Origin of the sequence: Arenimonas sp. (assembly GCF_047602345.1) — a bacterium.
Taxonomy (GTDB): Bacteria; Pseudomonadota; Gammaproteobacteria; order Xanthomonadales; family Xanthomonadaceae; genus Arenimonas.
The window spans coordinates 396,095-510,529 of the sequence record NZ_JASGHN010000010.1; the positions used below are offsets into that span (position 1 = coordinate 396,095).

Annotated in this window: 96 protein-coding genes, 1 tRNA gene and 1 pseudogene (2 of these 98 only partly in view); 54 read left to right on the top strand and 44 right to left on the bottom strand. The window is 66.7% G+C overall.

All coding sequences use genetic code 11. From position 1 onward, the window contains the following. Positions 1 to 2,480 carry the 3' portion of an efflux RND transporter permease subunit gene (locus tag QM707_RS14665; protein WP_415002620.1) on the top strand. 691 nt of this gene lie to the left of the window's left edge, so the window shows 2,480 of its 3,171 coding nt (coding positions 692-3,171); the start codon falls outside the window, past its left edge; its stop codon occupies positions 2,478 to 2,480. Beyond that, on the top strand, positions 2,473 to 3,918 hold the full coding sequence (locus QM707_RS14670) for an efflux transporter outer membrane subunit (protein WP_415002621.1): 1,446 nt from the start codon (positions 2,473 to 2,475) through the stop codon (positions 3,916 to 3,918). Before QM707_RS14665 ends, QM707_RS14670 begins: the two co-directional genes overlap by 8 nt. A 152-nt stretch (positions 3,919 to 4,070) precedes the next feature. Here QM707_RS14670 and QM707_RS14675 read toward each other — a convergent pair whose 3' ends face one another. Next, a complete protein-coding gene (locus QM707_RS14675; protein WP_415002622.1) occupies positions 4,071 to 4,895 on the bottom strand; it encodes a class I SAM-dependent methyltransferase in 825 nt (274 codons plus the stop codon). Continuing rightward, positions 4,895 to 5,707 carry a class I SAM-dependent methyltransferase gene (locus tag QM707_RS14680; protein ID WP_415002623.1) on the bottom strand — a complete coding sequence of 271 codons (813 nt, stop codon included), beginning with the start codon at positions 5,705 to 5,707 and terminating at the stop codon, positions 4,895 to 4,897. The genes QM707_RS14675 and QM707_RS14680 overlap by 1 nt, the downstream gene beginning before the upstream one ends. Positions 5,708 to 5,947: 240 nt before the next feature. Here QM707_RS14680 and QM707_RS14685 point away from each other — a divergent pair, with 240 nt between their 5' ends. From QM707_RS14685 to QM707_RS14700, 4 genes are read left to right on the top strand one after another with little or no spacing between them, the layout of a single operon-like run. Beyond that, positions 5,948 to 6,475 carry an OsmC family protein gene (locus QM707_RS14685; protein ID WP_415002624.1) on the top strand — a complete coding sequence of 176 codons (528 nt, stop codon included), beginning with the start codon at positions 5,948 to 5,950 and terminating at the stop codon, positions 6,473 to 6,475. 10 nt (positions 6,476 to 6,485) lie between these two features. Then, a complete protein-coding gene (locus QM707_RS14690; RefSeq protein WP_415002625.1) occupies positions 6,486 to 7,475 on the top strand; it encodes an AraC family transcriptional regulator in 990 nt (329 codons plus the stop codon). 36 nt (positions 7,476 to 7,511) lie between these two features. Beyond that, positions 7,512 to 8,015 (top strand): hypothetical protein, encoded by a 504-nt coding sequence (locus QM707_RS14695; protein WP_415002626.1) that lies wholly within the window; start codon positions 7,512 to 7,514, stop codon positions 8,013 to 8,015. Further along, a complete protein-coding gene (locus tag QM707_RS14700) occupies positions 8,012 to 8,272 on the top strand; it encodes a hypothetical protein (RefSeq protein ID WP_415002627.1) in 261 nt (86 codons plus the stop codon). The genes QM707_RS14695 and QM707_RS14700 overlap by 4 nt, the downstream gene beginning before the upstream one ends. Here the strand turns inward: QM707_RS14700 and uvrD are convergent. From uvrD to QM707_RS14735, 7 genes are all read right to left on the bottom strand, one after another. Next, positions 8,269 to 10,434, bottom strand: a complete 2,166-nt coding sequence (gene uvrD, locus QM707_RS14705; RefSeq protein ID WP_415002628.1) for a DNA helicase II — start codon at positions 10,432 to 10,434, stop codon at positions 8,269 to 8,271. The two genes, QM707_RS14700 and uvrD, sit on opposite strands and share 4 nt — an antisense overlap. Before the next feature lie 64 nt (positions 10,435 to 10,498). Beyond that, positions 10,499 to 10,876, bottom strand: a complete 378-nt coding sequence (locus tag QM707_RS14710; RefSeq protein WP_415002629.1) for a hypothetical protein — start codon at positions 10,874 to 10,876, stop codon at positions 10,499 to 10,501. A 23-nt stretch (positions 10,877 to 10,899) separates the two neighbouring features. Then, positions 10,900 to 11,499, bottom strand: coding sequence for a TIGR00645 family protein (locus tag QM707_RS14715; RefSeq protein ID WP_415002630.1), 600 nt, complete (start codon positions 11,497 to 11,499; stop codon positions 10,900 to 10,902). A gap of 6 nt (positions 11,500 to 11,505) precedes the next feature. Next, positions 11,506 to 11,727 (bottom strand): hypothetical protein, encoded by a 222-nt coding sequence (locus QM707_RS14720; protein ID WP_415002631.1) that lies wholly within the window; start codon positions 11,725 to 11,727, stop codon positions 11,506 to 11,508. Between the two features lie 111 nt (positions 11,728 to 11,838). After that, entirely contained in the window at positions 11,839 to 12,087 is a 249-nt protein-coding gene (locus QM707_RS14725; RefSeq protein ID WP_415002632.1) for a hypothetical protein, read from the bottom strand. Positions 12,088 to 12,150: 63 nt separating this feature from the next. After that, positions 12,151 to 13,194, bottom strand: a complete 1,044-nt coding sequence (locus QM707_RS14730) for a saccharopine dehydrogenase family protein (protein ID WP_415002633.1) — start codon at positions 13,192 to 13,194, stop codon at positions 12,151 to 12,153. A gap of 4 nt (positions 13,195 to 13,198) precedes the next feature. Further along, positions 13,199 to 14,008, bottom strand: coding sequence for an SDR family NAD(P)-dependent oxidoreductase (locus QM707_RS14735; protein ID WP_415002634.1), 810 nt, complete (start codon positions 14,006 to 14,008; stop codon positions 13,199 to 13,201). A gap of 63 nt (positions 14,009 to 14,071) precedes the next feature. Here QM707_RS14735 and QM707_RS14740 point away from each other — a divergent pair, with 63 nt between their 5' ends. From QM707_RS14740 to QM707_RS14760, 5 genes are all read left to right on the top strand, one after another. Further along, a complete protein-coding gene (locus tag QM707_RS14740) occupies positions 14,072 to 14,836 on the top strand; it encodes a glucose 1-dehydrogenase (RefSeq protein ID WP_415002635.1) in 765 nt (254 codons plus the stop codon). 160 nt (positions 14,837 to 14,996) lie between these two features. Then, entirely contained in the window at positions 14,997 to 16,808 is a 1,812-nt protein-coding gene (locus QM707_RS14745; protein WP_415002636.1) for an ATP-binding protein, read from the top strand. Next, positions 16,789 to 17,226: a response regulator gene (locus QM707_RS14750; protein WP_415002637.1), complete on the top strand. Its 438-nt coding sequence runs from the start codon at positions 16,789 to 16,791 to the stop codon at positions 17,224 to 17,226. Before QM707_RS14745 ends, QM707_RS14750 begins: the two co-directional genes overlap by 20 nt. Before the next feature lie 10 nt (positions 17,227 to 17,236). Then, positions 17,237 to 19,825: an EAL domain-containing protein gene (locus QM707_RS14755; protein ID WP_415002638.1), complete on the top strand. Its 2,589-nt coding sequence runs from the start codon at positions 17,237 to 17,239 to the stop codon at positions 19,823 to 19,825. An 84-nt stretch (positions 19,826 to 19,909) separates the two neighbouring features. Then, the gene (locus QM707_RS14760) at positions 19,910 to 21,679 is read left to right on the top strand and encodes a DUF885 domain-containing protein (RefSeq protein ID WP_415002639.1); all 1,770 of its coding nucleotides are present in this window, start codon (positions 19,910 to 19,912) and stop codon (positions 21,677 to 21,679) included. 87 nt (positions 21,680 to 21,766) lie between these two features. Here the strand turns inward: QM707_RS14760 and QM707_RS14765 are convergent, their stop codons facing one another. Together QM707_RS14765 and QM707_RS14770 are read right to left on the bottom strand one after the other, a co-directional pair. Further along, on the bottom strand, positions 21,767 to 22,834 hold the full coding sequence (locus QM707_RS14765; RefSeq protein WP_415002640.1) for a cyclic nucleotide-binding domain-containing protein: 1,068 nt from the start codon (positions 22,832 to 22,834) through the stop codon (positions 21,767 to 21,769). Between the two features lie 108 nt (positions 22,835 to 22,942). Continuing rightward, positions 22,943 to 25,318, bottom strand: a complete 2,376-nt coding sequence (locus tag QM707_RS14770; protein WP_415002641.1) for a prolyl oligopeptidase family serine peptidase — start codon at positions 25,316 to 25,318, stop codon at positions 22,943 to 22,945. Between the two features lie 141 nt (positions 25,319 to 25,459). On the opposite strand from QM707_RS14770, the gene QM707_RS14775 reads away from it, so the two are divergent. Continuing rightward, entirely contained in the window at positions 25,460 to 25,729 is a 270-nt protein-coding gene (locus tag QM707_RS14775) for a YcgL domain-containing protein (RefSeq protein ID WP_415002642.1), read from the top strand. Then, the gene (locus tag QM707_RS14780) at positions 25,722 to 29,012 is read left to right on the top strand and encodes an ankyrin repeat domain-containing protein (RefSeq protein WP_415002643.1); all 3,291 of its coding nucleotides are present in this window, start codon (positions 25,722 to 25,724) and stop codon (positions 29,010 to 29,012) included. Before QM707_RS14775 ends, QM707_RS14780 begins: the two co-directional genes overlap by 8 nt. A gap of 14 nt (positions 29,013 to 29,026) precedes the next feature. On the opposite strand, the gene QM707_RS14785 is transcribed toward QM707_RS14780, so the two are convergent. Continuing rightward, positions 29,027 to 29,608, bottom strand: a complete 582-nt coding sequence (locus QM707_RS14785; RefSeq protein WP_415002644.1) for a hypothetical protein — start codon at positions 29,606 to 29,608, stop codon at positions 29,027 to 29,029. Continuing rightward, positions 29,605 to 31,452 carry a monovalent cation:proton antiporter-2 (CPA2) family protein gene (locus QM707_RS14790; protein ID WP_415002645.1) on the bottom strand — a complete coding sequence of 616 codons (1,848 nt, stop codon included), beginning with the start codon at positions 31,450 to 31,452 and terminating at the stop codon, positions 29,605 to 29,607. Before QM707_RS14790 ends, QM707_RS14785 begins: the two co-directional genes overlap by 4 nt. Positions 31,453 to 31,499: 47 nt before the next feature. On the opposite strand from QM707_RS14790, the gene QM707_RS14795 reads away from it, so the two are divergent. Then, the gene (locus tag QM707_RS14795; RefSeq protein WP_415002646.1) at positions 31,500 to 32,399 is read left to right on the top strand and encodes a hypothetical protein; all 900 of its coding nucleotides are present in this window, start codon (positions 31,500 to 31,502) and stop codon (positions 32,397 to 32,399) included. A 73-nt stretch (positions 32,400 to 32,472) separates the two neighbouring features. Here the strand turns inward: QM707_RS14795 and rho are convergent, their stop codons facing one another. Further along, positions 32,473 to 34,248, bottom strand: coding sequence for a transcription termination factor Rho (gene rho / locus QM707_RS14800; protein ID WP_415002813.1), 1,776 nt, complete (start codon positions 34,246 to 34,248; stop codon positions 32,473 to 32,475). A gap of 50 nt (positions 34,249 to 34,298) precedes the next feature. Then, positions 34,299 to 34,625, bottom strand: coding sequence for a thioredoxin TrxA (gene trxA, locus QM707_RS14805; RefSeq protein WP_415002647.1), 327 nt, complete (start codon positions 34,623 to 34,625; stop codon positions 34,299 to 34,301). A gap of 172 nt (positions 34,626 to 34,797) precedes the next feature. Between trxA and rhlB the strand changes: the two genes are divergently transcribed. The 9 genes from rhlB to QM707_RS14850 all read left to right on the top strand — a co-directional run bounded on the left by rhlB (position 34,798) and on the right by QM707_RS14850 (position 45,312). Continuing rightward, entirely contained in the window at positions 34,798 to 36,450 is a 1,653-nt protein-coding gene (gene rhlB / locus QM707_RS14810) for an ATP-dependent RNA helicase RhlB (protein ID WP_415002648.1), read from the top strand. A 40-nt stretch (positions 36,451 to 36,490) separates the two neighbouring features. Continuing rightward, on the top strand, positions 36,491 to 37,177 hold the full coding sequence (gene ftsE / locus QM707_RS14815) for a cell division ATP-binding protein FtsE (RefSeq protein WP_415002649.1): 687 nt from the start codon (positions 36,491 to 36,493) through the stop codon (positions 37,175 to 37,177). After that, the gene (gene ftsX / locus QM707_RS14820; RefSeq protein ID WP_415002650.1) at positions 37,174 to 38,118 is read left to right on the top strand and encodes a permease-like cell division protein FtsX; all 945 of its coding nucleotides are present in this window, start codon (positions 37,174 to 37,176) and stop codon (positions 38,116 to 38,118) included. The genes ftsE and ftsX overlap by 4 nt, the downstream gene beginning before the upstream one ends. Positions 38,119 to 38,127: 9 nt before the next feature. Then, on the top strand, positions 38,128 to 38,973 hold the full coding sequence (locus QM707_RS14825; protein WP_415002651.1) for a response regulator: 846 nt from the start codon (positions 38,128 to 38,130) through the stop codon (positions 38,971 to 38,973). 25 nt (positions 38,974 to 38,998) lie between these two features. Further along, positions 38,999 to 39,691 carry a uracil-DNA glycosylase gene (gene ung / locus QM707_RS14830; protein WP_415002652.1) on the top strand — a complete coding sequence of 231 codons (693 nt, stop codon included), beginning with the start codon at positions 38,999 to 39,001 and terminating at the stop codon, positions 39,689 to 39,691. Between the two features lie 63 nt (positions 39,692 to 39,754). Beyond that, a complete protein-coding gene (locus tag QM707_RS14835; RefSeq protein ID WP_415002653.1) occupies positions 39,755 to 42,064 on the top strand; it encodes a hypothetical protein in 2,310 nt (769 codons plus the stop codon). Positions 42,065 to 42,190: 126 nt separating this feature from the next. After that, on the top strand, positions 42,191 to 43,063 hold the full coding sequence (gene rpoH / locus QM707_RS14840) for an RNA polymerase sigma factor RpoH (protein ID WP_415002654.1): 873 nt from the start codon (positions 42,191 to 42,193) through the stop codon (positions 43,061 to 43,063). 81 nt (positions 43,064 to 43,144) lie between these two features. Further along, entirely contained in the window at positions 43,145 to 44,908 is a 1,764-nt protein-coding gene (locus tag QM707_RS14845; protein WP_415002655.1) for a VanW family protein, read from the top strand. Further along, on the top strand, positions 44,905 to 45,312 hold the full coding sequence (locus QM707_RS14850; protein WP_415002656.1) for a hypothetical protein: 408 nt from the start codon (positions 44,905 to 44,907) through the stop codon (positions 45,310 to 45,312). Before QM707_RS14845 ends, QM707_RS14850 begins: the two co-directional genes overlap by 4 nt. Here the strand turns inward: QM707_RS14850 and QM707_RS14855 are convergent. Both QM707_RS14855 and QM707_RS14860 read right to left on the bottom strand, forming a co-directional pair. Continuing rightward, entirely contained in the window at positions 45,309 to 46,592 is a 1,284-nt protein-coding gene (locus QM707_RS14855) for an NAD(P)/FAD-dependent oxidoreductase (protein WP_415002657.1), read from the bottom strand. The two genes, QM707_RS14850 and QM707_RS14855, sit on opposite strands and share 4 nt — an antisense overlap. A gap of 44 nt (positions 46,593 to 46,636) precedes the next feature. After that, positions 46,637 to 48,889, bottom strand: a complete 2,253-nt coding sequence (locus QM707_RS14860) for a primosomal protein N' (RefSeq protein WP_415002658.1) — start codon at positions 48,887 to 48,889, stop codon at positions 46,637 to 46,639. 411 nt (positions 48,890 to 49,300) lie between these two features. Here QM707_RS14860 and QM707_RS14865 point away from each other — a divergent pair, with 411 nt between their 5' ends. Both QM707_RS14865 and QM707_RS14870 read left to right on the top strand, forming a co-directional pair. Then, complete coding sequence (locus QM707_RS14865) at positions 49,301 to 50,197, top strand: sigma factor-like helix-turn-helix DNA-binding protein (RefSeq protein WP_415002659.1); 897 nt, start codon at positions 49,301 to 49,303, stop codon at positions 50,195 to 50,197. Next, positions 50,194 to 50,859: a DUF3106 domain-containing protein gene (locus QM707_RS14870; RefSeq protein WP_415002660.1), complete on the top strand. Its 666-nt coding sequence runs from the start codon at positions 50,194 to 50,196 to the stop codon at positions 50,857 to 50,859. Before QM707_RS14865 ends, QM707_RS14870 begins: the two co-directional genes overlap by 4 nt. Here the strand turns inward: QM707_RS14870 and QM707_RS14875 are convergent. Both QM707_RS14875 and QM707_RS14880 read right to left on the bottom strand, forming a co-directional pair. Beyond that, complete coding sequence (locus QM707_RS14875; RefSeq protein WP_415002661.1) at positions 50,853 to 51,167, bottom strand: DUF4286 family protein; 315 nt, start codon at positions 51,165 to 51,167, stop codon at positions 50,853 to 50,855. The two genes, QM707_RS14870 and QM707_RS14875, sit on opposite strands and share 7 nt — an antisense overlap. Further along, entirely contained in the window at positions 51,164 to 52,351 is a 1,188-nt protein-coding gene (locus QM707_RS14880; protein WP_415002662.1) for a DUF3667 domain-containing protein, read from the bottom strand. The genes QM707_RS14875 and QM707_RS14880 overlap by 4 nt, the downstream gene beginning before the upstream one ends. 59 nt (positions 52,352 to 52,410) lie before the next feature. On the opposite strand from QM707_RS14880, the gene QM707_RS14885 reads away from it, so the two are divergent. Then, positions 52,411 to 53,775 (top strand): MATE family efflux transporter, encoded by a 1,365-nt coding sequence (locus QM707_RS14885; protein ID WP_415002663.1) that lies wholly within the window; start codon positions 52,411 to 52,413, stop codon positions 53,773 to 53,775. Positions 53,776 to 53,842: 67 nt separating this feature from the next. After that, positions 53,843 to 55,738, top strand: a complete 1,896-nt coding sequence (gene sppA, locus QM707_RS14890) for a signal peptide peptidase SppA (protein ID WP_415002664.1) — start codon at positions 53,843 to 53,845, stop codon at positions 55,736 to 55,738. An 84-nt stretch (positions 55,739 to 55,822) separates the two neighbouring features. On the opposite strand, the gene QM707_RS14895 is transcribed toward sppA, so the two are convergent. Next, on the bottom strand, positions 55,823 to 56,044 hold the full coding sequence (locus QM707_RS14895; RefSeq protein WP_415002665.1) for a hypothetical protein: 222 nt from the start codon (positions 56,042 to 56,044) through the stop codon (positions 55,823 to 55,825). 71 nt (positions 56,045 to 56,115) lie between these two features. Here QM707_RS14895 and QM707_RS14900 point away from each other — a divergent pair, with 71 nt between their 5' ends. Next, positions 56,116 to 56,892, top strand: coding sequence for an SDR family oxidoreductase (locus QM707_RS14900; RefSeq protein WP_415002666.1), 777 nt, complete (start codon positions 56,116 to 56,118; stop codon positions 56,890 to 56,892). 17 nt (positions 56,893 to 56,909) lie between these two features. On the opposite strand, the gene QM707_RS14905 is transcribed toward QM707_RS14900, so the two are convergent. From QM707_RS14905 to QM707_RS14935, 7 genes are all read right to left on the bottom strand, one after another. Continuing rightward, on the bottom strand, positions 56,910 to 57,497 hold the full coding sequence (locus QM707_RS14905) for a DUF4124 domain-containing protein (RefSeq protein ID WP_415002667.1): 588 nt from the start codon (positions 57,495 to 57,497) through the stop codon (positions 56,910 to 56,912). Positions 57,498 to 57,585: 88 nt separating this feature from the next. After that, positions 57,586 to 60,075, bottom strand: a complete 2,490-nt coding sequence (locus tag QM707_RS14910) for a DNA topoisomerase I (RefSeq protein WP_415002668.1) — start codon at positions 60,073 to 60,075, stop codon at positions 57,586 to 57,588. Between the two features lie 195 nt (positions 60,076 to 60,270). Next, positions 60,271 to 61,161 carry an RDD family protein gene (locus QM707_RS14915; RefSeq protein ID WP_415002669.1) on the bottom strand — a complete coding sequence of 297 codons (891 nt, stop codon included), beginning with the start codon at positions 61,159 to 61,161 and terminating at the stop codon, positions 60,271 to 60,273. A 40-nt stretch (positions 61,162 to 61,201) separates the two neighbouring features. Next, positions 61,202 to 61,906 (bottom strand): pilin, encoded by a 705-nt coding sequence (locus QM707_RS14920; RefSeq protein WP_415002670.1) that lies wholly within the window; start codon positions 61,904 to 61,906, stop codon positions 61,202 to 61,204. A 67-nt stretch (positions 61,907 to 61,973) separates the two neighbouring features. Further along, a complete protein-coding gene (locus QM707_RS14925; protein WP_415002671.1) occupies positions 61,974 to 62,450 on the bottom strand; it encodes a DUF494 family protein in 477 nt (158 codons plus the stop codon). A 42-nt stretch (positions 62,451 to 62,492) separates the two neighbouring features. Then, on the bottom strand, positions 62,493 to 63,551 hold the full coding sequence (gene dprA / locus QM707_RS14930) for a DNA-processing protein DprA (protein WP_415002672.1): 1,059 nt from the start codon (positions 63,549 to 63,551) through the stop codon (positions 62,493 to 62,495). A 48-nt stretch (positions 63,552 to 63,599) separates the two neighbouring features. Beyond that, complete coding sequence (locus QM707_RS14935) at positions 63,600 to 64,703, bottom strand: LysM peptidoglycan-binding domain-containing protein (protein WP_415002673.1); 1,104 nt, start codon at positions 64,701 to 64,703, stop codon at positions 63,600 to 63,602. 163 nt (positions 64,704 to 64,866) lie between these two features. On the opposite strand from QM707_RS14935, the gene def reads away from it, so the two are divergent. From def to QM707_RS14960, 5 genes are read left to right on the top strand one after another with little or no spacing between them, the layout of a single operon-like run. Further along, entirely contained in the window at positions 64,867 to 65,382 is a 516-nt protein-coding gene (def, locus tag QM707_RS14940) for a peptide deformylase (RefSeq protein ID WP_415002674.1), read from the top strand. Between the two features lie 5 nt (positions 65,383 to 65,387). Then, on the top strand, positions 65,388 to 66,308 hold the full coding sequence (fmt, locus tag QM707_RS14945) for a methionyl-tRNA formyltransferase (protein ID WP_415002814.1): 921 nt from the start codon (positions 65,388 to 65,390) through the stop codon (positions 66,306 to 66,308). Beyond that, entirely contained in the window at positions 66,305 to 67,618 is a 1,314-nt protein-coding gene (gene rsmB, locus QM707_RS14950) for a 16S rRNA (cytosine(967)-C(5))-methyltransferase RsmB (RefSeq protein WP_415002675.1), read from the top strand. The genes fmt and rsmB overlap by 4 nt, the downstream gene beginning before the upstream one ends. Before the next feature lie 14 nt (positions 67,619 to 67,632). Continuing rightward, positions 67,633 to 69,297 carry an ArnT family glycosyltransferase gene (locus QM707_RS14955; protein ID WP_415002676.1) on the top strand — a complete coding sequence of 555 codons (1,665 nt, stop codon included), beginning with the start codon at positions 67,633 to 67,635 and terminating at the stop codon, positions 69,295 to 69,297. Then, on the top strand, positions 69,294 to 70,331 hold the full coding sequence (locus QM707_RS14960) for a stealth family protein (protein ID WP_415002677.1): 1,038 nt from the start codon (positions 69,294 to 69,296) through the stop codon (positions 70,329 to 70,331). Before QM707_RS14955 ends, QM707_RS14960 begins: the two co-directional genes overlap by 4 nt. On the opposite strand, the gene QM707_RS14965 is transcribed toward QM707_RS14960, so the two are convergent. From QM707_RS14965 to QM707_RS14975, 3 genes are all read right to left on the bottom strand, one after another. Continuing rightward, the gene (locus QM707_RS14965) at positions 70,308 to 71,141 is read right to left on the bottom strand and encodes a glycosyltransferase family 2 protein (RefSeq protein ID WP_415002678.1); all 834 of its coding nucleotides are present in this window, start codon (positions 71,139 to 71,141) and stop codon (positions 70,308 to 70,310) included. The two genes, QM707_RS14960 and QM707_RS14965, sit on opposite strands and share 24 nt — an antisense overlap. A gap of 22 nt (positions 71,142 to 71,163) precedes the next feature. After that, positions 71,164 to 72,093, bottom strand: coding sequence for a glycosyltransferase family 2 protein (locus QM707_RS14970; protein ID WP_415002679.1), 930 nt, complete (start codon positions 72,091 to 72,093; stop codon positions 71,164 to 71,166). A 115-nt stretch (positions 72,094 to 72,208) separates the two neighbouring features. Further along, positions 72,209 to 72,979: a glycosyltransferase family 2 protein gene (locus QM707_RS14975; protein ID WP_415002680.1), complete on the bottom strand. Its 771-nt coding sequence runs from the start codon at positions 72,977 to 72,979 to the stop codon at positions 72,209 to 72,211. A gap of 189 nt (positions 72,980 to 73,168) precedes the next feature. Here QM707_RS14975 and trkA point away from each other — a divergent pair, with 189 nt between their 5' ends. Further along, positions 73,169 to 74,527: a Trk system potassium transporter TrkA gene (gene trkA, locus QM707_RS14980; protein WP_415002681.1), complete on the top strand. Its 1,359-nt coding sequence runs from the start codon at positions 73,169 to 73,171 to the stop codon at positions 74,525 to 74,527. Further along, the gene (locus QM707_RS14985; protein WP_415002682.1) at positions 74,527 to 75,981 is read left to right on the top strand and encodes a TrkH family potassium uptake protein; all 1,455 of its coding nucleotides are present in this window, start codon (positions 74,527 to 74,529) and stop codon (positions 75,979 to 75,981) included. Before trkA ends, QM707_RS14985 begins: the two co-directional genes overlap by 1 nt. Position 75,982: 1 nt before the next feature. Here QM707_RS14985 and QM707_RS14990 read toward each other — a convergent pair whose 3' ends face one another. The 3 genes from QM707_RS14990 to QM707_RS15000 are packed head-to-tail and all read right to left on the bottom strand — an operon-like array spanning position 75,983 to position 78,882. Next, positions 75,983 to 77,464: a PH domain-containing protein gene (locus tag QM707_RS14990; protein WP_415002683.1), complete on the bottom strand. Its 1,482-nt coding sequence runs from the start codon at positions 77,462 to 77,464 to the stop codon at positions 75,983 to 75,985. Next, a complete protein-coding gene (locus tag QM707_RS14995) occupies positions 77,454 to 77,960 on the bottom strand; it encodes a PH domain-containing protein (RefSeq protein WP_415002684.1) in 507 nt (168 codons plus the stop codon). Before QM707_RS14995 ends, QM707_RS14990 begins: the two co-directional genes overlap by 11 nt. A 13-nt stretch (positions 77,961 to 77,973) precedes the next feature. Beyond that, positions 77,974 to 78,882 (bottom strand): lipid A biosynthesis lauroyl acyltransferase, encoded by a 909-nt coding sequence (locus QM707_RS15000; protein WP_415002685.1) that lies wholly within the window; start codon positions 78,880 to 78,882, stop codon positions 77,974 to 77,976. A gap of 78 nt (positions 78,883 to 78,960) precedes the next feature. Between QM707_RS15000 and dtd the strand changes: the two genes are divergently transcribed. The 4 genes from dtd to QM707_RS15020 all read left to right on the top strand — a co-directional run bounded on the left by dtd (position 78,961) and on the right by QM707_RS15020 (position 81,938). Next, positions 78,961 to 79,407 (top strand): D-aminoacyl-tRNA deacylase, encoded by a 447-nt coding sequence (gene dtd / locus QM707_RS15005; RefSeq protein WP_415002686.1) that lies wholly within the window; start codon positions 78,961 to 78,963, stop codon positions 79,405 to 79,407. 113 nt (positions 79,408 to 79,520) lie between these two features. After that, positions 79,521 to 81,368: an RNA polymerase sigma factor RpoD gene (rpoD, locus tag QM707_RS15010; RefSeq protein WP_415002687.1), complete on the top strand. Its 1,848-nt coding sequence runs from the start codon at positions 79,521 to 79,523 to the stop codon at positions 81,366 to 81,368. A gap of 93 nt (positions 81,369 to 81,461) precedes the next feature. Further along, positions 81,462 to 81,537 (top strand) — tRNA-Ile (locus QM707_RS15015). Between the two features lie 29 nt (positions 81,538 to 81,566). Beyond that, positions 81,567 to 81,938, top strand: coding sequence for a DUF4288 domain-containing protein (locus QM707_RS15020; protein WP_415002688.1), 372 nt, complete (start codon positions 81,567 to 81,569; stop codon positions 81,936 to 81,938). A gap of 15 nt (positions 81,939 to 81,953) precedes the next feature. Here QM707_RS15020 and QM707_RS15025 read toward each other — a convergent pair whose 3' ends face one another. From QM707_RS15025 to QM707_RS15035, 3 genes are read right to left on the bottom strand one after another with little or no spacing between them, the layout of a single operon-like run. After that, positions 81,954 to 83,642, bottom strand: a complete 1,689-nt coding sequence (locus QM707_RS15025) for an amidohydrolase (protein ID WP_415002689.1) — start codon at positions 83,640 to 83,642, stop codon at positions 81,954 to 81,956. A gap of 42 nt (positions 83,643 to 83,684) precedes the next feature. Continuing rightward, positions 83,685 to 84,323 carry a bifunctional 4-hydroxy-2-oxoglutarate aldolase/2-dehydro-3-deoxy-phosphogluconate aldolase gene (gene eda / locus QM707_RS15030; RefSeq protein WP_415002690.1) on the bottom strand — a complete coding sequence of 213 codons (639 nt, stop codon included), beginning with the start codon at positions 84,321 to 84,323 and terminating at the stop codon, positions 83,685 to 83,687. Then, a complete protein-coding gene (locus tag QM707_RS15035) occupies positions 84,310 to 85,329 on the bottom strand; it encodes a PfkB family carbohydrate kinase (RefSeq protein ID WP_415002691.1) in 1,020 nt (339 codons plus the stop codon). The genes eda and QM707_RS15035 overlap by 14 nt, the downstream gene beginning before the upstream one ends. A gap of 193 nt (positions 85,330 to 85,522) precedes the next feature. Here QM707_RS15035 and QM707_RS15040 point away from each other — a divergent pair, with 193 nt between their 5' ends. Both QM707_RS15040 and QM707_RS15045 read left to right on the top strand, forming a co-directional pair. Beyond that, positions 85,523 to 88,333 (top strand): TonB-dependent receptor, encoded by a 2,811-nt coding sequence (locus QM707_RS15040; protein WP_415002692.1) that lies wholly within the window; start codon positions 85,523 to 85,525, stop codon positions 88,331 to 88,333. Positions 88,334 to 88,394: 61 nt separating this feature from the next. After that, complete coding sequence (locus QM707_RS15045) at positions 88,395 to 89,465, top strand: pectinesterase family protein (protein ID WP_415002693.1); 1,071 nt, start codon at positions 88,395 to 88,397, stop codon at positions 89,463 to 89,465. A gap of 20 nt (positions 89,466 to 89,485) precedes the next feature. On the opposite strand, the gene QM707_RS15050 is transcribed toward QM707_RS15045, so the two are convergent. Next, entirely contained in the window at positions 89,486 to 90,856 is a 1,371-nt protein-coding gene (locus tag QM707_RS15050) for a pectate lyase family protein (protein ID WP_415002694.1), read from the bottom strand. A gap of 155 nt (positions 90,857 to 91,011) precedes the next feature. Here QM707_RS15050 and QM707_RS15055 point away from each other — a divergent pair, with 155 nt between their 5' ends. The 8 genes and pseudogenes from QM707_RS15055 to QM707_RS15090 form a co-directional block, all read left to right on the top strand. After that, a complete protein-coding gene (locus QM707_RS15055; protein ID WP_415002695.1) occupies positions 91,012 to 91,848 on the top strand; it encodes a 2-keto-4-pentenoate hydratase in 837 nt (278 codons plus the stop codon). Beyond that, on the top strand, positions 91,845 to 92,837 hold the full coding sequence (locus tag QM707_RS15060) for a TRAP transporter substrate-binding protein (protein WP_415002696.1): 993 nt from the start codon (positions 91,845 to 91,847) through the stop codon (positions 92,835 to 92,837). The genes QM707_RS15055 and QM707_RS15060 overlap by 4 nt, the downstream gene beginning before the upstream one ends. A gap of 8 nt (positions 92,838 to 92,845) precedes the next feature. After that, positions 92,846 to 93,355, top strand: coding sequence for a TRAP transporter small permease (locus tag QM707_RS15065; protein ID WP_415002697.1), 510 nt, complete (start codon positions 92,846 to 92,848; stop codon positions 93,353 to 93,355). A 1-nt stretch (position 93,356) separates the two neighbouring features. Continuing rightward, positions 93,357 to 94,637 (top strand): TRAP transporter large permease, encoded by a 1,281-nt coding sequence (locus QM707_RS15070; RefSeq protein WP_415002698.1) that lies wholly within the window; start codon positions 93,357 to 93,359, stop codon positions 94,635 to 94,637. 85 nt (positions 94,638 to 94,722) lie between these two features. Further along, positions 94,723 to 95,820, top strand: coding sequence for a LacI family DNA-binding transcriptional regulator (locus tag QM707_RS15075; RefSeq protein WP_415002699.1), 1,098 nt, complete (start codon positions 94,723 to 94,725; stop codon positions 95,818 to 95,820). A gap of 44 nt (positions 95,821 to 95,864) precedes the next feature. After that, on the top strand, positions 95,865 to 96,716 hold the full coding sequence (gene kduI / locus QM707_RS15080; RefSeq protein ID WP_415002700.1) for a 5-dehydro-4-deoxy-D-glucuronate isomerase: 852 nt from the start codon (positions 95,865 to 95,867) through the stop codon (positions 96,714 to 96,716). 29 nt (positions 96,717 to 96,745) lie between these two features. Beyond that, entirely contained in the window at positions 96,746 to 97,504 is a 759-nt protein-coding gene (gene kduD / locus QM707_RS15085; protein WP_415002701.1) for a 2-dehydro-3-deoxy-D-gluconate 5-dehydrogenase KduD, read from the top strand. An 87-nt stretch (positions 97,505 to 97,591) separates the two neighbouring features. After that, a pseudogene (locus tag QM707_RS15090) lies at positions 97,592 to 97,959 on the top strand (cupin domain-containing protein); the annotation flags it as partial. A gap of 6 nt (positions 97,960 to 97,965) precedes the next feature. On the opposite strand, the gene pbpC reads toward QM707_RS15090, so the two are convergent. From pbpC to QM707_RS15105, 3 genes are read right to left on the bottom strand one after another with little or no spacing between them, the layout of a single operon-like run. Further along, the gene (gene pbpC / locus QM707_RS15095; protein ID WP_415002702.1) at positions 97,966 to 100,344 is read right to left on the bottom strand and encodes a penicillin-binding protein 1C; all 2,379 of its coding nucleotides are present in this window, start codon (positions 100,342 to 100,344) and stop codon (positions 97,966 to 97,968) included. Further along, on the bottom strand, positions 100,341 to 106,169 hold the full coding sequence (locus QM707_RS15100; protein WP_415002703.1) for an alpha-2-macroglobulin family protein: 5,829 nt from the start codon (positions 106,167 to 106,169) through the stop codon (positions 100,341 to 100,343). Before QM707_RS15100 ends, pbpC begins: the two co-directional genes overlap by 4 nt. After that, complete coding sequence (locus QM707_RS15105) at positions 106,147 to 106,440, bottom strand: hypothetical protein (RefSeq protein ID WP_415002704.1); 294 nt, start codon at positions 106,438 to 106,440, stop codon at positions 106,147 to 106,149. Before QM707_RS15105 ends, QM707_RS15100 begins: the two co-directional genes overlap by 23 nt. Between QM707_RS15105 and QM707_RS15110 the strand changes: the two genes are divergently transcribed. The 5 genes from QM707_RS15110 to QM707_RS15130 all read left to right on the top strand — a co-directional run bounded on the left by QM707_RS15110 (position 106,420) and on the right by QM707_RS15130 (position 110,560). Then, complete coding sequence (locus tag QM707_RS15110; protein WP_415002705.1) at positions 106,420 to 107,088, top strand: alpha/beta hydrolase; 669 nt, start codon at positions 106,420 to 106,422, stop codon at positions 107,086 to 107,088. The genes QM707_RS15105 and QM707_RS15110 overlap by 21 nt on opposite strands. A gap of 51 nt (positions 107,089 to 107,139) precedes the next feature. Next, entirely contained in the window at positions 107,140 to 108,177 is a 1,038-nt protein-coding gene (locus tag QM707_RS15115) for a sensor histidine kinase (RefSeq protein ID WP_415002706.1), read from the top strand. Further along, positions 108,174 to 108,905 (top strand): LytR/AlgR family response regulator transcription factor, encoded by a 732-nt coding sequence (locus QM707_RS15120; RefSeq protein ID WP_415002707.1) that lies wholly within the window; start codon positions 108,174 to 108,176, stop codon positions 108,903 to 108,905. Before QM707_RS15115 ends, QM707_RS15120 begins: the two co-directional genes overlap by 4 nt. Before the next feature lie 75 nt (positions 108,906 to 108,980). Next, positions 108,981 to 109,892: a hydroxymethylbilane synthase gene (hemC, locus tag QM707_RS15125; protein WP_415002708.1), complete on the top strand. Its 912-nt coding sequence runs from the start codon at positions 108,981 to 108,983 to the stop codon at positions 109,890 to 109,892. Continuing rightward, positions 109,892 to 110,560, top strand: a complete 669-nt coding sequence (locus tag QM707_RS15130) for a DUF6498-containing protein (protein WP_415002815.1) — start codon at positions 109,892 to 109,894, stop codon at positions 110,558 to 110,560. Before hemC ends, QM707_RS15130 begins: the two co-directional genes overlap by 1 nt. Before the next feature lie 54 nt (positions 110,561 to 110,614). Here QM707_RS15130 and QM707_RS15135 read toward each other — a convergent pair whose 3' ends face one another. The 4 genes from QM707_RS15135 to QM707_RS15150 form a co-directional block, all read right to left on the bottom strand. After that, a complete protein-coding gene (locus QM707_RS15135; RefSeq protein WP_415002709.1) occupies positions 110,615 to 111,547 on the bottom strand; it encodes a dimethyl sulfoxide reductase anchor subunit family protein in 933 nt (310 codons plus the stop codon). 139 nt (positions 111,548 to 111,686) lie between these two features. Then, positions 111,687 to 112,433, bottom strand: a complete 747-nt coding sequence (locus QM707_RS15140) for a 4Fe-4S dicluster domain-containing protein (protein ID WP_415002710.1) — start codon at positions 112,431 to 112,433, stop codon at positions 111,687 to 111,689. Continuing rightward, entirely contained in the window at positions 112,430 to 113,071 is a 642-nt protein-coding gene (locus QM707_RS15145; protein WP_415002711.1) for a 2-hydroxychromene-2-carboxylate isomerase, read from the bottom strand. The genes QM707_RS15140 and QM707_RS15145 overlap by 4 nt, the downstream gene beginning before the upstream one ends. After that, a protein-coding gene (locus QM707_RS15150; RefSeq protein WP_415002712.1) for a molybdopterin oxidoreductase family protein crosses the window boundary here: on the bottom strand, positions 113,068 to 114,435 show its 3' portion. Its footprint extends 1,452 nt past the window's final position; the window shows 1,368 of its 2,820 coding nt (coding positions 1,453-2,820); the start codon falls outside the window, past its right edge; the stop codon is at positions 113,068 to 113,070. The genes QM707_RS15145 and QM707_RS15150 overlap by 4 nt, the downstream gene beginning before the upstream one ends.

Sequence of the window (114,435 nt, forward strand, 5' to 3'; positions counted from 1 at the left end):
GTGACTTCCTGACCCTGATCAATGCCAAGGGCCGGCTCGAATCGACCGAGGAATTCGGCAATATCGTGCTCAAGAGCGGTTCCGATGGCGAAATCGTCCGTCTCGCCGACGTGGCGCGCATCGAACTCGCCGCCGGCGACTACACGTTGCGCTCGCGCCTGGACGGCATGAATGCGGCCGCGATCGGCGTGTTCCAGGCGCCGGGCGCGAATGCATTGGCGATCCGCGACCAGGTCGTCGAACGCATGGACGCCATGGCCAAGACCTTCCCGCCGGGCGTGGAATACCGCACGGTGTACGACACGACGATCTTCGTGCGCGATTCGATCAAGGCGGTCGTGACGACGTTGTTCGAGGCCGTGCTGCTGGTCGTGCTGGTGGTGATCCTGTTCCTGCAGACCTGGCGCGCCTCGATCATCCCGCTGATCGCCGTGCCGGTGTCGGTGGTGGGCACCTTCGCCGCGCTCTACCTGCTCGGCTTCTCGATCAACACGCTGACTCTGTTCGGCCTCGTGTTGGCGATCGGCATCGTCGTCGACGACGCGATCGTCGTAGTCGAAAACGTGGAACGCAACATCGAGGAAGGGCTGACGCCGCTGGCGGCCGCTCACCAGGCGATGAAGGAAGTGTCCGGCCCGATCGTCGCGATCGCGCTGGTTCTCTGCGCGGTCTTCGTGCCGATGGCCTTCCTGACCGGCGTGACCGGCCAGTTCTACAAGCAATTCGCCGTGACGATCGCGATTTCGACGGTGATCTCGGCGATCAATTCGCTGACCCTGTCGCCGGCGCTGGCGGCCATGCTGCTCAAGCCGCATGGCGCGGCCAAGGACGCGCCGACGCGCCTGATCGATCGCGCTTTCGGCTGGGTCTTCCGTCCGTTCAACCGCTTCTTCAAGCGCAACTCCGAACGCTACCAGGGCGCCGTGTCGCGCTCGCTCGGCGGTCGCGGCCGCGTGTTCGGCGTGTATGCCGTACTGCTGATCGCGACGGCTTTCGTGTTCAGCTCGGTGCCGCGCGGCTTCATCCCGATCCAGGACAAGCTGTATCTGATCGCCGGCGTGAAGATGCCGGAAGGCGCCTCGATCGAACGCACCGACGCGGCCCTGAAGAAGATCGCCGAAGCGGCGAAGTCGATCGACGGCGTCGCGCATGAGGTCGCGTTCCCGGGCCTGAACCCGCTGCAGTTCACCAACACGCCGAACTCGGGAGTGGTCTTCTTCCCGCTCAAGCCCTTCGACCAGCGCGAGAAGACCGCCAAGCAGATCAACGACGAACTGAACGCGAAGATCAGCGGCATCCAGGAAGGTTTCGCCTTTTCGCTGATGCCGCCGCCGATCCTCGGCTTGGGCAACGGTTCGGGCTATTCGCTGTTCGTCGAAGATCGCGCCAACCTCGGTTACGGCGCGCTGCAGAATGCGGTCGGCGCCTTCCAGGGCGCGGCCTCGCAGACGCCGGGCCTGGGCTTCCCGATTTCGAGCTACCAGGCCAACGTGCCGCAGCTCGATGCCGAAGTCGATCGCGTGAAGGCCAAGGCGCAGGGCGTGCCGCTGACCGAGCTGTTCGACACGCTGCAGACCTACCTCGGTTCGGCCTACGTCAACGACTTCAACATGTTCGGCCGTACCTGGCAGGTGATCGCCCAGGCCGACGGTCCGTTCCGCGACGGCGTCGAGGACATCGCCAAGCTGCGCACGCGCAACGCCAACGGCGAGATGGTGCCGATCGGCAGCATGGTGATGATCAAGCAGACCTATGGGCCCGATCCGGTGATCCGTTTCAACGGTTATCCGGCGGCCGATCTGCTCGGCGAAGCCGATCCGCGCATGATGTCTTCGGCGCAGGCGATGGCCAAGGTCGATGAACTCGCTAAGACGGTGTTGCCGAACGGCATGGGCCACGACTGGAGCGACCTGAGCTATCAGGAAGCCACGCAGGGCAAGGCCGCGCTGGTCGTGTTCCCGCTGGCCGTGTTGCTCGCCTTCCTCGTGCTGGCCGCGTTGTACGAAAGCTGGACGCTGCCGCTGGCGGTGATCCTGATCGTGCCGATGACCCTGCTGTCCGCGCTGGCCGGCGTCTGGCTGACCGGCGGCGACAACAACGTCTTCGTGCAGGTGGGTCTGGTCGTACTGATGGGTCTGGCCTGCAAGAACGCGATCCTGATCGTCGAATTCGCCCGCGAACTCGAACTGCAGGGCAAGGGCATCATCGAGGCGGCGCTGGAAGCCTGCCGCCTGCGCCTGCGTCCGATCGTGATGACGTCGATCGCCTTCATCGCCGGCACGGTGCCGCTGGTGTTCTCGCATGGCGCCGGTGCGGAAGTGCGTTCGGTCACCGGCATCACCGTGTTCGCCGGCATGCTCGGCGTGACGCTGTTCGGCCTGTTCCTGACGCCGGTGTTCTACGTGACCCTGCGCAAGCTATCCGGTCGTCCGCTGGTCTCGCACGCGCCGACCTCGTTGGAGGAAGCCATCCATGCGTAATTCCATGAAGAAATCCCTGCTCGCCGTTGCGCTGACGGTGGCCTTGTTCTCGGGCGTGGGTTTTGCCGCCGAAGCACCGGCGACCTCGTTCGCGGTGCCGTCGCAGTTCGCGACGAACGTTGCCACGACAGGCGCGGTTCAAGCAGAAGCCGAGTTCTGGCGCGGTTTCGGCGACCCGGTCTTGACCGCGTTGGTGGAGACGGCCCTGCACGACAACCACGATCTGCGTATCGCGCTCTCGCGTTACGACAGCGCCAACGCCTTGTTGCGCGGCGCGAAACTCGATCGCCTGCCGACGATCACGGCCGAAGCCCATGCCAGCGAGGCGCTCGCCAGTGCGGACCAGGCGCCGGGTCTGGCACGTGATCAGCGCGATGGCCGCAGCTACGACGTCGGTGCGCGCATGGTCTGGGAGCTGGACTTCTTCGGCCGTGTGCGCAAATCGGTGGACGCACGTCGCGCCGACGCCGACGCGCTGGCCGGCGATCTGCAGGCCCTGCAGGTCGCGATCGTCGCCGAGGTCGTAAGCGACTACGCCAACCTGCGCGGATTGCAGGCGCGATTGCATGTGGCCGAAGAGAACTCAGCCAGCCAGGCCGAGACCCTGCGCCTGGTCGAAGCCGGTTTCGCCGCGGGTCGCGGCACCGAATTCGATACCTCGCGTGCGCGCGCCCAGCTCGCCAGCACCAATGCGCGCATCCCTTCGCTGCAGGCCGATATCGCCGCGACGATGCATCACCTGGCCGTATTGACCGGACGAACACCCGAAGCCTTGTTGGGCGAACTCGCAGCGGCCTCCGCATTGCCGGCGCTGCCGCCGGGTGTCGATGCCCGCACGCCGGGCGAGTTGTTGCGCCGCCGCCCCGATATCGCCGCCGCCGAATCGCGGTTGTTGGCGGCGACCAAGCGCATCGGCGTGGCGAAAGCCGACTTGTTCCCGCGCTTCACGCTGGGTGGCCTGTTCGGCGGCCAGTCGTCCGAGGCCGGCTCGCTCTTCGGGAACAACGGCGAGACGCGACTGGTCGCGCTCGGCATCGACTGGTCCTTCCTCGATTTCGGCAGGGTGCGTGCACGCATCGCTGCGGCCGATGCCCAGGCGCAGGGCGAACTGGCGCGCTACGAGCAAACGGTCCTGCGCGCGCTGGAAGAAACCGAGAACGCGCTCAGCGGCTACGGGCACGCGCGACGCGAAGATGCGCAGTTGGTGCTGGCCGCCGACAACAGCGCGCAGGCCGCGCGCCTGGCGCGCATCCGTTACGAAGCCGGTGCCGCGGACCTGTTCGAAGTGCTGGATGCCGAACGCAGCAATCTGCAGGCGCAGGATGCCGCCGCGCAGGGGCGAACGCGCAGCTTCGTGCGCATGGTGGACCTGTACAAGGCATTGGCGGGCGGCTGGCCCGCCAGCCTGCCGCAAAGAAAGGAAGTCGCGGCGCGTTGAGGAGCGGCTGGCGAAGTCAGCCGCTCCGTTCGGCGATGGAGGGCCGAGCGCGAATCGATCACGAGTGTGATTGATTCGCGAGAGCCGAGCCCGGACACGCGCCGGGCTCGGCGTGGGCTGACAAGTCCAGGACGGACTTGTTCAGACCATTCCTAACGTATCGCGGCTTCAGCCGACACGATGACGAATTCGCCGGGGATACGGTAAGCCTCGCCATCGCGCCAGGGTTGGATCGCTTCCAGATACTTGCTGCGCACGCGCTGGCGCGTCGGCGCATCGAAACGCGACCAGGCCAGGGCGACGGGGCCGCCGACGAAGGCGGCGTCGCAGGCGGCTTCGCCGTCGGCGTAGTGCAGCACGGTGTCGACGCGATAGTGTTCGCGGATGCGGAATTCCGCGTCCGCGCACAGTCGCGCCAGGGTGTCGGACTGGCCAAGGCCGAAGAACAGCGGGCAGACATCGCTGGAGACTTCGGCATCGACGATCGGGAATACCGGCGACCAGCCGCAATGCCCGCGCTCGCCCCAGACGGCGATCGCCATGCGACCGCCGGGGCGCAGCACGCGACGCATTTCGTGCAGGGCCTGTTCCGGATGCGTGACGTACATCAGCCCCAACCCGCAGAGCACGACATCGAAACGTTTGTCGGGGAAATCCAGCGATTCGGCGCCCATGCGCTGGAAGCGCACGTTGCCGATGCGCTGCGTGGTGGCGCGCGTCCAGGCGATATCGATCATGCCGGCGGAGATGTCGGTGCCGATCACTTCGCCCTGCGGGCCGACGTCCTGCGCGGCGCGCAAGGTCACCAGGCCGGTGCCGCAGGCGACGTCCAGCACGCGCTCGCCCGGCTGCGGCGCGGCGCAGGCCAGCATTTCGTCCTGCGCCACGGCCAATTGCTTCTGCCACAGCGGTTCGTAGTCGGATGCGGCGAGATCCCAGCCGTAGCGCTGGATTCGCCGCTGCAGTCGTGCGTCCATCAGCGGCGCGTCACGATGATTTCGGCGTATTCGCTCGGCAGCACCAGCGAATCGCGACCGGCCAGGTTCAGGCTGTTCATCAGCTCGGCAAGATCCTGTTCCAGCAGCTTCCGCTTGTCTTCGGCGAGCGCGGCGAAAGCCTTCAGCACCGGGCCGTACCAGGTGCGGAACACTTCGATCATGTGCGCGGCGGAACGATAGCGGAAGTTGAAGTGGCGCTTCTCGATCGAAATGGATGCCGCATCGCGACCGAACAGGTCCTGCAGATGCTTCTTCACGCCCCAGAGCGACGGTGGCGACACGCCGGCTGGCGGCGCGACATGGCGACCGAGAACCTTGAACATCTGGCCGATGAAACCTTCCGGCGTCCAGTTCGCCAGGCCGATGCGCCCGCCGGCGCGGCAGACGCGCAGCATCTCCTGGGCGGCGCGTTCGTGGTCGGGCGTGAACATCACGCCGAAGGTGGAGACGATGGCGTCGAAGCTGGCGTCGGCGAACGGCAGCGCTTCGGCATCGGCCACGCGGAATTCGACGTTGAGGCGTTCGGCCTTGGCGCGTTCGGCGCCGAGATCGAGCAGGGCGGGCACGTAGTCGGTGGACATCACGCGGCAGCCGCGGCGTGCGGCCGCCAACGTGGCATTCCCGTTGCCGGCGGCAATGTCGAGTACGCGTTCGTCCCAACGCAGGTCGCAGGCTTCGGCGAGGCGTTCGCCGACGATCTGCAAGGTGGTGCCGACGACGGCGTAGTCGCCGCTGGCCCAGGCGCTTTGCTGGCGGTTCTTGATGGCGGAGAAATCGATAACAACATTCATTCGCGTTGCTCGTGCATTGCTCGTTGGTAGGGAATGCCATCGTCCCGTTTGCGCGGCGCGACGTCCTATCCGGGCGTCGGCGCGGACTATCCGAGCGTCCAGACCGTGCGCGCCGGTTGACGATTCGTCCGCAATCCTTGCTCTGGCGTCCGGAATTGCGCTCGTTGTGCGTAATGGCTCTTGGACCTCGGGAATCGGACGCCCAGAATCGCCGTCCGCACAAAACCCGGAGCATGACTAATGACCTATACGGCCCTCGCCGAAGCCCTGCAAAGGGTCGAAAACGTTCTCACTCGCAGGCCCGATCTCGGCATGCACGACGACGCGCCTGCGCAGGCGCGGTGGCGCCAGGGCACGCGCGTGGAATCGCAGCACGCCAACGGCGCCCGCATGTATACCGACATGCCGTCCGAACTCGGCGGCAGCGGCGAGCACGTGACGCCGGGCTGGTTGTTCCGCGCCGGCGTGGCTTCCTGCTTCGCGACGACGATCGTGATGGTGGCGGCGAAGGAGCAGATCGATCTCTCCGATCTGGAAGTGCTGGTGACCAGCCGCTCCGACACGCGTGGCCTGTTGTCCATGAACGACGAAGACGGCGCGCCCGTTTATTCCGGTCCGCGCGATGTCGCCATGCAGGTGCGCATCGCCGCGGCGAATGCGACGCCAACGCGCCTGCGGAAACTCGTCGACGACTGCCTGCTGGTGTCGCCGATGCCGAACGCCGTGATCGGCTGCACTCCGATGGCGCTGGACATCCAGGTCGGCTGAGAACAGAACGATGGACGCGATGTCGGAAGTCTTGCGGGTGGTGCGCTTGGTCGGCGCGATCTTCATCCATGCGAAGTTCACCGCGCCCTGGTGCTACCAGTCGCCGCACGCCGATAGCGCCGCGCCCTATCTGGAACCAGGCGCCGAACGCGTCGTGATTTTCCATCTCGTCACCGAAGGCGAATGCTTCGTCGAGATGAAGGGCGAGCCGCCGCTGCGCCTGAGCGCCGGCGACGTCGTGATCTTCCCGCAGGGAGATCCGCATCGCATGACGTCCGAGCCGGGCCTGCCGCCGGCGCGCGGCGCGCAACTCGGCAACGTCCTGCAGCGCCGCCCGCGCGTGATGGCCTACGGCGGCGGTGGCGCGCGCACCCGCATCGTCTGCGGTTACCTAGCCTGCGACCAGCGTCTGGCGCGCATGCTGCTCGCCGGCATGCCGCAGGTCGTGCGCGTCAACGTGCGCGATTCGAACGCCGGCGAATGGCTCGAGTCTTCGTTGCGCTATGCGCTGGGCGAAGCGCGTTCGCCGCGCCCGGGCGGCGCCGGTGTGCTGGCGAAACTGGCCGAGGTGCTGTTCATCGAAGTATTGCGCCTGTACATGAACGAGCAGGACGCCGAACGCCGGGGCTGGCTGGCCGGTTTGCAGGACCGCATCGTCGGTGCGGCGCTGACCGCGCTTCACCAGAAACACGCGCATCCGTGGACGCTGGAAGAACTCGCACGCGTTTCCGGCACCTCGCGTTCGGTGCTGGCCGAACGTTTTCAGGAGCTGGTCGGCAGCTCGCCGATGCAATACCTGACGCAGTGGCGCATGATGCTGGCCAGCAATCTGCTCAGCCACAGCAATGCGCCGTTGGCGCGCATCGCGGAAGACGTCGGTTACCAGACCGATACCGCCTTCAGTCGCGCCTTCCGTCGCGAGTACGGCATGCCGCCGGCCGCGTGGCGTCGCCTGAAATCGGCGCAGGCGGCGAACTCGCCGGAAAAACTCGCCGGTTGAGCGCGCGGGGCGGCGCGTCATGCCGCACAATGCGGCATGGCTTCGGTAGCTCCCCGGACATTGCCCGATGACGCGTTGCTGCAGCGCTATCGCGAGCGCGGCGCCTATACCGATTGTTACTCGCTCGATCTGCCGGTACGCATCTTGCAGGCCGAGTACGTCGAGGCTTTCTATACGACCTGGGTGTTCAGGCTGGAACGCGCGATCCTTTCCGTTCTCGTCTCCAAGCCGTCCACCGATGCGCAGGCCGCGCAGCTCGCGCGAGGCGAGCGTGGCGATTTCGCCGCCTGGGATGTCGAGGCGCGGGAGGCCGACCAGCTGCTGATGCGCGATTTCCAGAAGCGTACGTGCTCCTGGCTGATGAGCCGGCCGCTGGAGAACGGCGATACGCGGCTGTATTTCGGTTCGGCCGTGGTGCCGAGAATCGATCCGCGCAGCGGAGGACGCAGCATGGGGCCGGTGTTCGCGGCCCTGCTCGGATTCCATCGCCTGTACACGCGAATCCTGCTGCGTGCCGCGGCCGCGAGGTTGATGCCATGAGGACCTTCTGCATCCTGCTGCGCATCGCCATCGTTCCGATCCTGATGCTGTCGATGCTCGTATGCGCCCTGGCTGCGGCGGAACTGTACATGGCCCTGGTCGAAGGCATGTCGTCCGGCGACAACTTCTACGTGGACGAGTTGTTGGGCTCTCCCTTCTGGACGGGCATTACGGTCGCGGCGTCGCTGGCCATCTGTATCGCTTGCGTCTTCGCACGCCAATGGGCACGGCGGCGGATGAACGAGCTCGCGGTCTAGGTGGGCGTCAGGTTGGCGTAGGCCAGCACCAGCCACTTCACGCCGCTGTCTTCGAAGTTCACCTGCACGCGCGCGTGCGCGCCGCTGCCTTCGCAATCCATCACGATGCCACTGCCGAACTGCGCATGGCTGACGCGCTGCCCGAGCTTGATGCCGCCGGTATCGGGCGCTTCGGCGAAACGTCCGCCGTAGGCCGGGCGGCTGACGTTGACGCGCGGACGCACTTCGTTGAGCAGGGCCGCGGGTATCTCTCGGAGGAAACGCGAAGGCGTGCCGTACATCTCCATGCCGTGCAGTCGGCGCGATTCGGCATAGGTCAACGTGAGCTTTTCTCGTGCGCGCGTCAGGCCGACGTAGGCAAGGCGTCGTTCTTCTTCGAGGCGGCCGCTCTCTTCCATCGAACGGTTGCTCGGGAACAGGCCTTCTTCCAGGCCGACCAGGAAAACGAGCGGAAACTCCAGGCCCTTGGCGCTATGCAGCGTCATCAGCTGCACGCCGTCTTCGCCGGCCTCAGCCTGGCCTTCGCCGGCTTCCAGCGCGGCATAAGCCAGGAAGGCGACGAGTTCGCTCATGCCTTCCGAGGCCTCGTCGTCGCGGCGCTCGAAACGGCTGGCCACCGACACGAGTTCGTCCAGGTTGTCGCTGCGCGAATCGACCTGGCCCTTGGATTCGGCCGCGTAATGCACGCGCAGGCCGGAGCGCTCGAGCACATGGTCGAACTGCTCGTGCAGCGGCATGTCGGGGAGTTCGGCGGCAAGCGAATCGATCAGTTGCTCGAAGCCGCGCAGGGCATTGCGCGCACGCCCGGTGATCGCGCCGCCGGCATGCGCGTGTTCGACCGCGCGCCACAGCGACACGCCCTGCGCGCGTGCCTGCCGCCGCACTTCGTCCAACGTGCGCTCGCCGATGCCGCGGGTCGGCGTGTTCACTGCCCGCTCGAATGCGGCATCGTCGTCGCGATTGGCGACCAGGCGCAGGTAGGCCAGGGCGTCCTTGATTTCCATGCGTTCGAAGAAGCGCTGCCCGCCGTAGACGCGGTATGGCATGCCCTCGGCCAACAACTGCTCTTCGACCGCGCGCGACTGCGCATTGCTGCGATAGAGCACGGCGCAATCGGCGGCGCGGCCGCCATGACGGATGTGCGCGCGGATGCGTTCGATCAGGAAACGCGCCTCGTCGACTTCGTTGTAGGCCGCGTACAGGTCGATGGGCTCGCCCTCGCCATCGGCCGTCCACAGCTTCTTGCCCAGGCGTTCGGGGTTGTGCGCGATGACGGCGTTCGCCGCGGCGAGGATGTTGCCGCTGGAACGGTAGTTCTGTTCCAGGCGGATCGTCTGCGCGGCGGGATAGTCGCGCAGGAAACGCTGCATGTTCTCCACCCGCGCGCCGCGCCAGCCATAGATCGACTGGTCGTCGTCGCCGACGACGAAGACTTGCGCGCTATCCCCGGCCAGCACGCGGATGAAGGCGTACTGGATGGCATTGGTATCCTGAAACTCGTCCACCAGGATCTGGCCGAAGCGCCGCTGGTAGTGCGCCAGCAGGTTCTCGTTCTCGAGCCAGAGCTCGTGCGCGCGCAGCAGCAGTTCGGCGAAATCGACCAGGCCGGCGCGCTGGCAGCGGATCTCGTATTCCTCGTACACGCGAAGCTGGGTCTTGCCGTACAGGTCGCCGCTGGGCATCTGCAGATGCTTCGGCCGACGGCCTTCGTCCTTCTGCGCATTGATCCACCAGACCAGCTGGCGCGGCGGGAAGCGGCCTTCGTCGAGCTCGAGATCGGCGCAGATGCGCTTGATCAGGCGCAGCTGGTCGTCGGCATCGAGCACCTGGAAACTTTCCGGCAGTTTGGCCTCCTGCCAATGCAGGCGCAGCAATCGATGCGCGAGCCCGTGGAAGGTGCCGATCCACATGCCGCGCGTGCCGTGGCCGAGCAGTCGCTCGACGCGGCCGCGCATTTCGGCGGAGGCCTTGTTCGTGAAGGTGACGGCGAGGATGCCGTGCGCCGGCACGCCGACGACTTCGTTGAGCCAGCCGATGCGATGCGTCAGCACGCGCGTCTTGCCGGAACCGGCGCCGGCGAGCACGAGATAGTGACCGGGAGGGGCGGAAACGGCCTCGCGCTGGGCCTCGTTCAGCCCGTCGAGCAGGTGGGAAACATCCATGCCGCCATTTTAGGCGATGCGACGGCGGAACGCGCGGCGTTGCGGCTGAGCCGGAGGCCAGGAGCTACAGCTTCTCCATGGCGGTCACCTTGTAGGTGACCAGGCCGTATTCGTCGCGGCTCGACCCCAACGTTGCCCGGACGCGCACCGCCTCGTCGCCGGTGATGCCGATGCTCGCCAACACCGCGCCGTCCACATCCACGTGCATCTGCTTGCCGTCCACCACGAGCGTGCCGAAATTGAAATCGGAGACGCCTTCGTCGTCGGTATCGCCCTCGGCGACGTCGACGATGAACTCCCCCTCCACCACGGCCGGGAACTGCGTGATTTGCGCCGCCTGGTCAGGCATGCCGGCGTCGGCTTCCTTGTCGCTTCCGCCGCCGCAGGCGGCGAGGGGCAGGCAAAGAAGCAGCAGCAGGCAAGGCAGTGCGCGACGCGTCATGGAGGTTTCGGGATGCCGGGACATCAGTGCGCCGCCGTCTTCGTGCCGCTGCCGCTCTGCATCAATTTGTCGGTGTAGGCGATGCCGACCGCCGACAGGATGAAGACGCAATGGATGATGGTCTGCCACATGACGCCGGTGGCGGTGGCCTTGGTGCACAGCACGCCGGCGGCGACCGTGCCGCACATCGGCAGGCCGAGCTGGCCGGCTTCGATGAAGGTCTTGAGCAGATGGATCGAGCTGATGCCGATGATCGCCATCGCCAGTTTCACCTTCAGCACCGAGGCGTTGACGTGGCTCAGCCATTCAGGCTGGTCCGGATGACCGTCCAGGCGCAGGCGCGAAACGAAGGTCTCGTAGCCGCCGACGATCACCATCATCAGCAGGTTCGAGATCATCACCACGTCGATCAGGCCCAGTACGAGCAGCATGATCTCCTGCTCGGTCAGGCTGACCGCGCCCATGATCAGGTGCGAGAGATCCTTCAGGAACAGGATGACGTAGACCGCCTGCGCGACGATCAGGCCGAGGTAGAGCGGCAGCTGCGACCAGCGCGAACCGAAGATGAGGGTCGGCAGTGGGCCGAGGTTGACCTTGCCGGTCGGGGAATGATTGGAAGCCATGCGCTCTTACTTCTTCTTGCTCAGGGCGCCGGCGACGACGGCGATCGCGCCGACGCCGACGAGGATCCAGCCGTAGTTGAGCGGCGGGGACTTGGTTTCGGTCTTGGTGATTTCCAGCGGGCCGATATCGGCGACCTTCTCGGTCGTCTGCGTCTTGAACACGCCGGTGAGGATCAGGCCGCCGAAGATCAGCAGCAGGGCGCCGACGATGAGTGCGGGGGTGCGCATGCGGAGCTCCGGAACGGGGATGAAGCGCAAGAGTAGTGGCTGCGGGGCGGCAAGCCAAGCCGTCCCTGAGGGATTGCATTGTGCAGGGCATCCTAGGGCCGAGTGCCTGGCTTACTCGGCCCCTTGGTACAGGCTGTAAGCCGCGAAGGAGAAGAAGAAGCCTGCGGCGACGGAAAGCACGAGCGCAATCTTGAAACGCGCTGGGTGCCGGATTCGATCATGGCCCGCCACCCAGCGACCATCGATCGCGTACCCGGTCAGCAGATGCGTCAGGAACGGCATCCATCCCGCCGCGGCGAACAGGACGCAGAACAGCCCGCGATTCGCGATCAGGTAGCCGGCCAAGGGCAGCGCCAGCATCAGGCACAGGACCCACAGGAACGACCTTCCCTGAAGGGCCGGATCAGGCGGCCTCATCGGACATCAGCGCAAGCTCACGCCCGGCAAGGTCAGCACATAGTCCGAGCCCATCAGCATCGACGGCGTGTAATAGCCGCCCGGCGGGCGTTCGATGCCGATCAGTTTCTGCACGATGCCGAGGCCGGCGGTGACGGTGAGATCGTAACCGTTCGGCGTCAGCAGGCGCGCCTTCGCTTCGCGGCCTTCGCCGTCGCGCACTTCGCCCCAGACCCAGGTCTGGCTCTTCGCGCGCTTTTCCTCGGAAGGACCGGGCACCGATTTCTCGATGCGCTTCTTCATAAAGGATTGCACCAACCCCGTGCCGAGCAAGGGGCCGAGCCAGCGGATACGCCGCAGGCGCTGCGCCGACGCCGGTGGCACGCCCATGTAGACCTCGATGTTCGGGATGCCGGTGGAAACGTTCGCGGTGTAGACATCGCCCCAGGGAATCGTCATCGCGAAACGTTGTTCGCCGTCGCGCTCGAACGTGCGCGTCTTCCAGGCCAGCGGCACGCGCGTCATCTTGCCGTCGATGCGAGCGCGGCCGCCCTTGCCCAGGCCTTCGACGCCGGTCTTGGCGGTGCCGGGGCTGGGCCCGCCGCCGGCTTCGAAAGCCAGTACGAGATGGGTCGCGCTGGGCAGTTCGCTCTTCAGGTGCGCGGCGAGGCAATCGGTCGGCACGACATCGAAACCGGAACCGGGCATGACGACGATGTTGCGCTGCTGCGCGCGCGCATGCTGGGCGTGGCAATGGGCGAAGACGTCGATCTCGCCGGTGATGTCGAGGTAATGCGCACCGACGTCAAGGCAGGCTTCCAGCATCGGCTTGCAGGTCGCCGAGAACGGGCCGGCGCAATGCATCACCAGGCCGATGCCGTTGAGGCCGTTGCGCGCCGATTCGGCGTTGTCGAGCGGAAACGCGCGCACCGGCAGGCCGTACTTCTTTCCCATCGGTTCGAGCGCGGCCACCGAGCGGCCGGCGAGCACGGGACGCAGGCCGCGACGCACCGCTTCCTCGACCATCATCTTGCCGGTATAGCCATTCGCGCCGTAGATCATCCATTCCATGGCCTTACCCTTGCTTGTTGTTCATCGCCGCGACGGCGGAAAGTTTCTGCAGCTGGCGGAAATAGAACTCGGGGAACCAGCGTTTCAGGCGCCAGCGCATCGGTTCGCGCCGGGTCGGGATGATCATGAAATCGCCCCGTTCGGCCGCGGCGAAAACCTTGTCGGCGACGCCGTCGAGCGTATCGGGCGATTCGTCCATCAGACGCTGCGCCGCCACCATCACACGCGGCGCACCGATGCCCGACTCGCACAGATTGGTGCGGAAGAAGCTCGGGCAGAGCACGCTTACGCGCACGCCTTTGGCCTGCACTTCTGCCCGAAGCTGTTCGGACAGTGCGACGACGGCGGCCTTCGCCACGCCATAGGTCATGATGCCCGGCGCGCCGGCCAGGCCAGCGAAGCTCGCGGTGCTGACGATCTGGCCGCGACCAGCGGCCAGCATCGTCGGCAGGAACAGGCGGCAGCCGCGCACGACGCTGAACAGGTCGATCTCGATGATGCGACGCCATTCTTCCATCGTGGTCTCGATCATCGGGCCGCCCGAGGCGATGCCGGCGTTGTTGTACAGCACGTCCACGCCGTTCCATTCGCGCAGCACGTTGTCGCGCAGGGTTTCCATCGCCGCATCGCTGCCGACGTCCACCGTATAGGCCAGATGGCCACCGCCGGCGAGCATGGCCTTCGTTTCCTCGGCCCGTTCTGCGATCAGGTCGATGCAGGCGACGCGCGCACCGGCTTTCGCGTAACGGATGGCCATGGCCCGTCCGAGACCGCTGCCGGCACCGGTGATCAATACTCTGCGCGAATCGCTCATCGAGGCCTCCCGGCCGCATGTTAGGCTCGAAGCGAGTGTAGCCCGCTTCCCTGGAGAAACAATGTGACGGCCGCCCTGTTCGACCTGACCGGAAAGACCGCCCTCGTCAGCGGCGCCTCCCGCGGCATCGGCGAAAGCATCGCCCGCCTGCTGGCCGCCCAGGGCGCGCACGTGTTGTGCAGCAGCCGAAAGCTCGAGGGTTGCGAGGCCGTGGCGGCGAGCATCCGCGCCGACGGCGGATCGGCCGAAGCGTTGGCCATGCACGTCGGCGATGCGGCCGCCATCGAGGCGACGTTCGCGGCGCTGGAGTCGGCCGGCAAGGCGCCCGACATCCTGGTCAACAACGCGGCGGCGAATCCGTATTTCGGGCCGATGCTCGACATGGACCTGGGCAGTTACGAGAAGACGGTCGAAGTGAACCTGCGTGGCTATTTCTGGAGTACGGTGCAAGCCGCGAAACGGATGCGCGCGAAAGGCGGCGGTGCGATCGTCAACATCGCCTCGGTGAACGCCCGTCGCCCGGCCTTCGGCCAGGGCATCTATTCGATGACGAAGGCCGGCATCGTCAACATGACCGAAGGCTTCGCCAAGGAACTGGCGCCGCATGGCATTCGCATCAACGCGGTGCTGCCGGGCCTGACCGATACCAAATTCGCCTCGGCGATCACCGGCAATCCGAAGATCATGGGCATGATGATGCAGCTGATCCCGATGGCGCGCGCCGCGCAGCCCGACGAAATCGCGCCAGCCGTACTGTTTCTGGTTAGCGGCGCTGGCAGTTATGTGACGGGGACCACGCTGACGGTGGACGGCGGCTATCTCGCGTGAGAAAAATAGGCCGGCAGAGAGGTTTCTGCCGGCCGCGACGAGAATGCATCGGCAGCCGCGGTCGAGTGTCCCGCGGGTCGGGAGCGAGGCGCACCGGCAGGACCGGCCGCGACTCCCGGCATGAGCGACGCGGGCGATGGAACGCCAGGAGCGGAACCGCATGCCCCCGACATCAGCGATCCCCGCCGAAGCCAGTGCGACCTCGCAGCGAGGCGTACTGTTCGCGTTCGCCATCGCGATCGCGCTGCTGGTCGCGGCCGCCTGGGCGGGTTACAGGCAGAGCGTGCGCACCGTGCAAGGTTACGAATGGGTCGGCCATACGCTGCTGGTGCGGCAGCGCGCCACCGAGCTCGACGCCGACCTGCTGTCGATGGAGGCGCAGCATCGCGGCTACCTCCTGCTCGGTCGCTCCGACTTGCTGCAATCGCGCGATGCCTACCTCGTCCAGGCGGCGCATTCGCTCGAAGAGCTGCGCCAGCTGACGCGCGACAATCCGCAGCAGCAACAGCGATTGCGCGAGATCGGCGAATTGCTGCAGGCGCGCGAGGCGCGTATGCGCGCGACCACGGCGCGTGCGCAGAGCGAAGGCCTGGAAGCGGCCCGCGCCCATTTCAACCCGAACGACCATGGCTCCATCAAGCCCCTGCACGAGGCCATCGTGCGCCTGCGCGACGCCGAAGCGGAGTTGTTCGCGCCGCGCTCGCGCGCGGCGACGGCGGAAGCGGAGCGCCTGCGCTGGCAACTGCTGCTGGCGCCGGTACTGGCCAGCGTCCTGCTTTGCCTGGTGGTGTTCGCGCTGATCGTGCAGCTGAGGCGTTCCCAGCGCATGCAGACGCAGATCCGGCAGGCGGGTATCGAAACGGAGCTGGCGCGCGCCGAGCTCGACCGTTTTTTCACCCTGTCCCTGGACATGCTCTGCATCTCCTCGGCCGATGGCTACTTCAAGCGGCTGAGCCCGGCTTTCACGCGCACGCTGGGCTGGAGCATCGAAGAAATGCTGACCACGCCTTTCATCGAATTCGTGCATCCCGACGATCGCGAAGCGACGATGGCCGAAGTCGAGCGGCAGGTCAAAGCCGGCCAGCAGGTGCTGCAGTTCGAGAACCGGTACCGGCACAAGGACGGCAGCTGGCGCATCCTGTCGTGGAAATCGGCGCCGCGGGCCGACGGATTGATGTACGCGACGGCGCGCGACGTGACCGAGAAGCGCCTGGCCGAGCAACGCATCGTGGCGCTAAATCGCGATCTCGAAGCGCGGCAGATCGAGCTGGAAGCGGCGAATCGCGACCTGGAGGCGTTCTCCTATTCCGTCTCGCACGATCTGCGGGCGCCCCTGCGGCACGTGCACGGATACGCGCGCATGCTGTCCGAGGATGCCGGCGAACGGCTCGATGGCGACCTTCGGCGCTATGTCGACGCCATCGGCGCCAGCGCCGAACGCATGGGGCGGCTGATAGACGACTTGCTGTCCCTGTCGCGGCTCGGGCGCAAGCCGCTCGAAAAGCAGCGGATAGACATGCGCGCCATGGTCGAAGAGGTCATCGCCGAGTTGCGGGCCGACCGCTCCCGCTTCGTCGTCGGCGACTTGCCCGCGGCGGCGGGCGACCCGGTGCTGCTGCGCCAGCTATGGACGAACCTGCTATCGAACGCGGTCAAGTACAGCGAGCCGCGCGGCGATGCGGCCCGCATCGAGGTCGAAGCGACGACGCACGCAGGCAGTATCGCTTACCGCGTGCGCGACAACGGCGTCGGTTTCGACATGCGTTACGCAGACAAGCTGTTCGGCGTTTTCCAGCGCCTGCATGCCCAGGACCGCTTCGAGGGCACCGGCGTCGGCCTCGCGATTTCTCAACGCGTCGTTCATCGCCATGGCGGTAACATCAGGGCCAAGGCCCAGCCGGGCCTCGGCGCCGAATTCGAGTTCGATCTCCCCCCGACAGGACCGAGCGACGATGGTCTATCAGAACGTTGAAATACTGCTGGTCGAAGATTCGGCGGCCGACGCCGAAATGACCCTGCGCACGCTGAAGAAACGCAACATCGCCAACAGCGTGGAATGGGTACGCGATGGCGTCGAGGCGCTCGAATACCTGTTCTGCGAAGGCCAGTACGACGGCCGAAGCAACGGCCGGCCGCGTCTGGTCCTGCTCGACCTGAAGATGCCCCGCCTGGACGGTCTGCAGGTGCTGGAGCGAATGAAGGACGACGAGCGCACCAGCAGCATTCCCGTCGTGATGATGACCTCGTCGCGCGAGGAGGGCGACTTGCTCCGTAGTTACGAGCTCGGCGTCAACAGTTACATCGTCAAGCCCGTGGATTTCGGCGAGTTCGCCGACATCGTCAGCCAGGTCGGCATGTACTGGATGATCGCCAACCAGGTTCCGGAATAGGAGCGGGCCGATGGCTTCGTCCGAGCCGCTGCGCGTACTCCTGGTCGAGGACAGCGTCGCCGACGCCGAGATGATCGCGCGTGCGCTGAAGGGGCTGGCGCCGGAGATGAGCGTGCATCGGGTGGTCGACGAACCGGGCCTGCGCGAGGCCCTGGAGCGCTTCTCGCCGCACATCGTGCTTTGCGATTATTCGATGCCCGGGTTCGGCGGGCAGGATGCGCTTCGCGTCGTCACGACCATGGCGCCCGACCTGCCCTTCATCTTCGTCTCCGGCACGATCGGCGAAGAAGTGGCCATCGACGCGCTGCAGCGCGGCGCCGCCGACTATGTGCTGAAGGAGAACCTGCGCCGCCTGCAGCCGGCCATCGAGCGCGCGCTGCGCGTTGGCCAGGAACGCAGCGAACGCCTGCGCATCGAGCGCGCCCTGCGCGCCAGCGAGGAGCGCTTCCGCGCGATCGTCGAAAGCACGGCGGACTGGATGTGGGAGATGGACCAGCACGGCGTGCTGACCTACAGCAACGGCAGCGTCGCCGGCATCCTCGGTTACGCGCCGGAGGAGCTGATCGGGCGGGACGGCCTGGCGCGGCTGGCGGCGGAGGACCGCGCCGATGCCGAAGCGCTGCTGTCGGCGCCACGAACACGTCGCGAAGGCTGGCGCAACTGGATTCTGCGCTGGCGCCATCGCGACGGCAGCATCCGTTTCCTGGAAAGCACGGCGCAACCGCGGCACGACGAGAACGGCGCCCATGCCGGCTACCGCGGCGTGGATCGCGACGTGACGCTGCGCATCCAGCAGGAGGCGAGGATCGCGCAGCTCGGGAGAATCCATGCCGTGCTGGCTGCCTTGGGCAATGCGGTGTTGCGGTCGCGAGACACCGATGCGCTGTTCGATACCGTCTGCCGCGTCGCGGTGGAGCAAGGACTGTTCCGTGCCGCGTTGATCGCGCTGCGTTCGCCCGACGACACCTTGCGCGTCGGCAGCAGCGCCGGCGACGCGCGCATCATCAAGGCCCTGAAGAAGAACGGGCCCTTGCCCCTGGATTCCGACGATCTGGCCCGGCGCCCTGCCGTTCGCGCGCTCAGCGAGGGCCGGCGCATCATCGTTCGCGATTGCGCCCGGGCCGATGTCGATACGACCTGGCGCGAGGTGATGGCCTCCAGCGGCATCGTGTCGCACATCGCGCTTCCGATCGGCCGGCCAGCCTGGGGCGTGCTCGGCCTGTATTCGGAGACGCCGCAGGAGTTCGACGAAGCGGAGATCGAATTGCTCGAGCGCCTGACCGCCGAGATCGACTACGCCCAGGATTTCATCGCCAAGAGCGAGCGCCTCGAGTACCTCGCCTATCACAACCCGGACACCGGCTTCCCGAATCGCGCGGCATTCCAGGATCGCCTGGCGGCGCGCATCGCCCGTGGCCAGCAGGTCGTGGCGATGGTCCAGCTGGAACGCCTTCGCCATTACGGCCAGAGCCGCGGCCGCGGCTTCGCCGGCCGCTTCCTCCAGCAGGCGGGCGAGCGCTTGCGCGGCTTGTTGCCCGCCGGCGCGCTGTTCTCGCAGCCCGACGACGACGTGTTCATGTTCGCCTATCCGGACGATCGCGATATCGGCGACTGCGTCGCGGATGTCGAAGGGTTGATGCAGCGCGCCGCCTCCCTCGCTTTCAAGGTGGACGGCGAGGAAGTTCGAGTGGAGTTGCGCGGCGCCGTGCTGCTGGCGCCGACCCAGGAGCTCGCACCGGATGCGATCGAGCGCAGCCTGTCCAGCGTGCTGGCCGATGTCGGCGATCGCGATCGTCGCCTGCGCATGTTCACCGAAGAGACGCGTTCGCGCCTGGATAGGCGCATCCAACTCGAACGCGACCTGCGCCTGGCCCTGCAGACGGGCGGGTTCGAGCTGTTCGTGCAACCGAAGTTCGCGGCGGCGACCCAGCGCCTGGTGGGCGCCGAGGCCTTGCTGCGTTGGCGGCATCCGCAGCGTGGCCTCGTCGGCCCCGACGAGTTCATCGCCGTGCTGGAGGAGTCCGGCCTGATCGTCGAAGTCGGCGCATGGGTAAGGCAGCGGGCGCTTGCCATCACCCGGCATTGGCACGAGCTCGGCCACCTGGACCTGCGCCTGGCGGTGAACGTATCGGCGCGCGAGCTGCGGCAGCTCGATTTCGTCGCCCAGTGCGAGGCCTTGCTCGGCCCGCTCACCGGCGAGCACAACCTCGACATCGAGATCACCGAAAGCCTGCTGATGGACGACATCGGCCACAGCATCCAGGTGCTGCAGAAGCTGCGCGAACTCGGTTTCCGAATCGCCATCGACGATTTCGGCACCGGCTATTCGTCGTTGAACTACCTTTCGCGCCTGCCGACCGACGCATTGAAGATCGATCGCAGCTTCGTGGCCTTGCTGGCATTGAGCCCCGACACCCTGTCCCTGGTGACGCAGGTCATCGGCCTGGCGCATTCGCTCGGCCTGCGCGTGGTGGCCGAAGGCGTCGAGGACGAGGAACAGGCCAAGCTGCTGCGCCTGCTGCGCTGCGACGAGCTGCAGGGTTATTTCGTCGGGGTGCCCATGCCCCTGGAAGAATTCGAGCAGCGCTTCCTGCATTGACCTGGCGCGGGGCCTGACTTCCGACGCATTGCCCCCGCCGGCGCCGGTGCGCTAGCGTCGGCATCTCGTCCATCGGGGAAGTCCATGAAACCGTATCTGATCGCGCTGGCCTTCTGCGCCGCGAGCGCCTCCGCAGCCGCGGCTCCGGCGGCGCCCACCGAAAAACCGTGGGTCACCGCGAGCAACGCCCACACGCTGGAGGTGATGAAGGCGCAGGCCGTCTTCGAACCCGAAGGCGCATCCGGCGCCGGCCTCACGCAGTACGACGGCCTGGCGATGGATATCGGGCCCGACATCAATGCGCGTTCGATCGCGGCCTCGGAGAAGCTGCTGACGCAGCTGCGCCAGCAGCTCGCGGCGGAGAAGGACGGCAATGTCCGGCAGGACCTGCAGATCCTGATCTCTTCGGTCGAAGACGACATCGCCGGCACGCGCCTGGGCGAGAAATACAACCTGCCCTGGTTCGACGTTCCGCAGTTCGTCTTCGGCAACATCCAGGGCCTGCTCGACAAGCAGATTCCGGAAGCGCGCCGCGGCAAGGCGCTCGAACTGCTGCAGCGATACACCGGTGTCTATCCCGGCAGCACGCCGCTGATCGAACAGGCGAAGGCGCGTTTCGACGAGAAGCTGGCGACGCCCGGCCTGCTCGGGCCAGTGAAGGGCCGCGTCGAACAATCCCTGACGAACGTGCCGACCTACATCAAGGGCATCCGCGAGCTGTTCGCCGAATACGGCATCCAGGGCGGCGAGCCGGCTCTGGACGCGATGGAGAAGCAGTTCAACGACTACGTGGCCTGGGTCAATGCCAAGGTCATGCCGCGCACGCGCACGGATTTCCGCCTGCCGCCCGAGCTCTATGCCTATCGCCTCAAGCGCGTCGGCATCGACATCGATCCGCGCGTACTGATCGAACGCGCCCAGCTCGAATACATGGAAACGCGCGCGGCGATGCAGGCGCTGGCGCCGGTGGTGGCCAAGGCCAAGGGCCTGAACGCGACCGACTACCGCGACGTGATCCGCCAGCTCAAGAAGGACACGATCCCGAACGACCAGCTCGAAGCCCGCTACAAGGACGTCAACACGGCGCTGGAGGCGGCGATCGCGCGCGAAGGCGTGGTGGCCTTGCCGAAACGGCCGATGGTGATGCGCCTGGCGTCCGAAGCCGAGTCGGCCGCGCAGCCGGCGCCGCATATGCAGCCGCCGCCGCTGATCGGAAATACCGGCGAGCAGGGCCAGTTCGTGCTGCCGGTGGGCAATCCGGCCGCCAGCGGCAAGGGCGAGGCCTACGACGATTTCAATTTCCCCGCCGCGGCCTGGACCTTGAGCGCGCACGAAGGACGCCCCGGCCACGAGCTGCAGTTCACCGCGATGGTCGAGCGCGGCGTTTCGCAGGCGCGCAGCCTGTACGCATTCAACAGCGTCAACGTCGAAGGCTGGGCGCTGTATGCCGAAGCGGAGATGGTGCCGTCGGAACCGCCGGAAGGGCAGATGATCGCCTTGCAGTTCCGCCTGCTGCGCGCCGCGCGCGCGATGCTCGATCCGATGTTGAACCTCGGCCTGATCTCGCGCGCCGACGCCGGCAAGGTGTTGACCGACGAAGTGATGCTGTCGGCGGCGATGGCGCGACAGGAGCTCGATCGCTACACACTGCGTTCGCCCGGCCAGGCCGGCAGCTACTTCTACGGTTACGCGCGCATCCTGCAGTTGCGCGCCGAGACCGAGCTGGCCCTGGGCGCGAAATTCGACCGGCTCGCTTTCAACAACTTCCTGCTCGATCAGGGCCTGCTGCCGCCGGACCTGCTGGCGAAGGCCGTGCGCGAGGAATTCGTGCCGGCGCAGAAGGCGAAAAAGTAGTTTTCACGAACGCCCGAAGCGTCGAGACACAGGCCCGGCATTCGCCGGGCCTGTTCTTTTCCACCGTCGGCAAGCGGATGAATCGGGTCAGTTCGCCGCGCCGGCGTAGATGCGCAGGCATAGCGCGCGGGCGAGGTTGCGCAGCATCTTCATCGCCACCAGCGGCTGTTCCTGTGCGAACATCTCGAAGTCGGCGGGCGAGAAAACCAGCAGGCGGCTCGGCGCGATCGCGCTGACGTCGGCGCTGCGTCGCGTACGCGCCAGGAAACCGCCTTCGCCGAAGATCTGCCCGGCCCCGAGGGTCGCGCGCACCTGGCGCGCGCCGCGCACGTTGCCCGAGACTTCCACCGCGCCATCGAGGATCAGGTAAAGATCGCGGTCGCTGCCGCCGCGCCGCATCAGGCATTCGCCAGCCCGGCAGTCGATCGTCTGCGCAGCCGTCAGCAGGCCCTCGCGTTCCTCCTCGTCCAGATCGGCCAGTAGCAGGGGCGCGACCGCGTTCCAGCTCGCCACCAGGCTGTCCATGAACTCGATCGCGTCCTGCGCGCGCGCGCCCGACGGCCGGCAGTATTCGGGAAACTCCAGGTCGAACCACTCCGGCAGGTCGAAGTTCGGCGGATGTTGCCGGGCGCCGTCGAGCAGGGGCGAGCGCACCAGTTCAAGATGCGACCAGTCGCCGGCGATCAGGGCCATCGGCAGGCGGAAGCCCGAACGCGTTTCGCTGCCCGGCCCGATCCGCCGCCAACCCATCACTTCGGCGAAACCGGCGAGGTAGGGCGGGCAACTGAGGAAGATGACTTCGCCTCCCCCGGCGCGGAAATCGGCGTAGACGGCTTCGGTCAGGCACAGGATGGCCGCGCCGGTGGTCTGGTCCGGATCGGCGCGCAGGTCGGTCAGGACCGTCTGGGTGGCGACCGGTACCGGGAAGCGTGCGCTGCCGTAATGATTGCTGCGCGGATCGGCTTCGGCGAGACGATCCATCGCCACCAGATGCATGCCGGCGACGAGTCGGTCGCCGGCGAACACGGCGTAGTCCGTGCCGTGCGCACTGCCGGCGCCGTCGCCCACCGCCGGCACGCCGCCGGCGATGCGCGGCAACGAGGCCAGGGCGTCCCGTTCTTCGGCATCGCGGACGATGCGCGCTTGCAGTTCCATCGGCTTCTCCCCCGATCAGCGATGGCAGGAGTCGATTGGAGCGCGTTACGGGCCCGAACGCAATGACGGGCCCGAAGGCCCGTCATCCCGCCCGCCGATGGTCCTGTTCTACTTCAGCGTGCGCTCGAACAACTGGTAGATGCGGCGGTACTCGTCGTACCAGGCATCGGGCTGCACGAAGCTGTGGCGTTCGAGCGGATACGAGGCCAGTTCCCAGTGGTCCTTCTTCAGTTCGATCAGGCGCTGCGCCAGACGCACCGAGTCCTGGTAGAAGACGTTGTCGTCGATCATGCCGTGGCAGATCAGCAGGTGACCGCGGAGCTCCTGCGCGTATTCGATCGGCGAGGACTTGCGATAGGCCTCGGGATCGAGCTCCGGCGTGTTGAGGATGTTCGAGGTGTATTCGTGGTTGTAGCTGGTCCAGTCGCTGACCGGGCGCAGCGCGGCGCCGGCGACGAAGGTTTCCGGTGCGCGGAACAGGCCCATGAAAGCCATGAAGCCGCCGTAGCTGCCGCCGTAGATGCCGACCTTGGCGGCATCGCCCTGCTGCTTTTCCACCATCCACTTCACGCCGTCGAGGTAATCCTCGAGCTCCGGATGACCCATCTGGCGATAGATCGCCGTGCGCCAGGCGCGGCCGTAGCCTTCCGAGGCGCGGTAGTCCATGTCGAGCACGACATAGCCCTGCTGCACGAGCAGGTTATGGAACATCTGTTCGCGATAGTAGTTCGGATAGCGCGAGGAAACGTTCTGCAGATAACCGGCGCCGTGCACGAACATCACGACCGGATACTTCTTGCCGGGTTCGAGCTGCGCCGGACGGTAGAGCTTGGCCCAGACCACGCCGGCGCCATGCGTCGACGGCACCTGCACGTATTGCGGCTGGATCCAGTTGCGCGCCTTGAAACCGGCCGTGCGCGTATCGGTCAGGCGCGTCGCTTCGCCGCCGCTGACCGGCACCACGGCCGCCTGGGGCGGCATGTAGCTCGACGAATAACGCACCAGCAGCTTGCCGCCGTCGGGCGAAAGGCTGAAATCCTCGACGCCGTCGAGCGCCGTGAGTTCGCGCGCCGCGCCGCCGCTACGCGCGACCGAACACACCTCGTAATCGCCGGGCCACTTCTGGTTGCAGACGAAATAGGCGGTGGCACCGTCGGCCGACCATTGCACCGACGAGGCTTCCCACGCCCCCGAGGTCAATGCGCTCGCCTTGCCGTTGGACAGCGTGTACAGATGCGAATAACCGCTTTCTTCCGACAGGTACCACAGCGTGCGGTTGTCGGGCAGCCAGCCGAAATCGTTGAAGTTCCAGTTGATCCAGGCCGGGTCGGTCAGGCGGTGCAGCGAACGCAGCTTGCCGCCGGCGAAATCGACGCCGGCGATCCAGCGGTCCTTGTTGTCGATGGCGCGGATCTGCACGGCGAGCTGACTGCCGTCGGCGCTCCAGCGAATCGTCGCGGCGCCGGCGTTGTCGCCTTCGTTGACCACGCGCACCGCACGATTGCCTTTCAGCGCGTCCAGTTTCTGCGCCGCGCGCATCGCCGCCATCGGATCGGTGGCGATGCCGGGCAGGCTGTCGTAGGCGATGTCGCGCTGGCTGCCATCGGACAGGTCGACCAGCTTCATGCGCTGCGCAACGGGCCAGTTGCGGCCGACGCGCGTGCGTACGTCCTCCATTTCCTCGTAACCCGACTCGGTGACGTACTTCGGCATCTTGCCCGCGCGGCCGGTATCGGCGTCCTTGTCCGACAGCACCAGCAGCAACCAGCGACCGTTGGGCGACAGCGAGCTGGCGTCGATCTGCACGCCGGCACCGACGTAGACCGGCGCGATCGCGCGGGTCGGATCGCTTTCGCGCAAGGTCTTGCCGCGCGCGCGCTGCGCTTCGCGATCGTCCTTCATGCGTTGCAGCGTGCTGCTCAGGCGCAACTGCTGCTCGCGCAGCAGGTCCTTGCCGGGCGCGGCGGTCGGGTCCTTCTCGGCGCGCGGCAGCGCCACCGGCACGGCGATGCGTTCGGCCGGGTTCCAGCGATACCAGTTGTTGTCGACGCGGAACTGCACCGTGCGCCCGTCGGAGGCGTATTGCGCATCGGCCTCGGTTTCGGCGCTGCGCGAGATCTGGGTCAGCGTGCCGCTGGAGAGGTCGCGTTCGAAGACGTCGCCGTTGCGCACGAACAAAGCGCGACGGCGATCGCTGCTTATGGTCAAACCGGCGACGTCGATGCCCGACAGCTCCGTGTCCTTGATCACGGCGGCCGCGCTGCCGTCGATCGATTGCACGTAGGTGTCGGTGATCGGCGAGCCGGCGCGCTTGAGCGGATAGTGCACGCGGCGACTGTCCCAGGCCCACCAGGCCGAATTCACCGGCGGGCCGATCCAGTCGGGATGCGCCATGCTCTGGTCGAGGGTGATGGGCGTGGGCGCGGTTTGCGCCAACGCGGGCGCAGCAGCGAGCAGCGCGAGGACGACAGGACTCAGGCGCATGGGAAACGGGCTCCGGAACAAAACGCAAGGGTAACAAACCCCCGCCGCAGGTCTGCCCCCGGAAGTCATGCCTGAACGCGGCGATGCTTCCGCCTGCCGCGGTTTGCCGCCACAATTCGCCATCCCCCGCGCGGTCGCGACATGCTCGCCTACGTCTACAAATCCCTGCGCAAGCCCGACACCTACTTGTACCTGCGCGAGAAGGACGCTTTCGCCCTCGTGCCCGACGCGATCCTGGCGCCCCTCGGGCAGCTGGCCCTGGTGTTGCAAGTGGACTTGCAGGAAGGCCGCCGGCTGGCGCGCGAAGACAGCGCGGTCGTACGGCGGAACCTGGTCTCGTTGGGCTTCCATCTGCAAAGGCCGGAAACGGTGCTCGACCCGCTGGTGAGCGGAGGCGTCGGCGATGGTTGAGTCCCGGCGCGGCCCCTGGCCCTGGGTCGCTCTGGCGCTGGGTCTGGCGCTCGCCTCCTGCGCGGCCTGGCAGGTAACGCCCTGGATGTTGCTCGCCCTGGCGGCAGCGCAGCCCTTGATCGTGTTGGGCTGGAGCGGCGTGCGCGGCACGCGTCCGCCGGCGCCGCTGCGCGAATGGGCGACCGAAGCGTTTTCATTGCTTTCCCTGTGGGGGATGGCGTTTCTGTTCACGGCCTTGGTCGTGGCCTGGCCGCTGGAGTCCCTGCGCGAGAGCGGCAGCTTGCCGGCAGCGCTTGGGCTGAGCCTTTGCATCGGCTTCGTTTTGCTCGGTCTTTGGCGCCTGTGGCCGGCCTTCGCCCTGGCGGCGACGCAGCGCCAGGGATTCCCGGCATTGATGGCGGCGGCCAGTCGCGAGGGCGGGCGCGAATCCCTGCGCGGGCTCGGCGTGGCCCTGATGGTTTTCGTCGTGCTCGCGGCCGGACTGGTGCTGTGCTGGTCGGGCCCGCTGTTGCCGAGCTTGCATTTTCCTTTCGCCTTGTCCTTCCCCTTGCTGTGTCTGGTCGTGCATGCCGGCCTGCATGCGTTGAGCGCGCCGACCACGGCGAGCGCGACGAGCCCCGCGAAGGAAGAGGCGCAAACGGCCGCCGAGCCGTTGCCGGAAACCCTGGCCAGCGTGCCGGTCGAAGACCGGCTGTTCGCGGCACTGCGCGCCGGCAAGATCGAGGCGGCGCTGGGCGCGCTGCGCGAAGGCGCGAACCCGAACGCGCGGCCGGACCCCGGCGATCGCGACCAGCGGACCTTGCCGATGCTGGCGGTGCTGCACGGCGACCTGCGCCTGCTGCGCGAACTGATCGCGCGCGGCATCGATCTCAATCTCCGGCACGGAGGCTTGACGCCTTTGCTCGCTGCGACGCGCGACAGTTGGCATGGTCGTCCGGAAGCGGTGATGACCCTGCTGGCCAACGGTGCCGACCCGCGCACGGCCGATGGCGAAGGCAATACCTCCCTGCACCACGCGGCGCGCAGTACCGACGCCGCGGTCGCGGCTCTGCTGCTCGATGCCGGCGCGCAGATCGATGCGCTCAACAACGAAGGTTACAGCCCGCTCGGCCTGGCTTGCGAAGCGGCGAACTGGCGCCTGGCGCGTTTCCTGATCGAGCACGGCGCCAAACCCGAGCCCGCGGATGGTCAGCCGGCCCTGCTCGCCGCGGCGTCCGGCGAAGACGATCCCGTCGGCGTGCAACTGCTGTTGCGGCACAAGGCGCGTGTCGACGCGCGCGGGCAGGGACAACGCACTGCGCTGATGCAGGCCTGTGCCGTCGGCAATGCCGACGTCGTCAGCGCTTTGCTCGAAGCCGGGGCGGATCGCAACGCGCAGGATGCGGAGCGTCGTACGCCGTTGCTGGAAGCCGCGCGCAACGGGCATTCCGAAGTGCTCGCCCGGCTCGCGCCCAGCAAGCCGGATGCGCGGGCGGTGGACACGGATGGCGCCAACGCGCTGCTGCTGGCTTGTCGCGCCGGTGCGACGCCCGATTTCCTGCGCCATCTGATGGCGCTGGGCGTCGATGCCTTGCAACCGGACGCGCGCGGCATGCGCGCGATCGACGAAGCGATTGCGCACGGCCGCTGGCCGCTGGTCGCGGTGCTCGACCCGGACTATCCCCTGCCCAGCAACGTCGCCGAAGGCCTGACCGCCGGGCACTTCGAAAAAACGTCGAGCGAGTTGTTGCGCGAAGCGCTGTCCTCGCGGCGCTGGGAATCGGCGGTGGCGATGCTGCGCCTCGGCGTCGGTCCTGGCGAGAACGCCATGGCGCAGATGCTCATCGAATTCTCCAGCGAGAACGATCTGGCGGTGTTCGACTGGTTGCGACGCCACGGCGCGTCGGCCGACACCTTGTACGACGGCCACGACAGCGCTTTCTTCCATCTTCTCGATCGCGGCGGACATGCCTTACCCGCATTGGTCCGCCTGCTAGAACACGGGCAGGCGGTCGGCGGCACCGGCGGCCTGGCGCGCTACCTGCGCGCCTGCTTCGGCAGCGAGCACATCAACCGCAGTTACGAACAGTTCGCGCTGATGCTGCTCGAGCGCGGCGCCGATGCCTTCTCGCCGCCGTCCGGCCAGGATCCGCCGGTGATATTGGCGATCCGGCTCGGCTGGCAGCGCCTACTCGAAGCCGCGCTCGCGGCCGGCGTCGACCCGAACCAGCGCGATGCGCGCGGCTACACGGCGGTGCACGTCGCCGCTTCGCTCGGCCGCGAAAGCGCCTTGCGCGCCTTGATCAAGCATGGTGCGCTGGCCGATGCGCGCGCCCCGGACGGACAGACCGCCCTGGGCATGGCGCTCGCGGCCGGCCGCCGAGACCTCAGCCATTGGCTGGAGTGGCGAGGTTGGAACTTGCCGGGACGTCGCTTGCAAGCGGCCGATCTGCCGGCAGCGGCGATGGCCGGTGCGGCCGAAGCCGTGCAGCGCCTGCTCGATCTGGACTTGCCGATCGACGCGGTCGACCACCAGGGTTGCACGGCCCTGCTGCGCGCGGCGGGCGGCGGTCATCTTTCCATCGTCGAAAGCCTGATCGCGCGCGGCGCCGATCTGCAGGCGAGCGCACGCACCGGCGCGACGCCGCTGTCGGCGGCCATCAGCATGCGGCATGGCGCCGTCGTCGAAGCCCTGTTGCAATCCGGCGCCGATCCGAACCGCAGCCTGCCCGGTGGCGTGACGCCGCTGATGCTGGCCTGCGCGTTGGGCCTGCCCGAGATTTCCGCCCGCCTGCTCGCGCGCGGCGCCGGCATCGAAGCGGTCGACGACCAGGGACACAGCGCTCTGCATTGCGCCGCGCTGCATGCCTTCACCGCGCGGGACCGCGTGCGTGCCCTGGCCCTGTTCGACCTGTTGCTGCAGGCCGAACTGCCGGCCGACGGCGCGACCGCGCAAGGACATACGCCAGTGATGCTGCTGCTCGGTGCCCGCGCCGAAGCGGGCGCGGCCTGCGACGAAGAAGTGCTGATGGCCGTGCTCGACCGCCTGCTGACCGAAGGCGTGTCGCTCGACAGCCAGGATCGCCGCGGCCTGACCGTGCTGCACCTCGCCGCGCAGCATGGCTTGCTTCGCGTCGTGCAACGCCTGTTGCGCGAAGGCGCCGATCGTCAGCGCCGCGATGCGCTGGGCCGCACGCCGCAGGAGCTGGCCCTGCTGCGCGGTTACGTCGACATCGCGGCCGAGTTCGAATCCAGCGGTCGCCTCACGGCGCCGTCGCTGGCGCGCTTCCTGCGCGATCGCTGAAGTATCGCGACGGGTTATTCGACGCAGGCCAGGCTGTCGTCCTTGCCGATCACCTGGCCATCGCCCAGGATCACCTGGAAGATGGGATACGGCCACATCTCGTAAGAGCTCTGGTGCGCACCGATCGGGCAACTCGACGTGGCGTACAGCTGCTCGGCGTCCAGCGGCATGATGCCCATGCGAAAACGGATCGTCTGGTCGAAGGGATTGGACAGGGCCAGAAGCATTCCGCCGTCTTCATGCTGGGTGAAGGTCGCCGTCAGTGTCTTCTCGGGGTGCAGAACCGTTTCCACCACGCGCATGTTGGCCAGCTTCCCTTCGACGAGGTCCGCTTCCACGTGCAGCGTCTGCCCGGCGACCACGGTGATCCCGAACGACTGGATCGCTGCAGGAAAGACCGGGAACGTGTTCTCGTAAACGCTGCCGTCCTTCTTCTTCAGGCTGACGCGCAAGTTGCGTTGGCAAGGGGCGTTTTCGCATAGGCGCTTTTCCACCTCCGCTTCGGGGACTTTCGCGCCCAGGGTTCCGTGCGCGCCGCTCGCGCCAGTAAGCAAGCAAGCCGATGCGGCCAGTGTCAGGGCCAGGATGTTTTTCATGTCGTGCCGGGAGCCTCGTTGGAACCGGTTTCGCGCTTTGCCCCCGATTGTTCGCCGCCGGGCAGCGACGGACCCGCATCGGCCTCGAAAAGCTTTTCGAGATCCTTCAGCGCCTGCTGCGAATTGGCGATCAGGGCCGCTTCGTCGTCGAAGATCAGATATTGCTCGCGCAGCACGCGTTCGTCGTGCTGGCGGAAGCTCTCGCGGCGTTCGCGTGCGACGTCCTCCGGCACGCCGAGCGCACCCATCACCTGCTCGGCCATTTCCAGGCTGGAATGGAAGGTTTCGCGGATCACCTCGACGCCGAGGTCCATCAGCTTGAACGCGTGCTGGCGATTGCGCGCCCGTGCGAACACCTTCAGGTTCGGGTACTGCCGGCGCAACAGGCGTGCGGTGCGGACGGTCGTATCGGGATCGTCCGTGGTCAGCACGAAGACTTCGGCGCGCTCGGCATGCGCGGCGCGCAGCAGCTCGGGTTTCGAGGGGTCGCCGAAATAGATCATCGTGCCGAAGCGGCGCGACAGCTCCACCTGTTCGGTATTGTTCTCGAGCGCGGTGAACGGGATCTTCTGCGCGCGCAGCATGCGGCCGACGATCTGCCCCATGCGCCCGAAGCCGGCGATGATGACGCGCGGGTTCTCGTGGTCGATGGGGTCGGGTGCACGTTCTTCCTTCTTCTCGGGATGCTGCATCAACCAGTTCGACATCGCGATGACCAACAGCGGCGTCGCCGCCATGCTCAAGCCGACGATCGCGACGAGGCGGTCGCGCAAGGGGTCGTCGATCAGCCCGACGCGGAAGGATTCGTTGAACACCACGAAGGCGAATTCACCGCCGAGCGCCAGCACGGCGCCGAGCATCAGGGCCTCGCGCAGGGGCAGGCGACCGGGGCGCCAACCGATCAGCACCAGCACCAGCATCTTGATCAACAGCAGGCTGGCGACGCCGATGGCGATCGTCCCCGGTTCGGCCGCGACCTTCTGCAGGTCGATGCTCATGCCGACGGCGATGAAGAACAGGCCGAGCAGCAGGCCCTTGAACGGCTCGATCTGCGCTTCGAGCTCGTGGCGGAATTCGGAATCGGCCAGCAGTACGCCGGCGAGGAAGGCACCGAGGCCCATGGACAGGCCGCCGAACTGCATCAGCCAGGCGGTGCCGACGACGACCAGCAACGAGGTGGCGGTGAACACTTCCGACATCTTCGTCCAGGCGACGGCGCGGAACAGTTGCCGCAGTACCAGACGGCCGCCGATCACGACCAGCGCGATCATGCCGATCGCCTTCAGCACCGAGCCCCAGGCCGGCGCCGATTGCGACGCCGCTTTCGCTTCGCCGAGCAGCGGGATCAGCGCCAGCAACGGGATGGCGACGAGGTCCTGCAGCAACAGGATCGCGAACGCGGTCCTACCGTAGCCGGTCGTGAGCTCCTTGCGTTCGGCCAGGATCTGCAGGCCGACGGCGGTGGAAGACAGGGCGAGTCCGAGACCGATGACGAGGTCGGTCTTCCAGCCCAGGCCCATGACGGCGGCGACGCCGCCGAGCACGAGCGCGCTCAGCGCTACTTGCATGCCGCCGGTGCCGAAGACCTGGCGTCGCATCACCCACAGGCGCGACGGCGACAGTTCCAGGCCGATCACGAACAGCAGCATCACGACGCCGAGTTCCGACACGGCCATCGTGCTTTCGGCGTGCTTGACCAGCTTGAAACCGTAAGGCCCCATCACGGCGCCGGCGACGAGATAGCCCAGCACCGCGCCGAGACCGAAGCGCCGGAACAGCGGCACGGCGATCACCGCCGACAGCAGGAAGATGAGGATCAGCTCGAGATTGCCCTGTTCGTGCATGCGCGCCTCCTGCCCCGATTATGCCTGCGGAAGACGCCCGCGATACCATGACGACGAACCATTCGGGAGAACCGGCCTTGAAGCGACTCGGCGCGATGCTGTTGGCCATTGGCCTGGCGATTTCGGGCCAGGCGTTTGCCGACGAACCTGCGCCGAAGACGACGGGCGGTGTGCAGGTCGTGTTGGCGATGAGTCTCGACGGCTGGGTGGATGTGGACGCCGGCGGCAAGGTGGTCGGTTACGGAACGGATGTTCCCGTTCCGGAAGAACTGCGCGCGAATGTCGATCGCGCCGTCCGGGCCTGGCTGTTCGAGCCCGTTCCCCTGCGCGAAGGAAAGATGGCGGCGCGAACGCGCATGCGGCTGACGCTGCGGGCCGAGCCACAGGGGCAGGGTTACGTCGCGCGCATCGAGGATGTTCTTTTCCTGGCCGATCCGGCCGCGGAAGCGGCAGCGGTCTCGGGCACGCCGGCGCCTATCGTCATCAAGAGCACGCGAAAGCCGAGGATGATGTTGGGCGGCATTGCCACGGGCACCTTGATCGCGATCAAGGTAGGACTCGACGGGCGCGTCGAGGATGCCGTGGCGGTGCAGAGCGTGGTGATGGACGACGCCAAAGCGGCGTTCATGTCGGTGATGGGGCCGGTCGAGAAGTCCATGATCGAAGCGGTCAAAAAATGGAAGTTCCGCGTGGATTTCGCAGGACGCGTGCCGACGCCGGAAATGCAGACCGTGTTGGTCGGGATGTTTTTCAACCCGGACTTGACCGAAGCAGGCGTCGACCAAGGGGTGTGGCACCACATGGCGCTGTCGCCGCGGCGCCCGGTGCCCTGGCTGGCCGCCGACAGCGTGGCCAAGATGCTCGACGTCACCGAAACGCGAAATGGCGACATATTGCCCCTGGTCGTCGAGGGCCGAATGAGATTGCGTTCGGGCGTCGTCGAATAGAGCGTTCGCGGCGACCAGAAAAAACGCCGGCTTGCGCCGGCGTTTTTTGTTTCCGTCTTGCCGCGAAACGCGATCAGCGCTTCATCGACTGGAAGAACTCGTCGTTCGACTTGGTGTTCTTCATCTTGTCGAGCATGAATTCCATCGCCGCCAGCTCGTCCATCGGATGCAGGAGCTTGCGGAGGATCCAGATGCGCTGCAGCAGGTCCGGCTCGATCAGCAGTTCCTCGCGGCGAGTGCCGGAGCGGTTGATGTTGATGGCCGGGTAGACGCGCTTCTCGGCGATGCGGCGGTCCAAGTGCACTTCGGAGTTGCCGGTGCCCTTGAACTCTTCGTAGATCACCTCGTCCATCTTCGAGCCGGTGTCGATCAGCGCGGTGGCGATGATGGTCAGCGAACCGCCTTCCTCGACGTTGCGGGCGGCGCCGAAGAAGCGCTTCGGACGGTGCAGGGCATTGGCGTCGACGCCGCCGGTGAGCACTTTGCCGGACGAGGGTACGACGTTGTTGTAGGCGCGGGCGAGGCGGGTGATCGAGTCGAGCATGATCACGACGTCGCGCTTGTGCTCGACCAGGCGCTTGGCGCGCTCGATCACCATCTCGGCGACCTGCACATGACGCGCGGCCGGTTCGTCGAAGGTCGAGCTGATCACTTCGCCGCGCACGGTGCGCTGCATTTCCGTCACTTCTTCCGGACGCTCGTCGATCAGCAGGACGATCAGGTGCACGTCCGGATGGTTGTGGATGATGGCCTGGGCGATGTTCTGCATCATCATCGTCTTGCCGGCCTTGGGCGGCGAAACGATCAGCGCGCGCTGGCCTTTGCCCTGCGGCGCCATCAGATCCATGATGCGGCCGGTGATGTCTTCCGACGAGCCGTTGCCGCGTTCGAGAGTGAACTTGCGGCGCGGGAACAGCGGCGTCAGGTTCTCGAACAGCACCTTGTTCTTCGACGCTTCCAACGGCTCGCCGTTGATGGTGTCGAGGATGTTCAGCGCGACGTAGCGCTCGCCGTCCTTCGGCGAACGGATGCGGCCGGAGATATGGTCGCCGGTGCGCAGGTTGAAGCGGCGGATCTGGCTCGGCGAGATGTAGACGTCGTCCGGGCCGGCGAGGTAGCTGGCGTCGGCGCTGCGCAGGAAGCCGTAGCCGTCGGGCAGGATTTCCAGCACGCCGTCGCCGGCGACGCCGTTCGGATGGCGGGTCAGCACTTTCAGCAGGGCGAAGGTGACGTCCTGCTTGCGCATGCGCGCGACGCCTTCGTGCAGGTTCAACTGCTCGGCGATCTCCAGCAGGCGATGCGCCGGCATGCGCTTGAGGTCGTTCAAGCTGTAAGTCGGGAAGCCCGGCGGCAGCTGCGGCGGCTGATAGGGCTGGCGTTCGTAGCGTTCGCCATTGCCATCGCCATCGCCATTGTCGCCGCCGCCTTCGTTGCCCTGGCCGCGTTGTTCGCGATAGCGGTCGCGGCGTTCGCGGAAGCGTTCGCGACGCATCTGGCTGCGGCTCTTGTAGCCTTCCTCGCCAGGCTGCGGTGCGCGCTGGTCGCCGGCGTTGTCGTTGTCGCCGCCGGAAGGTTCGCGCACTTCGGCGACGATCGGCGCCGGTTCCGGCGCGCTGGGCGCGGCGGGCGTTTCGGCGATGGCTTCGGCAGGAGCTTGGGTACGCGGCTTGCGGCCGCGCTTCACGGCGGGTGCGCCGGTTTCGGTCTCGTTTTCGGACACGGATGAAATCCTCGCGGATGCGAGTCGGGGAAGAAGGGGGGCTTGCAGAAGAGCGGCGCAGGGCGCCTGGCTGGGACTAACGCTAACACCGCGTGCGGGCGGCGCACAAGCTGGGGCTGAATCCTCGATTCAGCGGATCCGGCCCATGGCGGGCCGGATCGGGGATCGGGAAGGGCCGATCAGACTGCCTTGTCGATGAACTGCGCCAGCTGGGCCTTGCCCACGGCGCCGACCTGGGTCGAATGCACGGCGCCGCCCTTGAACAGCATCAGGGTCGGGATGCCACGGACCGCGTACTGGCGCGGCACCTTCGGGTTGTGGTCGATGTTGAGCTTCACGACCTTGACCTTGCCGGCATAGGTACCGGCCATCTCGTCGACGATCGGGCCGATCATCTTGCAGGGAGCGCACCATTCGGCCCAGAAATCCACCAGCACCGGCACGTCGGACTTGAGGACTTCGGCCTCGAAGTCCGCATCGCCCACATGCGTAACCTGCTCACTCACGGGAAACTCCTGATTCTTTAGAAGGGGAAAGCGCCTGGTTCGGCGCTCTTGCCTGTTAAACTGGGGGTTCCATCGCCGAAATCAATCCGGCACCCCGTCCAAGTTGCTGGTCGCAGTTTGCGACCCGAGCGCGGCCCGCACAAGTGCGGCAGAACCGTGTCAATGAGTTCACATGTCCGATAAGCCACTGACCGATATAGCTTTTTCAAGTTTCGAACTGCAGCCCGCCGTACTTTCCGGCCTCGAAGCCGCCGGCTTCAGCCGCTGTACTCCCATTCAGGCCATGACCCTGCCGATCGCCTTGGCGGGCCGCGACGTCGCCGGCCAGGCCCAGACCGGTACGGGCAAGACCCTGGCCTTCCTGGTCGCCACCGTGAATCGCCTGCTGAGCCGTCCGGCCCTGGCGAACCGCGGCAATGCCGATCCGCGCGCGATGATCCTGGCGCCGACCCGCGAACTGGCCATCCAGATCCACAAGGATGCCGAGAAGTTCGCCGGCGGCCTCGGCCTGAAATTCGCCCTGGTCTACGGCGGCGTCGACTACGACAAGCAGCGCGAGATCCTGCAGCGCGGCGCCGACGTGATCATCGCCACGCCCGGCCGCCTCATCGACTACGTGCGCCAGGGCGTCGTGCACCTGCATGCCTGTGAAGTCTGCGTGCTCGACGAAGCCGACCGCATGTTCGACCTCGGCTTCATCAAGGACCTGCGCTTCCTGCTGCGCAAGTTGCCGGTGCGGACCGAACGCCAGACCCTGATGTTCTCGGCGACGCTGAGCCATCGCGTGCTCGAGCTCGCCTACGAGCACATGAACGAGCCGGAAAAGGTCATCGTCGAGGCGGAATTCGTCACTGCCGCCCGCGTCCGCCAAAAGATCTATTTCCCGGCGAACGAAGAGAAGCTGCCGTTGCTGATCGGCCTGCTGTCGCGCACCGAAGCCAATCGTACGATGGTCTTCGTCAACACCAAGGCCTGGGTCGAAAAAGTCGCCCGCGCCCTGGAGCGAGCGCATTACCGCGTCGGCGTGCTGTCGGGCGACGTGCCGCAGAAGAAGCGTCAGAGCCTGCTGGCGAAATTCCAGCGCGGCGAGCTCGAGATCCTGGTGGCGACCGACGTCGCCGCCCGCGGCCTGCATATCGACAACGTCAGCCACGTCTACAACTTCGACCTGCCGTTCGAGGCCGAGGACTACGTGCATCGCATCGGTCGCACCGCGCGCCTGGGCGCCGAAGGCGATGCGATCAGCTTCGCCTGCGAGATCTATGCGCAGGGCCTGCCGGCGATCGAGGCCTACATCGAGCAGAAGATCCCGGTCGAATCGGTGACGACCGAGGCCCTGACCGCGATCCCGCGCGCGCCGCGCGAACGCGCGGTGGGCGCCGACGGCGAGAAGGAAGAATCCATCGCCGACATCTTCCGCGAAGCCCGCGCCGAGCTCGAGGCCAGCGGTCGTGGCCCGAAATCGGGCGGCGGCCCCGGCGGCGGTCGACGGGAAGGTTCGCGTGGCCCGCGCCGCGATGGCGCACCGCGACGGGAAGGACAGCCACGACGTGAGGAACGCCCCGCCGCCGCTGCCAACGACGCGACGCGACCGGCACAGGACGGGCAGCCGCATTCGCCGCGCCCCGAAGGCGAGCGTTCGCGCAATCGCCGTCGTCGCGGCCCGCGCTCCGGCGAACAGGCGGCCGCGGCCGCATCGCCGGCGAGTGCGGTCATCACGACGAAGCTTCCCGCGACGCCACCGGTCGTCGGCGTTTCGAAGGAATCCTTCCTCAAGCGCATGGCGGCCAGGGTGAAGTCCTGGGTGGCGCTCTCGAAAGATTGACCGGCGCGCAGCACACTCTGGCCTTCAAGGATCGAAGCCCATGCCCCTGCTCCGTTTCGATGGCGTCAGCAAGACCTACGACGGTCCGCACACGGCTCTGAGCGATCTGAGTTTCTCCGTGGCGGAGGGCGAACTGCTCTTCGTCACCGGGCACTCGGGCGCCGGCAAGAGCACGCTGCTGCGCCTGATCCATTTGTCCGAACGCCCTTCACGCGGATCGGTGCTGGTCGACGACCGCAACCTGGCGAAGGTCCGCGGCCGCCAGGTGGCGCTGCATCGCCGGCGTGTCGGGGTCGTGCACCAGGATCACCGCCTGCTGACCGACCGAAGCGTGTACGAGAACGTCGCCCTGCCGCTGCTGATCGCCGGCACGCCTTCGGCCGAAGTGGGCAAGCGCGTGCGCGTGATGCTCGACAAGGTCGGTCTCGGCGCGCGCGAGCGCGCACGGCCGGGCGAGCTGTCGGCGGGCGAACAGCAACGTGTCGGTATCGCCCGAGCGATGGTCTCGCAACCGCGCCTGCTGCTGGCCGACGAGCCGACCGGCAATCTCGATCCGACCTTGGCGGCGGAGATCATGCAGCTGTTCGCGGCGATGCCGGCGCAGGGCACGGCGGTCATGATCGCCAGCCACGATCTCGCTCTGGTCAAGCGCATGCGCCGACGCGTGCTGGTGCTCGATCACGGCAAGCTCGCCGACGACATCTCGCCCGAGGACCTCGCGTCGTGAGCGCCGGCAAACGCAGCGAGAGCGGATTCTTCCGGCGCTTCCGCGCCTGGCGCGAGCAGCATGCGTATTCCCTGCTGTCGAGCATCGGCCGCCTGTTGCGCCGACCGATCGCCAGCCTGCTGACGATCGGCGTGATGGCGGTGGCGATCGCGTTGCCGCTCGGATTGGGCGTGGCGCTGGCCAACATCGAGCGCTTCTCCGGCAACGTGCGCGAATCGCGCGAGATTTCCGTCTTCCTCAAACCGGCCATCGACGCCGCGGCCACCGGGCGCGTGGCCGATAGCCTGCGCCAGCGTCCCGATGTCGCCGACGTGCGGATCAAGACACCGGAGCAAGGCCTGGCCGAGTTCCGGCAGATGAGCGACCTGGCCGATTCGCTGGACCTGCTTGGCGAGAACCCCCTGCCCAGCGTGCTGGTCGTGCAGCCGCGCGACGACGGCAGGGCGCTGGCCGAAGCTTTGCGCGGGCTGCCCGAGGCCGACCTGGTGCAACACGACGCGATCTGGCGCGAACGTCTCTCGGCCTGGCTGGCATTCGGCGAGCGCCTGCTATGGATCGTGGCGGGCCTGCTGGGCCTGGGCGTGTTGCTGGTCGTCGGCAATACGGTGCGGCTGGAGATCGGCGCGCGCCGCGAAGAAATTGCCGTCATGCAGCAACTCGGCGCCACCGATGGCTTCGTACGCCGCCCCTTCGTCTATCTGGGGCTGTGCTACGGCGTCGCCGCCGGCCTGCTCGCGCTCGGGCTGATCGCCGCGGCGGGCGTCGCACTGCAAGCCTCCCTGACCGACTTGCTTGCCAGCTATGGCGGCCAGTTCCGGCTGCAGGGCTTGGGCGTGGCCGGCGCCGGAATGTTGCTGGCCGTCGCAGGTTTCGCTGGTTGGTTGGGCGCATGGCTCGCCAGCGGCCATCATCTGAGGCAGACTCGGCCTACCGATCTTTGACCGCCGGCCATGAGCACACCCGGATTCCGACTTTCCGATACCGCCACACCCCGCATCATGGTGGTGGATGGCTCGAAGGTCGTGCGCAAGATGATCGAGGGCGTGTTGCGCCAGCAGTTGCCGAACATGGAGTTCGTCGGTTGCGAAAGCGGGCAGGAGGCGAAGGCGGCGTTGCAGGCCGGCGCCGTGAACCTGGTGACGACCGCCCTGCGCCTGCCGGACATCGACGGACTGGAACTCGCGCGCTATCTGCGCGAGCACACGCCGCAGGCCTACATCCCGATCATCGTCGTCTCCGGCGATGTGCAGGAGCGCCTGGAGAGCCGCAGCTTCAGCGACGATGTCACCGACTATTTCGACAAGGCGCTCGGCTTCGGCGCGCTCGCCGCTTTCATCAAGGGTTATGTCGCGCCGGAATCGGAACCGGGCGGCGAAGTGCTCTACGTCGAAGACAGCCGGGTCGTCGCCGTCGCAACGCGGCGCATGCTCGAGAAGCACGGCCTCGCCGTCATCCACGCCACCGGCGTCGAGGATGCGATCGCTCACCTGGAAACGATGAAGGCGCAGGGCCGCGTGCCTGGTCCGGATGTCGTGTTGACCGACGTGTATCTGAAAGGCGATTTGACCGGCAAGGATCTGGTGCAATCGATCCGCACGAAGTTCGGTTACCCGAAAGGCCAGTTGCCCGTGCTGGTGATGACCGGCGATGCCAATCCGGCCAACCAGACCGACCTGCTGCGCAGCGGCGCGAACGACCTGGTGCAAAAGCCCATCGAAGAGCGTCTGCTGGTGACCAAGCTCCTGTTCCAACTGCGCGTCGGACGCCTGCTGCGGCAGAAGCTGGCCAAGCAGTAAGCGCGCGTTCGCTGCGTCGCGCGCCATGTCCGCAACCGACGGCATCAAGCTCGAACCCTCGTGGAAGGATCGCGTCGGCGATTATTTGCTGCGGCCGGAGATGCGCGCGCTGTCGGAATTCCTGCGCGACGAGAAGGCCAAGGGCAAGCGCATTTTCCCGCCGGGGCCGCAGATATTCGCCGCGCTCGACGCCACGCCGTTCGATCAGGTCAAGGTCGTCGTGCTGGGCCAGGATCCTTATCACGGCCCGGGCCAGGCGCACGGCCTGTGTTTCTCCGTCGCGCCCGGCGTCGATGCGCCGCCCTCGCTGGTGAACATCTTCAAGGAGATCGAGCGTGATCTCGGCGTCGCGCGGCCCCATCACGGCTACCTGATGCCTTGGGCGAAGCAGGGCGTGCTATTGCTCAACGCGGTGCTGACCGTCGAATCCGGACGCGCCGGCTCGCACCAGGGCAAGGGTTGGGAAGGTTTCACCGACCATATCGTCGAGCGCCTCGATCGCGAGCGCGAAGGACTGGTTTTCCTGCTCTGGGGAAGCTACGCGCAGGCCAAGGGCAGGATCATCGACGCGCGCCGCCACCGCGTCCTTCGCGCGCCGCATCCTTCGCCGTTGTCGGCGCATCGCGGTTTCCTCGGCTGCGGACACTTTTCCGCCGCCAACCAGTACCTGGCGCAACGCGGCGCGACGCCGATCGACTGGGCGCTGCCGCCGATCTAGCCGGCTCTGGCCGCGTTGCGGCATCCTTCGCGTCTGCTTCATCGACCAGACTTGGGGAAGTCCATGCATCGCACTCTTGTTCGCAGCCGCCTGGCGCTGGCCTGCGTGTTCGGCCTGTGCGCCGTCAGCCAGCAGGCCTCGGCCGGTAATCCGCTCGATTCCGCCTGGGACTGCGCGAAGGCCTCCGCCGGCGGCGCGGCCAATATCGGCGCCGATCTGGCGAAGAAGGCGGAGACGATCGCCTCGATGAGCGGCGAACTGGGCGTTTGCCTGGGCAAGAGCGGCGCCGACCAGACCGGCTTCGCCATCACGATGGGCGCGATCACCGCGATCAAGATCGCGTCGCCGGATACCCTGCCCAATGGCGAGTGCAAGACGCGCATCCATGGGCTGCTGGCGCGGCCTTTCGCCGAGGGCATCTCGGCGGTGATGCCTTCGAGCGGCGCGAAGGACGACCTGATCGACCTGATCAACAGCCCGCAGGCCGGCGAAGCGCTCTGGGACCAGTTCTCGTCCCTGCCGCCGCCGGTGATGACTTATGCCAGCCATGTCGATTGCTCGTGCATGCTGATCGACAACGCGGTCTCGCTCGCCGACCTGTCCGCCGTCGGCAATGCCATCGAGGACATCAGCGCGAACTGCAGCGCCTTCCTCGACGATGCCGGCCTGGGCTTCATCAACGACTACGGGACGGCGGCCATCCAGTGGACCGGTACGGCGTACAGCGACGCCAGCGGTTGGTGGGACCGCAATGTGCTCGGCCAGAGCAAGCATGCCGACCCCGACACCGTGTACCAGATGTACTGGGGCATGTACGAAGTCGACCAGGCCAACCAGATCCTGACCAATGGCAATGGCGTGCTGCCCTGGCATCGGCAGAGCAACGTGATGGCCACCGAGATCGCCAATGCCGGCTTCGCCAGCATGGGATCGACCTGGAGCCTGATGGCGGAAGATCCGGGCGAAGCGATCAGCAAGGCGGTGGAGAAGTGTTATAGCGGCAACAACTGCACGACCTCGGTCGGTTCGATCTACAGCCAGTGCGTGACCTACTACGACAACCACACCGCGTCGAAGGAACATGCGCAGGAGTGGTGTTCGTCGATGCGCGACAATCGTTTCACGCCCGCGGCGCAGAAGTTGGCGAAGGAATTCGATGCCGACATCAAGACGCGCCTGCTGGTGCAGGAGCGCCTCGATGTCTACCACAAGCAGCTGATGCGCTGGCAATGGCGCATGCCGCGCCGTCCGGGTTACCAGTCCGGCGACACGTTCAACGGCTGGACCGCGCAGCAGACCGACAACATCGCGCTGGCCAACCTCGGACATGCGCAGGCCTTCGGTTCCTTCAGCCGCGGCCCTTGGGACTATCAGCTCAGCGGCGTGTTCCAGGCCGCGCGCGAAGTCCTGCCGAACGTCGGCTGGGATCCGCAGAAGGCCGCCGATCTCGCTTTCAAGGGCGTCGAACCCACGATCAACAACAACATCCGCAAGGCCTGGTTGGAATGGTCGAACTGGGACAAGACCAGTCGACTGGGCGAGTGGCTGCCGACACCGCCCTTCGGCGGCAAGTACGGGTGCCCGACGAATGCCCCCTTGGCCAGCGCCTGCGTCGGCAAGGTGCTCAACACCTACGACAAGGTCTGCGCCCTGCCGGTGCGCGATGCCCATTTGAACGCGAAGGACCTGATCGACCTCAACGGCCCGGGTCGTCGCCTCGACACGGTGAAGAAGAACTGCCTGTCCTGGATCACGCCGCAGATCGAGCGTGCGGTGCTGCTCAGCGATCCGATCGCCGAGGTCGGTGCGTACACGCAGGAGTTCTGCTCGGACATGCCGACGCGTTCGCAGGAACAGCAGGATTGCCAGCGCCGCGTCAGCGACGAATGGGCCGAATGCGCGATCAAGGCGTATGAAGCGGGTCAGGGTGCCGATGCCGTGCGCCAATGCTTGGCAGACTGGGCACGCGGCTATCGCATACGGCGCATGCAGGGCATCCGCGTCACGCCGATGCCGTCAGGCTCGGTCCAGGCGCCACAGCCCGGACAGTCCGTGCCGGGCGCTATCCGCCTGCCGCCGCGACCGGTGTCGTCCAGCACCTCGCCGACGCCGCGAGAAACGCCGGCGCCATCCGGCCAGGTGGCGCCGATCCGCATCGGCGATCCCGCGACGCAGAGCAGCGGCCGTCGCCCGGCGCCGGCACCCGCCGAAGTCACACCGACGCCGCGGCGGGCCGCCGAGCCGGCGCCGACCAGCTCGCGATTGCCTTCCCGTGCGGAGAACCGACCGGCCTGCCCCGAGGGCGAAGTGCAGGTGACGATGCGGGACGGAACCAAACGCTGCGTGACCGAGGAGCGCAAGCCCGGGCCTTGAAACCCGGCTGGTCCGGCCCCACCCAAGGAATTCAAGCACTTGCAGGGTGGCTGTTGCAGGGGTGGAACGGTGTGGAACTCCCCGCCCCTTTAGCAGTCGAAAACCGCGAGTGCTAAAATCTCGTCCATGAGCGAAAACATGACCACTGCGTTGATCGCCAACAACCTGCCCATCCCGAGTGCGCTCGGTTCGTTGGACGCCTACATCACGGCCGTCAACCGCGTGCCAGTGCTGACCGCCGACGAAGAGAAGGCGCTGGCCGTTCGCCTGCGGGACGAGAGCGATCTCGACGCCGCCAAGCACCTGGTGATGTCGCACCTGCGTTTCGTCGTGCACGTGGCCCGCGGTTACCAGGGCTACGGCCTCGGTATGGGCGACCTGATCCAGGAAGGCAACATCGGCCTGATGAAGGCGGTGAAGCGTTTCGACCCGGAGCAGGGCGTGCGCCTGGTGTCTTTCGCCGTGCACTGGGTGCGCGCCGAGATGCACGAGTTCATCCTGCGCAACTGGCGCATCGTCAAGGTCGCCACGACCAAGGCGCAGCGCAAGCTGTTCTTCAACCTGCGCAAGTCGAAGACGCGCCTGGGCTGGATGAACGATGCCGAAGTCACCGCGGTGGCGAAGGACCTCAACGTCTCCAAGCGCGAAGTGCTGGAAATGGAATCGCGCCTGTCGGGCCGCGACATCGGTTTCGATGCGCCGGCCGACGAGGACGACGATCACGCCCCGCCGGCGCCGTCGGCCTACCTGATCGCGAACAACGCCGATCCGGCGCTGGCTTACGAGCAGGACGATCACGAAGAGAACCAGCTCGAAACGCTGCGCGAAGCCATGGCCGGCCTCGACGCGCGCTCGCGCGAGATCCTGAAGCGCCGTTTCCTCGGCGAGCCGAAGGCGACGCTGCAGGAACTGGCCGACGAGTACGGCGTTTCCGCCGAGCGCATCCGCCAGCTCGAAGCCAACGCCTTGAAGAAGATGCGGGCCGTTTTCGCCGCCTGAGGCATCCGGCAGCCCGGTTCCCGACGACGGCCCCGCAAGGGGCCGTTGCTTTTTGCGCCGCCTGCGGGCTGAATCGGCGGCATGGCCGTTTCGATCGAAGATACGCCGCGCCGTGCGGCGCCGGACCGCGCGCCTCCGCCCACCCGCCTGGATGCGTGGAGTTTTTTCCTGCGCGCCTGGGGCTTGCGGCTGCTGCGCATGGCGCGCGACGCATCTTCCAGCCAACGGCCGGTGCGTCATGCCGCATCGCGCGATCTGCGCGATGCACCCATGCTCGCGTCATTCGAAACTTCGTTGTGGCCGACGATCGCCGACGAGGACGCGCTCGTCGCCGGCAAGATCCACAACCTGCGCCAGGCGTTGAAATCCTTCGATGGCCTGGTGATTCCCGCCGGCGCGGTCTTCGGCTTCTGGCGACAGCTCGGTCGCGCGATCCCGCGCCGTGGTTTCGTCGTTGGTCGCGAACTGCGCGAGGGCTGCATCGTGCCGGCGATCGGCGGCGGCCTGTGCCAGCTCTCCAACGGGATCTACGACACCGCGTTGCGGGCCGGAATCGAGATCGTCGAACGCCACCGGCATTCGCGCGTGCTCGCCGGTTCGTTGGCCGAGATCGATCGCGATGCCACCGTCTTCTGGAACTACAAGGACCTGCGCCTGCGCGCGCCTTTCGCCTGGCGCCTGGAAGTCGCGATGGACGACTCAACCTTGTCGATCCGCATCCGCGCCGAAGCTGCCGTACCTTCTGCCTTGTTGCCGCTGGCCGTAGGCCAGCGTGCGGAGCCGATGCCGGGCGACTGCACCAGTTGCGACGCCACCGAATGCCACCAGCACGTCGGGCCGCGCGAGTTGTCGCGGCACAACACCTGGCTGATCGACGAGGACTGGCCGGAGTTCCGGCAGTATCGCGCGACGAACGCCACGACGCAGGATCGCTCGATAGATCGTGTGGTCGCGGCCGGTGGCGGCGTATCCGCGAAGGCGAACCGGATCGTCACGGCGATTCGTTGGCGCTGGGCGCTATGGCGCGGGCGCGCGATTCCCGATGCGCGCCTCCAGGGCCTGCAGGCATTGGCGCATAGCATGGCGCGACGCCTGCATCCGGACGACCTGCACCTGATCGTGCCGCAGGGCCTGCTGCCTTTCCTGTGGCGCGATGGCGAGCTGGCCGGTCGCAGTTTCGATGTATTGATGACCGCCCTGCCGATGGGCGAGATCCAGCGCCGGCTCGATCGCGCGTCTGCGCAGCATCCGCAATGCACGAGCTTGCGCGACTTCCGCGTCGATGATGGCCTGCTGAAAGCCGAAGCAGATGCCTTGCAGCGTGCGCGCCGCTGGATCGGCCCGCACGTCGGGATTGCGGATCTGGCCGGAACGCGCGCCGAAGTCCTGCCTTGGATCATGCCTGCCGCGACGCCGAAGCGGCCGCGCGCGGCGGGTGCGCGATTCGCCTTGTTGCTGCCGGCATCGAGCCTCGCGCGCAAGGGCGTGTTCGAGTTACGCGAGGCCTTGCGCGGACTCGACGTCGATCTGCTGTTGCCGCCAGGCTCTTGCGAGCAGCCGGACTTCTGGCAAGGGGTCGCAACGCGGCCAGTGGCTTCTGTGCGCGAAGGCCTTGGACAGGCCGATGCCGTCGCATTGCCCGCCTGGATCGAACACCAACCGCGTGGGTTGCTGATGGCCATGGCATCGGGTTTGCCCGTGATCGCCACGCCGACTTGCGGCTTGGCATTGTCGTCGTCCTGGCGCGCGGTGCCGGAAGGCGATGTGCAGGCCTTGCGCCAGGCCGTGTCGGACGTGATGGGCGCACGAACAGACAGGACGAACGAAAGGGAGAAAGCACCATGAAGGCAACGTCATCGCTACCGTGTTCGCCGCGCGCCCAGGCTGGCGGCGCGCTCGCCTGGGTCATCGGCATCCTGGCGCTGCTGGCCTTGCTCGGCGTCCTGGCGCTCGGCGCCTTGTTGATGATCGGCTGGAACTACTTCGCCGAGCAGGCGCAGGCGGCCGTACAGAAGCAACCCGAGGTGCTGGAGCATATCGGTACGATCCGCGAGTTCGACATCGACATCAACGGAACCGCGGAAGCGGAAGGCGGCGACGAATTCGTCTTCGATCTCGTCGGCAGCAAGGGCAGGGGGCGGTTACGCGCGCACTTCATCACCGTCGATGCCGATCACGAGGCGCTCGGCCAGGGTTCGCTGGTGATGGCCGACGGCACCACGATCACCTTCGACGGCGGCGCGCGCTAGTTCCTCGATCGCTCAGTCGGGTGATTCTGCGCATCGCTGCCCAGCACGATGCGCGCGTGGCGCTGGTAGGTCCAATAGGACCAGGCCCAGTTCACCAGCACGATGATGCGGTTGCGGAAACCGATCAAGAAGAATACGTGCGCGACCAGCCAGAACCACCAGGCGAAAATGCCTGAAAGATGCAGGCGGCCGAGGTCGGCGATCGCCGCCATGCGACCGATGGTCGCGAGGTTGCCGTAGTCGCGGTAACGGAACAGCGGGGCGGGTTTGCCGGCCAGCCGCGCCCGGATCGAACGCGCGACGTGCGCCCCCATCTGTTTTGCCGCCGGTGCGACACCGGGCACCGCCTTGCCGTCGCGACTGACCGCCGCGAGGTCGCCGGCGACGAAGATCTGCGGATGGCCGGGCACGCTCAAGTCACCTTCGACGTAAACGCGGCCGGCACGATCCAGCGGCACGCCCAAGGACTTGCCGAGCGGCGATGCGGCCACGCCGGCAGCCCAGAGCACGGTCCGCGTCGGGATCGATTCTTCGCCCAGGCGCACGTTTTCGTCGTCGATCGCGGCGACGGCGGCGCCGGTGCGCACTTCGACGCCGAGGCGCTGCAATTGCGCGCGCGCCTTCTCCGACAGCGCTTCCGGAAACGAGGACAGTACGCGCGGACCGGCTTCGATCAGCATCACGCGCGCTTCGCCGGAATCGATGCGCCGGAACTCCTTCTTCAGCGTATGCCTCGCGATTTCCGCCAGCGTGCCGGCGAGTTCGACGCCGGTCGGGCCGCCGCCGACGACGACGAAATTCAGCCAGGCACGACGTCGGGCGGGATCGGTCTCGAGTTCCGCGCGTTCGAAGGCGACGAGCAGCTTGCGTCGGATCAGGAAGGCATCGTCCAGCGTCTTCAGCCCCGGCGCCTGCGAAGCCCACTCGTCATGACCGAAATAAGCGTGCCTGGCGCCGCTGGCCAGCAGCAGGTAGTCGAAAGGCAGGGCGCTGCCGTCGGCCATGCGCAATGCCTTGGTCGCCGGCTCCACCGCCGCGACGTCCTGCATCAGCACGGTGACGTTGCGCTGCGAACGCAGGATATGACGCAAGGGCGCGGCGATATCCGGCGCCGACAAACCTGCGGTCGCGACCTGGTAGAGCAGGGGCTGGAACAGATGGTGGTTGCTGCGATCCACCAGCGTGATCTGCACTGGCGACGAAGCGAGCGCGCGGGTGGCCCATAGGCCGGCGAAACCGCCGCCGACGATGACGATGCGCGGAACGGCGGACTTTTCCATGCGCCGATTATAGAACGCGCGCCCTGCCGCGCGCGTGGCATCGCCTAGTAGAGATCGAGCGGGTCGACGTCGATCGACCAGCGGACCTTGCGTGCGGACTTGAACTCGTACAGTGCCGGCACCCAGCTGCCGAGTGCGGCCTGGAGGGCGGGGCGCTGGTTCGAACTCAACAGCAGCTGCCCGCGTGCACGGCCAGCGCGCCGCGCCATCGGTGCCGGCATCGGGGCACTGGCTTCGGTTTTTTCCGAGGCCGGCCACAGCGCGCGAGCCTCGCGAAGGAACAGCTGCACATCGCCCTCGTTGGGCGCTTCGGCACGCAGCAGGGCCAGATGCGCGTAGGGCGGAAAACCAGCCGCTTCGCGCTGCGCGAGTTCGGTCGCGGCCAGGGCGGGATAGCCGCCGACGAGCAAGGTCGCCAGCAGCGGATGATCGGGATGATGCGTCTGCAACAGCACTTCGCCCGGCAAGTCGGCGCGGCCGGCGCGACCAGCGACCTGGATGAGCAGTTGCGCGAGCTTTTCGCAGGCGCGGAAATCGGCTGAATACAGGCCCTCGTCGACGCCGACGACGCCGACCAGGGTCAATCTCGGCAGGTCGTGGCCCTTGGCCAGCATCTGCGTTCCGATGAGGATGCCGGGCCGATCGCCGAGCTCCTGCAAGTGCTGTTGCATCGCGTCCTTGCGTCGCGTCGTTTCGCGATCGACACGCAGCAGGCGCGCCTGCGGGAAACGCGCCGTCAAGGCTTCTTCGATGCGCTCGGTGCCGAACCCCTGTGGTTGCAAGGCCAGCGACGCGCAGTCGGGACAGCTTGCGGGCCGCGCCGCGCGCGCGCCGCAGTGATGGCAGATCAGGGTACGACCAGCGGTCGTCTCCGGCGTCCTGCCTGCGACGACACTCGCACGTCCATGTGCAGCGCCGTGCAGGGTCATCGGCTGCTCCTGCGTTGGCGTGCTGCAGCGGCGACAGTGCGCGCTCCAGCCGCAGTCGTGGCACAACAACACCGGCGCGTAGCCGCGACGGTTCTTGAACACCAGGGCTTGTTCGCCCCGCTCCAGGCAACGTTCGATGCCGTCCAGCAGGTCCTTCGACAGGCCGTGCGTCAACGGCCTCTTGCGTACGTCGAGCACGCGCACCTGCGGCGGTTTCGCGCGCCCGGCACGCTGGTTGAGCCGCACGTGCGCGTAGCGGCCGGCCATCGCATTGTGCAGCGACTCCAGCGACGGCGTCGCGCTGCCGAGCAGCACCGGCACGCCGAGCGCCTTGCCGCGCACCAGCGCCAGATCGCGCGCGTGGTAGCGGATGCCGTCCTGTTGCTTGTAACTGGCGTCGTGCTCTTCGTCGACGACGATCAGGCCGGCCTCCGGCAGGGGCGCGAATATCGCCGAGCGCGTACCGACCAGCACGCGCGCCTCGCCTCGCCACATCGCCGTCCAGGCGCGCGCGCGCGCGCCGTCGGCGAGGCCCGAATGCATCGCATGCACGGGAAGGCCGAGACGCGCACGGAAACGCGCCAGGGTCTGCGGCGTCAATCCGATTTCCGGAACGAGGATCAAGGCTTGCCTGCCCTCGGCCAGGCAATCGCGTATCGCCTGCAGGTAGAGCTCGGTCTTGCCGCTGCCGGTCACGCCTTCGATCAGGCAGGCCCGGAATCCCTTGCCCTCGCGCAAGGTCGCCAATGCATCGGCCTGTGCGCCCGTCAGGCGGGGGCCATCGTCGTCGGCGCCGTGCTCTGTCGACCCGGGCAGGGCGATACGTTCCATCAGGCCGCGCGCCGTCAGCGCGCGCGCGCCGACTCGCCAGGATTCGAAAACCTGGTCCAGTCGGTCTTCGTCGATGGGACCGGACTGCAGGGCTTCTGCCAGGCGTCGCGTCGCCGAACCGCGGCGCAGCCTGGACCAACTCTCCATCCCCGCTGGCGTCAGCGCCTGCGCGTAGGCGCAGGTTTCCGGCAGGGGCAGGCCCGCACGCAATGCGGTCGGCAGACTGGTGGCGATCACCTCGCCCAGCGGCGCGTGGTAGTAGCGCGCGACCCAGCGCAGGCTTTCCATCAATTCGCCGTCCAGCAATGGCTGGACGTCGAGCAGTTCAGAGATCGCTTTCAGCTCCGGCCCTTCTTCGTTCGCGGGCGCCAGAGCGGTGATGACCCCCACTTGCTCGCCTCGACCGAAGGGAACGCGCACCCGTCGGCCGATCCAGTCCGCCATAGGCAGGCCGGCCGCACCCGGCAGGTAGTCGAACTCGCGCGGCAGGGGCAGCGGCAAGGCGACCCGCAGGGCATCGGAAGAGGAAAAAGGCATGGCTCGGCAGTCTATCCGGAGGGCCGGAAGCCTGTGGATGGAAGTTGCCGCACAGTGCTCCCGAATGGATCAGGAAGTTCATTTAACTTCCTGTCAGGAAAAGAGAAAATCCCTTATCCACACAGACTGTGGATAAGTCTGTGGAAGGGGTTGCGGACGGCGTTGCGCACCCCCTTAGAAAATGCGCTTCGGCACGCCTTGGTGATTTTTTAACCAAGTTGCCATATTCCATAGGAAACAATGGCTTGGCGCTGTGAAGAAATTGCAATAAGGCATTTTGCCGGATGAAAAAACCGTTCCGGATCGACATCGTCGCGCTGTGCACAACGTTCCACGCGCAAACCCGCGTCATAGCGGGCTGTGAAGGCATTGTTCAGCCTGTCAAGCCTCGGCTCCACGCTAGAATGGGTCGTGCCCCATCGCCCCCCTTCGGCCTCGCTGCAGGCCTTCCTTCGCGGCATCGAACGCCGCGCCTATGTTCTCCTGCTCACCCAATGCGGTGACGCCGAAGCGTCCGCCTCCGCCCTGAGGACGGCGCTGGACGCGTTCGTGGCGGAAGCCGACGCCATGCCCCTGGCGCAATGGCCGATGCGCTTCTGGGCCATCGTGGTGCGACAGCCGGCTATGCTGCAAAGCCATCGTGTGGAACCCGCGCTGGCCACGCTCAGTCCGGGGCCCCGCTCGGCCCTGTTGTTGCGCCTGGTGGCGGGCCTGGATTTCGAACACGCCGCACAGGCTCTCGGTGCCGGCGAGGCCGCGTATCGCGTCGCGCTCGATCGCGCGTTGGCGCGGCTGAGCGAGCAGGGCGTCGATCTCGAAGGTCTGCGCGAGCAACTGCAGCAGCGCGTCCGGCATCTGAGCGAGCGACAGGGCAGCGACATCGCGTCCTTGCGACAACAGGCGATGGAAACGATCGCGCCGGAGGCGGAGCCTGCGAATGCGACGACGGAGACGGACGCACACGCGCCGCCATCGCCGCGTTGGCGTCTGGTGGCGATCGCGTCGCTGGTCGTGCTGTTGCTCGCGTTCGCGGCGAGTTTCATCTGGCCGTTGTCGCCGCAGTTGCCCGCCGGACAGACGGAAGCGTTGCCGTCCGAAGCCAGTATCGGCAGTCCTGCCGTCGACGATGCGGCTCTGGCGACCGACCCCGACTACGCCTTGCTCGCGCAGCCGGCGGCTGATTCGTCCCTGGCGCGCGAGCTTGCGTTCCACAGTTGGCTGGCTGGGCGGGGCACCGTCGTCGTGACGCAGTCCGCTGCCTTGCCGGATGTGCCCGAAGCGGCCGACACCAGCGAGTCGCAACCGTGAAATCCCGCTGGCTGGTGGTCATATGCATCCCGTTCGCGTTCGCTGCGCTGGCCGCTACGGCGGGATTTTCCGCATTGCCCGAGGCGCAACGCCGCCTGCTCGCCAGCGCCGAAGCCGTGTGGCCGGTATTGCCGCCGGAGGATCGACGCGCATTGCAGGACAACGCGGCCGACTGGTTGGCGCGATCTCCGCAGGAACGCGCCGGATTGCACGAGGCATGGCGTCGTTGGCAGGCCCTGCCGCCGGCCGAACGCGCGCGCCGACGCGGCGAATTCGAGGCTTGGCGCCGGCTGCCGGAAAGCGAGAAGCGGACGCTGCGCGATGCGGCGCCGATCTTCTCCGCGCTACCCGTAGCCGAGCAGCAACGCTTGCGCGAAGAATTCGCGCAATTGCCGGTCGACGAACAGTTGGCCTGGTCGCTGGGCCCCGAACTCGGCCGCGACGCGGCACGCATGACGGTGCTGTTCGCCTACGTGCCGGAAGCGGAGCGGCCACAGCTGCTGCAGGTGCTACGCGAACTCACGCCGGACGAACGCGCCCTGCTCGCGCAACTCGTTCCCCGTCTGGACGCCAGGCGACGGGATCGCCTGCGCGAGAGCCTGCTGAAGGCACCGGCCGGCGAACGTGCGGCCCTGCTGCGCGCGACGCTCGCCGCTCAGTAGTCGGCGGAGGTCGCCAGCACGCGCCGGTCGGCGCGGAATTTTTCGCCGAAGCGGGCCGTGCCGTCCGCGCGCAGACGCGGCGCGTGATCGCGCAGGTAATCGGCCAGCGCCGCTTCGTCGCGCAGGCGGTAGTGCACGCACAGGCAGAATTCGCCATCCGCGGCAGGCGGCTCGCGTCGCTCGAACACCGTCGCGCCGGTGAAGCCTGGCAGCGCCAGGATCTCGCGCACGTGCGCATCGAGCCAGGCACGATAGTCGGCCTCGATGTCGCGCCGCACGCTCAGGTTCACCTCGTATACCAGGCTCATAGCGTCAGCAGGCCGATGAAGAGCGCGGCCAGGACCACGCAGCCGAGCATGAAGGAGTAGGCGGTGCCCAGCAGCCAGAACTTGAACAGCGTCATCAGCCAGCCCTGGCCGTAGACGCGCTTTTGCATCAACAGCAGGTAGAGCGGGATCCACAGGCTGAGCAAGGCGATGCCCCAGCCGAGCAGGCCGTTGAAGAACCCGGACTCGGGAAACAGCCATTCCTGCAGGGTGGCGAGGGCCACGATCAGGGTCAGGTCGAGCGCCATGAAGCTGTGGCTGTGCAATGCCACCAGCAGATGCTCCATGTACAGGCGGCGCTTGAGCACGAAGAACGCCTTGAGCAGCAAGGCGAAGATCGGCATCAGCACGAACAAGGCCTGGGGCAGCACGCGGAAGATCGCATCGACGATGGTCTTCTCGCTGTCGCCGCGATCCATTTCGTCGCGCGCATGCCGCATGCGTTCGTTCAGCGAGCGGTTCGCCGCGGCCGGCAGCCAGCCGAAGTTGATCGGATTGCTGTCCGGATCCCAGTTCTTGCCGTTCACCGGGAAGTTCAGCGATTCGCCGCGAGGCTCTTTCGGCGGCGGCTTGCCGGCCGCCTTCGCCGCTTCGACGGCTTTCAGGTATTCCAGACGTTCGCGGCCGCGTTCCTCGATCTTCTCCAGCGCCACGTCGATGCCGACGGTCGCGCCGGGCGTGCCGGCGACGCTCTCCCGCGTCTTCTGCAGGGCCTCGCGGCTGGCGGCCAGAGCCTTCTCGAGTTCGGCCACCGTCATCGCGTTCGCGATGCTGTCGCCCTCGCGCGCGGCGCCGACCTGTACGCCTTTCACGTCGCCGTCGTCGCCGACCTCGAGGCTGCCGTGGATGGCGAAGAACATCACGATGGTCAGGAAGAAGAACAGCCGCACTGGCGTCACGTAGCGCACGCGGCGGCCGGCGATGTACTCCATCGTCAGGTAGCCCGGTTTGGCGAACAGCGGCCAGATCGTCCGGATTACGCGCGAGTCGATGTTCAGCACCGTGTCGAAGAAGTCGCCCATGATGCTGGAGAAATGCCGTACCAGGCCGCGGGTGGACTGGCCGCAGGCGTAACAGTGCTCGCCCAACAGCTGGGCGCCGCAGTTTTCGCAGCGACGCGGCCGCGCAGGTTCCGAGACGGCGGGAGTGGCGGTCGGTTCGGACATTCGGGGCCCCTGGGCGAATGCGGCTAATATAACGACAGAAATCGGCCCTGCCTTCCTCCATGAGTCACAACGAACACCGCCGCGCACGACTGTTGCGCGAGATGCGGGTCAGCCTCGTGCTCGCCCTGCCCATGGTGGCGGGGCAGTTCGCCGCCGTGGCGATGAATCTCGTCGACTCGGCCCTGGCCGGCCACTACAACCCGACGACGCTGGCCGCCGTCGCCGTCGGCAGCGCCCTGTGGTCGGTCGTGCTGCTGGTCTGCATCGGCGTGCTGATGGCGATCCCGCCTTCGGTGTCGCAGCTCAACGGTGCGGATCGTCGCGGCGAGATCGCCGCACTCTGGCAGCAGGCCGTGTGGCTGGCCCTGGGCCTGGGCCTGTCGATGCTGGCGCTGGTGCGTGCCGCGCCGTTGTTCCTGGCCTACTTCGGCATCACCGCCGAGGTGCTGCCGGAGGCCTCGGCGTTTCTGCAGGCCTTGTCGTACGGCGCGCCGGCGCTGGCCCTGTATTTCAGTTTCCGCTTCCTCAGCGAAGGCCTCGCGTGGACCATCCCGACGATGGTGTTCGGCGTCGGTGGCCTCGTACTGCTCGCACCGATCGGTTATGCGCTGATGTTCGGTGTCGGACCCTTGCCCGAACTCGGCGCGGCCGGCCTCGGTTATGCGACGGCGCTGGTGCTCTGGCTGCAGGCGATCGGGTTCCTGTACTACCTGCATCGTTCGCCGCGTTTCGCCGACCTGCATCTGTTCGAGCGCTGGCCGCTGCCGCAGTGGAAACCGATTCGCGAACTGCTCGCGCTCGGACTGCCCATGGGCGTGTCGATCTTCATGGAAGGCAGCCTGTTCGTCGCCACCGCGCTGCTGATCGGTCGGCTCGGTGCGCTCGATGTCGCGGCGCACCAGGTCGCGTTGAACTGGGCGAGCGCCAGTTTCATGTTGCCGCTGGGCATCGCGATGGCCACGACGGTGCGCGTCGGCCATGCCCAGGGCGCTGGCGACGCTTCGGCCGTGCGCTGGGCCGGTCTGGCGGGCTATGGCCTCGTGTTCGTCACGCAAACGCTTTCGGCACTGGCCTTGATGTTCGGCGGCTACTGGCTGGCCCGGCTCCTGACCGACGATCCCGCCACTATCGCGTTGGCCGTCACCCTGATGGCGTACGCGGCCGTGTTCCAGTATCCGGACGGCATCCAGGCTTTGTCCGCCGGTGCCTTGCGCGGCCTGAAGGACACCCGCATACCGATGTTGATCACCGTGCTTGCGTATTGGGGGCTGGGCCTGCCCCTGGGCGCCTGGTTCGGCCTGCATCTGGAAGGACGGGCGCCGGGCCTCTGGCTGGGCCTGATCGTAGGCCTGAGCGTCGCCGCGAGCCTGCTGACGCTGCGTTTCTGGCGCTTGGCCCGGCGGCCGACGATGGTCACGCAATGACCTGTGGCGCATGCGGCGTTCACCGGCCAGCGGTTATTCTTTGGCCAGAGATTTTCGGAGTTTCCCCATGAATCAGTCGCAAGCCAGGCCGAATCCGGTCTGGAGTTTCCTCGTCGGGCTTTGGCGTTTCGTCGATTTCGCCAACCACCTTTTCTTCAACCTGATCATGGGCTTCTTGCTGCTGGTCTTCCTGGCCCTGGTCGGTGCCGCGTTCTCCGCCAGCAGCGGCAATAGCGGCTACGGGCCGTTGCGCGACAAGACCGCACTCGTGCTCGATCTCAAGGGAACCCTGGTCGAGCAGTACACCAGCGCGCCGATCGAGCGCGCCTTCGCCCAGGCCAGCGGCAACCCGGAGCGCGAGATCCAGTTGCGCGACCTGACGCGCGCGATCTCGGCGGCCAAGGACGACAAGCGCATCGATCGCATCGTGTTGCTGACCGACGGATTCGGCGTGCCCGGTTTCGCGGCGCTGCGCGAACTCGGAGCGGCCCTGCGCGACTTCCGTTCCGCCGGCAAGCAGGTGATCGCCTATGGCGCCGGCATCGAGCAAAAACAATACTACCTCGCGGCGCAGGCCGACGAAGTCTATCTGGACCCCAGCGGCATGGTCCTGCTCGAAGGGCTCGGCCGCTATCGCCTGTACTACCGTCAGGCCCTGCAGGAAAAGCTCGGCGTCGACGTGCACCTGTTCCGCGTCGGCGAATACAAGTCGGCGGCGGAACCCTACATCCTCGATGCGGCGTCGGCGGAGTCGCGCGAAGCCGACCTGTTCTGGATGAACGACCTGTGGAACCGCTACCTCGACGACATCGCCAGCGCGCGCAAGCTCAGTCGCGAGCAGCTCGTCGCCTTCGTCGCGGCGATGCCGGAGCGCGTGCAGGCGGCCAAGGGCGACATCGCCCAGCTCGCGCTCGATACCAAGCTGGTCGATGCGCTGAAGACGCCGCACCAGATCGAAGAGCTGTTGTCCGAGCGCGGCGCGTTCGACGAGGAGCGCGGCAGCTTCCGCCAGATCGACCTCAACGCCTACCTGCGCCAGCTCGGCCCGGCGAACTCGCTGATCGCCAGCGGCGACCAGGTCGCGATCGTCGTGGCCTCGGGCGAGATCGTCGATGGCAAGCAGGCGCCGGGGACGGTCGGCGGCGAATCGACGGCGGAGCTGATCCGCAGTGCGCGCGAGGACGAGAACGTCAAGGCGATGGTATTGCGGGTGGATTCCCCCGGCGGCGGCGTGTTCCCGTCGGAACAGATCCGTCGTGAAGTCGCGTTGATGCGCGAGGCGGGCAAGCCCGTCGTCGTGTCGATGGGCAATGTGGCGGCGTCCGGCGGCTACTGGATCTCGATGAATGCAGACCGCATTTACGCCGATCCGTCGACGATCACCGGTTCCATCGGCATCTTCGGCCTGTGGATGAGCGCGCCGCGCGCGCTGGAGAAGATCGGCGTGCATAGCGACGGCGTAGGCACCACGCCCTTGGCGGGCGCCTTCGACATCACCCGCCCGCTCGATCCGAATGCCGGCGCGATCATCCAGTCGGTTATCGACCATGGCTATGCGCAGTTCATCGGCATGGTGGCGAAGGCGCGCGACAGCCAGCCGGAAAAGATCGACGAAGTCGCACGCGGGCGCGTCTGGAGCGGCGCCCAGGCCAAGGAGCGTGGACTGGTCGATGCGCTCGGCGGTTTGCGCGAGGCGCAAGCGGAAGCGGCCAAGCTGGCCAAGCTCGAGAAGGACAAGTACGAGGTGCGCTATGTCGAGCCACAGGTCTCGCCGATCGACCAGTTCTTCCTCGACCTGAGCCGCAATGCGCGCACGGCGGCGATGATGCGCAGCCTAGGCCCGGTGCCGGGTCTGCTGGGCCGCGATGCCAGCGAGCGCGTGACGCGCGAACTGGCCTGGTTGCAAGGCGGCAACGGCACGGCGCCGATCCGCACCGTCGCCCACTGCTTCTGCGGGCTTTGATCGCCGCGAACCAGGCGATCGCGACTCAAGAAAAAACGCCGGGGAATCCCCGGCGTTTTTCTTTGAGCGGACCGCGGATCGCGATCAACCGCCCTGGTCCTCCAGCGCCTTGCGCTGGTCTTCCGCCGCTTTCTTCTGCGCGTCGTCGGCGGTCTTGGCCTTGTCGATCGGGCGTTGCATCGTGTCGCGCATTTCCGTGGCCTTGCGCGCGCGCTGGTCCAGCGCGCTTTCCTCGCCGGGAGGCGGATCCGAACAGGCCGTCAACAGCAGGCAGGACAGGGCGACATGGATCGGCGAGAGACGCATGGCGATTCCTCGGATGGGCGCTGCGGTTATGCTACTCCGAAGGCCCTGCGCAGGCGAAAGGAAGAAGGACGATGGCGGCGAACCGTTGGCGACTGGACGGGCAGACGGCCCTGGTGACCGGCGCCAGCCTGGGCATCGGCCGCGCGATCGCCGCCGAGCTGCTCGGTCTGGGCGCCGAGGTGCTGATCGTCGCGCGCGACGAGGCGCAATTGGCGGCGACGGCGGGCGAGCTGGCCGAGCAGTTCGGCGAGGATGCCGTGCGGCATTTCGCTGCGGATGTCGGCGATGCGGAGCAACGCCGCGAGATCTTCGATTGGGTCGAGGACCTGGGGTGCGGCCTGCAGGTGCTGGTCAACAACGCCGGCACGAACCAGCGCAAACCGAGCATGGACTACTCCGAAGAGGAGTGGCGCGCGATTTTCGAGACCAACCTGTTCGCGGCCTTCGAGCTGTCGCGTTTCGCCTTCCCGATGCTCAGCCAGCACGCCAGTTCCAGCATCGTCAACGTCGGCAGCGTATCGGGGCTGACGCATGTGCGCACCGGCGCGCCCTACGGCATGAGCAAGTCGGCCTTGCACCAGCTGACGAAGAACCTCGCCTGCGAGTGGGCCGAGGACGGCGTGCGCGTGAATGCGGTCGCGCCCTGGTACATCCGCACGCGACGTACGTCGGGCGCCCTGTCGCAGCCGGAATACTTCGACGAGGTCATCGCCCGCACGCCGATGCGGCGCATCGGCGAGCCGGAAGAGGTCGCGGCAGCGGTCGCCTTCTTCTGTCTGCCCGCCGCCAGCTACGTGACCGGCGAATGCATCGCCGTCGACGGCGGCTTCCTGCGCTACGGGTTCTGATCGCGCCGGGCGGCGCCTCAGGGGCAGCTCTCGTCGACGATCTGGCCGATGCGCTGCACTTCGGACTTGCGATAGGTCGCAGTATCGCTGAACGCATGCAGGGAAGCCGATTGCGCTTCCTTGCGCTTCTTCCTCCAGACCTCGCAGGCCTGCTCGTCGCTCAGGCGGACGCAGGAATCCTCGACCCACTGGCAGGCGCGCGACAGCTCCGGGCCGAGTTGCCGCGAATCGTAGTACAACACCATCGGCTCGCAGCGCGGATTCGGGTCGTAACTTTCGCTATAGCGTTCGATGCCGTCATAACTCGTGCAGCGGTACATCGGCGGCGGCGAAAGAAGAAGCGGCGGCGCGCGGCGGCGCTCCACGACGGGCTCGGGTTCGGGTTTGGCCGGTGGCGGTGGCGCGGGTTTGGCCGGCGCGTCCTTCGGCCGCTGCATCTGCCGTGTGCTCGACTGCGTGCCCGCCGGACAAGGATCGTCCTGCAAGGTCACGCGACCCTTGGCATCGACGCAGCGGTACACCGTGACGGTGTCGTTGCCGGCACCGCCCGCCGAGCCGGCCAATACCAGCAGCAGCGATGCGACCGTGAGACGCAACAGGGACATGCGGCGGATTGTGCGACGGGTCGGCCAGCGCCGCCAGCGGTCGCCGGCTGAAGCCCGACGACCGGTTCAGCTGGCCGTCCGACGGCGTTCAGGCCGCCTTTTTCGGCGCCGCTTTCTTCGTGGCCTTGGCGGTTTTCTTGGCCGCCTTTTTCGTCGCCTTCTTGGCGGTCTTTTTCGTGGCCTTCTTGACGGCTTTCTTCGCCGGCTTCGCGTCCGTCGCGTCGACCGATGCCGGTTTCTTCACGACCGCTTTCTTCGTCGCCTTCTTGCCGACGGCCTTGCGTCCGAAGCCCTTGCGTACCGGTTTGCCGGCGGCCAGCAGGGCCTCGCACTCGGCCTGCGTCAGCGAGGCCGGCTCGCGATCCTTCGGGATCTTGCCGTTCTTCTCGCCATCGGTGATGTAGGGACCGAAGCGGCCGTTGACGATCTGGATGTCCGTGCCGGGGAAGCTCTTGATCAGCCGGTTGGCGATGGCCTGTTCCTTCTCGCGCACCAGTTGCAGCGCGCGCTCGAAACCGATCGTGTAGGGGTCTTCTTCCTTCGGAAGCGAGGCGTAGGTGTCGCCGCGCTTGGCGAAGGGGCCGAAGCGGCCCACGCCGACGCTGACCTCGCGACCTTCGTCCAGGCCGAGCTTGCGCGGCAGGCCGAAGAGCTTGAGCGCTTCTTCCAGGGTCAGGGTGTAGATGCTCTGGCCAGGGCGCAGCGATGCGAAGCGCGGCTTCTCTTCGTCCTCAGCCGTGCCGATCTGCACCATCGGGCCATAACGGCCGATGCGCGCCGTCACCGGCTTGCCGGTTTCCGGGTCGGGGCCGAGCAGGCGGCCGGTCTCTTCGCCGCGCGGCTGTTCGCCTTCCGCGTCGACCTGCTGCTTGAACGGTTTCCAGAATTTCTGCAGCAGCGGCACCCATTCCTCTTCGCCGCGCGACACCGCATCGAGCTCGTCCTCGAGCTTGGCGGTGAAGTCGTAGTCGACGTAACGGGCGAACCGTCCGGTCAGGAATTTCGCCACGGCGCGTCCGACGTCGGTCGGACGGAAGCGGCGGTTGTCGAGCAGCACGTACTCGCGACCCAGCAGCACCTGGATGATGCTGGCGTAGGTCGACGGCCGGCCGATGCCGTATTCCTCCAGCGCCTTCACCAGCGAGGCTTCGGAATAGCGCGGCGGCGGTTCGGTGAAATGCTGGTCCGTGTGGATGGAAGCGAGCGGCACGTTCTGGCCGAGTTTCATCGGCGGCAGCTTGCGGCCTTCGTCGTCGTCCTCGGCGGTCTTCGCGTCCTTGCCCTCTTCGTAAACGGCCAGGAAGCCGGGATCGACGATGGTGGTACCGCTGGCGCGGAAAGCGTGTTCGCTGCCTGCAGCGAGTTCCACCGACACGGTGTTCAGGGTCGCCGGCAGCATCTGCGAAGCGACGGCGCGCTTCCAGATCAGTTCGTACAGGCGGCGCTCGTCGTCGGTCAGGAAACGCGCGACCTGGGCCGGCGTGCGCAGCGCCGAGGTGGGGCGAATGGCTTCGTGCGCTTCCTGCGCGTTCTTCGACTTCGACTTGTACACGTTCGGCTTGTCGGGCACGGCCTGCGTGCCGTAGTCGCGGGCGATGACGTCGCGCATTTCCGCGACCGCTTCCTGCGACAGATGCACCGAGTCGGTACGCATGTAGCTGATCAGGCCGACCGTACCTTCTTCGCCGAGCGCGGCGCCTTCGTACAGCTTCTGCGCCACGCGCATCGTGCGCGAGGTCGAGAAACCGAGCTTGCGCGCGGCCTCCTGCTGCAAGGTCGAGGTGATGAACGGCGGCGCCGGACGACGCTTGCGCTCCTTGCTGCTGACGTCGGTGACGTGCAGCGCATTGCCGGCGGCGGCGACGAGGCGTTGGCGCGCGGCTTCGGCCGACTTGCCGTCGGTGAGGGTGAACTGTTCGAATTTCTGGCCATCGAGTTTGACCAGTCGCGCGGTGAACGGCTGCTGCGGATGCGAGAGTTCGGCTTCCACGCTCCAGTATTCGCGGGCGACGAAGGCTTCGATCTCCTCCTCGCGTTCGACGATCATGCGCAGCGCCGGCGACTGCACGCGGCCAGCGGACAGGCCGCGCTGCACTTTGCGCCACAGCACCGGCGAGAGGTTGAAGCCGACCAGATAGTCCAGCGCGCGTCGTGCCTGCTGCGCATCGACCAGGTCGCCGGCGATCTTGCGCGGATGGGCAACGGCTTCCTGGATCGCGCGCGGCGTGATCTCGGTGAAGACGACGCGATTGAGCGGCTTGCCCTGCAGCAAGCGGCGCTCCTTCAGGATTTCGGCGATATGCCAGCTGATCGCTTCGCCTTCGCGATCCGGGTCGGTCGCCAGGAAGATGGCGTCGGCCGATTGGGCGGCGCGGGCGATGGCTTCGACATGCTTCTCGTTCTTTTCGATCAGCTCGTAGCGCATGGCGAAATCGCGCTCGGGGTCGACCGCCCCCTCCTTGGGCACGAGATCGCGGACGTGGCCGTAGGAGGCCAGGACGGTGAAGTCCTTGCCCAGGTATTTGTTGATCGTCTTGGCCTTGGCGGGGGATTCGACGATGAGCAGGTTCTTGGCCATGCTGGCAATGCTCCGCAATTGCGGTGAACGGTGCGCCAACGCGGCGCCCGGCTATCAATGAGGGCGGTCCGGCCCCCGTTCCAGTCCCCCGGCCGAACCGGGGCGACAGACGGCAAGGCCCGCTTAAACCGCGGGCCCTTTATTTATTAAGTCTCCCGAATGGCTGGAGCTGTCAAGCCAGTCCGGGCGCCGGGCTCAGCGCCAGCTCGCGCCGCCCAGGGCCGCCAGCATGGCGAAGAAGGCGATGACGCTGAGCACGCTGCCGCCGAAAACCACGACGATGAAGGCGATCAGGCAGCCGCCGAGCTCGCGTTTCTGCAGGTCCGGCCGGCTCGTATAGGCCCATTGGTCGACCACCAGCGTGCTGGCGGCCATGTCGTGCAGGCCCTGTTTCCGGTCCGTGAAGGCGACCACCAGGTAGCCGATATAGATCGTCACATAGCACAGCAGGTGGCTGGCCCAGCGGCCCAGGGCATGTTTCCGGCCCAGGCGATGCCCGTCGGCGTCGGTGACCTTGATGCCGAACAGGCGCTTGCCCAGGGTCGCCTGGGCCTCCGACGATTCCTGGTACACGTAGTACAGGGCGCTCAGGATCGGGCCGGTGACGTAGACCGCGAGCATCGTGACGATCTGAAAGACGCCCAGCTGCCCCGTGGCCGAGGACGGATCGAAGGCGCCGAAGCCGAAACCGAAGCCCATCACCACGATCATCAGGACCACGTAGTACGCCATCGTCACCAGGAAGGTGTCGACCACCCAGGCGGCCCAGCGGCGCCAGAAGCCGGCGTAGACGACGTCGCCACCACCGACGTAGTTGGTTGTCTGCCTCGCGACGGCGGCCGATGGCGGGGCATAGGGCGAAGCGCCGTCGGGCGCTGGCGACGGCAAAGGCATCGCGGGCAGGTCGTCGAGGCCGAGTTCGCTCCCGACCCGTTTCAGCGCCTGCCACTCGCCCATGCCTTCGCGCCACACCAGGGTTTCGTCGTCCAGCTGACCGCGGCGATAGGCGTCGCGGATCACCTGGGCGGCCATCGGCCCATGTCGCTGTTCCTGGCGATCTACGTAGTACCAGAGGGCCTGGCTCATTCAATTGCGCTCCAGCAGGTCGGGTGATTCGGCGCTGGCCTCAGCGGCAACCGGAGGGCAGCAGCTTCGGCGGCATGTCGGGTCCGCTGCAGGTCCAGCTCATCGCCCCTGGCTCGCCAGGCATCGCTTCGAGCACGATCGACCGGCCGCGAATGGCCTGGGTGGCCTGGTCGCCGAACTGTACTTGCACCGCGCAGCTGCCGTTCGGCAGCACGCCCAAGCGCACGTTCCCGACGTAGCGACCGGCATAGCTCGCCGGCGGACCGAAGCCTTCGCTGCCATTGGTTGGGCAGACGCCGTTCTGCGCATGAGCCTGCTCGATCGACGGCTTGAGGGAATTGCCGAGCGCCATCGCCTCGGCGGCCTGCGCCCGTGCGACGTACTCCTGATATTGCGGAATGGCGATAGCGGCGAGGATGGCCATGAGCACGATGGCGCCCACCAGCAGGATGATGCCGATGAGCAGGCAGCCATTGCCCTTCTTCGCCGGCGGCGGCATTGCCGCGGGTATCGCGGTCGGCGCGGCGGTCGGGACCGGCGGCGGTTCGGCCACGACATCCAGATCGTCCAGGTCGAACTCGATTTCGAACTGGCGCAACGCCAGCCAATCGCTCATGCCCTCGCGCCAGATCAGGGTTTCGCCGTCGATGGATCGTTGTCGATACGCTTCGCGAATGGCGTGCGCTGTCACCGGCCCCTGACGCTGACCGTTGCGATCGACGTAAAACCAGCTGCTTGCGTCCATGGCTCTTCGCGTCCCCACGCGTAAAAAACCCGCCTTGCGGCGGGTTCGTATTCATTCCCCGACCTTCTCAGTGTACGGGTTCGGGCTCGTCCCCGAAAATCTGGCTTTCGATCCAGGCGAAAGCCGCTTCGGCACCCGGTTGGTTGAACAGGACCATCAGCACGACCCATTTGAGGTCATCCACATCAACCTCTTCCTGGTCGAGCGCCATCACGCGATCGAGCACCAGCTCGCGCTGGTCGGCGTCGATGACGCCTTGCTGCTCGAGGAACATCAGGAAGCCCCGGCACTCGCTATCGAGCCGGTCGAGTTCGCCCTGCACGAACACGCGCACCGGGCCACCGACCCGTGCCACGGCCGTGGAGGGCCGCTGCTGGGAGAGCTCGTCCAGCCAATCGAACGCCTTGTTGATCTCGCTGGGGCTGAAGCCGGCCTGGATCAGGCCGTTCTGGAGGGAGTCGCGATCCCGGACGGCATCGGGGTCGTCGTAGAAGTAATGTTCGAAAAGGTAGAGAAGGACGTTGAGTATGGTTTCTTCTTTCATCACCCTATCGCTTGTGCCGGTCCCCGGCACTCGGGGGAAGATCTAGGGGCGTCGGGCATAACGGCCATGCTCGGCCTGGACACGCCCGTCCAGCTCCATGGTCAGCAGCATGGGGGCAAGGCAAGCCAAGGTCAATCCTGTCCGAGCCGCCAATTGGTCAATTGTGACGGGGTCGTGGCCCAGGGCTTTCCAGAGTCGTTGCTGGGTCTTCGTGTCGGGCGTGAGGCTGGCCGGAATCGCGTCGGACGCCGCCGACAAGGGCTGTTCCAGACGGGCGGCGAAGGGCATCAGTGCTTCGACGATTTCCGAGGGAGATTCGACCAGGGTCGCTCCCTCGCGGATCAGGCGATGGCAGCCGCGCGCCATCGGATTGTGGATGGAGCCTGGTAGTGCGAAGACTTCACGACCGGCATCGCCGGCCAGACGGGCGGTGATCAACGCACCCGAGCGTTGTGCCGCTTCCACCACCAGGATTCCAAGCGACAGGCCGGCGATGAGCCGGTTGCGACTGGGAAAGTGCTGGCGGATCGCCGAGGTTCCCGGCGGGTGCTCGCTCAGAACGACGCCCTCGGTTGCGATGCGGCGCATCAGCTTGGCATTGCTGGCGGGATAGGCGAGGTCGAGACCGGTGGCGACGACGGCGATGGTTCTTCCGCGGCGCAGTGCCGCTTCGTGCGCAGCCGTGTCGATGCCTTCGGCCAAGCCGCTGTTGATCGCCAGGCCCGCGTCGGCCAGTTCGGCGGCGAAGCGCCGGGCGTTGTCGCACCCGCCGGCGCTGGGACGACGACTGCCCACGATCGCGACCTGGGCGCAGGCCAGTAGTCGAACATCGCCTTCGACGAAGATCGCGGCGGGTGGACAGGGACCATGCCGCAACAAGGGCGGATAGTCGGCGTGATGCCAGGCGATCAGGCGGCGATGCGGACCAGCGAGCCAGGCGAGATCGGCATCGATTCGGCGCGCGTCGGTCGACATGGCGCGACCGGCGCTGCTTTCGGCCAGCGCGCGCTCGGCGTCGCCATGTCGCTCGAGCGCGGCGCGCAGGATCGACGAGGGCAGGTCGCCGCGGACGAGTTCGAGCAGGGCGCGGATGTTTTCCATGCCCCAAAAGCATCGCGGCGCCCCTAGGCGCCGCGATGTCGGAAAACATTACTCGGTAGCGTCAGGATGTCTCAGCACATCGTTGACCTTGGTGGGACGGATGCTCTCCATCACCAAGCCGTAGCTGACGTTGTCGAAGCTGCGGAAAACCATCACGTGGCCAAGATAGTCGTCCGGCATCTCGACCTTGTCGCGCATGGACGTCAACTTGTCGTTCCACTTGACGTTGTCGGGACGCGTCGGCCCTTCGTGCCACATCGAGAAAACCGTGCCGTTGTCGATGCCGTTGCGGGTGCCGACGTTGAGCGCCACGATCTGATTCGGGCCGGCGATCGAATCGCCGTCGGCCACCGCCAGCACTTTCGCGCCCGGCGGCAGGCTCGCCGGCGGATGCGGCATGAAGCGCGAATCGTAGGGCGCGGTTTCCAGCGGCATGATGCGGTCGCCGACGCGCACGTCGCGGCCTTCGTCGCGCAGCAGCAACACCGTCACTTCGCCCTGCACGCGCATCACTTCGCCGGTGGCATGGCGCATCAGTTCGTAACCGAGGACCTTGCCGTGGCGTTCGCGCTTGGACAGCGGTTCGACCGAGCTCCAGTGGTGATGGTCTTCCTTGCCGCGGAAGTTCAGCTGCGAAACGCCGGCGCGCGAATAGTTCGTGTCGTCGCCGAACACCGCTGCGCCGACGCCGTATACGACGATCGGACGCACGATGCTGACCAGCTGTCCCGGCTGCGCGCCACCCATGCCGCGCACATAGACGACCTGGCCGGCGCTGGTGAGCAGGCGATCTTCCTCAAGGCCCAGCACATAGGGCAGGTCCTTGATCTCGTTGACGACGGTCAGCTGTTTCAGGAACGGCTGGATCTTCGACAGCGGAATCGTGTCGATCGCTTCGCCGACGCGCGGGCCGTCGGAACGGACCTGGGCGCGACCGTTCACATAAACGAGGCTGAGCACATCGCCCGGATAAATGAGATGCGGGTTCTTGACCTGAGGATTGGCCTGCCAGATTTCCGGCCACAGCCAAGGCTTCTTCAGGAAGCGCCCGGCGATATCCCAAAGGGTATCGCCACGTTGGACCGTATAGGTCGTGGGATGGTCGTTACGCACCTCAGCCGCGATGGCATAGGTGGCAACGGTCAAAAGCATGGCAGTCAAAACTGCAGGAAGCCGTTTAAGCATGGCTGCTATCCACCTGATTCCCCGAGGCAAGCGCCTGAACTATAGCCCAAATCCGGGAGCAGATTGCAAGCCGGGGGCGCTACAATGGCGGCCTCGACCCCTTTTGCCCCCTCGCGGCCCCCGTATCGCCATGGCCAAGTTGCCCATCCTGGAATTCCCGGACCCCCGTCTTCGCACCGTGGCCAAGCCGGTGGAAAGCGTTGACGACGCCTTGCGCGAGCGCATCGCGGACATGTTCGAAACCATGTACGCGGCCCCCGGAATCGGACTGGCCGCGACCCAGGTGAACTATCACCGGCGCCTGCTCGTGCTCGATATCAGCGAGGACCATAGCCAGCCGCTGGTCTTCATCAATCCGGAGATCCTCGAGCGCGACGGCAGTCAGGTCTATCAGGAAGGCTGCCTGTCCGTGCCGGGCATTTTCGCCGACGTCACCCGCTACAACCGCATTCGTGTGCGGGCGCTGGATCGCGACGGCCAGTCGTTCGAACTCGAAGCCGACGGCCTGCTCGCGGTCTGCATCCAGCACGAGATCGATCATTTGGACGGTAAGGTGTTCGTCGACTACCTGTCGCCGCTGAAGCGCGATCTCGTGCGCAAGAAACTCGCGAAACAGCGCAAGCTCGCCGGCGAAGACGCTGCCTGATGGCCCTGCGGGTCGTTTTCGCCGGCACGCCGGAATTCGCCGTCGCCTCCCTGCTCGCGGCGTTGCGCTCGGCCGAAGTCGTCGCCGTTTACACCCAGCCGGACCGTCCGGCCGGGCGTGGCAGGCAGCTGGCCGCTTCGCCGGTCAAGCAAGTGGCGATGGCGCGCGGTATCCCCGTGTTCCAGCCCGAGAGTTTCAAGTCGGCCCAGGCCCGCGCCCAATTGCGCGCCTTCCAGCCCGATCTGATGATCGTTGTCGCCTATGGGTTGATCCTGTCGCAGTCGGTGCTGGATATCCCGCGTTATGGCTGCTGGAACGTGCATGCTTCGCTGCTGCCGCGTTGGCGCGGCGCGGCGCCGATCCAGCGAGCGATCGAAGCCGGCGATACCCAGACCGGCATCTGCCTGATGCAGATGGACAAGGGGCTGGATACCGGGCCGGTCATCCTGTCGCAGGCGATCGCCATCGAGTCCGACGATACCGGCGGCAGCCTGCACGACCGCCTGGCGGAGAAGGGCGCCGAAGTACTGGAAGACGGCCTTCGCCTGCTGCGCGCCGGCATCCGGCCCTTGCCGCGTGCGCAGGCGGAGCAAGGCGTGACCTATGCGCACAAGCTGGAAAAGGCCGAAGCGCGCCTGGACTGGAACGAACCGTCGGAGCGGCTCGCGCGAAAAGTGCGCGCGTTCAACCCCTGGCCGGTGAGCGAGGCGATGGTCGCCGGCGAGCGCCTGCGCATCCATGCCGCGACTTCACTTCCGCTCACGCACAACCAGCCATCGGGAAAAGTGCTGGCCGCGAGCAAGGCCGGCGTCGACATCGCCTGCAGCGAAGGCGCGTTGCGCCTGTTGCGCGTGCAGCGCGAAGGCGGCCGACCGATGTCGTCCGCCGACTACCTCAACGCGCAACCGGCCCTGAGGAAAGCATGAGCGATGCCGGCGCGGGCCTGCGCGCGCAGGCGGCGCTGTCGCTGGCGGCCGTGTTGGGCGATGGGCGCTCGCTGAAGGCGGTGCTGGCCGAGCGCCTGCCGACTATTCCCGACGCGCGCGACCGTTCCCTGCTAGAAGCGATCTGTTTCGCCGCCTTGCGCCATCGTCGTCGCTACGACGCGGTGTTGGCCTCCTGGTTGGCCAAGCCGCTGCCGAAACGCGACTACGCGACGCATTGCCTGTTGCTGGCGGGCCTGGCCCAACTTGACGAACTCGGTCTGTCCGCTTACGCGGCGGTGGCTGCGACGGCGGAAGCGGCGCGCCATCTCGATCGCGTATCGCAGGTGGGCCTGGTCAACGCGATCCTGCGCCGCGCCACGCGCGACCCATGGCCGGAGCCCGCCGGGCTCGGTGAGCGGACCTCGCACCCGGAATGGTTGCTGCAGGCGCTGCGCGAGGACTGGCCGACGCGGCTGGAAGAGATCGCCGACGCGAACAATCGTCCTGCGCCCTTCTGGTTGCGCGTGAACACGAACAGGATTTCGCGCGAGGCCTATCGCCAGCAATTGTCGCGGGAGAGCGTGGATGCGATGGCGCCGGCATTCCCGCAAGCGGCGTTGCGACTGGACGACATGCGCGCGCCGGACGTGCTGCCAGGCTGGCGAGAGGGCGAGATCAGCGTGCAGGATGGTGCCGCGCAACTTGCCGGCGAGGCTTTGCCTTTCGCCATGGATGCGCGCGTGCTCGATGCCTGCGCTGCGCCCGGCGGCAAGACCGCACAACTCGCGACGCGCCTGGGCAAGGACGGCGAACTCCACGCCATCGATGTGGATGCGCGCCGCCTGCGCAAGATCGAGGACAACCTGCAACGCCTGGGGCTGGCATCGGAGCGGGTGCGCCTGCTGGCCGCCGATGCCACCGCCACCGCGTCGTGGTGGGACGGGCGTGCGTTCGACGCGATCCTGCTCGATGCCCCTTGTTCGGCGACGGGCATCATCCGGCGCCAGCCCGACATCAAATGGCATCGTCGCCCGCAGGACATCGACGCGCTGGTCGCGCTGCAGGCGCGCTTGCTCGATGCCCTCTGGACCACTCTCGTTCCCGGCGGCCATCTGCTGTACGCGACCTGTTCGCTGCTCAAGGCCGAGAATCAGGCTCAGGTCGATGCCTTCCTGCGCCGCCGCCCGGAGGCGCAGGCCGTCGAGCTTCCTGCGCACTACGGCCATGCGGCGGGTTCCGGGCGGCAGCGATTCCCGGGCGAGGACGGCATGGACGGCTTCTTCTACGCACTGCTGCGCAAGGCGCCCTGAGCTAGAGTGCGCGCATGAGCGAGCGTCGTCAGGCCATCTGGTTCTTCCTCATCGCGTTCTGGATACTTGCGGTCGGCTTCGGCTTGCGCGATCCCTGGCCGGCCGACGAACCGCGCTTCGTGCTCGTCGCCAAGCAGATGGTGGAAAGCGGCGACTGGCTGTTCCCGCATCGCGGCAGCGAGCTGTATCCGGACAAACCACCGGTCTACTTCTGGTTGCTGGCGCTGTGCTTCAAGCTCACCGGCAGCTGGCGCTGGAGTTTCCTGCTGCCATCCTTGTTGTCGGGCATGGGCGTGCTGTGGCTGGTGCGCGACCTGGCGAAGCGGCTGTGGAATCCGGCGGCGGGGCTTTGGGCCGCGATCGCCGTGCTCAGCGCGCTGCAGTTCGTCTATCAGTTCAAGCGTGCGCAGATCGACCCGACGCTCGTGCTGTTCACGACGCTGGCGTTCTACGGCCTGTGCCGGCACCTGTTGCTCGGACCGCACTGGCGCTGGTTCTGGGCCGGCTGTTTCGCTGCTGGCATCGGCGTGATCCTGAAGGGCGTCGGCTTCCTTCCCTTGCTCGCCCTGCTGCCTTATGCGGCGATGCGCTACTGGCGTTGGCAGGGCATCGCCGAACTCGGCCCAGGCAACATCGGGCGCTGGAGCCTGGGCGTAGTCGCGTTCTTCGCGGCGATCGGATTGTGGCTGGTGCCGATGCTGTCGGTTGCGTTGAGCGGCGACAATCCGGAACACCAGGCCTACGTGCAGAACCTGCTGTTCAAGCAGACGGCGGAGCGCTACGTCGATCCTTGGCACCACTACGAACCGGCCTGGTATTTCCTCGAAATCGTCGGATTGTTCTGGGCGCCTTTCTCGCTGGCCTTCCTGTGGCTCTGGCGCGATTGGAAGAACGCGCTATCGGCGCGCGATGCACGCGTCTGGCTGCCGCTGGCCTGGGGCCTGCTGGTGCTGGCCTTCTTCAGTGCCAGCGCCGGCAAGCGCGACATGTACATCCTCCCGGCCCTGCCGGCGTTCGCGCTGGCGGCGGCGCCGTTCCTGCCGGCGTTGACGCAGCGGCGCGGGTTCCGCTGGTGCCTGTGGGGCTTCGCGCTTTTGTTGGGCGCGTTGCTGCTCGGTCTCGGCGCCAGTGCGCTGCTGTCCGATCCTTCGTTCGCGCGCAAGCTCGCCGAAGAACGCGATCTCGGCGGCGAGGCGCGCCGGTTGTGGATGATGCTCGCCGTCGTCGGCGGGGTCTCGGTGCTTTCCGCGCTGGTCCTGCGGCCTGCGCGCGGCGCGATCGCCGTCGCCATTGCGCTGGTGGCGGTCTGGAGCGGCTACGGACTCGTTGCGCATCCGGCACTGGATCCAAGCAGCTCCTCGAGCGCGCTGATGGCGCGGGCACGCGCGTTGGCCGGCCCCGACCGCACGATCGGTCTGGTCGACTGGAAGGAGCAGAACCTGCTGCAGGCGGTCGGACCGACGACGGAATTCGGTTTCCGCGCGCCGCGCGAGCTGCAACTGAAGCGGGCCGAAGCCTGGCTGCGCGAATTGCCGGCCACGCGTGTGTTGCTGGTGCAGGAGGACAAGCCCGGCGAGTGCGTCCGGCTCGATGCCGCGCATGCGCAACGCGTCGGCGTCGCCAACCGGCGTACCTGGTGGCTGGCCGGCCGCGATGCGCTGGCGACGACCTGTCCATGAGCGATGCGCCGATCGACGCAGTGATCACCTGGGTCGACGGCAGCGATCCGGCGCATGCCGAACGCCTTCGCGCCCATCTCGAACAGATCGGGGGCCCGAGGCCGGCCGCCGCGGACCCGACGCGCTTCAACGATGCCGGCGAACTCGAATATTGCATCGCCTCCATCCTGCGCTATGCCCCATGGATCCGCCGCATCCACATCGTCAGCGATCGCCAGGTGCCGAAACTGGTGCGGAGATTCGCCGGCACGCCTTTCGCCGATCGCCTGCGCATGGTCGATCATCGCGAGATATTCGCCGGTCACGAACAGCATCTGCCGACCTTCAATAGCCGCGCGATCATCACCGCGCTCTGGCGCATTCCCGGTCTGGCAGAGCGCTTCCTCTACTTCAACGACGATTTCGCCCTGATCCAGCCGGTGCGGCCGCAGGATTTCTTCGATGGCGAAACGATGCTCGTGCGCGGCGACTGGCGCCCGCAGTCGGCGCATCGTCCCCTGCGCCGCGTCGTGGTCGGCCTGCGCCGCTGGCTCGGCCGCGATCCGGCCGCTTCGTCGGCGGCGCGCGTGCGCAACCTCGCCGCGCAGGAAGAGAGCGCGCGGCTGGCGGGCTACACGCGCGAGTACCTGCGCATGTACCACAACCCGTTCCCGATGCGGCGCTCGACGCTGGAGGGCTACTTCGCCCGGCATCCGGATCGCCTCGCGCACAACCTGTCGTTCCGCCTGCGTTCGCCGCACCAGTTCAAGACCGAATGCCTGGCCGCGCATCTGGAGTTCGCGGCCGGGCGCGCGCGGCTCGACAACGGATTGCGCACGGTGCAGCTCAAGCCGAGCGAGCAATGGTTGCCGCGGCTGCGGCGCAAGCTGGCCGCTGCCGACGCCGATGCGCGCTACGCCTTCGCCTGCGTGCAAAGCCTGGAGCTGGCGCCGACCGCCGCGCAAGAAGCCGTCGTCGACTGGCTCGACCGCCGCGTCGGGCGATTGGGTGGAAGCGGCGTTGCCGCCCGATCAGGCGACGCGCAGATCGGGTAGCGGCTGTTCGCGGTAATGCGCGAGATGCGTATCCAGCCCGAGCTCGCAGCGCGTTCGTTTCGAAGCGAAGGTTTCCGCCAACAGCTTGTCGTTGGCGCTGATGCCGTCGCGGGCGCGCTCGGGATGGAACAGGTGCACCGCCAGGCCGGCGAAGCGCAGCGAACGCCGTTTCAGTCCGGCGTGGTAGGCGCGCGCCGCCAGGTCGTTGTCTTCACGCCCCCAACCCTCGTAGCGCTCGTCGAAACCGTTCAGCGCGAGCAGGTCCTCGCGCCACCAGCCCTGGTTGCAGGTCTTGATGCCGCCCTGGCGCTGGCCTTCGTTGAGTCGCGCGATCAAGGCCGACAGCGGCGGTATGCGAAGCGTATGGCGTCGGCGCTCCAGGCCGGGATCGAAGAACCCGGTGTCGATGCGCCGCGCGCGCAGCATCGCGTCGGCGCCTTCCGGCGTGCTCAGCACGCGCATGCCCTGGATGAAGCGGCCGCGACGGGCGGCGGCGAGATGGTCCGCCACGTAGTGCCGGTGCAGCACCATGTCGCCGTCGAGGATCAGCAGGTAGTCGCCGGACGACGCGGCGATGGCGAGATTGCGGATGCGCGCGGCTCGGAAACCACGGTCCTCGTGCCAGGCGTGGCGCAGCGGCACCGGATAGTCGCGGGCCTTTTCCCGGAGCATGTCGCGGGTCGCATCGCCGGAACCATCGTCGGCGACGATGACTTCGTCCGGCAGGCGGCTCTGCCGCGCGGCGCTGTCGAGTACGAGGGCGAGTGCGTCGGGCCGGTTGTAGGTGGTGATCAGCAGGCTGCTGCGCATGTTCGCCGGGATGCGGTGGGTGTCACCCGCTCGATCGCGGTTGCGAACGCCAGGCGCGGCCCAGTATAGCGGCGGCGCGGCCGGTGTTCTTCAACCACGAAGCACGCCGTTTCATGACCAGGCGCGCGTAACGCTTGGCCTCCTCCCAGGTCGGGTAGGGCTTGCTGAGGAATTCGGCTTTGGTCAGGTCCACGCAGCGTTCGTCCAGGCCGATGCTGCGCGCGTAGTGCTGGATCAGGCCGAGCGAGCGCACGCGGTTGAGGAACTTGTTGGTCGGCGTCTGCTTGCCCCACCAGCCGTTGGCGCCGTGCACGCGGTAATGCACGCTGCCGGTCGGTTCGTAGTACTTGTGCGCGCCGAGGATGCTGGCGCCGAACACCAGGCAATTGTCGGCCGAGATGCGCCATGTCGGCCGCATTTCTTCCGGCAGCGCCAGCGTGCGACGGGCCCAGGGCGTTCGCAGGCTCAGGGCCGAGGTCGGCGCGCCGTACCAGTGCGCCGTCATGTAGGTGCTGACGATGGTGAAACCGAGGTCGACGCTCTGTTCGGCGAATTCGATGCGGCCTTCCTCGCCGCCGAACAGCACGATGTCGCTGAAGACGAAATCGACGTCCGGACGCGCGTCGAACAACGCGCCGACCTTCTCCAGGTAGTCGGGAGCCCAGCGGTCGTCGGCGTCGAGGAAGCAGACGACGTCGCCTTCGGCCGCCGCGACGCCGCGCTGGAAGGCCGCGAGCTGGCCGCCGTTCTGGCCGAACATCAGCAGCACGCGCGGGTCGTCGGCATAGCGCTGACGGAGCAGCGCGGCGGAGCCGTCGGTGGAGCCGTCGTCGACGACGATGATGCGCTGCGCCGGCCGCGTTTGCGCCAGTGCGCTTTCGACGGCTTCGACGACAAAGTTGCGGTAGTTGTAGTTGGTGACGACGACGGAAACGGTTGCAGCTGGGGTCATGGCGGGGGCCTGGAGAAAAGCCGTCGGGGGAACGGCCCTGACCTGCGTTTCGCCGGAAGCGAAAGGCAGTGGATCGAGTATCGGGGGTCGAAAGCCAACGCTCGCTGTACGCGAGCTAGGCGGCCTGGCGTGCGGAGCGTTCCAGCAGGGTGTATTTGCGGAAGACGTATTGCGTGTGGCATGCGTGGAACAGCCAGCCCTTGGGGCCGTCGAGCAGTCCGCCACGCAGCAACATGTTCTTGAACCAGTAGTAGGCGGCATGCAGCCAGCGATCGCCGCGGTGCGCGCGCCGGCCTTTCAATCGCTTCTGCGCGGCCCACAGGTCGGCATAGCGCGCGAGCTTCGAGCGGTATTCGCTTTCCGAGCGCGCGGTGTCGTGTTCGATCCGCGCAGAGACCAGGCCGACCCGGTAGGAAGCCATGTCCATGCGTTCGTGCACTTCCAGCGGCTGATAACGCAACTGTTGCCGGAACAGACGGCCGACGCGTTCATCGCCCCAGCCGAAACGCAGGACCTTGCCCAGGAAATGCGTGCGCCGCCAGAGGCGCCAGATGTCGGCGCGCTCGACCTCGCCGGAGTCGAAAAGCTTGCGCAGGCTCTTCTCCGTGCAGGGGTCTAGCCATTCGTCGGCATCGATCATCAAAACCCAGGATTGCGACGCTTGTTCGATGGCCTTGTTCTTCTGCCGCCCGAACCCTTCCCAGGCCGAATACTCGACCCGTGCGCCGGCATCGCGCGCCAGCGCGACGGTCGCATCGGTAGAACCGGAATCGATCATCACCACCTCCTTGCAGACCGACGCGAGCGAGGAGACGCAGCGCACGATCCTGTCGGCTTCGTTGAAAGCGATGACGGCACCGGTGACCGGGAGCGGGGGCGAAACCATGGTCGTGGGTGCGGTCAGGCTGGGAGCCGTATTGGAGGGGGTGTCGCGGCGCTCAGGATGAACGTTGCGCAAACGGGCGGCAAGCGGGGGCGAAAGGCGCCAGGCGGGCCGATCCCGCCGACCTGCCGACCGGCCGGCTCGGCTATGATGCGAACGCTGAATGGCGGCGCGAAGACGCGCAGGGGACGCATGAAAATCCTGATCCTGGGCGCGGGCCAAGTCGGGTCATCGGTCGCGGCGGCGCTGGCGTCGGAGAACAACGACATCACGGTCGTCGATACGGACCACCAGCGCCTGCGCGAGCTGGCCGAGAAGCTCGACATCCGCACGATCATCGGCCATGCCTCCCTGCCCAGCGTGTTGGCCCAGGCCGGCGCCGAGGAGACCGGCTTGCTGGTCGCCGTGACGTCCAGCGACGAGGTCAACCTGGTCGCCTGCCAGGTCGCCGAGCAGCGCTTCGGCACCCCCACCCGGGTCGCCCGCCTGCGCGAATCCGAATACCTGAGCGTGGCCCAGTCGGTGAACGCCGCGATCAGTCCCGAGCAGCTGGTCTGCCGCCATATCGAGCGGCTGATCGAATACCCCGGATCGTTGCAGGTGCTCGAATTCGCCGATGGTCGGGCCCAGCTGGTCGCGGTGCGCGCGGTGCGCGGCGGCGCCCTGGTCGGGCACGAGATCCGCGAGCTGCGCCAGCATCTGCCGGCGCACGTCGATGCGCGCGTGGCGGCGATCTTCCGCAACGGCCGCGCGGTGAAGCCGGAGGGCAGCACGACCATCCAGGAAGACGACGAGGTCTTCTTCCTGGCGGATGCGCGCAACATCACCCTGGTCATGAGCGAGCTGCGCCGGCTCGACAATCGACCGACGCGCCGGCTGCTGATCGCCGGCGGCGGCAACATCGGCCGCAAGCTCGCCCGCAACCTGGAGAAGCGCTACCAGGTGAAGGTGCTCGAACGCTCGCGCGATCGCGCGCGTAGCATCGCCGAAGAACTGCTGAATTCGATCGTTCTGGTCGGCGACTGCGCCGACGAAGATCTGCTGCGCGAAGAAAACATCGACCAGACAGACGTCTACATGGCGCTGACCAACGACGACGAGGCGAACATCCTGTCGGCGATGCTGGCCAAGCGCCTGGGCTGTCCGCGCGTACTGGCCCTGATCAACCGGCCGGCCTACGCCGAGCTGGTCGAAGGCGGCAGCATCGACATCGCCGTCAGCCCGCAACAGGTGACCCTCAGCGCGCTGTTGGCGCATATCCGCGAAGGCGCGCATGCGCGCGTCTATTCGCTGCGTCGCGGCGCTGCCGAGGCGATCGAAGCGGTCGTGAGAGGCGACCGCCGCACCTCGCGCGTGATCGGCCGTTCGCTGGAGGAGCTCGACCTGCCGGAGGCGACGACCATCGGCGGCATCGTGCGCGGCGAGCAACTGCTGATCGCGCACCACGACTTGGTCATCGAATCCGGCGACCATGTCATCCTGTTCGTCATGGACAAGAAGCAGCTTTCGCGGGTGAACCTGCTGTTCCAGCCGGAAGCCGCCTGGCCGTGATGAGCCTTCGCCTGCAGGCCATGCAGCGCATCTTCGGCGCCATCGTGGCGCTGTGCTCGCTCGTTTCCCTGCCGCCGCTGTTGATCGCGCTGGCGTTAGACGAGTCAAGCAAGGTTGCGTTCCTCGACAGCTTCCTGCTGACCAGCCTCGCCGGCCTGTTCCTCTGGTGGCCGGTGCGCCATGTGCACTACGAACTGCGCCTGCGCGACGGCTTTCTGATCACCTCGGCGATCTGGGTGTTGGCGAGCTTCGTCAGCGCCATCCCGTTCACGCTCACCGATCCCTACCTCAGTTACACCGACGCGGTGTTCGAAGCCGTGTCGGGCCTGACCACGACCGGCGGCACGGTGATCGCCAAGCTCGACGACCTGCCGCGCAGCGTCTTGTTCTATCGGCAATCGCTGAACTACCTCGGCGGCATCGGCATCGTCATCCTGGCCGTGGCGGTGCTGCCGATGCTGAAGATCGGCGGCATGCAGCTGTTCCGCGCCGAGAGCAACGGCCCGCAGAAGGACAACAAGCTGACGCCTCGCATCGCCGAGACGGCGCGCGCGTTGTGGATGGTCTATGTTGGCCTCAGCGTGCTGTGCGCGATCGCCTACTGGGTTGGCGGCATGAGTCTGTTCGACGCCATCTGCCATGCGATGTCGACGACCGCCACTGGCGGCTTCTCCACCCACGACGCCAGTTTCGGCTACTGGGACAGCCCGCTGATCGAAGGCATCGCCACCGTCTTCATGTTGCTGGGCGGCATCAATTTCGGCATGCATTGGTACGCCTGGCGGCGTGCGACGGTCAGCCATTATCAGAGCGACGCGGAGCTGTTCACTTTCCTGATGATCGCGCTGGTCGCGACCGGGCTGCTGTTCTTCAGCCTGCTGATCGGCGGCACGTTCGGATCGCCGGGAGAATCCCTGCGTCATGCCGCGTTCCAGGCCGTGTCGTCGTTGACGACGACGGGCTTCGTCACCACCGGTTATTCGGAATGGCCGGGAATGGCGCCGTTGTTGTTGCTGTTGCTCGGGTTCGTCGGCGGCTGCGCCGGCTCGACGTCCGGCGGCATGAAGGTGGCGCGCCTGCAGATGGTCGTGCGCCAGGGCCTGCGCGAGATCAAGCAGCTCGTGCATCCGAAGGGCCAGTTCGTGGTGAAGGTCGGCGGGCGTCGCGTATCGGAGAGCGTCGTGATCTCCGTCGCGGGCTTCTGCACGCTTTATCTGCTCAGCTTTCTCGCGATGAGCCTGCTGCTGACGGCCGCCGGCGTCGACCTGGTCACGGCCCTATCGGCCGTTGCCGCCTGCCTGAACAACGGCGGCGTGGGTCTGGGCGGCGTCGCGATTCACTTTGCCGACCTCAATGATTTCTCTGTCTGGGTCTGCAGTTTCGCGATGGTCCTCGGCCGTCTGGAAGTCTTCACCTTGCTCGTGCTGCTGACGCCGCAATTCTGGAACGAATGACTCAGCGCAGTCGCTCGGAGATTCGGCGGTAGATCTCGCGCGCCTGCGCCTCCGGTAGATAGGGCAGGCGCAGCGCCGGCGAAAACGGATTGGCCCCGATGGTGTCGAAACGCAGGCTGGCCATGCCATGGCGGCGGTCGAAGGGCGATTGCATCCATTCGACCGCCTGCAGCTTGTCGATTTCGGCGAAGCGCCAGTTCCGGTCCAGCCAACCGCTGCGGAAAGCGATCAGGCCGTTGCCGACGCTATAGGCCGAATGTTTGGCCCACAGCTTCGCGCGCAGCAACAGCAAAGGCAGCAGCGCGAGAACCAGCAGGGCCCAGGGGCCGCGGAAAAAACACAAGAAACCCGTGGCGAGCAGGCAGACGATCGCGGCCGGCGCGAACTGCCGCCACCAGGCGCGCGCATGCAATTGTTGCCAGTCGCGCACCGGCCAGGCCTGCGCGGGCAGCAGCCCGTCCACGATCACATCCAGGCGCGCCGGTTCCGCGATCGGCACCAGGTCGCGCAGGCTTGCGTTCTTGTCGACCGCCGCGCCCACCGCGGTATCCACGCGCAGGCTCTGTCGTCCGAACCAGCGATGCAGCATTCCTTCGCGCAGATGGAAGGCCTGGATGCGGCGGCGCGGTGCGCTGCCGCGCCAGCGCGTCAATAGTCCGCGTTCGACGCGCAGGCGGCCGTCTTCTTCTTCCAGGCGGAAACCATGGAACTGCAGCAAGGCCAGCAGTACCGACAACAAACGCAGCAGCACCACGACGCACAGCAGCAGGAACAGCACGGCGGCGGCGATCGAGATCATGCCGAGATGCCAGGTCTCGGCCTGGCCGGTGAACCAGCGGAACAGCGATTCGAACAGTTTGCCGACGAGGTTGTCGCCGGCCTGCGCCAGCAGGGCGAAACCGCCGCCGACCACCAGCATGCCGCGGTTGTCGATCAGGCCGAGCCGGATCACTTCGCTCGTCGGCAGTTGCAGTAGTGTGGTCGCCGCATGGGCCGTCGGCATCGCCGCGCCGTCGGCCGCGGCGGCGCTGCGTTGCCGGATCAATCGCTCGAACTCGTGCGCCTGGTCCAGGCGCAGCACGCGCATCTGGCCTTCGGGTTTGGCCGCCCCGGCCGATTCCAGCCGGACTTCGGCGACCCCGAAGAAGCGATGCAGCAGGCTCTGGTGCAGGCTGACGTTCTGGATGCGCGCGAAGGGGATGTGGCGCAGGTTGCGCTGGAACACGCCGCTGCGGATCGTCACGCCTTCGCTGTCGATGCGATAGCGATAGGTGAAGTACTGCGCGATCGAAATCAGCACCAGCACGCCGACGCCGATCAATGCGTAGAGATCCGAATCGCTGCGTCGACCGGTGAACAGCAGCACGATCAGGGGCAGGGCGAATTGCTTGAGTTGCCCGATCAGCACGAACAACCAGGACAGCGGGTGCAGCCGCTGGTCGGGCGCCGGCGCTTGCCCGGCGGCGCTGGGCTCAGACGACATCGTCACGCGTATTCGAGGCGGGGATCAGCGCATCGCGCAGCGCGACCGCGTCTTCGTCGCGCAGGCCGGGCTGACGCAACGCCTGCAGCCGCGTACCGGCCGTGTGCACGGTCAGCGTCGCCAGGCCGAAGCGTCGTTCGATCGGTCCGCGTTCGATGTCCAGATGCTGCACGCGCGAGCGCGGAATCAGTATCTCCTTTCGCCACAAGCGGCCGCGCCGCACCTGCAGCCCGGCTTCGTCGAGCTTCCAGGCCGCCGCCTGCCAGCGTCGCCGGTTCAGCCAGCCCAGCAGTGCGGCCAGCAACAGCAGGCCCGACAGCGCGAGCGCGACATTGACCAACGATCGTTGCGAAGCCTGCCGGAACACCAGGGCCGCGCTGGCGCCGGAGCCGACCAGTAGCCCGAGCAGGAAACCGTTGATCGCGGCCAGCCGCAGCGCGGCGGAGGGAAAAGCGCGCCATCCTCTCTCGGGTGGCGTGTCGCTGGCGTCGCTCATGCGGCGGAACTCGTCAGTAGCAGTCGGGATAGTAGGGGTTCTTTTCGCCGGAGCCGCGCGGGCGCCGCGAGTAACGTTTATACGTCCATTGGTATTGCCGCAAGTCGCGCCGCGCAATGGCCTCCACCTGCGCGTTCATCGCCGTCGTCGCGACCACGAGGTCGGGGTCGGCGATGCGCGGATCGGCCTGCTCGAAACGGATGTCGAAACCGCCCGGCACCGGTTCGGCCCAGGCGAAAACCACCGGTGCGCCGCTGCGCTCGGCCAATCGGGGGATCAGGCTCAAGGTCAGGGCCTGGCGGCCGAAGAAGGGCGCGAACTCGCCGCCACCGAACTTCGGTTGCTGGTCCGGCGTGATACCGACCATGCCGCCTTCTTTCAGCGCCTTCCACAGCGGACGCATCGCGTTCGTCTCGGCCGGCACCAGTCGTACGTTCGGCCCGCCGCGGGCCAGCCGCAGGAAGACGTCCCCGGCGGCTTTTTCCGGCACGCGGTAGACCAGACTGAAGGGCGCGCGCGAAGCGAGGTATTGGATCAGCAGTTCCCAGTTGCCGTAGTGCGGCGCCGATACGATCAGGCCGCGGCCGTCGGCGAGGGCGCGATCGAGCAGTTCCACGCCATGCACGGCGCGAACCAACCGCAGGTTGGCGCCGCGCTTGTGCGTCCAGACGCGCAGGGTTTCGAGCAGGTTGCGGCCGGTGGCGCGCAGGATCTCGCCGACGAGGCCTTCGCGCGCCCGGGCATCGAGTTCGGGCGCGATCAGCTCGAGATTGCGACGCGCCACCTTGGCCTCGCGCGTGCCCAACGCATGCGCCAGGCGACCCGAGACGGCGCCGAGCCAGCGGGCGAGGGGCAAGGGCAGGAAGCCGACCAGCGCGGCGCCGGCGAACATCAGCCGCCCAAGGATTTGCGAAACAGCCATGACCTCAGTGTAATTGCCGGCAGGGGCCGGAGCATGGGCCTTTTTTCCTAGGCCTCTCCCTCCCTCGACGAATCGCCGATGATCGCCCTGATCCAACGCGTGACCGAAGCAGCCGTGTTCGTCGATGCGCAGTGCGTCGGCCGCATCGATGCCGGCCTGCTTGCCCTGGTGGCGGTCGAACCCGACGACGATGAAGCGCGCATCCGCCGAATGTGCGAACGACTGCTCGGCTATCGGGTTTTCCCCGATGCGCAGGACAAGATGAACCTCTCGCTGACCGACACCGGCGGCGGCCTGCTGCTGGTCAGCCAGTTCACGCTGGCCGCCGATACGCGCAAGGGCATGCGGCCCAGCTTCACGACGGCGGCACCGCCGGAGGCAGGCCTGCGCGGCTTCGAGCGCCTCGTCGAGTTCTGCCGGCAGGCGCACGGCCCGGCCGGGCGCGTTGAAACGGGTCGTTTCGGGGCCCATATGAGGATCAGCCTGGTCAACGACGGCCCCGTCACCTTCCGGCTCCAGTCCTGACGACCCTCTGGACCCTTAACAAAAAGTCCTTGTCTAACATATACATAGCGCTGAAAATTGCGCCCTGTGTATAATACGCGGTTCCTCCGATCCCTTTCCCCTTGGCAGACTTCATGGCCACCGACCGTCCTGCGCAACAGTCCGAAATCAAGCAGCTGATCAGCAAAGGCCTCGAGCAGGGTTATCTGACCTTCGCCGAAGTCAACGATCACCTGCCCGACGACATCGTCGATCCGGAACAGATCGAAGACATCATCGGCATGATCAACGGCATGGGCATCGAAGTGCACGATGTCGCGCCCGACGCCGAAACGCTGCTGATGGCCGATAGCGCGCCGGCGCGTTCGGAAGACGATACCGTCGCCGCCGAAGAAGCCGCCGCTGCCCTGTCCGCGCTGGACACCGAAGGCGGTCGCACCACCGATCCGGTGCGCATGTACATGCGCGAGATGGGTTCGGTCGAACTGCTCACCCGCGAAGGCGAAATTGCCATCGCCAAGCGCATCGAGGAAGGCCTGTACCAGGTGCATGCCTCGCTCGCCAGCTTCCCCTGGTCCACCCAGTTGCTGCTCGAAGACTACGACCAGTTCCTCGAGGGCAAGAAGCGCTTGTCCGAAGTGATCACCGGTTTTCTCGATCTCGAGCAGGCGGCGGAAGAAATGCCGGCCGAGATCGACGAGAACGCCGAGATCGAAGTCGAGGAAACCGAAGAAGGCGACGGCGAAAGCGACAGCGCGCCGGACACCGGCCCGGATCCGGCCGAAGTGGCGCGGCGCATGGATACGCTGCGCGGCCTGCAGGCGAAGTTCCACAAGAGCCACGCCAAGGTGGGCCCGGCCGACAAGAAGACGCTGAAGCTGCGCAGCGAGATGGCGGAGGAGTTCCTTCGCCTGAAGCTGCCGCTGGCCCAGGTCGATGCTTTCACGCGCAAGCTGCGCGAAGTGGTCAATTCGATCAAGGAACACGAGCGCCGCGTGCTCGATATCGCCACGCGCGACGCCAAGATGCCGCGCAAGGATTTCATCAAGGCGTGGCCGGGCAGCGAAACCGACACCGGCTGGGCCGACGAGGTCATCCGCCGCAAGCAGAAGTGGTCGTCGGGCATCCGCGAGTTCAAGGACCTGATCGTCGCCGAGCAGGAAAAGCTTATCGGCGTCGAGCAGACCCTGCACCTGTCGTTGACCGACATCAAGGAAATCAACCGCGCGGTCGCCTACGGCGAAGCCAAGGCGCGCAAGGCGAAGAAGGAAATGGTGGAGGCCAACCTTCGCCTCGTCATCTCGATCGCCAAGAAGTACACCAACCGCGGCCTGCAGTTCCTCGACCTGATCCAGGAAGGCAACATCGGCCTGATGAAGGCGGTCGACAAGTTCGAATACCGCCGCGGCTACAAGTTCTCGACCTACGCCACCTGGTGGATCCGCCAGGCCATCACCCGCTCGATCGCCGACCAGGCGCGCACCATCCGCATCCCGGTGCACATGATCGAGACGATCAACAAGCTCAACCGCATTTCCCGCCAGATGCTGCAGGAAATGGGTCGCGAACCGACCCCGGAAGAGTTGGCGAAGAAGATGGAGATGCCCGAGGACAAGATCCGCAAGGTGCTCAAGATCGCCAAGGAACCGATCTCGATGGAGACGCCGATTGGCGACGACGAGGATTCGCACCTCGGCGATTTCATCGAGGACACCAATGTCGAGTCGCCGATCGAAACGGCGACCAACATCGGCCTGCGCGAAACGGTCAGCGACGTGCTCGCCGGCCTGACGCCGCGCGAAGCCAAGGTGCTGCGCATGCGCTTCGGCATCGACATGAACACCGACCACACGCTGGAAGAAGTCGGCAAGCAGTTCGACGTGACCCGCGAGCGCATCCGTCAGATCGAAGCCAAGGCCCTGCGCAAGCTGCGTCACCCGAGCCGTTCGGAACAGCTGCGCTCGTTCCTCGACCTCGAGTAATCAGTCGCAAGAATCGCGTGAGAAACGAAGCCCCGCGAAAGCGGGGCTTTTCTTTTGCATGCGGCGGGAATTGCCTGATAATGCGAACAGCGCGGGCCTATAGCTCAATGGTTAGAGCACGGGACTCATAATCCCTTGGTTCCAGGTTCGAGTCCTGGTGGGCCCACCACTCCTGCCCTGCAGTTCACGAGAACGCCCATGACTTGGTACGCGGCGCACATTCTGATCGGGGTTCGTCGTGCGGACGGCAGAAGTTCGGAAACATTGGTGCACGAGAACATCGTGTTATTGGAAGCGGTGTCTTCGCAGATGGCGCTCGAGAAGGCGCAAGAGATTGGCCGCGAAGAAGCGGTGATCGACGATCAAATGACGATCGACGATGCGCCCGCTATCCGTCAGTTCATTGGTGTGCGGAAAATGGTTAACGTAAGCAATCCTCATCCTTTGGATGCGGACCAGGATCGCCCGGTCAGCGGAACCGAGATTTCCTACTTGGAGTTCAGGGTTTCCAACGAACGTCTTGCCGACTTGGCGGCGGGTGAATCCGTCGAACTGGAGTACCTCGAATAGCGGCGCTGTTGGCCGTTACTCCCCGCTCGCCTCTTCCCGTTCGTAAACCTTCCTCCCACCCACCCACGTCTCCAGCACCTGGGTGGACCAGATCTGCGACGGATCGACGGCGAAGTAGTCGCGGTCGATCAGGATGAAGTCGGCCTGCTTGCCCGGCTCCAGCGTGCCGAGATCCTTCTCCTGCCCGGCGGCATACGCGGCATCGAGCGTGAAGGCGCGCAGCGCTTCTTCGCGCGTCAATGCCTGCTCCGGATGCCAGCCGCCCGGCGGTTTGCCGTCGTGGTCCTGGCGCGTCACGGCCGAGTACAGACCAAAGAACGGATTGGGCGATTCGACCGGGAAATCGGAACCGCCTGCGACTACGGTGCCTTGCTTGAGGAAGGTGCGCCACGCATACGCGCCGCGCAGGCGTTCGGCGCCGACGCGATCCTCGGCCATGTTCATGTCGGATGTGGCGTGCGTGGGCTGCATCGATGCGATCAGGCCCAATTCGACGAAACGCGGGATATCCTCGACTGCGACGACCTGCGCGTGTTCGATGCGGTTGCGTCGCGCCTTCGCTTCCGGATATTTCTTGAAGGCCTCGGCGAAGCTGTCGAGCACGACGCGATTGCCGCGATCGCCGATGGCGTGCACGTTGACTTGGTAGCCCTTCGCGAAGGCCTTCTCGATCATCGCCACCATCTGAGCCTGCGTGGAGAACAACAGGCCGCTGTTCTTCGGGTCGTCCGAATACGGCGCCAGCAGCGCCGCGCCGCGGCTGCCGAGCGCGCCATCGGAATAGAGCTTGATGCTGCGCACGCCCAGCATCTCGTCGGCATGGCCGCCGCCTTCCAATGGACCGTCGGCGGCGATCGCGTCGAAATCCTTGTCGGTGCCGCCAATCATCGCGTAGATGCGCGCGGTCAGGCGCCCCTGCTGCGCATAGCGCTGATAGATGCGATAGGTCGGCTCGTCGATACCGGCATCGTGTACGCCGGTCAGCCCGACACTGGCCATCGCATCGAGCGCGGCATCGAGCGTATCGATGCGCTCGTCTTCGTCCGGCGCCGGAATGGACTTTTCGACGAGCAGCATTGCGGCATCGACGAGCAGGCCGGTGGCATCGCCTTTGGCATCGCGTTCGATGCGACCGCCGACCGGATCGGGCGTCTCGTGCGTGATGCCGGCACGCTGCAGCGCCAAGCTGTTCGCCCAACCGGCATGGCCGTCCACGCGTTCGAGCCAGGCCGGGCGATCGGAAATGGCAGTATCGAGTTCCTTCGCGGTCGGGAAACGACCGAGTTTCCAGACCACCTGGTTCCAGCCGCGGCCACGCACCCAATCGGCGCCGCTGGCCTCCGCGTGTTTCTTCGCGATTGCCAGCGCCTCATCCAACGACTTCGCCGTCGTCAGGTCGGCCTGGCTCGCCATCTGGCCGAGGCCCATCACATGGCCATGCGCGTCGATCAGTCCAGGCAACATCACCCGGCCGCCGCCATCGATGCGCTGCGTATCGCCATGCGCTTGCGCGCGCGCCGCGTCGCCGGTCGCGACCACCTTGCCATCCTCGACCAGCAGGGCATCGAAGCGCTGCAACTTGCCGGCGGCGTCGAGCGTGTAACCCTTCACCGGGGCGATCAGCAGCTGGTTCTCGTGCGCCGAAGCGGAGAAAACGATCGCCAGCAAGGCGGCCAGCAGGGACGTACGGCGAGCGAGTGACATGCGGAGCTCCGGAGCGGGACCCCGCAGAGGATAACGCGCGCCTCAGCTACGCAGGGCGGTCGCCTGTCGGGCCAACGTTTCGATAGCGCTCCAGTCGTGGCCGCTCAGCGCGCCCGCTGGCAAGACCCAGGAGCCTCCGACGCAGAGCACGTTCGGCAATCGCAGATAGTGCGGGGCGCTGGCGGCCGTAATGCCGCCGGTCGGGCAGAAGCGCGCGTCGGGGAACGGTCCGGCGAACGAGGCCAGCATCGCCGCGCCGCCAGCCTGCTCGGCCGGAAAGAACTTGAAGGTGTCGACGCCGGCGCGTATGCCCTGCATCAGTTCCGACGGCGTCGCGATGCCCGGAAGATAGGGCAGGCCGATCTCGCGCGCGCAGTCGAGCAGACGCGGATCGAGACCTGGCGACACGGCGAAATGCACGCCGAGTTGCCTCGCCTGTTCGAGTTGGCGCGCGTGCAGCACCGTGCCGACGGCGACGATGGCCTCGGGCACCCATTCCACGACCGCGCGCGCCGCGTCGATCGCACGCGCATTGCGCAAGGTCACTTCGATGATGGGAAGGCCGCCGCGCACCAGGCACTGGGCGACGCGCACCGCTTCTTCGGTGTTGCCCGGCGTATAGACCGGGACGACGGGCGCGGCGCGCAGCAGCGCGCGGATCGACGAATCAACGGCGCACATCGAAACGCCCCTGTTTGACGAAGGCGCGGACGTCTTCGACGCCGAGCAGGTTGAAGTCTCCGGGCAGCGAGTGCTTCAGGCAAGAGGCGGCGAGTCCGAAGCGCAACGCATCCTCGTCCGACTGTCCGGAGATGAGGCCATGCAGGACGCCGGCGGCGAAGGAATCGCCGGCGCCGATGCGATCGACGATCGGCGAGATCTCGTGCGAGCCGGTCTGGTGCGTCTGACCATCGCGCGACAGCATACGGGCCGACAGCGCATGGTGGTCGACGCTGTGCTGCGTACGCAGCGTCGTGGCGAGGCGGCCGAGTCGCGGGAATGCTTCGAACGCCGCAGCGGCGGCGGCATCGACACGCGACTCGCTATCGGCCTGCGCGAATTCCTTGCCGAGCACGACCGCGATATCGCGATGGTCCGCGAACAGGATATCGGCGTTGTCGATGATCCTGCGCAGCAGGCCTGGCGCATCGCCTTTCCACGCGTCCCACAACTTGGTGCGGTAGTTGCCGTCGAAGGAGACTTTCACGCCGGCGGCTCGCGCGGCTGTCGCGGCGGCGATCGCGGCGTCGGCGGCGCGCTGACCCAGGGCCGGCGTGACCCCGGACAGGTGCAGCCAATCGGCGCCGGCCAACAGGCTGGGCCAGTCGTAGTCCGATGGTTCGGCGACAGCGAAGGCCGAGCCGGCGCGGTCGTACAGCACTTCGCTCGGGCGATGGATAGCGCCCGGGACCAGGAAGTACAGGCCCATGCGCCCCGGCCGACTGCGCAGCGCGCGGGTATCCACGCCATGTCGGCGCAATTCGCCGGCTGCCGCGGCGCCGAGGGGGTTGTCCGGCAGAACGCCGACCTGGGCGGCTTCATGGCCGAAATGGGCCAGGGACACGGCCACATTGGCCTCCGCGCCTCCGACATGGACCTCGAATGCAGGGGACTGGAGCAGCATCTGGCGCCCCGGGGCCCCCAGGCGGAGCAGCACTTCCCCGAAACAGACGATCCGGCTGGGCATGGTTTTCCTCGGCTGGCGGCCCAGGGGGCCGGGGTTTCGGGGGTCGGCGGCTAGTTGTCGCAGATCGCCGAATGTTTTGCTAGGCTCTTTTGACCACCGGTGTCAGCGGCGGACAAGTTGTAAATGATACCGGTGTCAAAATTCAACTGAGCCGACCTCGAGATCGGCCAAACTACCCTGGGAGGGGACCAACATGAAGTCGACCCAACGTCGCCAGCAGGCGCCGCTGCATGCCGTACTCAGCTCGGCGATCGTCGTTGCGTTGTATGCGGGCCCGGGTATCGCCCTGGCGCAGGACGCCGCGCCGGACTCTGCGCCGGCGACGAAAGAGGAACAGGACGCCGAAGCGAAGAAGAAGGACGTCAAGGACCTGGACGGCGTCGAAGTCGTCGGTTTCCGCGGCAGCCTGGAACGCGCGCTCGACATCAAGCGCGAATCGGTCGGCGTCGTCGACGCCATCGTCGCCGAAGACATCGCCGACTTCCCCGACCTGAACCTGGCCGAATCGCTGCAGCGCGTACCAGGCGTATCGATCACCCGCGACGCAGGCGAGGGACGCAACATCTCCGTGCGAGGCCTCGACTCGCAATTCACCCGCGTGCGCATCAACGGCATGGAAGCGTTGACGACCACCGGCGGCACCGACAGCTCCGGCGGCGCCAACCGCGGCCGCGGTTTCGATTTCAACGTTTTCGCCTCGGAACTGTTCAACAACCTGCAGGTGCGGAAGACTTCGTCGGCCGATACCGAGGAAGGTTCGCTCGGCGCGACGGTCGACATGCGCACGGCCCGCCCCTTCGACTTCGATGGCTTCACTTTCGCGGCGGGCGGGCAGCTCAGCCACAACGACCTGGCCGGCGGCACCAGTCCGCGCGGCTCGATGCTCATCAGCAACACCTGGGCCGACAAGAGGTTCGGCGCCCTGCTGTCGGTCGCGTACACCGATCGCAGCCTGATCGAAGAGGGCCATAGCACGGTGCGTTGGGACAACGGCACCAGCAGCGGCGGATTCTCCGCGGCCTCGCCCTACGCCGCCGCGCGCAGCGCCGACGTGTTCCACCCGCGCATTCCGCGCTACGGCGTGCTCGAGCACGAGCAGCAGCGCCTCGGCATCACGGCCGCGCTGCAGTTCGCGCCGTCCGACGACACGATCATCAATTTCGACGCGATGTATGCGGACTTCGACGCCAAGCGCACGGAGAACTTCCTCGAAGCGGTTTCGTTCAGCCGCACCGGCACCGGCAAGCCCCAGACCGTCGTCGTCGACGGCGAGATCGATGCCAACGGCAACCTGGTCTATGGCCGCTTCAACAACGTCGACGTGCGCAGCGAAGCGCGCTACGACGAACTGAGCACGACCCTTACCCAGTTCTCGCTCGACGCCAAGCATGACTTCAGCGAGAACTTCAGCCTCAGCGGCATGATCGGCCACTCGAAATCCGAATTCGACAACCCGATCCAGACGACGATCACCTTCGACCGTTTGAACGTCCAGGGCTATACCTACGACTACCGCTACAACGACCGATTGCCGGCCATCTACAACGGCTTCGACGTCACCGATCCCAACCAGTGGACCTTCGCCAACGGCGCATCGGAAATCCGCCTGCGCCCGCAGGCGGTGGACAACACCTACGACGTCCTCCAGCTCGACTTCGACTGGCAGCTCAACGAGACGTTCTCGCTGCGCGGCGGCGTGCAGAAGAAGAAGTACGAGTTCGTCTCGCGCGAATGGCGCCGGGCCTCGGAAACCGCGGTGCCGGCCTTGCCGCCGGGCACCACCGTCGCCGACCTCTACGAGTGGATGGAGCTCAACGGCACGTCGGTCGCCGGCAACGACGGCGGCTGGGTCATCCCCGACATCGATGCGTTCGCCCAGCTCTTCGACATCTACAGCAATAGCGGCACCTTCGCCGTCACTCAGGAAGTCGCGAGCGCGCGCGGCAACAATCGAGGCGTGACCGAACGCGACCTCGGCTTCTATCTGCAACTGAATTTCCAGACCGACTGGGGCTCGGTGCCGATTTCCGGAAACTTCGGCCTGCGCCACGTGCGCACGGAACAGGAGTCGACCGGTTACGCGATCATCGGCACCACGCCGGTGCTGACGACGGTCGAACGCGACTACAGCGACCTGCTGCCCTCGTTCAACATCGTCGCCGAAGTGACGCCGGACTTCCTGATCCGGTTCGGCGCCGGCAAGGTGATGGCGCGACCCGGCCTCGGCAACCTGACGCCGGGCGTAACCGTCAGCGTCAGCGGCGGCAACCGCGTCGTGACCGGCGGCAATCCGCTGCTCGATCCGTTCCGCGCCACCACGGTGGACCTGAACTTCGAGTGGTACTTCGCCAAGGAATCGCTGCTGTCCCTCGGCTTGTTCTACAAGGACATCAAGACCTTCGTGCAGACCTCGCGCGAAACGCGCGCCTACAACACCTCCGGCCTGCCGGATGAACTGCTCGTCGGCACCGGCGCCCTGCCGACCGACGATTTCCAGTTCAACATCCCGGTGAACACGCCGGGCGGAAAGCTCAAGGGTTTCGAGGTCATCTACCAGCAGCCCTTCACTTTCCTGCCGGGCCTGTGGAAGAACTTCGGCGTGCAGCTCAACTACACGTACGTCGACTCGCAGATCCAGTACGTGACATCGACCGGGTTGAACTCGCTGCGCACCGATCTGACCGGATTGTCGAAGAACGCCTACAACGCCACCCTCTACTATCAGGGCGAGCACTTCTCTGCCCGCGTATCCGGCGCCTATCGCGACGACTATTTGACGACGGTGCCTGGTCGCAACAACAACGATGTCGAGGGAACGAAAGGGACGTTCACGGTCGATGCCTCGGCGTCCTGGAAGTTCAACGAGCATTTCGAGGTCAGCGTCGAAGCGCTCAACCTGACCGACGAATACAACGACCAGTGGGTGGACTCGGAAGGCGACCGGTCGTCGGTTTACCACCACACCGGCCGCGAGTTCCTCGTCGGCTTCCGCTACAAGTTCTGATCGCGACGGCTCGCGTTCGTCCGGCGGCCATGCCGCCGGACGACGTTCGCCCCGACGCCTTATGCAGCGCAGAGATTTCCTGATCATGGCCGGGCTGGCCGTAGCCGTCGGCGCGACGAAGGTGCGCGCGGCGGCGACCATGGCCGACGCGTACGTCGGCCCGGGCGGTCATGCTTCGCTGTCGTCGGCTCTGCGTGCGGCGCCAGGCGATGCCTCGCGACCGTATCGCATCGCCATCGCACCGGGCCTGTGGCGCGGGCAGGTTCGCATCGACAAACCGAACATCCACCTGATCGGCTCCGGGCGCGATGCCAGCGTCATCGCATTCGGCGCATCCGCGGGTGATCGTCGCGAAGACGGTTCCACGCTGGGTACGGCCGCCAGCGCGACGGTGACGGTCGTTGCGCCAGGATTCCACGCCTATCGCCTGGGCATCCACAACGACTTCGACTACGCGACGGCGCTCGCCGCCGGAGCGGCGCAGGACGGCGCGCAGGCCGTCGCGTTGCGACTAGCCGGAAACAGCGACCGTTGCCTGTTGCGGGATGTCGCGCTGCTTTCGCACCAGGATACGTTCTACCCGGACGCCGGTCGTTGCCTGTTGCGGCACTGCCTGGTCGCCGGCAGCGTGGACTTCATCTTCGGCGCCGGCTGCGCCTGGTTCGAGCAATGCGAACTACGTTCGCGCCATCGCCCGGCGCAGGCGCGGCAAGGATGGCTGGTCGCTCCCAGCACGCCGATTTCGCAAGCAGCCGGTTTGGTTTTCGATCGCTGCCGATTGCGGGCCGATGCCGGGATGCCGGCCAACAGCGTGGCCCTCGGGCGTGCCTGGCGCCCGACGCGCGATTTCGCCGATGGCCGCTACGGCGATCCGCAGGCCACTGGGCAGGCGGTCTTCCTCGATTGCTGGATGGATGCGCATATCGATCGAGCCCAGGGTTGGGATGCGATGCGCTATCGCAGTCGTAGCGGCGAGCGCATCGATCTGTCACCGGAACACGCACGTCTGTACGAATACGGCAGCCGCGGACCCGGCGCCGCGCGTTCGCCGAACCGGCGCTGGCTCAGCCCGGCGCAGGCGGCGGAATTCCGTCGCGAGGTCGTGCTCGGCGATTGGCGGGAGGCCGCATGAGAGCAGGCCGCCCGAATTCTTCAGCGCAGCGGCTCGCGTCGCGGCAACGGCTTCAGCGGTTCCATCGTCGCCAAGTCCCAGTCGGCCGGCACGAAGGCCTGGCGCGTTTCCGCCTGTTTGGGATAGCCGCCGACCTGATCCTGGCTATCGATGATGCGGCCGCGTCCTTCGATGGTATCGGCCAGGATGCGGCGATCGACGTCGTCGCGATCCCAAGGGCGCGCGCCGGCGTTGGCGACCACCGCATCCTGGACTTCGCGCGAAGGCAGCAGGCGCACGCCGAAGGGCAGGGCGGGCGCTTTGGTCGCGATGTCGATCCTGACCGGTGCGGTGGTGTAGCTGCCGCGCTGCGGCAAGGCATTGCCGAGGCGGTCGACCGCGAGGTTGTCCTCCAGGTACAGGTCGAGGTCGCCGGAACCACCCATGCTGAAGAAGGCGACGTCCTCGGTGGAGATGCCGGCACGCATGACGTTGCCGCGCGCCACCAGCTGTCCGCGCGAATACGGATGGCCCAGCCATTCCTCGGCGATCAGGTTGTAGTGCACGCTGCGCTGGCCCGGGTCGTAGATCAGGTTGTTGAGCACCTGTCCGCGCGCGCCGCCCTTGAACAAGGGATTGCGCTCGTAGTTGTGCGCATAGAGGTTGCCGACGATCAGGATGTCGTTGACGTGGTCGTGGATCAACGAGCCCTTCGAATGTTCGCCCTTGGCGTGCGTGGCGAAAGCCAGGCCTTCGGCGATGATGTTGTTGCTGTAGGTGATGCGACGCGAGGCGGCCTCCATCCACTGCTGTTCGCCCTCGCCGAAAAAACGCGTGCTCGAGGCGGACAGGTTCTCGTCGGTCGCCCAGGTCAGCGAGCAATGATCGACGATGACGTCGCGGGCGCCGCGGACCGTGGTGATGGCATCGATGTCGCCCGACCATTTCGGTCGGCCCCCATCGCCGGGGCGGATGCGCACGTGTCGCACCACCACATCGTGCGTGGCGATCGTCAGGCCGCCCTTGATGATGTTGACGCCGGGCTGCGGCGCGGTTTGTCCGGCGATCGTCAGGTAGGGCTCGGTGATGCGCAGTTCCTTCATGCCGAGGTCGATGACGCCGCCCACTTCGAACACGACGATGCGTGGCCCGGACGTGGCGATGGCTTCGGCGAACGAGCCCGGTCCCTCGGCCGCCAGCGTGGTGACGCGAAGGATCTTGCCGCCGCGACCACCGGGCGTGTGCGCGGCCCAGCCCTGCGCGCCGGGGAACGCCAGCGGCGCGGAAGTTTCGCCGGCGGTTCCGACGCTCGCCAGCGCAGCGAACAGCAACGCGCTCTTCGCGCATCGCCACAGCCAACGGGTAACGACGTGCGCCTTCGGGCCAATGGGTCGGTAACGGATGGTTTCCATGCCTTGATCCTGAGGGATGCCGCGATGGCCGTGTTCTCGACGCCATCGATCGGCGGGGAAGTTGTAAATGACACCGGTTTCCTCTATATCAATCCTGACCCGTCGGTGCCTAGTGCCCGACGGGTTCCAGCTGGCCTGACGGCCGGGAGTTCCTCGTGAGTCCAACCCCGTCCGGTTCCGCGCCTTCCCCCAAGTTCGTCGCCAGCGCATTCGGTCGGGCGCGCGAGCAGGCGCGGGCGCTCGATGAATTTCCCGGTGGCGTATTGCCGGCCGATCTCGAAGCGGCCTACCGCATCCAGGATTGGGCCATCGACCATTGGCCCGACCAGCTTGTCGGTTGGAAAGTGGGGTTCATCGCGCCTTCGCGCCGCGACGCCTCCGGCGACGATCGACTCGTTGGCCCGATATTCGCGCGCTCCGTCTGGCCGTTGCGATCGGGAGACAGCGTCGATGTGCCGGTGTTCGATGGCGGCTTCGCCGCGGTGGAAGCCGAGTTCGTCTTCCGCCTCGCGGTCGATGCGCCGGACGGAAAACTGGAGTGGACATCGCAAGAGGCTCTCGCGCTCGTCGCCGCGTTGCACTTCGGCATCGAGATGGCCGGTAGCCCGTTGGCGACGATCAACGAGTTGGGGCCGACCGTCGTGGTTTCCGATTTCGGCAACAATGCCGGCGTTGTGCTGGGGCCGGAAATTCCCGGCTGGCGCGAACGGCAGGAGGACGGAATGCGCTGCGCGACCTATGTCGACGACCAACTTGTCGGCACCGGGACGGCGGCGTCCGTGCCGGGCGGACTGGGCGAAGCCCTGGCCTTCGCCCTGCGCCGCTGCGCACGACGCGGCATACCGTTGCGCGCCGGCATGCTGGTGACGACCGGCGCTGCGACCGGCATCCACGACATCCTGCCCGGACAGCGCGGGCGCGTGGTGTTCGAAGGTTTCGGCGAACTGCGGTGCCGCGCGATCGCGGCGTCTCCCGCCGGGATGACGCGTTGATGCGCCGTCGCGAATTCATTGCCGCCGCCGTGGCCGCCGCTGCGTCGGCCCTGCTGCCGCGCGCTGCCGGGGCGCTGTCGGGTCGGCGCGTGTTGACCGCGACCGACGTGCACCCGAAGGACTACCCGACGGTGCGCGCCGTGCAATGGATCGGCGAAGTGCTGGCGAAGGAAACACGGGGGGCTCTTTCGATCCGGCAATACCCCTCCGGTCAGCTGGGTCGCGAATCGGATTCGATCGACATGGCGCGCTTCGGCGCGATCGACATCACGCGCGTCTATACCGGCGGTCTGAACAACGCCTTCCCGCTGACGCAGGCCTTGTGCCTGCCCTATGTCTTCGACTCGGTGGTGCATCTGCGCCGCGCGCTCGATGGCGAAGTGGGCGATGCGGTGCTGCGCGGATTCGAGGCGCGCGGTCTGGTCGGCTTGGCCATCTATGACAGCGGTGCGCGCTGCTTCTACAACACGCGTCGGCCGTTGCAAACGCCCGCGGACCTGCGCGGCCTGAAGCTGCGCGTGCCGCCTTCCGACATCTTCATCCGGCTGTTGCGCGATCTCGGCGCCAATCCGACGCCGCTGGCGTTCGGCGAGGTGTATTCGGCGCTGGAGACGCGCCTGATCGACGGTGCCGAGAACAACATCCGAAGCTTCCATTCGAGCCGGCATTTCGAAGCGGCGCCGTACTGGTCGCAGACGGAGCACTCCTACGCGCCCGATGTCCTGCTGATGTCGCAGGGAAGTTTCGAGGCTTTGACCCGTGACCAGCAACAGCTGGTGCGCGACACCGCGCGGCGCTCGGTGGCCGTCATGCGCGAGGCCTGGGATGCGTCGGAAGCCGCCGCGCGCGCAGCGATCGACGCCAGCGGCGTGCACCGCAATGCTTCCGATACGGCGAGCTTCGTGGCCGCCGCGCAACCCCTGCTGCGGGACTACCTGCGCGACCCCGCGTTGGCGGTCTTGCATCGCCGTATCCGCGACCTGGCCTGAGGACAACGATGTCGTCACCGAATTCCACCGATACGATGCCCGCCGGTTCGATGGACCGTCTTGCGAACGTTGCGCTCGGCATCGCCGCGCTGGCCTTGCTTGGCCTGGTCCTCGTGCAAGGCTGGCAGGTTTTCGCGCGCTACGTGCTCAACGACTCGCCGAGTTGGACCGAACCGGCGACGCTGCTCCTGCTCAGCACCTGCCTGAGCCTCGCGGCCGCCTCGGGCGTGCACCGCCAGCGGCACTTCAGTTTCCACCTGCTTGCCGATGCGATGGGCCCGACCGCGAAACGCGCGATGCAGTTCGCGACGCAACTGGCGATCGCCGGCGTCGGCGGCCTGCTCGCCTACGATGGTGCCGTGCTGGCCCTGGCGAACATGGACGTGCGCGCGGCCGGCGCGCCCTGGCCACAGGGAACGACCCTGTGGCCGCTGTCGCTGGGCGGGTTGTTGATGCTGGCGTTCAGCCTGCATCGCCTTTCGCAGCTGCTGCGCCGACCGGCTGCGGAGGCGAACTGAAATGGCCATCGCCGTATTGTTCGGTGTCTTCGTCCTGCTGTTGTTGATCGGCGTGCCAGTGGCGTTCTCGCTGGCCTTGGCGGCGCTGGCCGCGCTCTGCTATCTCGACCTGCCCGCCCTGGTGCTGGTGCAGCAGATGGCGGCCGGCACGAGCACCGCCTCCCTGATCGCGATACCGCTCTTCATCTTCGCCGGCGAATTGATGATGCGCGGCGGCATCTCGGAGCGCCTGATCGGACTCGCCGGCGCCCTGGTCGGTCGACTGCGCGGCGGGCTGGGCCAGGTCAGCATCCTGTCGTCGCTGTTCTTCGGCGGCGTGTCCGGCTCGGCGATCGCCGATGTCTCGGCGGTCGGCGGCGCGATGATCCCGCAGATGATCAAACGCGGCTACGACCGCGACTACGCCGTCAACGTCAGCATCATGGCCGCGCTGGTCGCCCTGCTGGTGCCACCCTCGCACAACCTGATCCTCTTCTCGGCGGCGGCAGGCGGCGGGATTTCCATCGCCGATCTGTTCGCCGCCGGCGTGGTGCCGGCATTGCTGATGACGCTGGCCCTGATGATCACCGGCTATCTTGTCGCGCGACGACGCGGTTACGGCACCGAAGCCTTTCCGGGCTGGCAGGCGGTCGGTCTGCGCCTGGTTTCGGCCCTGCCCGGACTGGGTCTGGTCGGATTGATCTTCTTCGGCATCCGCGCCGGCATCTTCACTGCGGTGGAGAGCGCGGCGATGGCCGTGGTCTATGCCTTGCTGATCACCGTCTTCGTCTACCGGCGCCTGCATTGGCACGAATTCGCCGAAGCCGTCACCGGTGCCGCCGGCACGACCGGCGCGATCCTGTTCGTGATCGCGGCGGCCTCCGCTTTCGGTTGGTTGCTGGCTTACCTTCAGGTGCCGGCTGCGGCGGTGGAACTGCTGCAATCCATCGCGCATCAGCCGACCAGCGTGCTGATGCTGATCGTGCTGATCCTGCTCCTGCTGGGAACGTTCATGGATCTGGCCCCGATGATCCTGATCTGCACGCCGATTTTCCTGCCGGTGGCGCGGGCCTATGGCATCGACCCGCTGCATTTCGGCGTCGTCCTGATCCTGACCGGCGGCATCGGGCTGGTGACGCCGCCGGTCGGCTCCGTGTTGTTCGTCGGCACTGCGATCGGCGGCATCAGCATCGGCCAGAGCCTGCGCAGCATCTGGCCGTTCTGGTTGGCGGCGCTGGTCGTGCTGATGCTCGTCGCTTTCGTGCCGGGGCTGTCGCTCTACCTGCCGGCAGCGATGAAATGACGTACGCGTGGCGAGCCGTGGCGAAGACGCAGGCGCGGCTCCATGGCGGACCGGCCCCGTTCAGGGCGGCTAGAATCGGGCCACCATGAAAAAAGAAAACAAGACCACCCCGCCCACGCCAAAGCCTGCCAGGGACGCGCCCGTCGTCGGCAGCGGCGCCAACGGCAAGAACACCATCGGCGACATCGCCCGGCTCGCCGGCGTGTCGAAGAAGACGGTGTCGCGCGTGCTGAACGAATCGCCCCTGGTACGGCCCGACACGCGCGAGAAGGTGCTGGCGCTGATGCAGAACGTCGGCTACGTCCCCGACCCGCAGGCGCGCGGCCTGGCTTTTCGCCGATCGTTCCTGATCGGGCTCGTGTTCGACAATCCGACGGCGCAGTACATCGTCAACCTGCAGTACGGCGTGCTCGATGCGCTGCGCGGTTCGGGCTTCGAGCTGGTGGTGCATCCCTGCGATTCGAAGAGCGAGAACTACATCGACGGCATCCGTCGTTTCGCCCAGCTGCAGAAACTCTACGGTGTGATCCTGGTGCCGCGCGTGTCCGAGGACCAGGCCCTGGCCGAAGCGCTGCGCGAGATCGGTTGCCGCTACGTGCGCATCGCCTCGGTACCGCTGGACGAGCACGCGAGCATGGTGCTGACGCACGACCGTCATGCCGGCACCGAAGCCGCCGACTATCTCGAGTCCCTCGGGCATCGCCGCATCGCGCTGATCACCGGCCCGAAGCGCTACCGCTCTTCCATCGAACGCGGTGGCGGTTTCATCGATGCACTGGCGCGGCGTGGCGTCGAGCTCAGCCCGGAGCTCGTGTATGAAGGCGGTTACACCTTCGAATCCGGCGTGGCCGGCGCCGAACACCTGTTGACCAAACATCCGCGGCCGACGGCGATCTTCGCTTGCAACGACGAAATGGCCGCCGGCGTCTACAAGGCGGCCCTGCGCATGGGCCTGTCGGTGCCGGGCGACCTGTCCGTCATCGGTTACGACGACAGCCCGCTCGCTTCGCAGCTCTGGCCCGCGCTGACGACCATCCAGTTGCCGGTGCGCGATCTGGGGCGACAGGCGGCCGCGATGCTGCTGGCCGAGCACTGGCCGAAGTCCTCGCCGCAGGCGCAGGCCGGCATCTCGGTTTCGCCGCACCTGGTCGTGCGCGATTCCTGCCAGCCGCCGCATTCCTGATCTGGAACTGAAACGCCGGCGCCCGCACCGGCCGCAAGGAGATAGTGGAGATGTACTGCAAGACCTACCACGCGACGCACCCGGACATGATGGCCGGCGCCAGCAACCAGCAACTGCGCGATCGCTACCTGGTATCCGATCTGTTCGTGGCGGAGGCCGTTCGCCTGAACTACTCGCATAACGAACGCTTCGTCATCGGTGGCGCGGCGCCCGTGCACCGGTCCGTTTCGTTGCCGGCGCAGACCGAGCCGGCATCGGCGAAGGACAAGCCCTTCCTGGAGCGCCGCGAGCTCGGCATCGTCAACGTCGGCGCCGGCGCGGGTTCGGTGACGGTCGATGGCGAGCGTCATGTCCTGCAACCCAAGGACGGCCTGTATGTGCCGATGGGAAGCGTCGAAGTGGTGTTCGCGTCCGAGGATGCGGGCACGCCTGCCCGTTTCTACCTCGCTTCGACGCCGGCGCATGCGCGTTTCGAGACGAAACACATCTCGATCGCGCAAGCCGTGCCCCTGGAGCGCGGCGCGCTGGAAACCTCGAACGAGCGCACGATCTACCAGTACATCGTGCCGGCGACGTGCCGCTCCTGCCAGCTGTTGCTCGGGCTGACCGTGCTCAAGCCGGGCAGCGTCTGGAACACGATGCCGCCGCACCTGCACGACCGCCGCAGCGAGATCTATTTCTATTTCGACCTGGGCGACCAGCGCGTCATGCATTTCATGGGCGATCCGGCCGACACGCGGCACCTGGTCATCGCCAACGAAGAAGCGGTGGTCTCGCCGCCCTGGTCCATCCACATGGGTTCGGGCACGAAGAACTACTGCTTCATCTGGGCGATGGGCGGCGAGAACCTCGATTACACCGACATGAACCAGCTCGACATCTGCCAGCTGAAGTGACGAACGCACAGCCCGCAAAGGACCCGCCCATGCAACTGCAAGCATTCGACCTCAGCGGCCGCGTCGCCCTGGTCACCGGCGCCAGCGGCGGTCTGGGGCAGGGTCTGGCGCTGGCGCTGGCGCAGGCCGGCGCCGACATCGTCGCCGTCGGCGTTTCCGATGCCACGTCCACTGCGGATACCGTGCATCGCGTCGGGCGTCGCTTCCTTCATATCCAGGCCGATCTGGGCAGCGTCGCGCCGATCGCCGGTATCGTCGAGCGTGCGCTCGCCGAATTCGGCCAGCTCGATATCCTGGTCAACAACGCCGGCATCATCCGTCGCACCGATGCATTGGACTTCAGCGAACAGGACTGGGACGCCGTAATGGACGTCAACCTGAAATCCGCCTTCTTCCTGGCGCAGGCGGCCGGCCGGCACATGGTCGCGCGTGGTAGCGGCAAGATCATCAACATCGCCTCGATGCTGTCCTTCCAGGGCGGCATCCGCGTGCCGTCCTACACGGCGAGCAAGTCCGGACTCGCCGGCATCACCCGCCTGTTGGCCAACGAATGGGCTGCGCGCGGCGTCAACGTCAACGCGATCGCGCCCGGTTACATGGCCACCGACAATACCGCGCCGCTGCGCGCCGACGCCGATCGCAATCGTTCGATCCTCGAGCGCATTCCCGCGGGGCGTTGGGGCACGCCGGCCGATCTGGCCGGCGCCGCGGTATTCCTGGCCTCCTCCGCATCCGACTACGTGCACGGTGCGGTGCTGCCGGTCGATGGCGGCTGGCTGGCGCGCTGAAGGCGCAACCGAAGTCTCGGAGGATCGTCCATGCGCATGCTGTCCCGTGTATTGATCGGCGCCCTGCTTTCGATGCCGGTCGCTTTCGCTGCGCCTACGCGCGATTCCTTCGTCGAGAACGAACGCGACATCGCCGTCGAGCAGCCGGGGCCGCACGAAGGCGAGGGAACGACCACCGCTTATCCGTTCTTCGCCCAGGCCGAGGACCTGCGCTTCGTGTTCCGCAAGCGCGCCTTGCACAAGGGCGCGACGATCGGCCTGCACGTCAACGACAAGGACGAGGTCTACTACGTGCTGAGCGGACGCGGCGAACTGACGCTGCAGGAAAAACGCGCGAAGTCGGTCCGGGCGACGCCATCCTGACGCGCGACGGGGACAGCCATGCGCTGCGCCAGCTCGGCGACGAGGACCTGGTGATCATTATCGCCTATCCCAAACGCGAAACGGAACGCTGAGCGTTCCTACTGCGCCAGCTCGACGTCGATCTCGCGCTCGTCCTGCCTGCCGCGATCGTCGATGACGGCCAGGCGATAACGGCCGGCGCGTGGTGGCACCCAGCGCAGGGGTTCATCGCTGCGGACACTGCCGAGAAAAATTTCGCCGGCGAACCAGTACAGGCGGGCGACGTCGGCGTCGACGGTCGCGGACAGGCTCAGCTCGGATTGCTCGGGATGCGACAGGCGCAGGCTGTACCGCGTCGCGCGCAGCGGTGAAGTGATCGCGGGTGGTTTGCCCTGCCAGCTTTGCGCCGCATCGCAGTCGTCTCCTGACGGCGGCTTTCGCCGCGGCATGCCGGCTTGCGCGAAGACCTGCGCGAGATCCGACGGCCAGTATTCGAAGACCTGCATGTGCATGCGCATCGGATCGAAGTGTCCGCAGGCCACGCGACCGGTCGCGTTGTCGATCGCGACGGCGCGGTGCACGGTGCTGACGCGGATCGGCGATTTGCCGGGAATGAACCAGGTCTCGCCGCGTTGCGGGCACCAGCGGTTGGGCAGGTCGCCGGTCGCACGACAGACTTCTACGCGCTTGAGGTTCAGCGGCCACTGTCGTGGCGGTTCGCCCAGTCGAACATGCGCGGCGCGCAGCCCGTCGACGATGGAAAAGAATAGTGGCGCCGCCGCGTCCACGCCAACCAGCGCCGGATTGCCGGAGCCGTCGAAATTGCCCATCCAGACCACGAGCACATACGGACCCACGACCCCTGCGCTCCACGCATCGCGGAAGCCCCAGGACGTGCCGGTCTTCCAGGCGATCGGCGGCGAAGCCGTCGTCGCGAACGCGCCGGCGTCGGGCCGCGGATTCTTCTGCAGCATGTCGCGCGTGATGAAGGCCGCTTCCGGGCTGAGCAGTGCGACGCCGCTTTCTTCCGGATCGTCCTGGCGCCAGCGCAGGGAGCGCAACCGCCCGTCGTTGCCCAGCATCGCGTAGAGCCGCGACAGTTCTTCCATGCTGACTTCGCCGCCGCCGAGCACGAGGGCGAGGCCGTAGTGTTTTTCGCTGGCCAGAGGGCCGACGCCGGCGCGGCGCAGGAACTCGTAGAAGCTGGGCTGCGTCAGTTGCGAGGCGACGGTCACGGCAGGAATGTTGCGGCTGCGTACCAGCGCATCGCCGGCGGTCACCGGGCCCAGGAAGCGCCCGTCGAAGTTCTCCGGCGTGTAGGGGCCGAATGCCGTCGGCACATCGCGCAGCACAGTGGCGGGATGCAGCACGCCCTGGTCGAGCGCCAGCGCATAGATGAACGGCTTCAGCGTAGAGCCGGGCGAACGTTTCGCCGGCGAGGCGTTCACCTGACCGTGGATGCCGGCATCGAAATAGTCCGCCGAACCGACCAGGGCGCGCACGCTCATGTCGCGCGTATCGACCAGCATCGCGGCGGCGTTGCGCAGGCCGCGCACGCGTTCGCTGCGCAGGTGTCGGCCGACGCGTTCCTGCAACAGGGTTTGCAGGCGCAGGTCAAGCGTCGTGTGCAGGGTTGGGCCCGGATCGGGATGCAGTGCGCGCTGCGCCAGCACGCGTTCGACGTAGTGCGGTGCGGCGAACGGCAATTCGCGCGGGGAACGCAGGCGCAGCGGCATCGCCATCAGCGCATCTTCGGCCGAATCGGGCGTATGCGCCTGGCGCCATCTCGCGTACAACCGCGTGCGCGCGGCTTCCAGGCCGAGGCCGGTGTAACTCACGCCGGTGGCATCGGCGCGCAGTCGGCCGCGCCGCGCCGGCGCCTGCGGCAGCACGGCGAGCGTCAGCGCTTCCGGCAAGGTCAGGGCATCGGCCGGCTTGCGGAAATAGATGCGGCTGGCGGCGCCGACGCCTTCGATGTTGCCGCCATAGGGCGCGAAATTGAGATAGGCCTCGAGGATGTCGCGTTTGCCGTAGCAGGCCTCGAGCTGCAATGCGCGCAGGATCTGCTCGACCTTCCCCATGGGCGTGCGCGTGTTCAAATCCCAGTGCAGTCGCGCCAGCTGCATCGTGATGGTCGAGCCACCGACGCGGGCCTCGCCACTGCCGTAGGTCGACCAGGCGCCGCGTACCAGACTGATCGGGTTGACGCCGGGATGGCGATAGAACCAGGCATCCTCGTGCAGCAGCACGGCGTCGACGAAGGTCGGCGACATCGATTCGATCGGCGTCCACAAGCGATAGCGCTGGTCCGAGGCCAGGGTCAGCCGCAACAAGCGGCCTTCGCGATCGACGACGGCCAGCGACTGCGGAACCGATTGCGCGAGCGGTGGTCGAGGCCACCAACGCACGACGATCAGCGCCAGGGCAAGCAATGCCGCCAGCAACAGCCAGCGCCGCCAGTCCCAAGCCCGGCGGCGCAATCCTGCGAGAAGCTTCATGGCGTCGGCGCAGTCACCTGCAGCTCGCCTGCCGGCCCGCCCTGGGCGCGCACGGTGCGTTCGTACATGGATTCGGCCTGGATCGGCGGCACCACGAATCGCCCGGCGTTGTTGGCGCGGATGCGATAGCGGAATTCCTGCACCTGCGCGCTGGCCCCGCCGTACAGCACGACACGATCCTCGCGCGGCTCCAGATGCGTCGGCACGAAGGTCGAGCCCGGCAGGGCCAGGGCCGGTATCGCCGGTGCGGCATCGCCTCCGCCTTCTTCGTCGTACGAGGCGTCGTCGGTGGACGGCGGCGCCTGCATCACGGCCTCGAAACCACCGGGCAGCAGGTCGACGATGGCGATGTCGCTACGCCACTCGCTGCCGATCGCGCGCACGCGCAGGCGCACCGTCGCCTCCTGCCCGAGCGTCAGCGAGACGATCGGCTTGCCGGCATCGTCGAGATAGTCGCGACTGATTTCCAGGCCCTCCGACTGCGGCGTTTTCGGCAGCGCACGATCGAAGCCCGCCTGTTCGAGCAAGAACCAGGCGGGCGTCTTGTCCGCCGGTACGACCCATAGTCGGCGATCGGCGCCGGTGAACGCGCCGCGCGAAACGATGCCGACCTCCTGGCCGATGCGACGCTGCTTGCCGTCCTTGCCGGCGGCCAACAGCTGCGGACGCGCCGTGCCGACGTTGGCCGAGGCATAGGCGTCGAACGCGAGTACCGACAGAGCGGACGACAGCGTGTTATAGCTGTCGTTGCGCAAGGGATCGAGCAGGCGGTCGAGCGCCGACGGTTTCAGTTGTTTGGCCAGCGTCGGGAAATGCCGGTTCAGCAGATAGATCGTCCAGGCCTGTTCGATGCCGCCGTCGTAATACGCCGCATAAGTCGATGCGCCTTTCGGCGAGACGCCATTGGCGCGCGTGAGCGCGCGCGAAGCCAGTTCGCGCGCCGGCTTGTCCTGTTGCAGCTGCTGGTAGCTCGCCGCGAGCAGCAAGGCCGCCGTATCGTCGCGCCAGGTCTTGGGCTGGTCGCGCTTTAGCTGTTCATGCACCGCGCCGAGCAGGTTGCTGGCGGTCCGGCCCTGGCGCACGAGCAGGTAAACCGCGAAGGCGCGCTGGCGAAGACTGGCGAGATCGTTCTTCGACGGGTCCGCCGCCATCGTTTCGAGGTAGCGATTCAACGAGCGCAGCAGATCGTCCGGCACGGACTGACCGCGCTCGCGTGCTTCCAGCAGGTAGAGCGCCGCATAGGAGCTCACGAAAGCATCGGCCTGCGGCGTCGCCGACCAGGTGCCCAATCCGCCTTCGCTGTTCTGGCGCGATCTCAGCACGTCGATCACATTGCTTCCGCCGGCGCCCGTTGCGCTACGGATCTTGCCCAGTTCCGGATGCGAGGCATAGACGAGGCCCGGAATCGCCTCGCTGAGCACCTGCTCGGTGCAGTAGTGCGGATAGTCGAGCAGGTACGAACTCAGTCCGTCCACCGCGACCAGGGGCGAGACCGAAGCCGACAGTCTGCGCGTCGATCTTTGTTCGTACATCGGCCTGAGGTCGTCCAGCACGCGCTGCTTGTCCGCGCGACCGACCCGCAGGTCGTGGCGCGCGATGCTTGCGGGGCGCAACGAGAGTTCGATGCGACGCGACGCGACGTACTTGCCCGATTGCGCGCGCGCCACCACCGGCACGGCGCCGAGGGCGGCGCCGGCGCGGACGCGGAAACGAACGCTCGCTTCGCCGCCGGGCGCGATCGACACCGGCTTCGGCGCGGTTCCGACCAGGCTCAACGCCGCCGGCAGCTGCAGGCTCACCGCCACCGTCGCCGGCTGTTTCGCGCCGTCGATGGTATTGGCGACGCCGACCGGGATATCGAATTCGTCGCCCGGCGCAACATGCGTGGGCACGGTCGGTGTCAACACGAAGTCGCCACGCAGCAGCATCTGCGACTCGGCCAGGCCGACGCGTTCGGGCGTGACCGCCACTGCGGTCAGGCGCACCTGGCCGTTGAAATGATCGGGCAGGCGGAAACTGAGCTTGCGACTACCGTCCACGTCGACGACGCCCGACCACCAGACGGCGGGTTTCTCCGATCGCCGCTTGAACGGGTTCAGGTGCTTGGCCAGGCCGCTGCCTTCGTCGCCGCCCGGCGCCGACAGCGCGGCGACGCGACTGAACTCCGGCAGCAACAGGTCGAGGATCTGGCTGGTATCGACCTGCAGCATCTTCTTGCGGAAGAAATAGTCCAGCGGATCGCCGACGCGATAATGCGCGACCTGCAGGATGCCTTCGTCCACCGCGAACACCAGCACGCGCGCCTTGCCCTGCGTGGTGATTTCCAGCGGGATCGGGGCGCCGGGCTTGGCGACCTTCGGTGCCGAGATGGCCAGTGGCTGCACGCGGGCGCTGCGATCGACGGCGAAGGGCGCGATGCCGTAGCTCAAGGGGCTCATGAAGATCTCGTCGGACGACGGATCGCGCAGGAACTGCACGTTCACGTAGCCGTTGCCTTCGAAACCCTCGGGCACGCGGATGCGCTGCACCGAACTGGTGGTATCGGCGCGGAACCAGGTCTGCGCGTAGACGCGATCGCGTTCGATGGTGATCAGGCCGCTGCCGGTGTAAGGCGCACGCACGCTGACTTCGATGGTTTCGCCGGGCTTGAACGCCGTCTTCGACAGGGTCAGGGCGAGTTCGGCATTGCGGTCGAGGCTGCGCGAGACGTTCGCCGCGCCGGCCACCGAATAGGCGACCTGGTTCAGGACCTCGCCATCGGCGTTGCGGATCTCCAGCACGTAGTCGCCCGGCTTGCCGGTCTGCAGGGCGTAGTCTTGTGCCGCAGCGCCCAGCGCCAGGGCGTTGTCCTGCACCGGATAACGACGTTCGTGCGATACGTAGCGGTACAGGCCGGATTCCTGCCGCGTCAGTACCGAGACGAAGCGTTTCTCGACGACCACGGCACGCAGGCCGTCGACCTTGCGCGGCTTGCCGTCCGGACCGATCGCCAGCAGCGACACGCTGCGCTTGGCGTTGCGGGTGACGTAGTCCAGCGCGTCCACCGACTTGAAGCCGACCAGATAGTCGTTGCTCGACACCAGGGCGGTGACCTGGGCGGCGACGTTGCGGCCGCTGTCGGGCTCGAACACGCGGGCGAGGAAGTTCAGCTGATAGGTCGCGCGCGTATAGCGGGAAAGATCGAGCGGGAAGACCGCCTGGCCGTTTGCGTCGGTGCTGCCATCGGTCAACGACTCGCTATAGCCTTCCTTGGCGCGTTGCGGATCGTGGAAGGCGTAGCCGGGATAGGCAGGGAAGCTGGCGAAAGCCGGGCGCAGTTCCATCGTCGCTTCGACGCGACGCTGCTGTGCCGGCGTGCCGAACAGGTTTTCCGCGCCGACGATGGCTTTCAGCTCTTCCGGCCGGATCCAGCCATTGCGCGCCTCGGCAGAGAGTTTGGCGGTCACGCGCATCGTGTCGGGCGCGAACTCGCGCACCTGCACCGTGGTTTCGCCGACGGCAATGCGATCCTCGTCCTTGCCGACCAGGTAGAGGTTCGCACGCCAGGTGCCGCTGGGCGCGCTGTCCTGGGTGGCATGCGAGCTGGTGGCGAGGCCTGCCTCGTCGAGCTTGAAGGCATCGCGCCGCACGACGGTGCCGAGCGGATTGGTCAGCACCAGCTCCATCGGCAATCCGGCGAGCGAGCGCTTCCAGTCGGACGCGCGCACGATCATGCCGAGATTGATGGTATCGCCGGGGCGATACAGGCCGCGATCGGAGAACAGGAAGGCATTGAGCGCGCCGGCTTCCAGGTCGTTCGGTTCGCCGCCGATGTCGAAGCGCGAATAGTCCAGGGTCTGGCCGCTGGCATCCAGCGGCAGGAAGGAAAAGTCGTCGGCCTTGCCGACGGTCAGCATCACCGGCGCCTTCTCGCGTCGGAAACCGTCCAGCGAAGGCAGTTGCGCGCGACCGTCGGCATCGGTGCCGGCGCTCGCCAGCGTTTCGCCGTTGCGGGCGATCACCCGTACCGTCGCGCCTGCGATCGGGCTGCCCTGTGCCAGCGACTGCACGAACACATCGCGACGACCGTCGAGCGCCTTCTTCGCGATGATGCCGAGATCGGTCAGCACGACGAGGCGGCTGTCCTGTTCCTGCCCGGCATCGTCGGCGAGGGTTTCCTCGGCGCTGCGCTTTTCGTCGTTCTCGCTCATCGTGCGCAGGCTGAGCAGGAAGACGCCGCGTCGCGACGGCGCGAGGAACTGCGCCAGGTCCACGCCTTCGTAGTGCGCCTTGGCCGGATTCTCGACCGGCAGGCTGAGGCGCTTTTCCATGCGTTCGACGAGACTGTCGGCCTCGATGCCGCCGAGTTCCACCTGAGCGTAGTCGCCCTGGTTGTCGAAGACCAGGTGCTGCAACTGTTCCGGAAGCACGCGCGCAACTTCCAGGCGCGCGCGCGCCACGTTGCGCGAGACGATGCTGACGCGTCGCTCGCCGCGCAGCGAAAGCAGGGCGCCCTGGCCGACGAAGCGAAGCAGCTGCGGATATTCGGGTACGGTCGCGACGGCGTGGTTGTCGGCGCCGAGCAGGAAACCGCCGAATGCCTTCAGGCCCTTGTTCACGCGAACGTACAGGATGCGTTTCGGCGGGGCCTGGAAGCGGAAGCTGTGCGTTTCGATGAACTCACGCTCGCCAGGCAAGGCCGTCAGCGCGACGCGTTGCGACTTGGCCAGGATCTTCTCGTCGATTTCGTCGGCGCTCCAGCCGTAGATCTCCGGCTGCTCCTTCTCGGGAATGGCCGGGTTCTTCGCCGGCAGCAACCAGGCACCGACGGCTTTGGCTACGTCGGCGTCGCGCATGGCGTTGTTGAAGCCGACCACCAGCACCTGTTCCGGTTCGAAGCGTTCGTTGTCGACCAGGGTGGCCTCGGTCGAGTCGACGTTCACGCTGTACAACGAGGGCAGGCCGACCTGCGCCGTCAATGCCTCCTGGCTGCCTTCGCCGCCGAGCACGCTGCTCACGCCGGCCGCGACGTCGAAACGCAGCGTGCCGCCGTTGTCGGGCAAGGTCAGCGGCTGCGAATGCACGAAGGCCTTCAGCCGGTTCTCGTCGTAGCTGACGACATGACCGGGCGCGGCTTGCGCGGTGCCGGCGCCGTCGACCAGCTTCAGACCGATGCGGCGTTCGAGCTGCGCGGCGTCGACCGGATGCGAGAAGCGCAACTCCAGCACGCCTTTCTTCAATGCCGGGTCGACCGGGTCCTGGTAGAACTCGCTGCCTTGCACATTCGCGCGGAACGGCGCCGACGAGAATTCGAATTCCTCCTGCTGCAGCTCCGTGCGCGGCGCCAGTGCGAGTTTCGGATCGATGCGCAGTTCATAGGCCTGGCCCACGGGCCAGTCTTTCGCCGGCACGAACACGAGAGTGCGATCGTCGCGCCAGGTCCAGGCGCCGGGCATCTCCGGCATCAGCGTGATGCCTGTCGCGGCACCGCCGATCGCCTTGATCGGCGCGACACCGGCCGAAAAGCGGACCGTCAGGTCGTGCACGACGGCCGGCGTCTTCGTGTAATCGGTCAGGGCCGGGCCACTGAGGCTGACGTGCAACGCGCCGGGCTTCACCGGGACCGGACGCGTCGCCCACCACCATCCGCCAGCAACCAGGAGCAGCGCCAGCGCCGGTGCGCCCAGATACAGGCGCGGGTTTTGCCGGATCTTCGCCAGCAGGGAGGAGAGCCAGGCCGGCGGCTGCCAGTTCAACTGGCCGAAGAGGCGCTGCGCCCAGGGCGCAGCCGGAGGAAGGTCTCCGCTCGTGGCGGCAACCGGTTCATCCTGCGGAAGTGGCGACATGACTGACCTGCGGCTGGGTAGGCGGCGCCCGATCCGGCGCCGTGGCGAAGCGCGACAGGCGGTTTTTCCCCATGTTTCGACCTGTCTCGCGCAGCAAATGCTGGCACAGATTCCAGCGGTTTTTGCCAGCATCCAGCGAAAATATTTTTCGCGAAATCGCGGCCGCCCGGCGTGCCCGATTGCGTAAAGCTGCCAGAATGTGCCGGCTCGCGTTCGCTCGCGCAGCGCCGAACATCAGGAAAGGAACCGCATGCTGCAGACCGTCGAACACGAAACCCGGCCGCGCCCGGCCTGGAGCATCGTCTGGTTGCACGGGCTGGGCGCCGACGGCAACGATTTCGCGCCCATCGTTCCCGAACTGGTGCGCGATGGCTGGCCCGGCATCCGCTTCGTCTTCCCGCATGCGAAGGTTCGCCCCGTCACGATCAATGGCGGCGTGCCGATGCGCGCCTGGTACGACATCGTCAGCCTGCAGATCGACCAGCGCGCCGACGAAACCGGCGTTCGCGATTCGATCCGCGAAGTCGAAGCCCTGATCTCGCGCGAACGCGATCGCGGCGTTCCGGCCGAACGCACGATCCTGGCCGGCTTCTCGCAAGGTGGCGCGATCGCGCTTGCCGCCGGCTTGCGGCGCGAAGCGGGGCTCGCGGGCGTCGTCGCCCTGTCCACTTACCTGCCCTTGGCGAATGCGACGAAAGACGAAAGCACCGCCGCGGGGCGCAAGACGCCGGTCTTCATGGCGCATGGTTCGCAGGACCCGGTGGTGCCGCAGGCTTTGGGCTTGCGCAGCCGCGATGCCTTGCAGGGCCTGGGCGTCGGCGTCGAGTGGCATAGCTATCCGATGCCGCATAGCGTCTGCGCCGAAGAAGTCCGCGATCTCGGCGATTGGTTGACGCGACGTTTCGCCGGCGAAACCTGAGGCCGGGGCGGAACGCTGCGTCGGCTCGCCGATTCGGGCGATACTCGCGCCATGACCGCGACGCAACCCTGGATGCCCGATTTCTGCCGACTGCCGCGCATCGCGGCGGTGCTCGGTATCGCCGAGCTCGTGGTCGTCATCGTCGCACTGGCGCCGACGCGCTCCCTGCGCTGGAGTTTCGAGGAATTCGCCGCCGCCAGCGCTTTCTCCTGCTGGCTGGCGCTGACGATGGCGGTCACCTTGTGCAAGGCGCGCCCCTGGCTGGATCGCCTACCCATCAGCTTCGCCCTGCCTATGGCGGTACTGATGCCACTGCCCGTCGCCGGATTCGGCGCCTGGGCCGCGCAGCAGATCGATCTCGGATTGGCGATGGGCTATACCCTTCCGGCGACCGAACAATGGCGTTTCGTCGGATCGGTCGCGGCGCTGGCGATGCTGATCAACGCCCTGTCGTTGCGCTACTTCTTCGTGCGCGAACAATGGCAGTCGCAGGTCAATGCCAATGCCAAAGCCGCCGTGGACGCGCTGCAGGCGCGGATACGCCCGCATTTCCTCTTCAATTCGATGAACAGCATCGCCAGCCTGGTGCGGCGCGACCCGGAAACCGCCGAGCAGGCGGTGGAAGACCTCTCCGAGCTGTTCCGCGCCGCGCTCGGCGCCGATCGCGGCGAATCGACGCTGGCGGAAGAGATCCATTTCGCCGAACGCTATCTCGCCATCGAAAAGCTCCGCCTCGGCGAGCGCCTGCGCGTGCGCTGGCAGATCGACGACGACGCGCCGAGGACGATGGCCCTGCCGCGCCTGGTCCTGCAGCCCCTTTTCGAGAATGCCGTCGTGCATGGCATCGCGCCGCTGGCCGAAGGCGGCGAGATCGATATCTCGGTTCGGGTCGAATCGCCCTGGTTGATGCTGCGCATCGTCAACCCGGCGCTGCCCCCGCGCGAGCGCGACGGCGGCAACCGGCATGCGCAGGCGTCGGTGGCGCAGCGACTGGCTTTCCAGTTCGGCGCACAGGCACGGATGACGCGCGAGTTCGCCGATGGCTACTATCGCTGCGAGATCCGCCTGCCCCTGAAGGCCGAGACATGAAGCTGCTCGTCGTCGACGACGAACCGCTGGCGCGCGACCGACTGGTCGCCATGCTGGCCGACGTGCCCGACTGCGAGATCGCAGGCGAGGCCGGCAACGGCCGCGAGGCGATCGAACGCGCACTTTCGCTGTCGGTGGATGCGCTGTTGCTGGACATTTCGATGCCGGTCATGGACGGCATCGAAGCGGCGCGTCACCTGGCCCGCCTCGAATCGCCGCCGGCGGTCGTCTTCTGCACGGCCTACGACGAGCACGCGTTGGCGGCGTTCGAAGCGGCGGCCGTCGACTACCTGGTCAAACCGGTGCGGCGCGAACGCCTGCTCGAGGCGATCGAACGCGTGCGACGGCGTCGCCCGAGCGAAACGCCGCGCGCCCCGGTGCCGGACAGCGACCGGCAACGCAGCCATTTGTCCGCCCGCCTGCGCGGCAGCCTGCGCCTGATTCCGGTCGAGGACGTGCACTACCTGTTGGCGGAAGAGAAATACGTCGTCGTGCACCATGGTCGGGGCGAGGATCTGATCGAAGAGTCGCTGAAGTCGCTGGAGAGCGAGTTCGCCGACCGTTTCCTGCGCATCCATCGCAACTGCCTGGTGGCGCGCGACGATATCCAGGAGCTGCAGCGACTGCCCGACGGGCGCGTGCTGGCGAGATTGCGCCGCGCCGATGCGGCGCTGGAGGTCAGCCGTCGCTGCCTGCCCGGCCTTCGGGAAAAGCTCAAGCACCTGTAGGAGCGGGGTGTCCGCGCGGTTCGCGCACCCTGGCCTGGCGCAACGAGGCGCGGCCGAATCGGCGATAATCGCGCCATGGACAAACTGCGCATCGCCACCCGCAAATCCGCCCTGGCTCTGTGGCAGGCCGAACATGTCGCCGCACGACTGCGCGCCGCGCATGCCGGCCTGGTCGTCGAACTCGTGCCCATGACGACGCGCGGCGACAAGATCCTCGATCGGCCGCTGGCCGATATCGGCGGCAAGGGACTGTTCCTGAAGGAGCTGGAAGTGGCGATGCTCGAAGGCGAGGCCGATATCGCCGTGCATTCGCTCAAGGACGTGCCGATGGACCTCGACGGTCCCTTCGAGCTGCCGGCGATCCTCGAGCGCGGCGACCCCTTCGACGCCTTCGTTTCGGAAAAGCACTCCGATCTGGACGCCCTGCCGCGTGGCGCCCGCGTCGGCACGTCGTCCTTGCGCCGTCAGGCGCAATTGCGCGCACGCCGTAGCGACCTGCAGGTGCTGGATCTGCGCGGCAACGTCAACACGCGGATCGCGCGCATGCAGGCCGGCGACTACGATGCCATCATCCTCGCCTGTGCCGGTCTCGAACGCCTGGGCCTGTCGCGCTTCATCCGCCATCGCCTCGACGCGCCGAGCTGGCTACCGGCGGTCGCGCAGGGTGCGATCGCGATCGAATGCCGCATCGGCGACGCCGCCACCATAGACTGCGTGCGCGTGCTCGATCATGCCGTCACGCGTACCTGCGTCGAAGCCGAGCGCGCGATGAATCGCCAGTTGCACGGTAGTTGCCATGTGCCGGTCGCGGCTTATGCCACACTCGACGGCGGCATCTTGTCGCTGGAAGGTCTTGTCGGCTCGGCCGATACCGGCGAATGCGTCCGCATCGGCGAAGTGGGGCGCGCGAACGATCCCGAAGGCCTCGGTCGTCTGGTCGCCGCCGAGCTGCGGTTGAAGGGCGCGGACCGCCTGTTGTCGTCGTGATGCAGGCAGCGACGCCGGCCGCGCCGAAGGCCAGTCTGGTCGACACCGCGCTGGTGCTCGCCAGCAACGCACTGACGCTGTGGTGGGTTTGGCGTGGCGACTGGACGCTGTCCTCGCTGATGGTGTTGTTCTGGTCCGAAAACCTGATCGTCGGCCTGCTGTATCTGGCGCGCACGGTGGTGCTGCCCGGGCCGCCGGTGCTGCATGGCATGAAGTTCGTCATGGTGCCGTTCTTCTGCCTGCACTACGGCCTGTTCCTCGGCCTGCACGCGCTGTTCGTTTTCGGCGGCGTCGTGCCCGACGGTTCCGCGCCGACGTCGGCGGCCGGTTTCTGGTGGGCCTTGCTGGCGGCGGCCGCGAGTTCGGCCTGGCAAGCCTGGCAGGCGCATCGCGCCTATGTGGCACCGACCTACGATGCCGAGACGATCGCCGTCTCGCACAAGGATTCGAAAGTCGCGCGCCAGCTCGTGACGCCGTTGATGCGATTGACGGCCGAGCCCTACCTGCGCGTCGCCATCCTGCACGTGGTGTTGGTGATCGGGGCGATAGGCTCGCTGGCCCTGGGCTCGCCCTGGTTCATGCTCTTGCTGCTGGTCGCATTGAAAACGGCGTATGAACTGGCGCAGGCGCGGGGCTGGATCGGCCGCGGCCTGCGGCATTTGAATTGAATCGTTCGCGTCCGACTCGAACGTAGGCTGGGCTGAGCGCTGCGAAGCCCAGCATCAGTAGTAGGTCATCACCACGTGCTTGGCCTCGGCGAAGAACAACCAGCGTTCGACCATCGCGCCGAGCAAGGCCGCGGGCGTCGCCAGCCAGAGCAGCGAGGCCGACTCCGAAGGCGCCACCGCGACCAGCAGGCCAACGAGCGCCGGCAGTGCGGCGAACAGCATCATTGCAATGAGCCGCAGCTTGCGCGCGTGCTTGCGCGCGACCACGAAACCCATTTCGCGCGTCAGGTAGTTGGCTTCGGTATGCGGCCGCTCGAAATCGCGGACCACGCGATTCGCCGGCAGGCCGAGCGCGGACGCGCGATCGACCGGCATTTCGCCGCGATCGATATCTCGCCAGTAGGCGAGCTTCAAGCCACCCAGCAGCAGACTGGCGACCGCAATGGCGACGCCTGCGGTCGGCGCCATCAAGCCGGGAATGGAAAGCAGGGTGAGATGGAGCAACCCGCCCGTCGCCAGGGCGAAGAGCAGATAGCCTGGGACTACCAGGCGATGCGACCAGGCCGGGATGGTCTTCAACGAGGCATAGATCATCGCCGTGCAGACGATCGTCGCGAGCGAAAGCAGCATCAACGCGAGCAATAGCGCGCTTGCGATCCACATCGGAATCGGCGGCTGGAACAAGGCAAAGGCGATCAAACCGACGAATGGAACGAAGCCGCCGATGGCCAGCACGGCCTCGCGCGAAAGCCAGGACGTGCGCCATTGCGAGAACGCGCGCCAGGCGCGAAGCGGCTTGCCCAGGTGCAGGGTCGAACTCAACAGCCCAATGCTGACGAACACGAAGCCCAGCGCGAGCGCGACGAAGGACATCGTTCCGGACTGCTCGCCCTGGCCCTGCATCAGTCCGACGCACGCCCAGAACCAGAGCCCGTAACCGAGCCCGGACAGCGTGGTGAAGAAGATGACGGAGAAGGCGGGGTTCATGCGTTCCTCGCTGGCGCGGCGCTGCCGCGCCGGGCGCATGGGCGGGCAGGCAGGAAGCCTGCCCCGGGCGATCCGAAGAACGAGAAGCAGCGCCAGGGATGGCAGCCAACGATGTGCGCAATGCGGGCCATCATGAGACCTAGCGGCTCAACGCGCGGTCGAGCCAACGCAGCAGGGGCGGAAGTTGCGAGGCATCCAGCTTCTCTTCCGGCATCGGCGCGGGTTTCGTTTCGCCGCCACGACGCGGCCGTGGCGGCAGATAGCGGTTGACCGGCGCATAGCCGAGATCTGGCATCAGCGGCACGCCGCCACGATCGGCGACCAGTTTCGAGATCGCCGAATCCTCGTCGCCGAGATCGCCGAAATGCCGCGCGCGGGTCGGACAGGCTTGCACGCAGGCCGGTTGCCGCGAGACTTCCGGGATATTTTCGTTGTAGATGCGGTCGACGCAGAGCGTGCATTTCTTCATCACGCCTTCGACTTCCGAGTATTCGCGCGCACCGTAGGGGCAGGCCCAGCTGCAGAGCTTGCAGCCGATGCACTTGTCCTCGTCCACCAGCACGATGCCGTCCTCGGCGCGCTTGTAGCTGGCGCCGGTCGGGCAGACCGTCACGCAGGCCGGTTGCTCGCAATGCAGGCAGGAGCGCGGGAAGTGCAGGGTCATCGCCGGCTGGTCTTCCAGCGCGTCGAGCGTGTAGCTGTGCACGCGGTTGAACCAGACGCCCATCGGCTCCGCGCCGTAGGGATCCTCGTCGGTCAGCGGTCCGGCGATACCGCCGGCATTCCATTCCTTGCAGGCCACCGCGCAGGCATGGCAGCCGACGCAGATGTCCAGGTCGATGACCAGGCCGAGTTTCTTCGCCGATGGCGGCGGCAGCATCGTCATGCGCCGGACCTCCGGCGCTGGACGGCTTCCGGCAGGCTTTCGATGCGCCGCATTTCATCGTCGTCGAAGCCGATCGGATCGTCGAGGTATTGCAGGGCCATCCCGGTTGCGTCGTTGCCCCAGAACAGGCGGCCGTCGATGTTCAGCGTCGGCACGCCGTACACGCCGAGCGCGATGGCTTCCGCCCCGTTGATCGCGAGCTGCCGTTTCACCTCGTCACGCGCAACCGCCGCCGCCATATCCGGGATGCCGAGTTCCGCCGCGACATCGGCGAGCGCTTCGATGCTGTCGCCCGCGAGCCCGTCTTCCCAGAGATGGCGGAAGATCGTATTCACCGCGCGATCGTCGGCGCCGGCCGCGACGCAGAGCCGCAGCGCCGGCAACGGATTGAACGGATGCGCCGGCGGAAAGCGCAGCGGAATGCCGAGCTCGCGTGCCTGCCACAACACGATGCGGTAGGTGTGCTCGCGCTTGCCGGGGATTTCCGCGGGGCCGAGCTGGCCCCAATGATTCAGCAGGCCGGCGAAGAGCAGGGGCTTCGGCGTAAGACGCAGTTGCGGATGGTCGCGGCGCAGGCGTCGCCACTGCAGGTAGGCGAAGGGCGAGATGAAATCGAAGTACCAGTCGTAGGCGTTCACTTCGATTTCCTCAGGTTGGCGCCATAGCGCAGCGGGGCTTCGTCGGCTTCGCGACCTTCCAGTACGCCGAACTGCGGCGCGCTCTCGTCGGATGCCTCGGCCTTGCGGATGCGCACGCGCAGGTCGAACCAGGCGGCTTGGCCGGTCACCGGATCGGCATTCGCATAGTCGCCGCGCGGCGTGATGTCGGAAATCAGGTGGTTCAGCAGGAAACCCTGTTTCGATTCCGGTGCGTTCTTCGCCAGTTTCCAGGCGCCCTTGCGCTTGCCGATCGCGTTCCAGGTCCAGAGCGTGTCCGGTTGTACGTTGCCGACCGTCTTGGCCTGCACGACGATGCGGCCATGATGAGACTCGACTTCGACCCAATCGAAATCGGCGATGTCGTAGCGCTTGGCCGTGTCCGGATGCAGATACAGATAGTTTCGCGCGGTGATCTGCCGCAGCCAGGCGTTCTGCGAACCCCAGGCGTGGTACATGAAGGGAGGGCGTTGCGTAAGCGCAGACAGGGGAAACTCTTGGCTGGCGACTTGCGCGCCCTCGAAAGGCTCGTACCAGATCGGCAGCGGATCGAAGTACGTCGCGACGCGTTCTCGTTCGTCCTCCGGCGGCTGCACGGCGCCATGGCCCTGGGCCGCGAGGCGGAACTTCTGCAGCGTCTCCGAATACAGTTGCAGCACCACCGGGTCGGCCTTCGCGATGAAGCCCATGCCGGCCGACCATTGCAGGTAGTCGCGATTGCCCATCTTGTAATAGCGCGCCGATTCGGGAATCGCGGCGTGCCAGAAACCGCCATGTTCGATGTAGCGCTGCAACTGCTGCGGGTTCGGTGCGCCTTTGCCCTGCGCTTCACCGTTCTCGCCGCGCCAGCCGGCCAGCAGGCCGACGCCGGGCGCGCGCTCGTGCCGAAGGATGTAATCGGCGTAGTCGCGGAACTTCGGCGAGCCGTCTTCGTTGATCATCGCCGGTAAGCCGAGGCGGGCGCCCAGGTCGAGCAGCACCGACTGGAAGCCGCGCACGTCCCGGTCGGGCTGGAACACCGGGTGGCGGATCGCGTCGCTGGCGCCGTCGGCGTCGGAGATCGGGCGATCGAGCAGCGAGATCGCGTCGAAACGTTCCAGGTAGGTCGTGTCGGGCAGCACCAGGTCGGCATACGCGACCATTTCGCTGGAATAGGCGTCCGAGTAGATGATCTTCGGAATGCGGTACTCGCCGTCTTCGCGTTTGTCGGTCAGCCAGCGCATCGTCTCGGCGGTGTTCATCGCCGAGTTCCAGCTCATGTTCGCCATGAACATGAAAAGCACGTCGACCGGTTTCGGATCGGCGGCCCAGGCATTGCGGATGACGGTATGCAGCATGCCGTGCAC

What these genes read in the sequence shown, in the direction of transcription:
- QM707_RS14695 (WP_415002626.1), top strand. Translation starts at nt 7,512, where the DNA reads ATGGCTTCGGTAGCTCCCCGGACATTGCCCGATGACGCGTTGCTGCAG.
- QM707_RS15020 (WP_415002688.1), top strand. Translation starts at nt 81,567, where the DNA reads ATGACTTGGTACGCGGCGCACATTCTGATCGGGGTTCGTCGTGCGGAC.
- hemC (WP_415002708.1), top strand. Translation starts at nt 108,981, where the DNA reads ATGGACAAACTGCGCATCGCCACCCGCAAATCCGCCCTGGCTCTGTGG.
- QM707_RS15110 (WP_415002705.1), top strand. Translation starts at nt 106,420, where the DNA reads ATGCTGCAGACCGTCGAACACGAAACCCGGCCGCGCCCGGCCTGGAGC.
- QM707_RS14795 (WP_415002646.1), top strand. Translation starts at nt 31,500, where the DNA reads ATGACGACGAACCATTCGGGAGAACCGGCCTTGAAGCGACTCGGCGCG.
- rsmB (WP_415002675.1), top strand. Translation starts at nt 66,305, where the DNA reads ATGAGCGATGCCGGCGCGGGCCTGCGCGCGCAGGCGGCGCTGTCGCTG.
- QM707_RS14775 (WP_415002642.1), top strand. Translation starts at nt 25,460, where the DNA reads ATGCTCGCCTACGTCTACAAATCCCTGCGCAAGCCCGACACCTACTTG.
- dprA (WP_415002672.1), bottom strand. Translation starts at nt 63,551, where the DNA reads ATGGAAAACATCCGCGCCCTGCTCGAACTCGTCCGCGGCGACCTGCCC.
- QM707_RS14780 (WP_415002643.1), top strand. Translation starts at nt 25,722, where the DNA reads ATGGTTGAGTCCCGGCGCGGCCCCTGGCCCTGGGTCGCTCTGGCGCTG.
- QM707_RS15000 (WP_415002685.1), bottom strand. Translation starts at nt 78,882, where the DNA reads ATGGCTGTTTCGCAAATCCTTGGGCGGCTGATGTTCGCCGGCGCCGCG.
- QM707_RS14845 (WP_415002655.1), top strand. Translation starts at nt 43,145, where the DNA reads ATGGCCGTTTCGATCGAAGATACGCCGCGCCGTGCGGCGCCGGACCGC.
- QM707_RS14985 (WP_415002682.1), top strand. Translation starts at nt 74,527, where the DNA reads ATGAGCCTTCGCCTGCAGGCCATGCAGCGCATCTTCGGCGCCATCGTG.
- QM707_RS15115 (WP_415002706.1), top strand. Translation starts at nt 107,140, where the DNA reads ATGACCGCGACGCAACCCTGGATGCCCGATTTCTGCCGACTGCCGCGC.
- QM707_RS15050 (WP_415002694.1), bottom strand. Translation starts at nt 90,856, where the DNA reads ATGGAAACCATCCGTTACCGACCCATTGGCCCGAAGGCGCACGTCGTT.
- QM707_RS15135 (WP_415002709.1), bottom strand. Translation starts at nt 111,547, where the DNA reads ATGAACCCCGCCTTCTCCGTCATCTTCTTCACCACGCTGTCCGGGCTC.
- QM707_RS14765 (WP_415002640.1), bottom strand. Translation starts at nt 22,834, where the DNA reads ATGGAACTGCAAGCGCGCATCGTCCGCGATGCCGAAGAACGGGACGCC.
- QM707_RS14745 (WP_415002636.1), top strand. Translation starts at nt 14,997, where the DNA reads ATGCCCCCGACATCAGCGATCCCCGCCGAAGCCAGTGCGACCTCGCAG.
- QM707_RS14790 (WP_415002645.1), bottom strand. Translation starts at nt 31,452, where the DNA reads ATGCACGAACAGGGCAATCTCGAGCTGATCCTCATCTTCCTGCTGTCG.
- ung (WP_415002652.1), top strand. Translation starts at nt 38,999, where the DNA reads ATGTCCGCAACCGACGGCATCAAGCTCGAACCCTCGTGGAAGGATCGC.
- QM707_RS15065 (WP_415002697.1), top strand. Translation starts at nt 92,846, where the DNA reads ATGTCGTCACCGAATTCCACCGATACGATGCCCGCCGGTTCGATGGAC.
- QM707_RS14900 (WP_415002666.1), top strand. Translation starts at nt 56,116, where the DNA reads ATGGCGGCGAACCGTTGGCGACTGGACGGGCAGACGGCCCTGGTGACC.
- QM707_RS14990 (WP_415002683.1), bottom strand. Translation starts at nt 77,464, where the DNA reads ATGTCGTCTGAGCCCAGCGCCGCCGGGCAAGCGCCGGCGCCCGACCAG.
- QM707_RS14925 (WP_415002671.1), bottom strand. Translation starts at nt 62,450, where the DNA reads ATGAAAGAAGAAACCATACTCAACGTCCTTCTCTACCTTTTCGAACAT.
- QM707_RS14970 (WP_415002679.1), bottom strand. Translation starts at nt 72,093, where the DNA reads ATGACCCCAGCTGCAACCGTTTCCGTCGTCGTCACCAACTACAACTAC.
- QM707_RS14960 (WP_415002677.1), top strand. Translation starts at nt 69,294, where the DNA reads ATGAGCGATGCGCCGATCGACGCAGTGATCACCTGGGTCGACGGCAGC.
- QM707_RS14685 (WP_415002624.1), top strand. Translation starts at nt 5,948, where the DNA reads ATGACCTATACGGCCCTCGCCGAAGCCCTGCAAAGGGTCGAAAACGTT.
- QM707_RS14680 (WP_415002623.1), bottom strand. Translation starts at nt 5,707, where the DNA reads ATGAATGTTGTTATCGATTTCTCCGCCATCAAGAACCGCCAGCAAAGC.
- uvrD (WP_415002628.1), bottom strand. Translation starts at nt 10,434, where the DNA reads ATGGATGTTTCCCACCTGCTCGACGGGCTGAACGAGGCCCAGCGCGAG.
- QM707_RS14995 (WP_415002684.1), bottom strand. Translation starts at nt 77,960, where the DNA reads ATGAGCGACGCCAGCGACACGCCACCCGAGAGAGGATGGCGCGCTTTT.
- QM707_RS15100 (WP_415002703.1), bottom strand. Translation starts at nt 106,169, where the DNA reads ATGTCGCCACTTCCGCAGGATGAACCGGTTGCCGCCACGAGCGGAGAC.
- QM707_RS15075 (WP_415002699.1), top strand. Translation starts at nt 94,723, where the DNA reads ATGAAAAAAGAAAACAAGACCACCCCGCCCACGCCAAAGCCTGCCAGG.
- QM707_RS14670 (WP_415002621.1), top strand. Translation starts at nt 2,473, where the DNA reads ATGCGTAATTCCATGAAGAAATCCCTGCTCGCCGTTGCGCTGACGGTG.
- QM707_RS14835 (WP_415002653.1), top strand. Translation starts at nt 39,755, where the DNA reads ATGCATCGCACTCTTGTTCGCAGCCGCCTGGCGCTGGCCTGCGTGTTC.
- QM707_RS14735 (WP_415002634.1), bottom strand. Translation starts at nt 14,008, where the DNA reads ATGAGCGATTCGCGCAGAGTATTGATCACCGGTGCCGGCAGCGGTCTC.
- QM707_RS14715 (WP_415002630.1), bottom strand. Translation starts at nt 11,499, where the DNA reads ATGGCTTCCAATCATTCCCCGACCGGCAAGGTCAACCTCGGCCCACTG.
- QM707_RS14755 (WP_415002638.1), top strand. Translation starts at nt 17,237, where the DNA reads ATGGCTTCGTCCGAGCCGCTGCGCGTACTCCTGGTCGAGGACAGCGTC.
- QM707_RS14850 (WP_415002656.1), top strand. Translation starts at nt 44,905, where the DNA reads ATGAAGGCAACGTCATCGCTACCGTGTTCGCCGCGCGCCCAGGCTGGC.
- ftsE (WP_415002649.1), top strand. Translation starts at nt 36,491, where the DNA reads ATGCCCCTGCTCCGTTTCGATGGCGTCAGCAAGACCTACGACGGTCCG.
- QM707_RS14710 (WP_415002629.1), bottom strand. Translation starts at nt 10,876, where the DNA reads ATGACGCGTCGCGCACTGCCTTGCCTGCTGCTGCTTCTTTGCCTGCCC.
- rpoD (WP_415002687.1), top strand. Translation starts at nt 79,521, where the DNA reads ATGGCCACCGACCGTCCTGCGCAACAGTCCGAAATCAAGCAGCTGATC.
- QM707_RS15035 (WP_415002691.1), bottom strand. Translation starts at nt 85,329, where the DNA reads ATGCCCAGCCGGATCGTCTGTTTCGGGGAAGTGCTGCTCCGCCTGGGG.
- QM707_RS14895 (WP_415002665.1), bottom strand. Translation starts at nt 56,044, where the DNA reads ATGCGTCTCTCGCCGATCCATGTCGCCCTGTCCTGCCTGCTGTTGACG.
- QM707_RS14730 (WP_415002633.1), bottom strand. Translation starts at nt 13,194, where the DNA reads ATGGAATGGATGATCTACGGCGCGAATGGCTATACCGGCAAGATGATG.
- QM707_RS14770 (WP_415002641.1), bottom strand. Translation starts at nt 25,318, where the DNA reads ATGCGCCTGAGTCCTGTCGTCCTCGCGCTGCTCGCTGCTGCGCCCGCG.
- QM707_RS14720 (WP_415002631.1), bottom strand. Translation starts at nt 11,727, where the DNA reads ATGCGCACCCCCGCACTCATCGTCGGCGCCCTGCTGCTGATCTTCGGC.
- QM707_RS15120 (WP_415002707.1), top strand. Translation starts at nt 108,174, where the DNA reads ATGAAGCTGCTCGTCGTCGACGACGAACCGCTGGCGCGCGACCGACTG.
- QM707_RS14700 (WP_415002627.1), top strand. Translation starts at nt 8,012, where the DNA reads ATGAGGACCTTCTGCATCCTGCTGCGCATCGCCATCGTTCCGATCCTG.
- rpoH (WP_415002654.1), top strand. Translation starts at nt 42,191, where the DNA reads ATGAGCGAAAACATGACCACTGCGTTGATCGCCAACAACCTGCCCATC.
- QM707_RS14910 (WP_415002668.1), bottom strand. Translation starts at nt 60,075, where the DNA reads ATGGCCAAGAACCTGCTCATCGTCGAATCCCCCGCCAAGGCCAAGACG.
- QM707_RS14690 (WP_415002625.1), top strand. Translation starts at nt 6,486, where the DNA reads ATGGACGCGATGTCGGAAGTCTTGCGGGTGGTGCGCTTGGTCGGCGCG.
- QM707_RS14675 (WP_415002622.1), bottom strand. Translation starts at nt 4,895, where the DNA reads ATGGACGCACGACTGCAGCGGCGAATCCAGCGCTACGGCTGGGATCTC.
- QM707_RS14725 (WP_415002632.1), bottom strand. Translation starts at nt 12,087, where the DNA reads ATGCTGGCGCTGCCCTTGGCCGGCTACCTGATCGCGAATCGCGGGCTG.
- pbpC (WP_415002702.1), bottom strand. Translation starts at nt 100,344, where the DNA reads ATGAAGCTTCTCGCAGGATTGCGCCGCCGGGCTTGGGACTGGCGGCGC.
- QM707_RS15025 (WP_415002689.1), bottom strand. Translation starts at nt 83,642, where the DNA reads ATGTCACTCGCTCGCCGTACGTCCCTGCTGGCCGCCTTGCTGGCGATC.
- kduD (WP_415002701.1), top strand. Translation starts at nt 96,746, where the DNA reads ATGCAACTGCAAGCATTCGACCTCAGCGGCCGCGTCGCCCTGGTCACC.
- QM707_RS15070 (WP_415002698.1), top strand. Translation starts at nt 93,357, where the DNA reads ATGGCCATCGCCGTATTGTTCGGTGTCTTCGTCCTGCTGTTGTTGATC.
- dtd (WP_415002686.1), top strand. Translation starts at nt 78,961, where the DNA reads ATGATCGCCCTGATCCAACGCGTGACCGAAGCAGCCGTGTTCGTCGAT.
- rhlB (WP_415002648.1), top strand. Translation starts at nt 34,798, where the DNA reads ATGTCCGATAAGCCACTGACCGATATAGCTTTTTCAAGTTTCGAACTG.
- QM707_RS15040 (WP_415002692.1), top strand. Translation starts at nt 85,523, where the DNA reads ATGAAGTCGACCCAACGTCGCCAGCAGGCGCCGCTGCATGCCGTACTC.
- QM707_RS14750 (WP_415002637.1), top strand. Translation starts at nt 16,789, where the DNA reads ATGGTCTATCAGAACGTTGAAATACTGCTGGTCGAAGATTCGGCGGCC.
- QM707_RS14955 (WP_415002676.1), top strand. Translation starts at nt 67,633, where the DNA reads ATGAGCGAGCGTCGTCAGGCCATCTGGTTCTTCCTCATCGCGTTCTGG.
- trkA (WP_415002681.1), top strand. Translation starts at nt 73,169, where the DNA reads ATGAAAATCCTGATCCTGGGCGCGGGCCAAGTCGGGTCATCGGTCGCG.
- QM707_RS14785 (WP_415002644.1), bottom strand. Translation starts at nt 29,608, where the DNA reads ATGAAAAACATCCTGGCCCTGACACTGGCCGCATCGGCTTGCTTGCTT.
- QM707_RS14965 (WP_415002678.1), bottom strand. Translation starts at nt 71,141, where the DNA reads ATGCGCAGCAGCCTGCTGATCACCACCTACAACCGGCCCGACGCACTC.
- QM707_RS15045 (WP_415002693.1), top strand. Translation starts at nt 88,395, where the DNA reads ATGCAGCGCAGAGATTTCCTGATCATGGCCGGGCTGGCCGTAGCCGTC.
- QM707_RS14825 (WP_415002651.1), top strand. Translation starts at nt 38,128, where the DNA reads ATGAGCACACCCGGATTCCGACTTTCCGATACCGCCACACCCCGCATC.
- QM707_RS14880 (WP_415002662.1), bottom strand. Translation starts at nt 52,351, where the DNA reads ATGTCCGAACCGACCGCCACTCCCGCCGTCTCGGAACCTGCGCGGCCG.
- QM707_RS14905 (WP_415002667.1), bottom strand. Translation starts at nt 57,497, where the DNA reads ATGTCCCTGTTGCGTCTCACGGTCGCATCGCTGCTGCTGGTATTGGCC.
- QM707_RS14975 (WP_415002680.1), bottom strand. Translation starts at nt 72,979, where the DNA reads ATGGTTTCGCCCCCGCTCCCGGTCACCGGTGCCGTCATCGCTTTCAAC.
- sppA (WP_415002664.1), top strand. Translation starts at nt 53,843, where the DNA reads ATGAATCAGTCGCAAGCCAGGCCGAATCCGGTCTGGAGTTTCCTCGTC.
- QM707_RS14875 (WP_415002661.1), bottom strand. Translation starts at nt 51,167, where the DNA reads ATGAGCCTGGTATACGAGGTGAACCTGAGCGTGCGGCGCGACATCGAG.
- QM707_RS14935 (WP_415002673.1), bottom strand. Translation starts at nt 64,703, where the DNA reads ATGCTTTTGACCGTTGCCACCTATGCCATCGCGGCTGAGGTGCGTAAC.
- QM707_RS15130 (WP_415002815.1), top strand. Translation starts at nt 109,892, where the DNA reads ATGCAGGCAGCGACGCCGGCCGCGCCGAAGGCCAGTCTGGTCGACACC.
- QM707_RS14855 (WP_415002657.1), bottom strand. Translation starts at nt 46,592, where the DNA reads ATGGAAAAGTCCGCCGTTCCGCGCATCGTCATCGTCGGCGGCGGTTTC.
- QM707_RS14885 (WP_415002663.1), top strand. Translation starts at nt 52,411, where the DNA reads ATGAGTCACAACGAACACCGCCGCGCACGACTGTTGCGCGAGATGCGG.
- QM707_RS15140 (WP_415002710.1), bottom strand. Translation starts at nt 112,433, where the DNA reads ATGACGATGCTGCCGCCGCCATCGGCGAAGAAACTCGGCCTGGTCATC.
- QM707_RS14920 (WP_415002670.1), bottom strand. Translation starts at nt 61,906, where the DNA reads ATGGACGCAAGCAGCTGGTTTTACGTCGATCGCAACGGTCAGCGTCAG.
- QM707_RS14860 (WP_415002658.1), bottom strand. Translation starts at nt 48,889, where the DNA reads ATGCCTTTTTCCTCTTCCGATGCCCTGCGGGTCGCCTTGCCGCTGCCC.
- QM707_RS14760 (WP_415002639.1), top strand. Translation starts at nt 19,910, where the DNA reads ATGAAACCGTATCTGATCGCGCTGGCCTTCTGCGCCGCGAGCGCCTCC.
- QM707_RS14915 (WP_415002669.1), bottom strand. Translation starts at nt 61,161, where the DNA reads ATGAGCCAGGCCCTCTGGTACTACGTAGATCGCCAGGAACAGCGACAT.
- eda (WP_415002690.1), bottom strand. Translation starts at nt 84,323, where the DNA reads ATGTGCGCCGTTGATTCGTCGATCCGCGCGCTGCTGCGCGCCGCGCCC.
- def (WP_415002674.1), top strand. Translation starts at nt 64,867, where the DNA reads ATGGCCAAGTTGCCCATCCTGGAATTCCCGGACCCCCGTCTTCGCACC.